We start from the raw sequence: 113,976 nt of genomic DNA, 5'->3' as shown, positions 1-113,976 counted from the left end.
GGCGATCCGGTGACGCTGGCCGAGGCGCGCAGCACGACCTTCGCGCATCGCCGAAAGGTGTTTCTGGTCTCGACCCCGACCATCCGGGGACTGAGCCGGATCGAGCAGGAATTCGAGGCGTCCGATCAGCGACGCTTCTTTGTCCCCTGCCCGCATTGCGGGGCGATGCAGTGGCTGGAATTCGAACGGCTGCGCTGGGAGAAGGGCCGACCGGAAACGGCCGCCTATGCCTGCAACGCCTGCGATAAACTGATCGCCGAGCATCACAAGACCGCCATGCTGGAGGCGGGCGAATGGCGCGCGACGGCTGTTGCGACTGACCCGCATCACGTCGGCTATCACCTCTCGGCGCTTTATTCGCCCATCGGCTGGAAGAGCTGGGAGCAGATCGCCCGGGAATGGCTGGCCGCCCAGGGCAATGACGAGATGCTGCGGGCAGCGCGCAACACGCTGCTGGGCGAGACATGGGTCGAACGCGGCGAGGCGCCGGAATGGCAGCGGCTGGCCGACCGGCGCGAAGTTTTCGGTGCCCAGATCCCCGAGGGCGGGCTGTTTCTGACGGCTGGTGCCGACATCCAGAAGGACCGGATCGAGGTCGATATCTGGGCCTGGGGTCGGGGCCTGCAGAGCTGGCTCGTCGATCACATCGTCATTCCCGGCGGGCCGGACAGCCCCGCCGCCTGGGCGGAACTGACGAAGCTCCTCGGCCGCACATGGCAGCACGAACATGGCGCGGTCATGCCGATTGCCAAGCTCGCCATCGATACCGGCTATGAGGCGGCAGCGGTCTATGCCTGGGCGAGGGCGCAGGGGTTCGAACAGGTCGCGCCGGTCAAGGGGCTCGAGGGCTTCAACCGGGCAACGCCGGTCTCGGGGCCGACATTCGTCGACGCCACCGTGGGCGGGAGGCGCTTGCGCCGGGGCGCGCGGCTCTGGTCGGTGGCCACGGCGACCTTCAAGATCGAGACCTATCGGTTTTTGCGGCTGGAACGACCGACGGATGACGAGCGTGCAGCGGGCCAGCCCGATCCGACGGGCATGATCCATCTGCCGGACTGGGCCGACAGCGAATGGCTGAAGCAGCTCGTGGCCGAACAGCTGGTCACGGTCCGCAACAAGCGCGGCTACGGGCGTCAGGAATGGCAGAAGCTGCGCGAGCGCAACGAGGCGCTGGATACCCGCGTCTATGCCCGCGCTGCGGCCTGGATCATGGGCGCCGATCGCTGGGACGAGCGCATGTGGCGGCAGCTGGAGGAGCAGGCGGGCGTTTCGCCGCCGGTACCGGATGCCGGCGGCGTCGGTGCCAGTACCGCAGGTGAACAAGCACTGACGCCTGACCCGCCCGCGCGTCAGGCAGGCGCCCCGCCGAACACACCACGCCGCAAGCGGCAGACTTACACACCGCGTTTCATGAGGTGAGAAATGGAGATCGACCGGATGCGGGCGCTGCTTTCGACGCTGCAGGAGGCCCGGTTCAGCGGGCTGCGCAGCGTCAGCTATGACGGCAAGACCCTGGCCTATGGCTCGGACACGGAACTGGCCACTGCCATTGCCGATCTGGAGGCCCGGATCGGCCGCGCAACGGGCGCCGCGCGGCGCAGGCGCTGGGGCACCGTCGCGACCAAGGGGCTCTGAGCCATGTCATTCGACGGCATCCGTCAGCGCCTCGGCGCGATCATCGGCGGGTTTGACGCGGCGCAATCGCACCGGCGCTTGCGCGGGTTCCGCGCCAGCCGGGCGCATGTCAACACGCTGATCGCCGGGGCGGGCGAGACCATCACGGCCCGTGCCCGCTGGCTGGCACGGAACAATGGCTATGCGGCGGGCGCCGTCGAGGCCTTCGCCAGCAATGTCGTGGGTGACGGGATCAAGCCCTCGTCATCGATTGCCGATGCCGCGCAGAAGGAGAGCCTGCAAAAGCTCTGGCTCGGCTGGACCGACGAGGCCGATGCCGAGGGGCTGACGGATTTCTACGGCCTTCAGCGCCGCGCCGCCCGCGAGCTGTTCTTGGCGGGCGAGGTTTTTCTGCGCCTGCGTCCGCGACGCCCCGACGACGGGCTGTCCGTGCCGCTGCAGCTGCAGATGCTGCCCTCGGAAATGCTGCCGATGGATCTGAACCGGGAGCTGCCCGGCGGCGCCACGATCCGTCAGGGCATCGAGTTCGACGGCATCGGCCGCCGCGTGGCCTATCACCTGCTGCGCCGCCACCCGGGCGACATGACCGATCCCGGGCTGGCGGGCGAAACGGTGCGCGTGACCGCCAGCGACATCATTCACGTCCTTGATCCGGTCGAGGCCGGACAGTTGCGCGGCGTTTCCCGCTTCGCCCCGGCTATCGTCAAGCTCTTCACGCTGGATCTCTATGACGATGCCGAACTCGAGCGGAAGAAGACCGCGGCGATGTTCGCGATGTTCATCACTTCGCCCGCGCCGGAAACCCCGCTGGAACCGACTGATGAGGATCTGGAGGTCGAACCGGGGCAGGTCGTCCGTCTCGATCCGGGCGAGGATGTTTCAACCCCAGCCACACCGGATTCCGGCTCGACCTATGAGCCGTTTCAATACCGCACCTTGCTGCAGATCGCGGCGGCGCTGGGCATTCCCTACCCTTACCTGACCGGCGACGCGGCACGCGGCAATTTCTCGAACACCCGCGTGGCGCTGCTGGATTTCCGGCGCCGGGTCTCGGCGATCCAGCACAGCGTGATTGTCCATCAGCTCTGCCGTCCGGTCTGGCAGCGCTGGCTCGATCTGGCCGTTCTGTCCGGCGCCGTCGACCTGCCCGGCTATGACCGCGACCGGCGGGCGTTTCAGGCGGTCAGCTGGCTGCCAACGCGCTGGGACTGGGTCGATCCGATGAAGGATGCCTCGGCCGAGATCCTGCAGATCGAGGCGGGTCTCAAATCCCGCAGCCAGGCGATCTCCGAGCGCGGCTATGACGCCGAGCAGGTCGACCGCGAGATTGCGGCGGAGCGCAAACGCGAAGCGGCGCTGGGCCTCGATTTCCGCCGCCCTGGATCGCCCGCGCGGGGGCCGAAGGGTGAGGCGACTGGTGGTGGCACGGACACCAGCGACGGCAAAAACGATGACGAAGACCGTGTCGCCGACGCAGACGACGACGAGACCAAGCCCAAGGAGGACCGCTGATGCATCATGCCCAGATCGCCCAGCGCGCCTTCGACACGCCGCTGATGATCGCACCCGCCAAGGCGCTGGCCTTCCTCTCCGGCCTCGGTCCCCGCATCACCGGGCAAGAGATCAGTTTTGACGCAGCGGTCGCAGAACCGGACTTGATCGACGCCCGGCAAACCGCCCGCGCGTCGCTGATCGGCGGCGACCTCGCCCAGCGCCATGGTGACAACGCCGATGCGCCCTTCCCGATCATCGATGGCGTGGCGGTGATCGCCATTGCCGGAACGCTGGTCCATCGCGGCGCCTGGATCGGTCAGAGCTCCGGGCTGACTTCCTATGAGGGGCTTGCCGCCCAGATCGACGCGGCGGTTTCTGACTCTGCCATTCGCGGCATCGCCCTGGAAATCGACAGCTTCGGTGGCGAGGTCGCAGGCGCGTTTGATCTCGCCGACCGCATTCGTGCCGCGCGGGCTGCAAAGCCGGTGCACGCTTTCCTCGCCGAACACGCGCTCTCGGCCGGTTATGCACTGGCCTCGCAGGCGACCCGCATCACCCTGCCCCGCACCGGGGCGGCGGGCAGCATCGGTGTCATCACCATGCATACCGACATGTCCGGCATGCTGGCGCAGAAGGGCGTGGCGGTGACGCTGATCCATGCCGGGGCCCGAAAGGCCGATGGCAACCCCTATGCCGCGCTGCCAGAGGGCATCCGCGACCGGTTGCAGGCGGAACTGGAGGATCTGCGCATCCTCTTCGCGGAGACCGTCGCTGCCGGGCGGGGCGCCAAGCTGAGCAAAGACGCGGCGCTCGCCACCGACGCCGCGATCTTGCGGGGTGCCCCCGCCGTCGACGCCGGTCTCGCCGATGCCGTGGCCGATCCCCGCGCCGCCTTTCGCACCTTTGCCGATAGCCTCAACCGCCCTGCTCTGCCGGTCGGCCGCGCACCGCAGCGCCAAACCCTTTCACCACCCCACCCAAAGCAGGAGATGATCATGAACGATCAGACGGATGCCGATGCCCAAACGCCGGACCCGCAAGCCGACGCACCCGGCACCACCGCCACGCCGAAGCAACCCGCCGCGCCGACGGCACAGCAAGCGACGGCGGGATCGCCCACGCCCGGCGCCGCAGCGACTGCCAACCAGGTCGATGCCACCGCCGATGCCATCCGCGCCGAGGCGGCCGAAGTTGCCTCGATCTGCGCGCAGGCGGCCAAGCTGGGTGTCACCCTGGACGCCGCCGATGCCCTTCGGCGCGGGGTGAAGCCCGAGGCGCTGCGCGGCCAGATCCTCGACAGCCTCGCGGCCAGAAGCGATGCCAGCGGCATTCTGGCCAGCGCGCCCGCGCCCACAAACAAGCCGAGCCCGCTCGTCACTGCCGCCCGCAAATCCGCCGACAGCGCCCAGCGCTGATCGGCTGCTGACACTTTGGAGATCCCCACATGCCCGTCCTGACCCAGCCGCCCAGCATGGGCGATGCACTCAAATATGAGCTGAACTCGAATTACACCCGCGAGACCGTGACCCTTGCCGAAGGCACCGAATACCCGGCAGGCGCGGTTCTGGGCCGCATCACCGTCAGCGGCCAATACACATATGCCAGCCATGGCGGCAGCGATGGCGCAGAAACCGCTGCGGGCATTCTGCTCTATCCGGTCGACACGCGGCTTGCGGAAGCGACCGGCATCCTTCTGGCGCGCGGCCCGGCGATCCTGTCGCGCGACGCCCTCTTCTACGATGGCAGTGTCGATGACGCGGCCAAGATCGCTACCAAGCACACCGAACTGACCGCGCTGGGCATCGTCATCCGCGACAGCGCCTGACGGGTTACGAACCCGCGCGGCAGTTGCGAACCGTCCCGACGGCATCGCTCCTTTCCCCTCCTTTCCGACAAGGTTTTCCCATGACCATCCTCCGCAATCCCTTCGATGCCGGCGGCTATTCGCTTGCCGAGATGACGCAGGCCATCAATATCCTGCCGAACCTCTATACCCGCCTCGGAGAACTGGGCCTCTTCCGCTTCGAGGGCGTCTCCCAGCGCAGCGTCATCATCGAACAGATCGAAGGCGTGCTGAGCCTCCTGCCCTCCGTGCCGCTGGGCGGTCCCGCCACAGTCGGATCGCGCGAGGGTCGCGCCATGCGCAGTTTCGCGCTGCCCTGGATTCCGCATGACGATGTCATTCTGCCAGCCGATATTCAGGGTGTTCCGGCCATCGGTGCCGGGGACGAGGCCGATCCGCTGGTCGCGGTGATGACGCGGAAACTCACTTTGATGCGCCGCAAGCACGCCCAGACCCGCGAATACATGGAGATGAACGCCCTGCGCGGCATCGTGAAGGACGGGGCCGGGACCACCCTCTACAATTACTTCACCGAATTCGGCATCGCGCAGATCAGCGTCGACTTCGCACTGGGCACCGCTGGCACGAACATTCAGGGCAAGGTCCGCGAGGTGCTGCGCGCCGTCGAGGACAATCTTCTGGGCGAGAGCATGTCTGGCGTCCATGCCCTGGTCAGTCGCGAGTTCTTCGACAAGCTGATCTCGCACCCGAAGACCGAGGAGGCCTACAAGTTCTACGCCGCGACTGGCGCCCAGCCGCTCAGGCAGGATGTCCGTCGCAACTTCCCCTTCGCCGGCATCCTCTTCGAGGAATATGCGGGCGCTGTGACGCTCTCGACCAAGGCATCGGAACGTCTGGTCCCGGCGAACGAGGGCATCGCCTTCCCGACCGGCACCATGGACACCTTCACCACCTATGGCGGACCAGCGAACCTCCTGGAAACCGCCAATACCATCGGCTTGCCACTCTATGCCCGCCAGCATCTCGACCCCAAGGGACGCTGGGTCGATCTGATGACCGAATCCTCGATCCTGCCGGTGAACAAGCGCCCGCGCCTCGCGATCCGGCTGCACAGTTCGAACTGATGACCGCGTTTGCCGCCGCCTTGGACCGCATCTTCGCGCATCCCGACATGGGCACTCCAGCCGTCTGGATCGCCGCCGGAACCAGCGAAGAACGTCCGATCCGGCTGATCCGCCGCGCGCCGGACCGGATCACCGAGTTCGGATCGGCGCGGATCCTGTCCGACACCCTGACCGCCGATATCCGGGTCAGCGATCTGCCCGATCCCAGACCGGGCGATCTGATCGTCATCGGTGCCGACAGTTATGCGATCCAGGGTGAGCCGCTCCGCGACCGCGACCGGCTGATCTGGACCGTGGAATTGGTGCCAACTTGAGGCTGAAACTCGACATCGACCCCGATCTGGTCGCCCTGATGCAGGCCGAGATCGAGGCCGGCGAAAAGGCCGTGACCGGCGCCATGCGCGAGGCGGGCACAGGCCTCAAGACCGCATGGCGCGGGCAGATCACCGGGGCGGGATTGGGGCGCCGCCTTGGGAATTCGATCCGCAATGCCACCTATCCGAAGGCGGGGGACAGCCTGAACGCGACCGCGCTGGTCTGGTTCAAGGCCCCGGTGATCATCGGCGCCCATAATGCCGGACCGCTGATCCGCTCGCGCGACGGGTTCTGGCTGGCGATCCCTACGGAAGCCGCCGGGAAATCCCTGCGCGGCGGGCGGATTACCCCGGGCGAATGGGAACGGCGGACCGGGCTGCGCCTGCGGTTCGTCTATCGCAGGCGTGGGCCCAGCCTGCTGGTCGCCGAAGGACGGTTGAATACCAAGGGCCGCGCTGTGGCCTCCAGATCGAAAACCGGGCGCGGGCATGCCACCGTGCCAATCTTCCTGCTGGTGCCGCAGGTCAGGCTGCCCAAAAGGCTGGATCTGGCAAGGGATGCAGAGTATGCAGCGGATGCGGTGCTGGGGCAGATCGTCGGGAAGTGGACAAGAAAATCACCGCCCTGAAATTCCACTTACAGGGCTATATATACTCTACTGAAAATTGGCTAGCCATCACTGCCCCTTGTTTCGCTTCTTTTCGCCAAAAATGAGAACGCCGAAGCGCTTCCATCCAGTTCCTTTTGTGGCCTGAACCCCCAAAGAAACGCAGAACCAAGAGCCAGTATTGAACTCAGAAGCAATCCAGTTCCAATGGAAACACTCCCGGATTTATAAACGCTAAAACCAGCTATTAACATTGTTCCAATCCCGAGCGAAAAAGCAAGAAGAAGTGCAAATCTCCGATACGCCCAGAGCCGAGCCGCCTCCGTCGCGCGATGCTCTCGATCATCCTTCAACGCATCGACGATTTCCTGATAAGCAATTTTTGCTGCTTCCTGATTATTTAAACTCTCAAGAACCGGCGCAGCCCGCTCAAGCATGGAAATCAGTTTATCGGGAGAACTCATTCTTCTTCCCCCTCATGTTTCCGCATGAAAAAGAAGTATGCAACCAATGCGGAAAGAGCCGGAAAGGCAAGAATAGCAATCGAAAAAAAGAGGCTACTCGGCCGATCTGAGTATATATAAATAGCGACAGAAAGTAGAATACTAGAGACCTGAAGTCCGAAAGCTACGATGCGCGTCAAGAGCAGAGATTTCGTTTCCGCTTTCAAAATCTCGATTTGAAGTGATATTCTCTGCTTCTGCTCTTCCTCCGCCATATCCAAAATTCGCTCTACCGCACCAGGCATAATACTCTCATAGCGGACGAGGATTTCAGGATCTGGCACCGACCCACTCCATCCCTCAACCAGCCTTTCGGTTTCGACCAATTCCTTAGAGCGCTTGGAATTCGTTTCCGTCAGACGTTCCGCCACAGGTCAACTCCATTCGATCCTAGCAGAACGATAATCAAAACATTTTGAAATAGGAACCTACTTCGTGCTGACTAGCCGCGAATCCATTCTCGCCGCGCTGCACACTCGGCTATCGGCGCTGCCCTCCGTAGTCCTGCGCGGCGACGTCTTACCCGAACGCGTGCTGTCGGCCGGACTGCTGATCCTGCGCGACGGTGAACCGGGCGAGCCTGAAGTCACGCTGTCCCCGCTGACCTACCACTACCAGCACCGCGCCGAGATCGAGGCGGTCGTGCAGGGCTCCGACCGTGACGCTACGTTCGACGTTCTCTGCGCCAGCATCGGTGCGGCGCTCGCATCCGACCGCACGCTGGGCGGGATTTGCGACTGGGTCGAGGCAGAGGCGCCGCGCCCGGTCGATCTGCCTGTCGAAGGTGCAGCCAGCCTGAAGGCGGCGGTGATCCCGGTGATCCTGCACTACACGGTGGCAGACCCGTTGTCCTGAGCGTCCCTCAGCAGGTGCCGTAATAATTGCCCGAGAAGCGGCAATATTCGCGCGCGGTTCCGCTGGCGATCATCGCCGCCGCAATATCGCGCCCGTCCGGCAGCCAGCATTGCCCGACGATCCGCCCATAGCGATCCACGTCGCGCAGACGGCACTGGACGGATCGCCCGGAGACGAGGCCTGACAACTGCGCCGTGGCTGCCGATCCACCTGCCCGGCCGATTTCTGGCGCGTCGAGCCCCCAGACCCGGATGCGGGTACGTTGGCCGCTGATCCAGAAGGTATCGCCATCGACCACCCGGTTGACCTGCCCGGCAAAATCGAAACGTGACGGTGTCATAGGTGCCGGTGCCGAGACCTCCGTCGGCACACAGGCCGACACGACCAGGCTGGCGACAAGCGCGAGCGCGGTGCGCGCCTCTGACAAACAACCCGCGGCTCGCCGCAATCCAAGACCCATCATCGCAACCCCCGAACGACATCCCAACACCGGCATAGTTTGCGAGACGCAGCCCGGACCTTCAACTGGCCCCCGCAAACCTCCTTAACCCCAAACCGACCGAAAGGATCTTTCATGGCACGAGCCCAGGGGGCGCGGGCGCAGATGGCGCTTGCGTTCGAGACCGTCTATGGCACGCCGCCCGCAGGCGGCTTCACCAGAATGCCCTTCGCCAGCACCTCGCTCGGGGCCGAGCAGCCGCTTCTGAACTCCGAACTGCTGGGCTATGGCCGCGATCCGCTTGCGCCGATCAAGGACGCGGTGACGGCCGATGGCGATGTCGTCGTCCCCATCGATGCCGAGGCCTTCGGCTTCTGGCTGAAGGCGGCATTCGGAGACCCGGTCACCACCGGCACAGGGCCATGGACGCATGCGTTCCAATCCGGCGCATGGTCGCTGCCCAGCCTCTCCATCGAAACCGGCATGCCTGAGGTGCCGCGCTATGCACTGTATCCCGGCTGCGTGCTCGATCAGATCAGCTGGCAGATGCAGCGCTCAGGTCTTCTGACCGCGACCGCGCGGCTGGTCGCGCAGGGCGAGACGGTCGGCACTGTCAGCAACGCTGGCACGCCTGCACCTGTCGATCTGAAGCGCTTCGGGCATTTCAACGGATCGATCACCCGCAACGGCGCGGCGCTGGGCAATGTCGTCTCAGCCCAGATCACCTATGCCAATAATCTCGACCGGATCGAGACCATCCGCGCCGATGGCCGCATCGATGGCGCCGATCCATCGATTGCCGCGCTGACCGGATCGATCGAGGTCCGGTTCGCCGACAGCACACTGGTGAATCAGGCCATGGATGGCGATCCCTGCGAGCTGGGATTCTCCTACGCGCTGCCCTCGGGCGAGAGTTTCACGTTCACCGTCCATGCCGTCTACCTGCCCCGCCCCCGGATCGAGATTTCCGGACCGCAGGGCGTGCAGGCCACATTCGAGTGGCAGGCCGCGCGCGAAAGTGCCGTCGGCCGCATGTGCACCGCCACCCTGATCAACAACCGCGAGGAATACTGATGCTGACTTTGGACCTGAGCAATGAACCGCGCTGGCACGACCTCGTGCCCGGCGTCCGCGTGAAGCTGCGCCCGCTGACCACCGCGCTGATGGTGGCGACCCGCAGCGATCCGGATGTGGAGACCGTCCCGGATAAATCTTCCGATGACGAGCGCGCCCTGATCTTCGCCAAGGCGCTGGCCCGCCGCGCGGTGCTGGCCTGGGAAGGTGTCGGCGACGCCGAAGGCAATGCCATCGACCCCAGCCCGGAGGCCATCGACGCGCTGCTGGATATCTGGCCGATCTTCGAGGCGTTCCAGCTGGTCTATGTCTCGAAAGGGCTGCTGCTGGAACAGGAAAAAAACGCCTCCGCGCCCTCGCCGACTGGTCCTTCGGCGCGGGCGACAGCTACTGCGCAGCCTGCACGCAAAGCTGCCAAGACTGCCCGACCCGGCAAAACCAGCCCCTGACCTTCGAGGGCTGGCAGGTCTGGGATCTGATCGGGCGCCTCGGCGGTCAGCTGCGGGTGCTGCCGGGCGCGGTGTTCGGCTGGGATCTGAATGCCGCGCTGGGTCTGGCAGCGGCGCTGGGCGTCCCGGCCCCGGCCGCTGCCGAACTTCTGCCCGTCATCGAGGCGGTCATGGTCCGGAAGATGAACGAACAGATGGAACGGTGAGATGGCAGAAAAACGCGTCAGCGTCCGCCTCGCGGCGGTGGGCGGGCGGCAGGTGCGTGCCGAGCTGGAAGGCGTCGGCGAGGCCGGATCGCGCGGCTTCGGACGGCTGTCGCGTGAGATGGAGGCGGCGAATGCCCGCATGGCCGGGTTTACGCGCAAGGTCGGGATGGCGGCTGCCGCTGCGGTCGCCGCCGCCACGGCCGCTGGCATCGCCATGGTGCGATCCGGGCTGCAAACCGTGGATGCCCAAGCCAAGCTGGCGCAATCGCTCGGCACCACGGTGGCCTCGATCCAGACGCTGGAACGCGCGGGCGAGTTGGCCGGTGTGTCGATGTCCGGGATCGAACAGGCAACCAAGGACCTGACCCGGCGGCTCAGTCAGGCGGCGGTGGGTGGCGGTCCGGCGGCGGATGCGCTGGAACGGCTGGGTCTGACCGCCTCTGACCTGCTGGCCCTGCCGTTGGACCAGCGCGTCGGCGCGATAAATGCCGCCATCGCATCCTTCGTGCCGGTCGCCGAACGCGCGGCAGTTGCTGGCCAGCTTTTCGGCGAGGAAGGCTCGATTGCCATGGCCCGCATCGACACCGCCACATTGCGGCAGGCGACCGAAGATGTCCGGGCCTTCGGGGTCGTGGTGTCCGAGCAGGATGCAGACCGGATCGAACGGACGAATGACGCGATCTCGCGGTTGGGACTGATCTGGCGCGGGCTGTCGAACCAGCTGGCGGTTGCCGCGGCTCCAGCCTTGGAGGCCGTCGCCGATGCCATGGCGGCGCTGGCCAGCCGTACCGGCCCGCTCGGCATGGCGATCTCCGGGATCTTCGACCAGATCGGACGTCTGTCCACCTATGCGGCCAGCTTCGCGGGTTTCATGGCCGGCCGCTGGGTCGCAGGGCTGGCGGCAGCGGCACTCTCCGTCCGGGGCCTCGCCACAGCACTGGTGGTGCTGCGCGGGGCGCTGATCCGGACCGGCATCGGTGCGCTGATCGTCGGGGCGGGGGAGCTGGTCTATCAGTTCACGAAGCTGGTCAAGGGCGCGGGCGGTTTCGGCACTGCCATGGCGCTGATGGGCGATGTCGCCAAGGCGGTCTGGGAGGGCATCAAGGTCACTGCCATGTCCTTCGCCGACGATTTCCGGGCCATGCAATCGGAGATCGAGGCGATCTGGACCCGGCTTATGGCCTTTCTGGCCGGGAAATGGGCGGATTTTCTGGGGATGATCGCGCCCACCTTCAACAAGGTGGCCGAGGAGATAGGCTCAGACACCCGGATCGATGTCTTCGAGGCGCTGGGCCGGGCATCGATGCTGGAGCATTCGGCCAGCAACTCCGCCCATCTGGCGGGGCGCTATCGCGACCGGGCAAGTTCCAGCCGCGCCTCGGCCTTCGATGGCGTCGGCCCGGCCATGGATGCCCTGCGCGACGCAATGTCGGGCGGCGAAGATGATGCCGGTAGCGCGGCGCTGGACGTGGCGACAGAAGCCGCCGGGCGCTACGAGGGTGCGCTGGGCGAGGTCGAAACGGCCGCGACCGGCGCAGGCGCCGCCGCAAAGGAGGCTGGAGCCGCAGGGAAGGCAGCGGCGGAAGAGGCCAAACCCGCCACTGAAGCCACGGCCACCGGCTGGAAGGCAGTCACCGAGGCGCTGTCGGACTATGCGAAGAAGGCAAAAGATATCGGTGCCGATATCGGCCAGGCTCTGGTCAGCGCATTTCAGAGCGCCGAGAACGCGGTCGGGGAATTCGTGAAGACCGGCAAGCTCGATTTCCGGGATCTCGTCACCTCGTTGTTGGCCGATCTGTCAAAACTCGCCGCGCGGCGGTTCCTGCTCGGCCCCATCGCCAATGCGCTTTCGGGCGCGCTGGGCGGCGCGGGCGGAATCTTCGCCAGCATCATGCACACGGGCGGCATGGTTGGTGCGGGTTCGCTCTCGCGCATGGTTCCGGCACAGGCCTTTGCCGGGGCACCACGCATGCATAGCGGTGGCATGGTCGGGCTGCGTCATGACGAGGTTCCCGCGATCCTCCAGCGCGGCGAACGGGTGCTGTCCCGCCGCGAGGCGCAGGATTACGGCCAAGGCGTCACGGTGAACATCAACGCAAGAGACGCCGAAAGCTTCCGGCAGTCCCGCACCCAGATCGCTGCCGACATTGCCCGTGCCGTCTCGCTGGGCCGTCGCGGATTGTAAGAAAGGGATCAGAACATGGCATTTCACGAGGTCCGGTTTCCGGACAATATCAGCCGCGGCGCCCGTGGCGGGCCGGAGCGGCGCACGCAGATTGTCGAACTGACCTCCGGCGACGAGGAGCGCAATGCCAGCTGGGCGAATAGCCGGCGGCGCTATGATGTCAGCTATGGCATCCGCCGCGCCGACGATCTGGCGGCGGTCGTGGCCTTCTTCGAGGCGCGAAACGGGCGGCTTTACGGCTTTCGGTTCAAAGACTGGGCCGATCATCGGTCCGGCCTGCCGTCGCAGGTCCCATCGCCGACCGATCAGCAGATCGGCACCGGGGATGGTGTGACGACCAGTTTTCAGCTGATCAAGCGCTATGCCTCGGGTGGACAGTCCTGGGCGCGGGCGATCACTAAGCCTGTCGCTGGGTCAGTCCAGATCGCCCTGAATGGTGCGCCACAATCCAGCGGCTGGTCGGTCGATCACAAGACCGGCCTCGTCAGCTTCGACACCGCGCCCACCACCGGCATGGCCATCACGACCGGGTTTGAATTCGACGTGCCGGTCCGCTTCGACAGCGACGTGCTGGACGTGACGCTGGATATCGAACGGCTGGGCTCCATCACCTCCATACCCCTGCTGGAGATCAGGCGATGAAGACGATCCCGCCCGCATTGCAGAATCATCTCCACAGCGGAACGACGACGCTCGCCTGGTGCTGGCGCATCACCCGCGCCGACAGCGTGGCGTTCGGTTTCACAGATCACGACCGAGTGCTGGCATTCGATGGCACCGAGTTCGAACCGGAAAGCGGATTGACGGCGAGCGAGATCAGGTCAGGTGCCGATCTCTCGGTCGATGCGCAGGACGCGGCAGGCGCGCTGCGCTCGGACCGGATTTCTGAGACCGATATTCTGGACGGGCACTGGGACAATGCCGAAGTCGAGCTCTGGCGGGTGAACTGGCAGTCACCCGGCCAGCGCGTGCTGATGCGGCGTGGTGCCATCGGTCAGATCCGGCGCGGGCGGCACGCCTTCGTGGCCGAGATCCGCTCAATGTCGCATATTCTCGGCCAGACCGTCGGCCGGATTTTTCAGGCCAGTTGCGACGCGGCGCTGGGCGATGCCCGCTGCGGTGTCGATCTGGCGGATCCGGCTTTTCGCGGCGTGGGCACCGTCATCGACGGCATGCGCGACCGGGCTTTCACCGCCTCGGGACTCGGTGGTTTTATAGCCGGCTGGTTCCGCTTTGGCACGCTCACATGGACCACCGGCCCCAATTCTGATCGCCGGGCCGAGGTGCTGGCGCATGATCGAAACTACGGCATTGCCGTTCTGACGCTGCTGGAAACGACGATCCGACCCATCGGCGCGGGCGATGATTTCACCATCCGCGCCGGCTGCGACAAACGCATCGCCATCTGCGGCGCAAAGTTCGGGAATGTCGTCAACTTCCGGGGTTTTCCGCATATTCCCGGACAGGACACGATCCTGCGCTATGCCAGCCAGGACGGCGGTCATGATGGCGGTGTGCTGTGACGGGGCTGCAAACCGTTGCCGATCCGGATCGCGTCATCTCCGCCGCGCGCGGCTGGCTTGGCACGCCCTATCACGATCAGGCCAGCCTCAAGGGCATCGGCTGCGACTGCCTCGGCCTGGCGCGCGGCGTCTGGCGGGAAGTCGTGGGCGACGAGCCGTTTCCGATCCCGCCCTATAGCCGCGACTGGGGTGAGACGGGTTCCCGCGAGGTTCTGGCCGAGGGGGCGCGGCGGATGATGATCGAACTGCCGGTGGCGGCCGCCGGACCGGGCGCGCTGGTCCTGTTCCGCATGCGGCCCGGTGCCATCGCCAAACATGTGGGCATCCTGACCGCGCCGGACCGCTTCATCCACGCCTATGAGGGGCTCGGCGTCATTGAAGAACCGCTGACGCAAGCCTGGCGCCGCCGCATCGCCCTTGCCTTTCTCTTCCCCAGCGTCTGAGACTTTTCACCATGGCAACTCTTGTTCTGGCCTCGGTCGGCGCCACGATTGGCGGGAGCTTCGGCGGCGCGATCCTCGGATTTTCGGGCGCTGCCATCGGCGGCATGATCGGCTCCACCATCGGCGCGGCCGTGGACAGCTGGATCGTCTCCTCCCTCGCCCCGGCCCAGCGCATCGAGGGCGCCCGGCTCGACAATCTGCGCATCACCGCCTCCACGGAGGGCGCCGTCATCCCGCGCATCTTCGGCCGCATGCGCATGGGCGGCAATATCGTCTGGGCAACGGATTTCCGCGAGGAGACCCGCACCAGCCGCCAGGGCGGCGGCAAGGGCGGCGGGCCCAAGGTCGAGACCACGGAATACCTCCATTATGCCTCGTTTGCGGTCGCATTGTGTGAAGGCGAGATCACCGGCATCGGGCGCATCTGGGCGGACGGCAAACCGCTCGACACTTCGGGCATTACCTGGCGCTGGTATCCGGGCTCCGAGACGCAGGAACCGGATGCCTTCGTCGCGGCCACAATGGGCACAGAGGCCACGCCCGCTTATCGTGGGACTGCCTATGTGGTCTTCGAAGACCTGCCGCTCAACGATTACGGCAATCGCCTGCCGCAGCTGTCCTTCGAGGTCTTCCGACCACTGGCGGACCCGGACACAGCCGAGGGGCTGACCCGCGCCGTCACCCTGATCCCGGCCTCGGGCGAGTTCACCTATGCGACGGAACCAGTGCGCAAGGGCGGCAATGGCACCAGCTCGGCCGAGAACCTGAATGCCATGCCCGGCAGCCCCGACATGATCGTGGCGCTGGACCGGCTGCAGGCCATGGCCCCGAAAGTCGAAAGCGTCAGCCTCGTTGTCAGCTGGTTCGGCAATGACCTGCGCTGCGGGCATTGCACGATTCGACCCGGCGTCGAGGTGGCCCAGAAAGCCAGCACACCGCACCTCTGGACGGTCAGCGGCATCCCCCGCGATCAAGCTCATCTGGTCAGTCGCGACGATCAGGATCGCCCGGTCTATGGCGGCACCCCGGCCGATTTCGCGGTGGTGCAGGCGATCCACGAGATGAAGGCGCGCGGGCTGCGGGTCACCTTCTATCCCTTCATCCTCATGGATGTGCCGCCCGGGAACACGCTGCCGGACCCGTATTCGGACGATGCCGCCGGAACCGGCCAGCCCGCCTTTCCATGGCGCGGGCGGATCACCTGTTCGCCCGCCGCGGGTCAGGCCGGGAGTGTCGACCAGACCTCGGCGGCCGGGGACCAGGTCGCGGCTTTCTTCGGCACGGCCAGCACGGGCGATTTTACCGTCACGGGCGATGAGGTGCGCTGGACCGGCGATCCGGCCGACCACGGGCTGCGGCGCATGGTGTTGCATTACGCCCATCTCTGCGCGGTGGCGGGTGGCGTCGATGCCTTCCTGATCGGCTCGGAGATGCGCGGGTTGACCACGATCCGGGCAAGCGGGAACAGCTATCCGGCCGTCACGGCCTTCCGCGCGCTGGCCGCAGATGTCCGCGCCATCCTCGGGGCAAACACAAAGATCAGCTATGCCGCCGACTGGTCGGAATATTTCGGGCATCAGCCATCGGACGGCAGCGGCGATGTCCATTTTCATCTCGATCCGCTCTGGGCCGACGCAGCCATCGATTTCATCGGCATCGACAATTATCTGCCGCTCTCGGACTGGCGCGACGGCTTCGATCACCTCGACGCCCAGGATGGATGGCCCGCCATTCATGACCGGACCTATCTGCAGTCCAACATCGCGGGCGGAGAGGGTTTCGACTGGTTCTATGCTTCCGAGGCCGACCGTGCAGCGCAGATCCGGTCCCTGATTACCGATGGCGCCCATGACAAGCCTTGGGTCTTTCGCCCCAAAGACCTGCGTTCATGGTGGTCGAACCGGCATTACGACCGGCCTGGCGGCGTCGAGGCTGCGACACCGACGGCATGGGTCCCACAGTCAAAGCCCATCTGCTTCACCGAGCTTGGCTGCCCGGCCATCGACCGGGGCACCAATCAGCCGAACGTATTCTACGATCCAAAATCCTCGGAAAGCTTCGTGCCCTACCATTCTCGCGGCTGGCGGGACGATGCCATCCAGCGTGCCTATCTCGAAGCGACATACCTGTTCTGGGGCACAGCGGCGAACAACCCGGTCTCGACGGAATATGCCAGCCGCATGGTCGAGGTTGCGGAATGCGCCGCCTGGACCTGGGATGCCCGGCCCTATCCCTTCTTTCCGGCACTGGGCGATGTCTGGACCGATGGCGCCAACTGGCGCCTCGGGCACTGGTTGACTGGACGGCTGGGCGCGGTCTCGCTCGCGGCTCTCGTCCGCCACCTCTGCCTGCGCGCCGGGATGCCGGAAGCCCGCATTGATGTCTCGGGCCTCTGGGGCGCGGCCGAAGGCTATGCCATCACCGCGCTTGAAAGCCCGCGTGCCTCGATCACCACGCTGGCGCGGCATTTCGGGTTTGACGCGGTCGAGAGCGAAGGCGTGACCCGCTTTGTCATGCGCGGCCGCGCGCCGATTGCCATCATCAGGCACGACGATCTGGTCGCGGGCGTCACCGGCGGCGAGGCGATCGAGCTGACCCGCGCCCAGGAGACCGAACTGCCGCAGGCGCTGAAGTGGCAGGTCGCCCGGGCTGATGAGGACTACGATGCCGCCTTGGTCGAGGCATCGCGCATCACCGTCGATACCGGCCGCATCGCCTCCGAGAGCTTTCCGATGGCGGTGCCGCCCGAAGAGGCCGAACGCCGCTGCCGCCGGGCCCTGCAGGAAGCCTGGGCAGGCCGCGAAAGCGCGGTGTTTCGGCTGCCGCCCTCACGGCTGGCGCTGGACCCGGCCGATGTCATCGCACTGGATCACGACGGGCGTCAGCAGCAATTCCGCCTGACCGCCATTGCCGATGCCGAGGCGCGCGGCGTCGAGGCGGTGCGCCAGGACCGCGAGGCCTATGACCTGCCGCCCGGCGCCGAGCGTCCGGCCACCCTGCCCCGCGCGGTGACATTCGGGCCGCCGGAGGTGATCCTGCTGGACCTGCCACAGTTGCGCGACGACATCCCCGCGCATCAGCCGCTGATCGCGGCGACCGCAAACCCATGGCCCGGCGCGCTGGCGGTGTATCGCAGCCCCGGCACCGACGGGTTCGAACTGCTCACCACAGTCCGCCGCCGCGCGAACATGGGCCGTCTCGCATCGGACCTCTGGCCCGGTCCCACATCCCGCTTCGACATAGGCAATGTCCTCATCCTCGATCTCGCCAGTGGCCAGTTGGACAGCGTCAGCGATCTGGCCCTCCTCAGTGGCGCCAATGCGCTGGCGGTGGAAACGGCACCGGGACGCTGGGAGATCGTCCAGGCGGGCCATGCCGAGCTGATCGCGCCGGGAAGATATCGCCTGACCCGGCTCCTGCGCGGCCAGCGCGGCACCGAGCATGCCATGGGCAATCCCACCCCGGCCGGGGCCCGTGCAGTCCTGCTGAACGAAGCACTGACCCCGCTGCCGATCCCGGAAGCCGATCTCGGCATTCCCTTCAACTGGCGCATCGGTCCCGCCCGCCATCCGGTCAGCAGCGAGAGTTTCGCAGCCGTCAGTTTCACGCCCGAGGGCGAAGGACTGCGTCCGTTCTCGCCAGTTCACATCGAGCAACCGTGGCGGCGCCCGCATAGCCCTGGCGATCTGACGATCCGCTGGACACGGCGCTCCCGCACTCTCGCCACCGACAGCTGGCAGGGCATGGAGGTGTCGATTGGCGAAGAACAGGAAAGCTATGAGGTCCGGATCATGGACGGAAACGCCGTCAAGCGGGTCCTGACCAGCACTGCGCCTTTTGCCACCTACACCGCCGGGCAACAGACCGCCGATTGGGGCGCAGTACTGGCGCCAGGCGACAGTCTGACCATCAGCATCTGCCAGCTCTCAGCACGCATCGGGCGCGGTACCGCCATCACCACCACGCTTTATCTCTGAATACCGGGAAACCCCAAAATGTCCGACAGCACCACCAATCTGCTGCTGCCATATCTGATGGCGGCGCAGGCGCAGAAACATGTCACCCATAATGAAGCCCTGCGTCTGCTCGACGGGCTGGTGCAGCTCTCGGTCAAAAGCCGGGGACTGAGCGCGCCGCCAGCAAGCCCCGCCGATGGAGACCGCTATATCGTTGCCTCCGGCGCGACGGGCGGCTGGGCGGGCTGGCATCTGAACGTCGCCCTCTGGACCGATGGGACCTGGCTGCGCCTGCCTCCCCGCGAGGGCTGGCGGGCATGGGTGGAAGATGAGGAACTGCTGCTGGTCCGCAATGGTGCCGACTGGCAGCCGGTGATCCCAACCACGCTCGACGATCTGACCCGCCTCGGCATTGGCATGGCAGCAAGCGCAGGTTCGCCCTTCTCGGCCAAGCTGAACAGCGCCCTCTGGACCGCGCTCTATGCGGCCGATGGCGGTAGTGGCGATCTGACCCAGACCCTGAACCGGGAGACGGACGGTGACGATGCCGGGCTGATCCTGCAGACGGATTTCTCGACCCGCGCGCTGATGGGCATGTTCGGCTCCGATCAGCTGCGCATCGCCGTCTCACCCAACGGGTTGGTTTTCCGCGATGCGCTGGGCGTCGATCCAGCGACGGGGATTGCAGACCAGCCGAACCTGCCGCGCTTCAAGGCTTATACGAATTACGACAACTATGTCGGCGTGGATACCTGGACGACGCTCGGCATCAATACCGCCGAATATAACGACCAGGGCTGCTTTGACGCGGGCACCAATCGCTTCGTGGCCCCGGTCACCGGGACGTACCTCTTCGGCGCATCGCTGCTCTACAAGATCAATGCCAGCAGCAATGCCCGGATGCGCGCACGGCTGGTGCTGAACGGGTCCACGGAGATCCGGGGATCGTTCGGCGAGATTTCCAGCGCCCACGTCTCCGAGGCCACCGCACTTTGGCTGCAGACCATGGTGCCGCTGGATGCAGGCGACACCGTCGCGCTGCAGGGGGCATTCCGGGCGGCGGATGGGTATTTCGCGGCCGACCACACCACATTCTGGGGAACGAAGATCGGATGACACCCAAACGTCTCGACGACATGCTGCAGATGAGCGAGAGCGAATTCGAGGAACTGCTCGCCCGGGCCGCGCAGGAAGGCGCACGCCGCGCCCTTGTGGACGCAGGTCTCGACGGCAGGGAAGCCGCGCTCGATATTCGCGATCTGCGCGCGCTGCTGGAAGGTATCCGCCTCATGCGTCGCACCGCTGCCCATACCATCATCCGCATGCTGACCGCAGGTCTGATCCTAACCCTGCTGGCCGGGATCGCGCTGAAGCTGAAACTCTTCGGCGAAGGCGGCTGATCCGCCGCGCGGCGCACACCGCCAACCCTTACAACACCATTCACCCCACGACCCGCCCTCCCGGCGGGTCTTTTCATATCCGGAGGATCCTCATGACCACCCGTTTCTACCGCCATTGGCGCGACGTCCCCAAGGACATCTGGCGCTGGCCGAATTTCTCGCCCGCCGAAATCGCCGCCGCGGCACCGGATCGATCCTGATCCATGACGCAGCCCTCGACCGGTTGCAGGCGCTGCGCACGCGCCTCGGCAAGCCGCTGATCGTGAACTCGGCCTATCGCAGCCCGGAGCACAATGCCCGGGTGCGTGGCGCGAAGCGCTCCAAGCATCTGGAAGGCACCGCTTTCGATATCTCCATGGCCAATCACGATCCGGCAGTCTTCGAGAAAGCCGCGCGGGCCGAGGGCTTTCTGGGCTTCGGTACCTATCCGCGCTCGGGCTTCATGCATATCGATCTCGGCCCCGCCCGGCGCTGGGGCGATCCCTTCCCGGCCCGCGCCATCCCCTTCGCTGAAGAGCAGCCGCCCGCGCGGGAACATCTGGCGGACAGCCGCACGATGAAGGGCAGCGGCGCGGCAGGACTGGCCACGGTTGGTGCTGCCGGGATCGAAATGGCGCAGGACACGCTCAGCAATGCGCAATCGGCCATCCAGCCGCTGATCCCTTATCTCGACACCCTGCGCTGGGCCTTCATCGCCCTGGCGCTGGCCGGGATCGGCCTGACCGTCTGGGCCCGGCTCGACGACTGGAACCGGGGGCGGCGCTGATGGGCGCCCTCGCTGCGCTGCTGGCGTCGTGCTGGGCGCGGCGTCTGGCCATAGGGACCGCGCTGATCGGCGCGGTCCTGCTTTTCCTCCTCAACCTGCGGCAGGCCGGTGAAACCGCCGGTCGCCATGCCGAACGCCTGAACCAGATGGAGCGCCAGAATGACATTCAACGCCGCATGCTGGAGGCATCCAGCAACCGCCCTCGTGATCGCAACGAGCTTGCTGACCGCCTGCGAGACGGGCGGTTTTGATCCGGGCGGGGCGGTCTGTCCGCCGGTGGTCGCTTACGATCAGGCGCTGCGTGAACTGGCGGCAGAGGAGTTGAAGGCATTGCCCGAAGGTGCAGTGCTGGTCGGGATGATGGCGGATTATGCCGTCATGCGGGCGCAGGCGCGGGTGTGCGCTGACTGATCGCCGGTGTCAGGACGCCTCGGGCGGGGCGTCCACCAGCGCCAATGCGCTATCCGGCAGCGGGCGTTGCAGCTTGCTGGCGACTTCGATTGGTGCCGAAAGCCAGGTCTCCCAATCCCGGGGATCGGTCAGGATGACCGGCATGGCCTTCGGATGCACCGATTTCACCTCGGCATTGGGGGCGCAGGTCAGAAAGGCATAAAGATCGTCCGTCGTCTCGCCGTCCTTCACCTTCCGAACCGATGTCCAGCCCCGAACCTCAATCCCAGCGAAGAACATCGGCGTTTCTGCTTCCGACGGCGCGAACCACTGATTGCCGCCCTTGATCGGTTCGGCAAAGGCCGTGACAGGCACCAGGCAGCGATGCACCGGGCCGAGCCAGCGCCGCCAATGTGGCGAGGTCAGGTTGCGGACATTGATGACGCCCGGATCCCGCTGGGTCTTCAGGACAGAAGGCGGCGCTGGCATCCCCCACCGTGCCTTCACCAATTCCAGCGAATTGCCATCATGGCGGATGATCGGTGCCAGCTGATCGGGATAGACCTTGCCCGGCGCGACATTGCCAGCGCGATCGGTCATGGTCAGCCCCTTGAAAAGCTGGCGCATCGCCTCCTGCGTGGTGGTCTGATTGTAAAGGTTGCACACGGTGTCGTCGTCCTCGGAACGGCCAAAGGGCAGATAGGGTGAACTGTAGCCCGGCAGACATGTTCCGTCAGCCAGTTCCAGATCCGGAAAGGCAGTCAGGCAGGCGCTGGCCGCATCCGGCTCACGGAAATAAAGCGCGATCCGGTCCCGCGTGCCACCGCGCCCACCGCCATGCCAGGCATAGTTGCCGCGGCCGATCCGCGTCGCCAGCCACTCATGAAGCGCGTCGGACCGACGACCAAAGCCCATCTCCGGTACGCAGATCAGCACCCGGACCGGGAAGGCCGAATCGTCGATCTTGGCTTGGGGCGTGCTGCGTCGCGTCATGGATCGAAACAAATACAGAACATTGTTGCGGTTTGATAGTCGATCTTGCGTAGCAGTCTGTTGCTGGGTAGTCGTCGAAGGCACCGAGAAGCGATTCCGCAGCAGAGAAATACCGGTTAATCTTTGACGTCAAATCCGTCGAAAGGTCGGCGAATTTGACCATGGGCGGCACTATTCATTTCGATTGGCAACGCGAGGCTTCACGTCTAGACTCGCTATACGAGCCCATGAAAACCAATGTCCAATACCAAGCAAATCCTTTCTATGTTGCGCAGTCGCGCAGAAGGCGACGAGGACCAGTTCCTTGCGATCGCCCTGCAAGTTGCTGCGGCTGAAGCGCGCCAGGGGCGACGTAGCAACGCCGAGCAGCTTCGAGCTGCAGTTGAGGAGTTGCGGCGCAGCAGAGGGGACAAGCCATCGGTTCGAGTTTCCTTAGCTCGCCCTCGTGGTGATCTCGAAGGTTTACTCGATCTTCGCGAACCTAGGTTGAAACTTTCCCAAGTTGTCCTGGCCGGACCTCTCCGCGAAAAGCTAGATCGCGTTGTGGTGCAGCAAGACCGCCGCGCTTGGCTTCGCGAAGGCAATCGAACACCTTCACGACGGCTTCTTTTTGCTGGACCGCCGGGGTCTGGAAAAACTCTGACTGCGGAGGCGCTGGCAGGTGAGCTGCGCCTACCTTTCTTCGTCGTAAGGCTTGAAGGGCTGATCACGCGTTACATGGGTGAAACTTCCGCCAAATTGAGACTGGTTTTCGACGAGACGATCAAGCATCGCGGAGTCTACCTATTCGATGAATTTGATGCTGTCGGCGGGAGACGAGACGCGACGAATGATGTGGGCGAAATGCGGCGAGTGCTGAACAGCTTTCTGCAATTTATGGAAGAACCTACGTCTACAGATAGCCTAGTTTTAGCAGCGACAAACCACCCCGAACTTCTCGATCGAGCTTTGCAGCGCAGATTTGACGAGGTTCTGAGCTTCGATATGCCGTCTCCTGACGAGATCTGTGAGGTTATCCGCAATCATCTACGACCGATGAAGTACCCTCGGATTGCATGGAGCAAAATAGTCGAAGCAGGGTCAGGGCTTAGCCAAGCTGAACTTGCGCGCGCGGCCGACGAGGCGGCGAAGGTCGCCTTGTTGTCGGAACGCAATGTAGTGCGCACTGAGGATCTGTTACAGCAGCTCACGGCTCGTCACGATATGCGCAACATCTTTAACGGTAACCAAGAGATTTCGGGCTAGAGTTTGGCTGATTACGACCGTGGGCATATCGATATTACATCCCTGCTGACGCCGCATTCTTACATGGCTCATCAGGCGCGAGGCGGGACAACCTTTGCCCGTAACCGCGAGCAACATGGAGATCGATTGAGTGCGGGTCTAGCCGCATCGTTCGAAACCACAGAGGCCCGTCGTCCAAAGCAAGACGCGCTTCCGCCCGGAGTTACTCTTGGCGAAGGGGCATTCGTGACAGTTTTACTCGACCGCGCCGCCAAAGAGCTCGACATCGAAAAGATCGATAAGGGCATTCGTCAAAGTGCAGCCGGAGAGGATGGCGATAAGCGCAAAATGGTCCTGCACGTCCGTGATCAGGACGCAAGGGACTATATCACCGAACGCGTCGAGCGTTATCGAACTGGAGCTTTGACTGAGAAAGGCAATCCTCCACTGGCGGGCGAAATGCAGCCGATAGAAGGCTTTGCACCAACAGAGCTCATCGACCTTTGGCGAGAGGATCCCGCACTACTGCCACCAGCAGATGGTACTGCGTCATGGTGGGGCCTATGGTGCTGGGACATTTACGCCGACGAGGTAGTTGGTCTTTCCCGCGCGCTCGATATGCAGGTAGCCCCCGAGGAAAGATGGAGTACTTTCCCTGATGTTCGCATCATCCCTGTCCATGCTACCCGTTGCCAGCTTGAAAAAATGCTCAATATTGGGCAACCCGGCCTAGCCGAGATCGGCTTTGCAACCGACGACCCCGCCATTTTGGTCGATCTTTCCGGCCGGGAGCAGGACGGACTAGTAGACGATCTTGCAAATAGGATAGTTTGGCCTGGGACCGACGTTCCGGCAGTTTGCCTGCTCGACACCGGCGTGAACCGCGCACATCCTCTAATTGAGCCGGTTCTGGCGCCAGAAGATGTACAATCGATAGACAACGATTGGGGCGGAGATGATCACTATGATGGGCCGGGCCATGGAACACCAATGGCGGGCCTTGCGCTGCATGGTGACCTGACTGGGCCTTTAGCAGATGCCTCTACCCCGCGATTGCGACACCGACTCGAAAGCGTAAAATTTATACCGCCTATGCCGAGGGCCGATGATGATCCCGCCAATTACGGCGCAATTACGCAATCAGCAGTAGCGCTTGCTGAAGAGCGGAATCCTAACAGAAAACGGGTAATTTGCTCAGCAGCAACAGATCCAAAAATTCGCGGAGATCGCCCCACAAGGTGGAGCGCGGCCAACCTGCACGAAAACTGCAGACAAGGGTTGAGGTGGCGTTGAGGTGAGCTTGTCTTGGTCAATCAGGGGTGGGTTTTCCGCAGTGCAAGCGTCGGGACGGGAGATGGCGACACTTGGAGCAGCGGTGAGGATCCAAGCGCGGCCAGTTTCATTGCGCCCAGCAGCGAGCGAAGGGAGTGTCCTAAACTTTGTGTATCCAGCCCGGTCCATGCGGTTTGGTATATGTTCAGTCCCGGCATCTAGGGCAGATCGGGATGCTTGATCCGTTCCCACTGCTGCCCGTCGAAGCGGAAGATGTCCTTGTCGGCCACGGCCCAGATGACATCCCCGAAGGCCTGCGCAAAGAACGGCCCGCCCAACGCATATTCCGGATTGCTGTCGAGACGATTGAGCTTCGGCAGGCGCGGCTCGAACCGGCTGACGGCGTTCGATTGGAGGTCAAGCCGCCACAACCCACCGGGGCGGACAGAGGCGGGCATCAGCAAGCTGTCGCGCCAGGACGTGAACCCGTGAAACAGGTTCAGCCGGGTGTCGGCATTGACAGGGTTGAAGCCCCGCGCCCGGCTGCCATGCAGGATCACCCCTTCGCGGCCGCAGATCCAGACGCTGTCGGGGCTTTCGATGTGGATGCCGGCCAGGGTAGCTTCTTCCAGCGGCACTTTCAGTTCTTCGAGAGTCCGGCCGTCCCAGTAGCACAGGACAGGCTTCGCGCCCGGTCCGACCTCGCCGCAGATATAGAGCGCGTCTTCCGACAGGCCTGCGATGTCGCGGAAGATGATGTTGCGGGAGGCGGGGTTGTTGAGTCGATTACTTTCCCACCACTCGAGAAAGTCCGGGCTGTCCATATCTGGAGCGCTCATTAACTGTTGTGTGTCGGCCTGCCGATCAAACAGCACAGCATCCGTCAGTATCCGCCAGTCATCCGGGCCTTTGCGAACATAGATCTGCCCGCCGATCCCGATGACGTAAAGGCGCTGGCCGATCTGCCTCAGCGTCAGCACCTGCCCGTAGAACTTCGACCCCGGATTACTTGTGCCAGCCCCTTCGATCATCTCCTGATGGCGATCAGGGCGGGAGAGATAGGCGACATCACCTTCGGCCCCCAGAAGCGCAAAGAAGCGCGGGCGATCCGGGGAAACCTCCGGCTGTTCGATCACCGCGATGTCCTGCACGCTGAGGGCAAAGTCGCTGACGAACCACTGCTCGCCCGGTGGGTTTTTATGCTCATACTGAAAGACGCGCGCGGCAGGCTGATAGATCGCCTCGTCGTTGTCCTCGTCGAGAACGGCAGAAATCATCAGCGTATCGGCGGAAGATGCGGCGGCGCGGGTGAACATGATCGTGGGCATCTGGATCCTCTATGGCACGGGGTAGGTTGCACCGCTGCGCAAGGCGGTGACGGTTTCCTGAGGCAGGGGTGGCAAGCGTTTGGCACGGAGAAGCTGATTTGGATTCCTTGTTCCGAACTGACCTGTAACTGCCGCCCGTATCTGCGCTCTGCAGTCTGGTCGAACCGCAACCATTGCTTCAGATGACGCTCGCACCACTGATCCTACCGTTGCCGTGTAAGGCGGCGTTGCGTTTTTTCCGATCGCTTCGATCGCTCCGTCTGCAAAATGCGCTTGATTATGCTCGGTGTCCTTCTCGGTCGCATTTCCCATCACGCAGATCGCCATGCCGTCGTTCAGGCTGGGCATGCTCGGTATCCGCTGACTGCCATCGTTTCGTGTTCCATAGCGCAAAGTCCAATTCGGGACGATATGATGTGCCTGCATGCCATAGCGACCACAGATGTTGCGCATGACGGCATAGCGGTCAACCTGACATTTCTTGCGATACTCTTCACGCTCTGTCACGCGCACGTTGTCTGGAACGGGTACGGCGCGTGGTCTTTCATCGACGTCATCCGCCGGCGCCGGCTGTGGGCGCCCCCTCACCTCATCGCCATACCATTCTTCCAGTTCGGGCCGCAGGGCGGGGTTGCCGCGATAGATCCGGCTTGCCTCTTCCGCCGTCCTGCGACGGAACGGATCGGGCGAATTCAGGTCGCGATACCAGTCCGGCAAAGTGCCGTCGCCCAGAGGGCTGGGGGTCAGGATCCCAACCACCGCCCCGAATCTGGCACCCCATTTGCCCCATCTGAGCAGCTTCGGCCCCAGTCCTTCAGGCTTTGGCAGGGTGGGAGGCGGTAAGCACAAAATGGGATCCTACACCCATGTTGATGCCGAGGTCGTCGCGGCCTGCGTGGCAAACCTGCCTAGTTCCCTCGGCGGGCTGCGCATGGCCATTCGTATCGCCGAACTGGCCCGCGCTGGCATGACACCGGACTGGTTGCCCGGCGCCGTGCCCCGCTGCGTGCCAGCCGAGATGAAGCGCAACCAGCATGGCACCCGCTCGATCACCGTTCCGGTCGGCGCCGCGCGCGTTCTGTTACATGGCAAATGGCGAATGGTCGAGTTGCGCGCCTGCCCGGTCACCTGGTCGCAGCATCCCGATCAGATCGCCGCCGCCCATCGCCACTACGAGCACTGGTGGCGGGCGCTGGACTGGGTGCGGGACGGGTTGCTCGCGCGCGGCATGCTGAGCGAGATCACCGCGACCGAGGCGATACCAAAGCGGCGACCGTGGAGGTAAGACGCAAACACGTGGAACAATCCGCTCTTGGCCACGAGCCACACCAAGTTACACGAAGCGGAGCCCCTCTGTCGTTTGCTTGCAGATGCTCGATCCCCGCTGCGCCTTCAACGACACTTGTCACATATTGGGTGGCGCTTTCTCGTTTCTGGAATGCAATGTCAGATATGGAATAATCAGACGCTATAGCGCCCACCGTAAGGTGCCGTCATTTGCGGCCCCGGCTGCTGCCACGCCACCGCACCGACTCGACGAACAGCCGGAAGGCGGGCGAGGCGTTGCGGCGGTTGGCGTAATACAGGTGATAGCCGGGCAGCGGCGGCAGCTGGTCCTGCAACACGGGCAGCAGGCGGCCCGCCACAACATAGCGCCGCACCTGATCGCTGGGCAGATAGGCCAGGCCGTGCCCGTCGAGCGCCGCATCAAGGATCAGGTCGATGGTGTTGAAGATCAGCGGGCCTTCGACGCGGACGCGGGTTTCCTGACCGTCCTGCATGACGCGCCAGGCGTTCAGCGTGTCCGAGGTCGGCAGGCGCAGGTTGATGGCGCGGTGGTCAAGCAGATCCTGCGGCGTCAGCGGGATCGCGTGGCTTTGGAAATAGGACGGCGCGCCGACGATCGACATCGGGATATCGGGCGAAATGCGCACGGCAATCATGTCGCGGGCGACATCGGCGCCTAGCCGGACCCCGGCATCAAAGCGGTCACTGACGATATCGGCCAGCCCGTAGTCGATGACGACCTCGACGGTGATGTCGGGATTTTCGTGCAGCAGGTCGCGGATCGCCGGAACGATCACCGTCTTGGCGGCATGTTCGACCGTCGTAATACGGATCCTGCCGGAAGGCCGGTCGCGAAACTGGCTGAGCGAGGCCAGACTGCCCTCGATCTCGCGCATCATCGGGGCGAGCGTGGCCAGCAATTGCTCTCCGATCTCGGTAGGGGCAACGCTGCGGGTGGTGCGCGACAGCAGTCGCAAGCCCAGCCGCGCCTCCAGCCGCCGGATGATCTGGCTGAGTGCGGATTGCGAGATCCCCAGCCTGGCCGCCGCGCGGGTGAAGTTCCGTTCCTGCGCCACGGTGACGAAGGCGGTCAGGTCGGCCATGTTCTCGCGGTTCATTTATCATCCTGCTTATAGGTTCAAGAAGTTTTAACGTATTATCAATTTCTGTTCCATCGCTCATATTCGGGGGAACCAGAAGGGCAGCCCGGGCTTCCCGCGGATGCGAACAGGAGATTGATATGAAGAAAATCAGCTTCACCAATACCAACAACCCCACCATCGACATGTCGGCGGTTGTCAATTTCCCTGAAGGTTTTGACGAAACCAAAACCTATCCGGCGGTCATCGTCAGCCATCCCGGCGGCGGCGTGAAGGAACAGACCGCCGGCACCTATGCGGCCGAGCTGGCCAAGCAGGGTTTCGTCACGATCGCCTATGACGCCAGCTATCAGGGCGAATCGGGCGGGCTGCCGCGGCAGACGGAAAATCCCTCGGTGCGGACGGAAGATGTCAGCGCGGTCGTCGATTACATAACCACGCTGCCCTATGTCGACAATGACCGGATCGGCGCGATGGGGATCTGCGCGGGCGCGGGCTACACGGCCAATGCCGCGATCAACGATCCGCGGATCAAGGCGGTGGGCACGGTCAGCGCCGTCAATATCGGCCAGATGTTCCGCAACGGCTGGGAAAACAACATCGCCGATGCCGATGCCCGCGCCATCATCCAGATGGGCGCCGATGCCCGCACGGCCGATGCGCAGGGCGGAGAGCCGGCGCGTTTCCCGCTGGCACCCCTGAACGAAGCCGACGCCCCGAACGAAGAGTTGCGTCAGGCATGGGAATATTACCACACGCCGCGCGCGCAATATCCGACCTCGCCCGGCTACATGACCGCGCGCAGCCTCGACCAGATCATCCCCTATGACGCCTATGCCAAGGCCGAGGCCTATCTGACCCAGCCCCTGCTGGTGATCGCCGGCAGCGAAGCGGGCAGCAAATGGATGAGCGACGATCTGTTCGCCCGCGCCGCCAGCACCGACAAGCAGTTCCATGTCGTCGAGGGCTCGAACCACATGGACATGTATGACGGCGAAAGGGAAATCACCGAGGCGGTCGGCGTGCTGGCCCCCTTCTTCGCCCGCAACCTGAAGGGCTGATCCGGCCCATCGGCCTGCGCGGGCTGCCCTGGCCGCCCGCGCTTATTTCCACCGAGTTTTGAAAAAAGGACAGGCATCATGGAAAGCATCACCTTCCGCAATCCCGACATGTATTGGGACATCGCCGCCGACATCCATTTCCCGCCCGATTTCGACGAAACGAAGAAATACCCCGCGATCATCAGCGCCCATCCGATCGGCAGCTGCAAGGAACAGACCTCGGGCAACGTCTATGGTCAGGCACTGGCGCAAGAGGGCTTTGTCGTCATCGCCTTCGACCGCAGCTATCAGGGCGCGAGCGGCGGCGAGCCGCGCTTTATCGAAGACCCGGTGCAGGCGGTCGAGGATTTCCGCCATGTCACCGATTATCTGATGACGCTGCCTTATGTCGACGAGGACCGCATCGGCGTCCTGGGCATCTGCGGCGGCGGCGGCTATGCCGTCAACGCCACCATGACCGAACGCCGCATCAAGGCGCTGGGCACCGTGACCGGCGTCAATTACGGTCGGCTGATGCGCGGCAATTTCACCCGCATGGACCCGATCGCCGCGCTGGAAGGCATGGCCAGGCAACGCACCGCCGAGGTGCGCGGCACATCCGTCAAGGTCGATGACCTGCTGCCACCCTCGGTTGATGCGGCCAAGAAGGCCGGTATCACAGATATCGACACGCTGGAGGCCACGGATTACTATCGCACGCCGCGCGGGCAGAAACCGCATGGGCTGAACCGCTCGGTCCCCTCGCATCAGGCGGCGGCGGTCGGCTGGGACGCCTTTCATCTGGCCGAGATGCTGCTGACCCGACCGATGTGCATCGTCGTCGGCGACAAGCCCGGCGCCTTCGGGGCTTACCGCGACGGGGCCGAGATCGTCGAGCGCGCGGCCAGCAAGGACAAGGAACTGGTCGTGGCCGAGGGCTGGTCGCATTACGACCTTTATGACAAACCCGAGCCGGTGAAGATCGCCTTGGACAAGCTGATCCCCTTCTACAAGAAGCACCTGGGCGTGGTCGCCGCCGGAAGCCGCTGACAACTGCTCCCCGGTGGCACGGTTCACCGGGGACCGCTGAAACAGACCAGATCAAGAGATCGCAGATATGACCAATGTCCTGATCCTCGGTGCCAGCGGCGCGATTGCCCGCCATGTCATCGAATTCCTGCACGGCAACGACGCGATCAACACCACGCTGTTCCTACGCAACCCCGCCAAGCTGCGCGACCTGAACACGACCGGCATGGCCATCGTCGAAGGCGACGTGACCGATACTGCGGCTCTGGCGCGGGCCATGCAGGGGCAGGACCTCGTCTATGCCAACCTGACCGGCGACATGGAGGTCATGGCCCGCAGCCTTCTGGACGCCATGCATCAGACCGGGGTGAAGCGGCTGATCTTCGTCACCTCGCTTGGCATTTATGACGAGGTGCCCGGCGCGTTCGGCGAATGGAATCGCCGCGAGATCGGCGCCTACCTGCCGCCCTATCGCGCTGCCGCCGATCTGATCGAGGCCTCGGGGCTGGATTACACCATCCTGCGCCCGGCCTGGCTGACCGACCGCGACGAGGTCGAGTATGAGACGGCCAACCGCAATGAGCCTTTCAAGGGCACCGAGGTCTCGCGCAAAAGTGTCGCTGCCTATGTGATAACGCTTTTGCGCGATCCGGCCGAGGATATCGGCGGCAATATCGGGCTGAACAAACCCGGCACGGATGGCGACAAACCCGCCTTCATGTGACGCGGTGCTGGCACCAGGCTTTGCCTCACGTCGACAAATCTCCGCTGCCGCAGCTCAACTATCGCAATCAGGGTGAGAACGAAGCGAAAACCCGTTGACACATCCGCCCCTGTTGACTCATGCATCAAGCATCGAAGAAGAGCGCCCGGAGGACTGACCCTTTCGGGCGCTTTTCTGTTTCGGACCTCCCGCCCCCTACCCTGGTTTCTCCCCGGCGCATCCTGTATTCGGGGGCGCAGCGCGGAAGTTTTCTAGCGTCAGGTGATTTCACCGGGGAATCCATCCTGAGCCCAGACAGCAAGCCTGAGCGCCGTTTCGGTCAATAAAACAAGGCGTTGGGCATCCCGTTGGAGTGGATTCCCGGTTTCCAGAATCGGAATCCACGGGAATCCACCCCCCCGAGAAGCCACCCAAAGCCACAGGACCACCCTGCCCCATGGACTCGCCCTTGCGCCGCGCCAGATCGAACTCTGGCCGATCGAGCACCTGCGCCCCAATGCCCGGAACGCGAAGATGCACGGGCCCGATCAGGTCGCCCGCATCGCCGCCAGCATAGTGCGCTTCGGCTGGACCGTGTCCTGCATGGCCGGGTACGATGGCGAGCTGATCGCCGGTCATGGCCGGGTGCTGGCGGCGACCAACTGGGGCTTGCGGACGTGCCGGTGATCCGGCTCGGCCATCTCGACGAGGCCGAGCGCCAGGCCTATCGGATCGCCGACAACAGACGGAACTCGCCGACTGGCGCGAGGCATGGGCCTGTTTCCCGGCGCTGTCGCCTATGTCTGCTATGGCGCGCTGCATACCACCACCGTCGCCGACAGCCTGATCGCGGCCGGGTTCGACAACCGCTCGCAGATCATCTGGGCCAAGGACCGGCTGGTCCTGAGCCGTGGCGATTACCACTGGCAGCACGAACCCTGTTGGTATGCGGTGAAGAAGCGCGGCAAGGGCCATTGGGCCGGGGATCGCAAGCAGACCACGCTGGGGCAGATCGCGAACAAGGATCAGGATGCGGAAACCGTACGCAAAAGCCGGTCAAATTCATGCGCCGCCCGATCCTGAACAATTCCAGCCCCGGACAAGCGACCTACGAGCCTTTCATGGGGTCCGGCATCACCCTGATCGCGGCCGAGACCACCGGCCGGGTCTGCTACGGGATTGAACTGAACCCGGCCTATGTCGATGTGGCCATCGAACGGTGGCAGAATCTGACCGGGTGGATGGCGGCGCTGGATGGCAGCGACAAGACCTTCACCGACCTGACCGCCAACCGATGCTGAGACCACGCGAGTCAGGTCACAGATCTGCTCTTCGGCGTCGCGAACTCATTATGTGGCGCATCAGGTCCGATGGCCTCCTCCCACCAGTCTCCTAAGGCATCGATCAACGGAACCAACCGTTCGCCAACGGATGTGAGATCATATTCAACATGCAACGGATAACCTTCGAACTCGGTTCTAGAAATGATCCCGGCATCCTCGAGTTTGCGAAGTTCCAGCGTTAACATCTTATGCGAAATCGTCGGATTATCCCTGCGTAAATCGCTAAAACGCTTCGTGCCATCTTTAAGATAGTAGATCAACAAAGTGGGCCAGCGTCCGCTAAGAACTTGCATGACCTCTTCGATAGGGCAGCGGGAAACAAGAGTCTTCATCTGCGCCTCGTGGTTACAAAAAAGTGCGTAATTTACTTAAGACTGACAACGCTTAGGTTCCAGTTCAGCTGCGCAGCGTGATCAATTGCAATCACGGAGAACCTGAAAGTGGAACCTATCTTAGTCTATGGCTTTCCATCGGGAAGTTCGATGGGCCTCATCGCCGCCCTTGAGTGGCTGGGCAAGCCCTATCAGCTCTGCCGCGTCGACATGTTCGGAGAGATGCAGGAGCCAGCGTACAAAAAACTCAATCCGCGCGTAGAGACGCCTGTATTCATCACGGATGATGGCGAAGTGCTGACCGAGAGTATGGCAATTGCACTGTGGCTCGCCGTGCGAGACGATCGGCACAGGATCAGCTTCGAACCGCAGTCCGATCAAGCCGACCGGATGCACCAGTTCATGGCCTTTATTAACACCGGCTTCACAAGTGCTTTCGGGCCTTTATGGACTGCATTGGAAATGGAGGATGATGATCCAGCCCGTAAGGAGGCGCTTAGAAAACTCGGAAAAGAAGCCGTCATCGAGCGTCATGATCGCCTGGAAGAGATGATTGACAAAACACCCTACCTTGTTTCTGAACGGCCGACGCTTGCGGATGGTTTCCTGATCGGTGTCGCTCGTTGGCTTGATTTTCACGATGTCGCAGAAAAGTCTCGCTGGCCAAAGTTGGCGGCTATCCGGCAGCGACTGGAAGAAGATCCTGCGGTAGCCTACGCTTCTGCGCTGGAAAACGGGGAACGGGCGCAAGGGAGCGGAGCATGCCAGGATCATCTCGACCTCTCTGAGGTGATACAACGCTTCGCGAAGTGATTTTGGGGCGCTGGCATGTACGGTCAGCGCCCAAGACCTCACTCGCTCTGCAGCTTGCAAACCCGCCCACGCACTTCGACCTTGTCGGACGTCACGGTCAGCCCCAGCTTCTTTTTCAGCGATCCGGAAATGGCGCCACGAATCGAATGATGTTGCCATCCCGACGCCTCGGCGACCGCTGCACGCCTCTCGGATATCATAGACTCATGGGTTTCGATCCACGCCCCCGCGAAGGGGGCGACTTTTCGAGACGGCGCACCGCACATGGATACGCGCGGTTTCGAGCCACGCCCCCGCGAAGGGGGCGACATCGATGCTTTCAGGGATGATCTGGTGATCGAAGTTTCGATCCACGCCCCCGCGAAGGGGGCGACGACCCCGCCGAGATACTGGCGAAGGTGGGGGATGGTTTCGATCCACGCCCCCGCGAAGGGGGCGACTTTCCGCGAGAATCTGCTGGAGGAGCGCCGCGCCCTGATGCAGGACTGGGCGGATTTTCTGACGGGCGGGATGATGCCGGTGAGATTGAGAGAGAGGCTCTGAACCTGGCGAACATTACTCCCGATGCCAAGCACATCGGGAGAGGTGCGTGAAGTCGGTTTGCCAGAGCTCGTTCGGGCGCGTGGTCTTGTCCCTGAACTCATCGGCGGCCCGGATCACCACATGGGCCGGTGCCGTAATCAGATCCTCGGCGCTGAGGATGCGATACACCGATGATTTCGAGACAAAGTAGCGTTTCTCGTCGGTGTATTTGACGGCCAGTTCCCTCGGCGTCAGGTCCTCATGCTCCAGCGCAAAATCGACAACATCGTCGCGAACCGTGTCCGGAATGCGGTTCCAGACCGACCTGGGCAGGGGCGAACGATCTGCCAGCGCGTCGAGGCCGCCATCGCTCCAGCGGGCAGACCAGCGCCAGCGTCGGCAGATTGCTATGGCAGTGGTCGCGGCGGCCGAGCGCCATGAGGGGATGGGGCTTTGTCTTGTAACGCTTCTCGAAACCAGTCAGCGTCATAGCCACGATCCCCGAGCAGCCATTTGACGTTTGGCAGGCCGCTGAGCAGTGCCCGTGCGCCGATATAATCGCTCACCTGCCCGGCGGTAACGAACAGGTCGATTGGTCTTCCCTGGCTGTCACAGATTGCGTGCAACTTGGTGTTCATGCCGCCTTTGGTGCGACCGATCAGGCGTCCACGCCCCCTTTTTTGACGCCCAAACTGGTCGCTGTGCGGTGGGCCTTCAGGTAGGTGGCGTCAATCATCACTGTCTTCTCTTCGCTGTGTTCGGCAGCCAGACCGGCCATCATCCTAGCGAACACACCTTTGTCGCTCCACCGCTTCCAACGGTTGTACAAAGTCTTGTGCGGTCCGTACTCCGCGGGTGCGTCGCGCCACCGTAAACCATTGCGGTTGATGAAGATAGTCCCACTCAGCACACGCCGGTCATCGACGCGGGGTTTGCCGTGGGACTTCGGGAAGAAGGGCTCAAGACGCGCCATCTGCGCATCCGTGAGCCAGAAAAGATCAGACATGTTAACCACTCGGTTTTCGAGCCGTGAATCACGCATCTACAAAAAAATCAATGGGTCCTGACCCTAGGCGCTGGATGCGGCTCTTCCTCCTGATCGGCCCCACTTTGGTGGTCCAGTTTGATTGTTAGTGCATGACCGGCGCGGGCTGTCCCACCCGAAAATAGGCACAATTGTGCATGCGGCAATAGATAACCACTTTCCTACGACAAAAAATGAAACGCAGGTGCCGACCCAGCTTGTTCGGAGATACACCATCACCGCCACAGCGCTTTCAATCGGAATTCAATGTCGGAACGCCCATCGCGATCTTTCCGCCATGCGCGGTCTGATCACCGACCCGCATGACCCCGCGCCCGTTGATCTTCACCACGTTTGATCCCTTGACCATCGGGTCAGGCAGCGGAGGCGTCCCGGGACAGCCGCATTGCCCGCCTTCGACCGCAAGAGGGATCCCATTGAATTTCACCAGAGTCTGACCGGGATTCATCACCGGGCCGCCGCCGTGGATCGGGCAGGTATGCACGTGGCCGAGAAGGGCAACTGGTTTCGACATAGCTTTATTCACCCTTATGATTGTTTAACCCGAGCCGCCGCCTCGAAAAATGGCGGATAAACGTCGGTCATTACAGCATCTCCAATCCAGCCAATCTCATCCGGCTGAAGAAAACCATCCTTATCACGCGCCCGCGCCTCTGTTTCATGCCAACGCATCATCTGAACGCGCTGTTCCGGCGTGACCGTTGGCCCAATCTTGCGCCACCATTCCCGAAACAGCATCTGGGCATAGCCATCCGCGGCCACCGTAGCGGGATCGTATTGAAACTCCTTGAACCACTTGTCCCAGAGAAAGTTATCCCAGTCCGATCGACGGGATTCATCTTCTTCCCACGCTTTTCGATCAAGTTTAACGCGTTGCTCCAGCGCAGCCGCGGGCTTATTGACCTGCTCGTTCCACGAGGCATGCAGCCGATCTCGTACATCGGGGCCGGGTCGACCAAGCTTAGCGAGTTCATCAGGTCGCCACCAGCCAATCGTATTGCCCCAAAGCGAAGCAGATGGGCGTCCTTCGAAGTCTTCATAGCTCCACATTTGATGGTCTAACGCGCGCCCCCATTCATAAATACGATCAACATCTTCACCGGCATCCTCCAGCCGTTCAAGCATCTCTCGCACATTATTACTGGTCTGGGTGTCAGGTCCCGAGGGATCATTATTCTCCTGCTTAGAGAAGTAATCCTCCGTCGCAGCGTGAACGACATCAAGCCGTTTCATAGGACGCAATAAAGTGTCATCAAATTCGCCGGCACGGTCTGACACCATCCAATACCAAGCAGGTTCTATATTCAATAGCTGTTGGTGCGACAGGCTTACCATTTTACAAGCATTGGCCTTTGATTCTGATTACGGAGTAAAGGATTTACCTGATAAGCACGTTTTGAGGACGGTTAATCCTAAAATGATCCCGCATACACGTGCTGCTTTGAGCGCCGGTGAACGATTGGCAGCCAGGCTGTTCCCGCCTAACGTCGCGATCTAACAGCCAAGGCCCGAGCACCAGCCGTCTGATCACGAAGGCAGGTCCGCTCGTGTCCATACTGCAATACATGGGGTATTCACCTTCTAGAATCGACACTTTTGAAAGTGTCCAAATCGGCGCGCGGTTCACGAATAGGCCGTTGCCCGATCCGATCCGGCCGCCTGACTGCGTTAAGTATCTCTTCATTGTCGGCACAAAAATCTAGAAAAATTTCCTCACCATCATTTATCTTGATGTATTTCACTGTGAAATCGTATCCCGGCAATTGGTCGAAGTAAGGGGACACTATATGAAAGAAAGCTTCATGGCACTTCTTGATATCAGAATCTTCAAATAGCAGTATCCACGAAGGGATCTCATGAAATTGCGAATGCAGTTCTCCCGCCGCTTCCTTCCATTCGCGACCATCATGTTGGCGCAATTGTTCCAGCGTTTCCTGCCTGATCCTTAGCGCGACCTCTAGTTCAGTGTTCATAATTTTGGCCTCGGTTGTGTTGGAAGATCGCGGGTCGCGGCACGGCTAGTATCGCCAGAAATGGCTGGACATCCACGAGTTCGCGATTCGTCAAGAATGTTCCGCAAACCACGCTGCCAGCCCTCGAGTTACTCAATATGTCCAACCCAGCTTCCGTAGGTAGGGTGAGCCTGCCACTTGTAATAGTGATTGCGGTCGAATCCATGCTGGTCTTCGGGCAACTCTTGATATCGCTGCTGGATTTTGTCCCTTCGCCGTTTTGCCGTATCTTCTAAATCTTTGCATTCGGTTGGCGGTTCACATGTCGAGCACGCTTCTGCGCCGGTTTGTGCTCCCGATAGATTTTCTTCTGCATCATCGTCAGCACTCTGAACCGTCAGAGCGCCGATGCCTAATGCCAGCAAGGCAAGGCAACACCGCCACAAACGAGCGCCTGAGGGCCTGTACAGAGCGCAGCACCCACTGTAGCCAATGCAATAACAGCCATTTACTTCCTCGATGCCCTGAAGGCGACCATTGCCATCAGATCGCGTACTCGATCGTCTGCCCTCTTCTTCCCATCCGGCACCGCAACATAGTCCGCAATTTCCTTTTGGCTGCTCATTCGCCCACCGGCGACAACTTGCTGAAAGCACCATCGCCCCATGGCAGCCTCGCTACGAACTCCGTACGCGTGCGCCTCGCTCATATAGCGCCCAGCCATCGCATCCAGCGTTGCGTCGTCATTCTTAAAGGTCCCGCCTCATATTACTTTGTCCCTTAAGAACACGCAGCGATACCCACTCCAGTTCTCGAGATCAGGCCTGCTCCCCCTCGACAGGAACTAAAAAGTACCAGAAAAATTACGCCAGCATCATATCCGAATGATTCATGAGCGCGTTGAGTTCATACCCTTAAATACTATGAAATCTCCCATCCCCATTGACGTTGGACGACGCCCCATTAAATGCTGATCATTCATTATCTCGCCCTCACCCTCCAAATAATCAGTTTGGATCTTTTGTCCATCAACCATCATAAGATAGGCAACAGTTATTTTTACAGGCTTAATCTCAGAAAAATGCGGCCGAACTATTTTTTGAAAAACGCGATGCACATTCTGAAGGTCAGAATCCTCATAGAGCAAAATCCAGAAAGGCATTTCATTGTATTGGGATTGCAGCTCGCTGGCCGACGCCTTCCATACGGTGCCGTCTTGTCGCTTTACTTCGCTCGCAACAAGATCAAGAATCTTACCTATTTTCTTCCAATCCATATCTATCATCCTATCGGTATATGCGATTCGGGCGCAGCGGTGCCGACCGACCTCCCCAGCGGTCAGCATCTGGCGTCGTGATCGAACAGCCAAGGCCCCGAGCATCAGCGGTCTTATTGCGAAGGCGAGTCTGCTTTTGTTCGTACTGCATTAAATGTCCTTCCCAGCTTCCGATTTTTACGCCGTTCACGAAAAGCGGTGAATGGTTAGAGTAAGCTCGATTGAACAGGTCATATTGGTCGATTTCCATATCTCTGTAACGGCTCTCTATTTCATCGCGCAGCCCTCGGATCTCGTCATTGAGAGGTCCGCATTGTGGCGGTTCACATGTCGAGCAAGCTTCTGCGCCGGTTTGTGCTCCCGATAGATTTTCTTCTGCATCATCGTCAGCACCTTGAACCATCAGAGCGCCGATACCTAATGCAAGCAAGGCAACACCGCCACAAACGAGCGCCTGAGGGCCTGTACAGAGCGCAGCACCCACTGGAGCCAAAGCAATAGCAGCCATTTTACCTCCTTGATGCCCTGAAGGCGACCATTGCCATCAGATCGCGTACTCGTTCGTCTGCAGTTTTCCTCCCATCCGGCACCGCAACATAGTCCGCAATTTCCTTCTGGCTGCTCATTCGCCCACCGGCGACAACTTGCAGAAAGCACCATCGCCCCATGGCAGCCTCGCTACGAACTCCGTACGCGTGCGCCTCGCTCATATAGCGCCCAGCCATCGCATCCAGCGTTGCGTCGTCCAAGCTGCGCGTTTGATCGGGAGCCACACGGCGCAGATAGGCGGTAATGCGCCTTCTGTTGTGTTGAATTCGGATGCCCTCGGTTCGGCCTACCGTCTCCATCGAAATTCTCAGATGACCGCGGTGGGGATCGGGCAAGTCCTCCGGTCTGTCGGTACGCCACCAGGTTTGACCGTTTGCCCAATCGGATACTGGCGCGAAGATCAGGCTTGTGGCCGGACCATAGAAGCGCGCAACCTCCAGTGCACTCATCGCCGCCAGTGTCTGCGCCAACACGTTGGCATCTGCATGGCGAAACAGGACGAGGGTATGGGTATCTGGCTTCTCTAGCCGCCGAATTTCGTCGGTTTCTGCGGGCTGCGGCTCCTCATAATCCGGCAGCGCCGCTTTCGGGTAGAGCACCACATTAATCCCCCTGAGATGCTTGTAGAGGGCTTCGGCGCCTGCGGGGCATTGCCAGAAGACGGCGGCGGGGCGGTTGGCGATGAGGGTCATCAGCGCGGGAATGGTTTCCTGCGGTTGGCGGCCGGTGATCTTTTCCGGGCGCTCATCCAGCCAGACCATATGCGGGGCGGTGATGATCTGTTCGGGGTTGTTGTCGCCACGATCCAGATAGAGCGGGCGGCTGACAAAATCGCCCATCATCAATTCCTGCGGCAGGTTGTCGAACTGCGCACCGTCGAGAACCGCGAAGACCGGGGCGGATTGGTGGTCCATTGCCAGCAAAGCTTCTTCCAGTGAGCCTGGGGCCTGCGCTTCCGTTTTCGGTTCATCGTGCGCGGGTTTGTTCGCCGCGCCCAGCGACCAAGGATCGTCCTGCTGCATCGACCTACCTCACGAACGGCGTTGCGGATTTGGCCATGGCGCGGAGGCATTTGCTGCCTTCGCCGGGGCCGCCGGACTTGAAGTCGATGGCGTTGCCCTCGATCAGCACCTTCAGCCCGCGGATGCGGACGCCGGATTTGTTGATCTCGACATAACCGCCCGGTGCTGACAGCAGCAGCGTATCGTCGGCCTTGATCTCCCAGACCTTCGACGTGCCCTCGAACTTCTCCTGCGCCGAGATCTGGTAAAGCTTGCCGGAACTGTGCGCCGAACGCTGGCCGGTATGAGTCGTGTATTCCTCGCCCACATCGACGGTCTTGGTCTTGCCGACCTGCAGGCGCTGCTCGACCCCGACCTTGGTGAACTCCTTCTGGCCGACCATGGTGTTGCGGACCGCGCCGACCATGGTGTTCTTGAACAGCCCGATCTGCTCGGTCCGTGCGAGACCTATCGTGTCGGCCTTGAACTTCTCGACCAGCGTGTTCATCACCCCCGAGACCGGCATGATCGCCGAGAGGACACCGCCAAGCGCGGTGCCCGTGCCGACCTGTTCAGCCCCCGCAACCGCCTTGTTCTGACCGGCCCCGTCGAAGGCCGAGATCAGCGGGCTGGACGCAACCTCTCCGCCCACGGTCGCCGCCACAACCCCGCCCAGAAAGGCTGGGATCGAGGGATCGCCGACCTCCTCCGCCACGTTCAGCGCGTCCTTCGTGGCCTGCCCCGCGATCCCGGCAAGTGCGGCGAAGAGGCCCAGCTTGCCGCCACCAACCGTCAGGTTCATCGACCCGCCGATGCGTTCCTGATGGTTGCTGCCGATCTCGATCGACTTGTTGCTACCCACGCTTTCGATCTGATCGTTGTCCACCCGCTTCATGCGGTTGTTGAGGACCTTCAGCGTCTGGTCCTTCTGGGCGTGGATGGCAATGTTCTCCTGCCCTTGCTCATCTTCGAAGCTGATTTCGTTGAAACCCTCGCCCTTGTGGGTCTTTGACCTCCAGACGGCCTTGGTCTTATGCGCTGGCAGCGGGTACGGCGCATCGTTCTTGCCGTTGAACACATTGCCCACGACCACCGGCTTGTCGGGATCGCCTTCGAGGAATTCGACCAGTACCTCCATCCCGATCCTTGGGATGACCATGCCGCCCCAGCCGGCGCCGGCCCAGTTCTGGCTGACCCGGCAGCGCATCGAATAGGCGTTCGCCAGATCCCAGTGAAAGCGCACCAGGATGCGGCCGTATTCGTCGCAGTCGATCTCGCCCTCGCCGACGACCTCGGCGGTTTGTGGGCCCTGTACCACCGCCGCGGGCGTGCGGCGTGGCGGGGCCATGGGCGCGGTGTCGGGCATCAGGGTGTAGCTGCCGGTGAAGCTGTAGCCGTCGCTGCCCGGACCGCCCGAGCCATAGGCCTCGCTGACAAAGTGATGGCTGGCCGAGAGGCACAGATAGGTCTCACCCGTTCCCGGCACCTTGTCGCCTGACAAGATCACCCGCATGCCGGCGCCGAGGCTGACGCAATCGCCCACCGCCCGGTTGCGGCGGTCGGCACCACGCTCCTGCTCGGTCCTGAGCCCCGCCACCAGCCGGCCCACATCCTGCGCCAGATAATCGCCGGGATAGTCGAAGCTCTCGATGGCGCCTTGCGCATGGGCCGCGTCGCCCAGCCGGTCGGCCTCCATCGCCTGGGTCGGCTTCTTGAAGTTGTAATCCACCAGCCGGATCGCACCTGTGGTCACATGGCGCTCGGGCGCCCAGTCCCAGAAATGCTCCTGTTCGAACTGGTGATGGCCGTCATAGCGCTTGAACGGGCGCGACCCGATCTCCTCATGCGCCAGAACGTCATCGGTCAGGACCAGCGTGTGGCTGCCCTTGGCGTGGCGGAAATGGAAGCTGATCCCGGCCCGCTCCATCTGGCGGCGGGCGAAATCGAGGTCAGATTCGCGATATTGCACCGTGTATTCGAGGCTCGGGTAGTCCTTCGACAGGCTGATCTCCAGCGCCGGATCGCCCAAGGACGCATAGTCGGAGAGCAGCTCCTGCAGGATCTCGATGACTGTCCTGTTGTGGAAAATCCGCTGGTTCCTGCGCCGCCCCGCCAGCCAGAACCAAGGGCGCAGGGTCAGATCATAGCGATGCCCGTTCTCGCCCACGCCCGCCCACCGGGCGCTTGTGACGATGCCGTCGAAGGGCCGCAGCTGGTCATGGGCGTCAATCTCGACCGTCGCATGGGTGCCGACGAGTGCGTCAAAATCCAGATCGTCACGGGTGGCCAGCGCCTCGACGCGATACTCGAAAAGGTCATTGAGATGATCGCTGCCATCAAAGCGCAAGAGGGCCAGAACATCGGCGCCAAGCTCCGTGGTCAGACGACCCAGACGCTCGGCCTGCTTGAAAGGAGCGTTCATCGCGCCTCCGACTCGAAATCAAAAAACCTACAATCGCGGTCGTTTATACAGCGTTCAGGTGGGGATGAACAGTATCCGGGACGCCATGCGATGCCGGGACGCACTGGCCTGCGCCCGCCTTTGCGCGCTCGTGCATGTTGCTGCGACGAATCGCGCGGTGGAGTGCTATCGTGGCTGGGACCGATCTGAGGAGTGATCCGACGCGAGATTCGTTTGAACGATAGCGTTGCTCCGACTCTCATCGCGGCATTTTTGTCGGCCAGTGCCTCCGGCTTCCGGTATATGCCTGCCGTTGCAGTTTTTGGTGTTCGGTGTTGATGTGGCGTTGATATAGACGCGCGATTGACCGGTGGTATGGTGATACCGCAATCACATCTATTTGATTTTAGTGGATTTTTTGGTTGCGGGGACCCGCAACCACCGAGACCAACACTCACTCGAAGTCCTTGTATAGAAAGAGATAATATCCCTTTCTGGACACTCTTAAATGAGCCAAAATCGGTCTCGAACATAGAAGAGCCGTGACTGGCCTTTCTTCCTTGACCCTACCCGCGGCGAGATCCTTAACGGTGCCGTCTATATTACCGAAGCCACGCTCCAAGCCCTGCCGCTGGGTAAGTTCGGCTCCGGAAACCGCGACCTTGAGCTCGCGGACACCCGCGGCGAGACCCTGACAGTGAAGGCTTGAGGGTTGGGGCAGGCCTGTGCCTGCCGGTGATCTCGCGTTCCGCGGCGGACCATCACACCACCTCTTCGAGACAGCGGAGCTCGGCGCTAAGCCCGATCCGATCATGCACCGAGAACGTGGAGGCGATGGGATTGGGGGCCGAGCAGGAGGCCATCATGGATCAAAACCTCCAGGTAAAGACACAGCCTCGGGAAGCTTCGCGCGCCAAAAGTGGTCAGGGGGCGCCAAAGCACCCGTCCCCGAACCAAATACAAGACGCAGACCGGTGTCAGCGATCGATTGGGACCGCAACCGTCACAGCGCTCTCCACGCTGCCGTTCGGGACATAGCGGATCAGAATATTCGGCGTCTCGGCTGCGTCGAGATATCCGACGATGTGATCCCTGGATGTCATGCGTTGGCCATCGATCCGAAAAATCACTTCGCCTTCGCGAAGACCCGCGCGGTCAGCAGAGAAGTCGGCGGTCTTCGCCTTCGATTTCGGCGGCAGCATCCGCGCCGCCGCTCTGGCGATGGGCGGCGACTGGCACGATCTCGGCGGCGAACTGACCGATGCTGCCGAGACCTCCGTATCGCTGCAGCCGCTGTCTCGCATCCAGGAAACGGCTGAGCGCGCCTGGGCCGCCGACTGGATCGTCGCCATCCTCCGCCGCGAGGCCGTCGAGATCACGCCGGAGGTCAAGGAACATATCTGGACCGCGCTTGCCTCCGCGCCGGTCGGCGAACGCACCATCACCGGCTTCGCCGTATTGCTGCAGTCCAACGATCTGAAGCAGGCGCTGCGGGCGGCCATGACCAATTCGTGGTGGGCAGCGTCGGGTGCGCCCCTGCCCCGCCGTGGACTTGCCCGGCTTTGGTGGAGAGCGTTTAGCTCAGTTCCCGGGCCTTTCGCTCGAAGGCGATGCCTATTCCATCGATTGCCGACTCCCGTTCACCCCCGAAGCGCCCTTGGCTCAGCGGCTGCCTGAGGGGCGGGACAAGGCACGTTTTTAGGCGGCGCCGCAGGATACGCGACATGCTGAGGCGGCGCTTTCGGCCATGAGTTTGAAGAAGGATCACAAGGAGGAGCCTTTCGTCAGAACTGCGGTGGCGTGATCGGTTCGTCGAGAGTCCTATAAAGCTGCCCCCAACCAGGATCGTGCATATAGGAAGCCGCGCCAGCGCGTCTGACCAGTTTGTCAGCCTCATGCTGCGCTAAGATGAGAGCTTCAGTTTCGTCCATCCTTGTGGAGCGGCCCTGATCCAGAAGAATGCTGCCGTTTACCATGACCATTTCAACATCGGCACCAGAAGACTGGTGGATCAGTCTGTGAACCGGCATCCAGCGAGGGGTCAGGTGTGGCTTGTTCAGATCAATGACGAGGAGGTCAGCTTTCTTACCTGGCTCTAGCGAACCGATCTCATCCTCAAGCCCAAGCGCGCGCGCGGCGCCGATTGTGATCATTTCCAGCACTTTTCCGGGTGGAAAGAAGAAGCGATCGTGATTGCGAAGGACGTGCTGTACCGACTGAAAGAGACGTGCAGTCTGAAGCATGTCGAAATGGCGACTGGGCGCTGTACCGTCGGTCGTCACCGCTACGTTGATGCCGCGTGCAACCATCTCGATCACCGGCGTTGACCGGCCCGGAGGGGCATGGGTCACATGCGTGCCGGTTTCGGCGAGAATGTCGATCTCGGCAGGTGAGATGCCCCAGCAGTGTTGGAGATGGATGTCGGGGCCGAGCAGAGCGTTTTCCTTGTCCTGCCATGCCAGCCGGATATGGCCCGCAAAGGCGTCAGAATGCAGCCTGACACCATGTTTGCGCGCCAGTTCCCGTACGGCGCGCGCATGCATTCTGTCATCGGCCGTCAGCGAAACTGCCTGATCGGGGGTCGAGACATTCGACGGATCGATCGAGGGCACGATTGTAAACGGTGTCAGATAGACGCGGATCCGTCCATCGGCGCTGCCATCGAGGGTCTGGATTGCGGCCTCGGCGCCTTCCATCATTTCGGGAAAACTTATGCTGCGACGGATGGGTTCGCCGGTCTCCCAACGCGTCACGTCACGTGGCCACGGCAAACCTGCGGGGCCGGTGCAGATGATCTCGCGCAGGCCGATCTGCGCATAGGCGCGCGCATGATTGACGGCAAATTCCGGATCGTCGCTGCGCGGCATGGACGAGATGATGCTGACACCTGTCGTCACCCCCGCCCGCAGCCGTTCGAGTCCCGAGACAAGGCCGTCCGCATACCAGAATTCGCGCGTCGTCGCGTGATAATAGATCGGCGTGACAATTTTCATCCACTGCGGCGTGAGGTCGGATGCGATGCTGCGGATCAGGCAATGACCTGCATGGCCGTGCGCGTCGATCAGGCCGGGAATAATGATCTTGTGACGGCAGTCGATGATCCGGTCGCCGGGTTCTACTGCGACCTCGGCGTCAGCGCCGACCCGATCAATGCGATCACCGACGACGCGAACCGCGCCGTTCTCGATGATGCGCCGCTTGGGATCGACGGGGATAACGGTCGCGTGGCGGAAAATGGTAGCGGTCATGGCTGTCTCGAGGCTGTCAAGCTGACGGCGCCCGAAAGGGGCGCCGTACGGGTCATGGTCATTCGGTGACGGTGGTAAACCAGTGACGCGGCTTGTTGTCGGCGCGCAGATCGATTTTCTCCACCCGGTCGCGGCTGGCCCAGGCAATTGGCTGTTGGTGCAACGGGATCAGCAAGACCTGCTCCTTGGCGATACGCAACGCCTGCTCCTCAAGCTGGAGCCGCTCGGCAGGGTCAGTTGCTTCGGCCGCTTGTTTAACAAGGGCGTCCAGTTCCGGCACGGACCATCCGCCGTAGTTGGCGACGCCGTAGGCATCATCCGGCGATGCCAGAACCTGCGACAGCAACGAGAATGCGTCCAGCGTGGGTTCGTTTGCCCAGCTGAGGTTGAACATCTCGGTTCTGCCCTGCGAGCGTTTGGGCGACTGGACCGAACGCGGTCCCATGTCGATATCGACCTGCATCCCGGCGCGGGCCAGCATATTCGCGATCCCCTGACACCAGTCTTCCTCGTTGATGCTTTCGTCGCTCATGCAGGTATAGGTGAAGCGCAGTGAATCGACGCCGGCTTCTTGCAGAAGCGCTGCGGCTTTTTCTGGATCCGCGGGTTCGAATGTATCAAGAGATGCGGCATAACCCGCAACTTCAGGCGCGATGAGCGAGCCGGACGGCCGCGCCAGTCCGCGCATGACGCGCTGATTGATAAGCTCGCGATCGATCAGCGCTTCCACCGCCTGACGGACCTTCAAATCGTTGAACGGGTTCGGCCGACCATCGGGCAAGGTTTCGCGCCGGTTCATCGCCAGAAAGACGGTGCGCAACTCTGTCAGGGTTTGGACGTTAATTGATGGATCCGCCTTCAGCCGTTCCAGATCTTGCATGGGCGCGCTGTCGATCAGATCGACCTCACCTGACAGCAATGCGGCGATCCGGGTCGCGGCGCTGCTGATCGGCACGAATTCCAGCCGATCGATATTGTGCTGTCGTTCGTCCCACCAGTCGGCATTCGCCAGCAATACGGTCTTGCTGTCGGGCGCGCGGCTCTCCAGAATGAACGGGCCGGTGCCATTGGTATTGTTGGTCGCATAGCCTTCGACCCCCGCTCCGAAATCAGTCGGCTTTTCGGTGTTGTTGGCCTGAAGCCAGCCCTGATCGAACACGAAGATATTGGTGATGTCGTTGAGGAACAACGACGAGGGCGTGGTCACGCCGATCTCGACGGTGAAGTCGTCGACCTTACGGATATCCTTGAAGAGCGGCATGTTGCCTTTCAGCGGCGAGGCCGGGTCGGCCGCACGCTGGAATGAGGCCACCACATCATCGGCCGTCAGATCCGATCCGTCATGGAACTTGACGCCCTCGCGCAGCTTGAAGCGCCATACGGGGCCTTCGATCAACTCCCATTCGGTCGCCAATGCGGGCTCCAGTCCGAACTCCTTGTCATAGCGAACCAGCCCCTCGTAGATGTGATTGAGGAAGGCGAGATTGGCAGTCGACGGGATCGAGTTGGGATCGAGCGAATATATATCCGCCCTTGAGCCCCATTTGACAGTGTTCTCCGCATAAACGGCGACGGCACTGACAGACAGCGCCAGTGCGGCGGCCATCGTGTTGAGAAGTTTCATGAAAGTCTCCTGTTGGCTGAGTTTTATTGTTTTGCGCGGAAGCCGTTACGCGAAGTGACAGGCAACGCTGGCCCCGTCGGATTTGCTGTCAAGCGCCGGGCGTTCGGTCTTGCAGCGGTTCTGCGCCAGTGGGCAGCGCGGATGAAATGTGCAGCCCGACGGCGGGGCCAGCGGGCTTGGCACCTCGCCGGCGACCGTGCGGCGGTCGCGGTTCGGACTGTTGACGTCCGGAATCGTTTCCAGCAGCAAGCGCGTGTAGGGATGCTTGGGATCGGCGAACAGAACTTCGGTCTCTGCCTGCTCGACGATGCGCCCCAGATACATGACGGCGATACGGTCCGACATGTGACGCACGACCGAAAGGTCATGGCTGATGAACAGATAGGTTAACCCAAGCTCGTCCTGCAGACGGCGCATCAGATTCAGGATCTGCGCCTGTACCGATACGTCGAGCGCGCTGGTCGGCTCGTCACAGACCAGAAATTCAGGCTCGGATGCCAAGGCGCGGGCGATCGAGATACGCTGGCGCTGCCCACCCGAGAACTCATGCGGAAACTTCTCGCCGTCGGCGACGCTCAGTCCGACGACGGTCAGCAATTCTGCGACGCGGTCGCTGATCGCAGCTTCGGTGTCTCGCAGCTTCAGTTCGCGCAATGGCTCGGCGATGATGTTTTTCACGCGCCATCTCGGATTCAAGGAGGCATAGGGATCCTGAAAGATCATCTGCGCCGACAAGGGTTGGCCGGATCGACCGGGCGCAAAGCGAATTTCGCCCGCGCTTGGCCGATAGATGCCGGTCACGAGCCGGGCGACCGTCGATTTGCCGCAACCAGACTCACCTACCAGACTGAGACACCCGCCTTTAGGTACGGTGAAACTTACGTCGTTGACGGCATGCAGATAACGCCGTCCCTGCCGATACAGCACCCGGTTCAGGAACGGAGACGAGACATCGAACACTCGATCCAGCCGATCAACCTCCAGTGCCGCAGCTCCGGTCACGTTCATTCGACACCTCCTTCATAAAGCCAGCACGCCGCCTCTCCGGTTCGGGTGGGCATGAGGTCCGGGCGCTCGCGCCGACAGCGTGGCCCTGCCTGTTTGCAGCGGGGATTAAAGGCACAGCCCTGCGGAATGGCGTTCAGCCGCGGCATCGAGCCGTCAATCTGGTGCAACCGCTCGACCCTTGCACCAAGCGCGGGAATCGAAGCCATCAGCCCGCGAGTATAGGGATGCGCCGGGGATTTGAGCACTTCGTCCACGGGACCGATCTCGATCAGACGCCCCGCATACATCACCGCAACGCGATCAGCGGTTTCTGCGATCACGCCCATGTCGTGCGTGACCAGCATTACGGCCGTATCGTGCTCCTTGCTCAGCTTCCGCAGGAGGCCGCTGATCTGCGCCTGAATCGATACGTCTAGCGCAGTCGTCGGTTCGTCCGCGATGATCAGGCGGGGGCGTGCTGCAAGTGCCAGAGCAATGACGACGCGCTGCCGCATGCCCCCCGAAAACTGGTGGGGGAAATGGTCGATACGTTCCTGCGGGCCGGGGATACCGACTTCTTGCAGAAGCTCGATGGCACGCGCCCGCGCCTTGGTGCGGCTGCTGCCGGGGATGTGCTGGCGAATGGTTTCGGACAGTTGCGCGCCGACCGTGAACAGCGGGTTCAGTGAGGTAAGCGGATCCTGAAAGATCGCTCCGATCTCACGACCACGGACCTTTTCCATCTCCCTGTCGCTCAATGCGTCGATCCGGCGGCCGGACAGCAGGATTTCGCCTCCTGCGATCTGGCCGGGACGTTCCAGCAGCCCCAGAATGGCCGCGCCGGTCATCGACTTTCCCGCCCCGCTTTCGCCGACGACGCCCAGGATCTCTCCGCTGCGGATCGCAAGGGAGACATCATTTAATGCCGTCAGGGTTCCGTGGCGGCCGGGAAACTCGACGACCAGATTTCGCACTTCCAGACAGGGTGAGGCTGTATCAAGCATTCTGGCTTTCCTTCACGGGATAGCTAGGAGGGAAAATCTCTGAGACGGGCGGGTGATCCCATGTTCTTGCGGGATATTGTGCGATCAGCCGGTCATATTGTTCCTGCGCACGATCGCGGGCTGTCGCCATGTCGATTCCAGCGACTTCACCAGCGCGCATGGAGAGACGGCCATCGACGAAGACGGCATCCGTCACCTTGCCCGAACCACCGACGATCAGCGTGGTGACGGGATCGACTGTCGGTGCCATGACCGGGTCGTCCAGCCGGAATACGACCAGATCGGCCTTGGCCCCCGCCGCGATCCGCCCGATATCATCGCGGCCAAGCGCACGCGCCCCGCCGAGCGTCGCGGCGTTGAACAGATCGCGACAGGCGATGCGCTCCGGACCGTCGTCGTTCATCCGGCAGGTGATGAGGCCGACGAGCAGGTTCATCAGCATGTCGGCGGGTGCTGTATCGGTGCCCATGGCGATATTGATCCCCATGTCACGCAACCGAGAAAAACTGTTCAGACTGCCGCCGCCCCGGCCCGAGACTAGCGGGCAATGCACCACCGAAACGCCGTTGCGCGCGTAATGTCCCAGATCTTCCGTTGTCGCATGTGTTCCGTGTGGCGCGATGAGCCGGTCAGAGAGAAGCCCTTCGGCCGCCATCCACGAGGGCGCGGTCGTGCCGTGTAGGGCGCGGACGGTTTCGACCTCCATCGCGCCCTGCGCCATATGCAGGCGCACCTTCATATCCAGATCCCGGGCTGCGTCCATGGTCGCGCGCAGCAACCGAAGGGTCGAGGTCTCGACCCGGTCGGGCGCGAGCATCCCCTGTACCAGCCCGTCATGGCGGCCCGTCTGTCGACCGATGTAATCGACCGCCTCGGCAAGCCCCGACAAACCGCGCTCTTCATCGAAATGTGCGCGCATGTCACCCGGTCCGTGCAGCACCATCCCGCCAGACCTAAAGGCCGGAGACAGATAGACGCGCAACCCCATCTCACCTGCGGCATCGGCGGCGGCGTCGAACTCGGCCACGCTCTCGCCCCATTCGCGATAGAACAGCGAGGCGATCGGTGCGGCCGTGGTGATCCCGTTCAACAACAGCTGTCCGAATGCGAAACGCTTCTGGAACGCCAGATCCTCGGGTGAATACATCTCGTAGGGACCGGCGTTGACATAAGATACCGGCCAGACGCGGCCCTTCTTCCAGGGCGGGTAGTGGTCGATGCCAAGTATGGTCGTGTCGAGATCGGAAAGTGCGTCAAGATCGATCAGTCCGGGCGAGATCAGTGCGTGGCCAAAGTCTGTTCGGCGCGCGACCTCGCCCTGAAAGTCATGTCCGGCAAAGATGATCCGGTCGCCCTCAATCACCACCTGACCATGTTTCAACAACACGGGTTCTGCATCACTTTGTGCCAGAACCCAATCCGCCGTCAGCAGGCTGCGGCCCTGTGGTCGGGCACCCAATTCCAGATCTGCGAGGGGGTGACTGGTCATCATGGTGCTTCCACGATGCAGGTGCCGTGACGCGCGACGACCTTGCCACCCTTGACGACTAATGGACGCGCGGCACGATTGACGACGGAATGGGCAACGGTCTGCCCGTCGAGCAGTGTGAAATCAGCCTTGCAGCCGATCGCGGCGCCATAGCCTTCAAGGCGCATCACGTCGGCGCCGCCCTGCGACACGATCTCCAGCGCCAGCCGCAAATCATCGTCCGAACGAAAGCCGTTCTTCATCCCGATTACCGTTGCGCGGTGGATCATGTCGGGCTGGCCCCACGGCCCCCAGGTGTCACGAATGCCATCGCAGCCCGCGCCGACCCGCACGCCCGCCGCCACCAACCGTTTGACGGAAGGCACCGTTGCCGAGGGCGCTCCGGTCGTCAGGATCGCGATGTCCAGTTCGGCAATCTGGTCGATCAGACTGCCGACACGAAGATGATCGTTGATGCCAAGCGCGAAAGCGTGGCTGATCGCGAATTTTCCGTTCATGCCATGCGCGCGGACGCGCTCGAAAATCAGTTCCATCGTGAATGCGCCGAGATCACCCGGTTCGTGCAGATGGATGTCGACATCGCAGCCGTGCCTGTCCGCGAGTGCGAAGAGAGCGTCCAGTTGCCCCTTGGGATCACGGTCGATGCCGCAGGGATCGATGCCGCCCAGAACTTCGCACCCGTTGGACAGCGCCTCATCCAGAAGCTCGATAGTGCCGGGCATGACCATCACCCCCGATTGCGGGAAGGCGACTAGCTGAATGTCGATGATGCCGCGCAGTTTCTGCCGCGTTTCCTGCACGCCCTCCACCAGACGCAGCTCGTGGACCGGGTCGATGTCGACATGGCTGCGAATGTGGCTGGCGCCATGTGCAGCCAGACCGATCGCGTGGCGCATCGATTGCCGGTGCGGGTCGATACCAATCGCCAGCCGGTTGTCGCGTTCGAAATCGATCCGGCTGCGCAGCACGGCGTCACGGTTGTTCTCGTGCCAGTCCATGCCCCAGGTGGTCTTGTCCAGATGGGTGTGCGAGTCGATCAGGCCCGGCCACAGGATCGCATTGCCGCCGTCCTCGGTCGTGATGTTCATGGGCGCGGAAAGGTTCTGGCCGATTTCGGCAATTACTCCGTCGCGGACCAGCACGTCAGTGGGCGCTTCTCCGAAGGGGCGGACGTTCTTCAGCAGCAGATCGGACATGATTACCTCAGCTTCGGGTTCAGGGCGTCTCGCAGCCAGTCGCCCAGCAGGTTCACCGAGATGACGAGCAGCGACAGTTGCAGAACTGGGAAGATCACGATCCACCACATGCCCGAGAACAGATACTGGTTGCCGACGCGGATAAGCGTGCCCAGTGACGGTTGCCCCGGCGGCATTCCGATGCCCAGGAAGGACAGGGTCGCTTCGGTAAGGATCGCCATGCCGAAGCTGAGCGTCGCAGCGACCAGAACCGGGGTGAGCGTGTTCGGCAGGATATGACGTCCCATGATTCGGCGTGCCGGCACTTTCAGCAGCCGGGCCGCCATTACATATTCCTTGCCTTTCTCGACAATCGTCTGTGCGCGCACCGTTCGGGCATATTGCACCCAACCAGAGATAGTGATGGCGAGCACCAGAACCGCTGACGCACCGATCTCGCGCAGATCAGGCGGCAGCATCTGCCGGACCACGGCTGAAACCAGAATGGCGATCAGGATCGTCGGGATCGACAGGACTACATCCCCGATCCGCATCAGGATATTGTCCACGAAGCCGCCGAAATATCCCGCCACGAGCCCCAGGCTCAGCCCTATGATCAACGAAAATGCCACGGATGCGATCCCGATCATCACCGAGGTTCGCGTGCCATAGAGCATTACCGACAACATGTCGCGGCCCTGGGTGTCGGTGCCCAGAAGATAGGGCCATTCGCTGCCATCCAGCCATATCGGCGGCAGTTCGGATTTCCACATGTCGAGTTGCGCCGGATCGTGGGGGTTCTGCGGCGCAATCAGCGGAGCCAGAAAGGCCGACAGGATCAGCACCAGGAGCACGAAGAAGGCCAGTCGTGCAGAGAGAGAATGGCTGAAGGACCACCAAAGATCGCTTTTGCGGGCACGGGACAGACGCGAGGTGCGCACGGGAATTGCATTCAGATCGGCCATGGAGGATGCCCCTATTTCGCGTCGCGCAGACGGGGGTCGATCACCGCATATGTGATGTCGACCATGGTGTTCAGGAAACGAAGATCAGGGCGACGATGCACAGATAGGCCGCCATTACCGGGATATCAATGAATGTCACCGCCTGGATGAACAGCATGCCCATGCCCGGCCACTGGAACACGGTCTCGGTGATCAGCGCGAAGGCGATCAACGTGCCGACGTTCATCGCGGTCAGTGTGACCACCGGCATCAGACAGTTGCGTAGCGCGTGACGAAAATAGATGCGATAGCGTGGAATGCCGCGGGCGCGCGCGAATTTAACGTAATCCGAGCGCATGACCTCCAGCATCTCGGCGCGGACCAGACGCATGATCAGCGTCACCTGATAAAGCGAAAGCGAGATCGACGGCAGGATCAGCGCCATCAGTCCAGACTGCGTCAGAAAGCCGGTGGACCACCAGCCCAAATCAACGACATCGCCCCGGCCGAAGGCGGGCAGCAGGCCCAGCGTGACCGAGAAGACGAGGATCAACAGGATGCCGACGACAAAGCTGGGCAGCGACACCCCGATGATCGAACCGAATTGCAGAATCTCGGAATACCATGTGCCACGCTTGATCGCGGTCAGAATGCCAAGGGGCAGCCCGATCAGCAGCGACAGCACCGTCGCCACTAGGACCAGTTCCATCGTTGCCGGGAACCGATCGGCGATCAGTCCCAGAACTTCCTGTCCGTTGCGATAGGAGATACCGAAATTGCCTTGCACGGCATTGGCAACGAAACGCGCATACTGGACCAGAAAGTTATCGTTCAGGCCCAGCCTTTCGCGCAGCAGGTCGCGGTCCGCCTGTGTCGATTGCTCGCTGGACATCATGTCCACCGGATCACCGGCGAGTTGAAAGATCAGGAAGGCCAGAAAAGAAACTGCCAGCATGACGAGCGCGGCGTTCAGTAGCTTCTTGATGATGACTACCAGCATGACCTTGACGGTCCTCCCCTCTTTTCAGGCAGCTTTTCATCTGCCTCGTTGGTTCTTCTGTCTGCCCCAAACTATCGCTCTTTCACGAAGCTTGAGATCGATCTCCTTGTTTGTCAATTATATTGTCGACAATTTTGTCGTCATAAAACCTGATCTATGCACAGAATGTCGCTTTCGGGACTGCGAAACAATGTTTCGCCCAGCAGACGAACTAGATGCTCGTTTGGACAGCAGCTTGGAAACCGCGGCTCCTCGATTTTGATTCGTCGCGTGAATTTCCCTTGGCGCGCGGAAAGGCATAGGCATTCGTTTTTGAGGTTTTCAGACCCGCACCGATCAGCGCCTCGGCCAGCTTGACTGCGACAATCACTCCGTCGATCACGGTCACGCCGGTATCGGCGGACAGTTTGCCTGCCAGATCCGACATCCCCGCGCAGCCCAGAACGACAGCCTCTGCGCCGTCCTCATCCCGCGCCTTGGCGATCTCGCCCAGCAGGACCGAGTAGGCGTGCGCGCGCTCGGATTCCAGCGACAGGACCGGCAGGTTGATGCTGCGCACCTTGCGGCAATGACGTTCCGCGCCGTAGCGGTAGACCAGATCCTCGATCGCGGGGACTGATCGCGGCAGGGTGGTGATGATCGAAAACCGTTTTGCCAGTACCATCGCCGCCTGCACGCCTGCCTGACAGATACCGATGACCGGACCGGCGGCAATCTCGCGCGCGGCATCAAGGCCGGGATCGTCGAAGCATGCGATCACCGTCGCCTCGGCTCCGTCAGCCTCCGCCTCGGCGATCTGGGCGAGCATCGAAGGTATCGACATCACCTCATCTGCATAACCCTCGATGCTCAACGGCGCGCCTATTCCCGTTTTTTCGATGATATCTGTCGACTTCAGAATGACTTGCCGCGCTGATCGCGAGGCTTGGGCCGTCATCGAGGAAGTCCCGTTCGGATTGATAAGAAGTAGGCGCATGCGGTTTCCGGTCACGAAAGAAGTTCGTCAAGCTGCGGCGCTTTCAGCTCGAACTGCTGATCGGCCACGATGTAATTGTCGGCATGGAGGCGCGCGATCGGATGGTAAATCGACGGATCGACATAGCGACCCGCCGGGTCCAGACAGTCGCCGCGGACATGCATATGCACGACTTCGCCCAGCACGATCACCCGCCGGGGATACTCGATCAGGCGATCGACACGACATTCCATCGCGCACGGGCTGGCCGGTAACCAACAGCAGTCGACCTGCACCCCGTCAGCAACCCGTTCGCCGGCGAGTTCAAGTTCATCCACATCGGTCTCGACCCCTAGGCCACAGACCAGCATGGTGCGTGAAAGGGGCATATCTACCATGTTGACGGTGAACTGGCCGCTGCGCCGGATATTGGCCACGGTGTCTTTCTCGCGGCCATCCAGTCGCGGCTGGATGCCAAGCGCAAGGATCGCCGGATCGTGCGAGAAGACGTTGAAGAAGCTCATCGGTGCCCCGTTATTCGCGCCCGATTGGTTGCGCGTAGTCACCAGCGCAACGGGGCGCGGTCCGACAAAATTGGTGAGCAGGCGATAGCGGTCCTGCGAATCGAGACAGGTAAGATCGAATTCCATGACATCCCTCGCTGACCTTCATCAGCTAATTCTTGTCGACTATATTGTCAACAATATTGAGGCCATTTGTATCTGGACCGGCGCGCTTCGGTCGCTGTATGTGGATGGCAAGGATATTTTCGGGGCGGGTGCGGCGCATGGATACACTGACTGTCGAGCAGATCGCAGAGCGGATCTGGTTGTCGATCGCGGATCGTCGACTGCGGCCCGGCACGCGACTAAAGGAAGCGGAGCTGGCCGAGGTGTTCGGCGTAAGTCGCGCGCGGATCCGTCAGGTTCTGGCCACGCTGGAGCGCGAAGGGTTGGTGGTCATCGAGAGCAACAAGGGTGCTGTTGTCGCGAAGCCCAGTGTCGCTGATGCAAAAGACATTTTTCACATTCGCGCTGCGGTCGAGCAGCGCGTTCTGGAGCGCCTTTTCACCGAACTGGATGCAACCAAGCTGGTCGAGATGTTCGAACATGTCGCGAAGGAACGGATCGCCAACCATAACAACAATCAGCGCGACATCATCAAACTCTCGGGCGGTTTTCACGTCATGCTGGCGGAAATGGCCGAGGCTGAGTTTCTGTGCGGTCTCATGCGCGATCTGGTGAGCAGGACTTCACTGATCATGGCGGCCTTTCGCGATACCAATTTGCACAACTGCGGCCCCGACGAGCATGAGCAAATCCTGTTACATCTGAAGAACCGGGATCTTGAAGCGGCCAAGCAGGCCATGGTGCATCATCTGGAGCATGTCGAAAGCGCGCTGAATTTGCTCCAAGATCGCGCACCTCCAAAAAGTTTACGCGAGGCGCTCGCTTGATGGGATCTTACAGCTGGAACCACGAGCAGTTCATGTCTTGTACACGACTGCGGCTTGGGCCTCGTCCCAGCACGCATTCATGACTGGCGGCTGGCTTTTTTTGCGCCGGACCTGCTACGCTCTGGCCCCCTAGTTGAGTCCTTGTTGATCCGCTTCCTAACGGGTTGCGGATCGAGCACGGCAGCATCGTTGTTGCCCAGTGGGCCAACGTTAATCCCGGTCGGATCGCCGTTCCGTTCGGTTCAGGTCCAAGACCGAGATGCCGAAAACTCCGGCCTCAAATGGTCCAAAATTGGTAGGCAGGGCAACGGTTTGATTTCTGGCGATTCTCATTCCACCATTCGACCGCATCAAGCGGCATTGAGCGGCACAACCTGCACGAAAACTGCAGCCAAGGGTTGAGGTGGCGTTGAGGTGAGCTTGTCTTGGTTAATCAGGCGGTGGGTTTTCAGTAGTGCAAGCGTCGGGACGGGAGATGGCGACACTTGGAGCAGCGGTGAGGATCCAAGCGCGGCCAGTTTTATTGCGCACAGCAGCGAGCGAAGGGAGTGTCCTAAACTTTGTGTATCCAGCCCGGTCCATGCGGTTTGGTATATGTTCAGTCCCCGCATCTATGGCAGATCGGGATGCTTGATCCGTTCCCACTGCTGCCCGTCGAAGCGGAAGATGTCCTTGTCGGCCACGGCCCAGATGACATCCCCGAAGGCCTGCGCAAAGAACGGCCCGCCCAACGCATATTCCGGATTGCTGTCGAGACGATTGAGCTTCGGCAGGCGCGGCTCGAACCGGCTGACGGCGTTCGATTGGAGGTCAAGCCGCCACAACCTGCCGGGGCGAACAGAGGCGGGCATCGATGAACTCGTCGCCACCGGTGATCTTGACGACGGCAGGGGCAAGGTTTTCCGGTTTGGCACCACGCCTCTTCGCTTTCACCGGCACCAATGTGATGTCGATCTCGCGACAGACGGTCGAGAACAGCATCAGCTATCACCGGATTGTCGATGAACGAATGCCAATCGTTGAAGGGACGCTGGGGTCGTCATCAATCCATGAGGACCTCTGAAGCAGTTTCAAGATCGGTCTGGGCGCGTCTGCCCGCCGTCCCCTGTGGCAACTGCGGTCACATGTCCAACAGTCCTCATCATTCGTGGCCTGACCAATTGATGCCGAATGGCGAATATCTGAACTCGGCGCTGCGTGTCGCATCTCAGAGGCAAATCTTGTCTGGCCTGATCCGTTATTCACGCGCCGATCCGCACATACCTTAACGTCCCGCGCCTCGTGACCTATACTCGACACGCGGCACAGGAAATCCGACCCGGTCCGGTGAAATGCTACCCGAAATGCTACCTCACCGACCCGAAGGACCATAAAATGCAGAAAAACCAGATGGATAAGAAAGGGTAATGGCGGACAGTGAGGGATTCGAACCCTCGAGACGGTTCCCCGCCTACACACTTTCCAGGCGTGCGCCTTCGACCACTCGGCCAACTGTCCGTGAAGGGCGGCATAACCCGCCCTGAAGTCGGGCGCAAGTCAGAGCTTGGCGATGCGCTTTTGAAGTTCCGCTAATTGGCGCCGAATTTCGGCCATGTCTTCGTCGCCTTCGGCGTCACCGGCCGATGTCGCGGGTTTTGCGGCACGTCCACGAGCAGGCTTGGGCGTGTTTTCCTCTTCCGTGGCTTCCGCCTGCCCATCGTCGGGCATCGGGCTGGTGTTGCCCGGCCAGCCACCCATCATCGCCTTGATGAACATCTGTTGCTGCCGCTGCATCGCATCGAAACCTGGAACGCGCACCATCGGGTTCGGGATCGACGCCATGTTTTCCATCAGCTTCGATTGGTTCTCGCGCAGCATTTCGAAACTGGCGGCAAGGAATTGAGGAACGACAGACTGGGCATTGGTGGTATAGCTGCGCACCAGATCGGTCAGCACGCCGATGGGCAGAACATTTTCTCCCCTGCCCTCATGTTCGGCGATGATCTGCAGCAGATACTGACGCGTCAGATCGTCACCTGATTTCAGATCGACAATCTTGACCTCACGCCCTTCGCGAATAAAGGACGAGATATCTTCCAGCGTCACATAGTCGCTTGTTTCGGTGTTATAGAGTCGCCGACTTGCGTAGCGCTTGATCAGCAGTGGCGTCGTTTCGGCGGCCATGCTTCCTCCCAGAACCAGTTCCGAAGCATGATGATTGCTGCACGCGCAAAAGGCAAAGGAAATCTAACGAGCGGATTTTCTGCAATTGCATCAGGGGCAAAGAAAAAGGGGCGGTGAACCGCCCCTTTTCCAGATAAGCTGAAATCAGCTCTTACTTCGAAGCCGTGGTGGCTTTTTTGACAGCAGCCTGGGTCTCTTTGGTTGCTTTTTCAGCAACTTTCTGAGCATCAGCAGCAATGTCTTTGCCAGCGGTCAGCATCAGGTCGACGGTGTCCATCTGAACTTTTTTCGCGATTTCAGCGAAAGCAGCCATGTGCTCTGCAGCAACTTCAGCCGAAGCCGAAGCGAAATCGGTGTAGGCTTTGGCGTAGTCCGAAGGCTCAGCCTTGGCTGCGGTCAGCTCACCCATGCGGGTGATGGTGTCTTGCGCCCAGCGAGCCGAGATTTCGGTCGAACGCTCAGCAGCGCCCAGAGCGACTTTTGCCAGCTTTTCGCCCAGAACGCCCTGCGATTTCAGAGCTTCCTGGTAGGAAGAAGTGTCAACGGGGAAGTTAGCCATCATGTCGCTGAAGGTCTTGGCGAAATCAGGGGTCTTAGCCATGGTATTGCTCCTAGTTCTTGCGACGATGGGATCGACAGGGAGGAAGAGACATTCGTCGCGTTTTGTATTTCGTAAGGACAATATGCATGCCGCAATGCAGCATTTCAAGTCTTTTTGCTGCGCTGCAGCAAAATATTTACAAACAAACGGCGAGGGAACTTCCCCCTCGCCGCCAGTAAATAAAATCAGCTGGTTAGGCCCTCACCGTCAGGCCGCACGTTCGTGAACATATGTTCCCGGCGCCTGCTCAAGCCCCTCTGACAGGTCGCGCGCGGACACTTTTCTGCCCGAACGATTCGCCAGCCATTCGCTCCAATGGGGCCACCAGCTGCCTTCGGAAAAGGTCGAGTCGTCGCGCCATTTCTGGAACCCGTTTGCATAATCCAGCCCCCCGACGTAATGACCGTATTTCTTTTTCGAGGGCGGATTAACGATACCGGCGATATGGCCGGACTCGGACAAGATGAAGGTCTTGTCCTGTGACCCCATGGCCGCAACGCCACGCCAGCAATCCTTCCACGGTGCGATATGGTCGGTCTCACAAGCGATCGCACACATCGGCAAGGTCACGTCGGACAGTCGCAGCTTATGGCCGAATATCTCGAAGCCGTCAGTGGCAAAGGCATTTTGCTGACATAGCTGGCGCAGATACTGCATCGCCATACGCCCCGGCAGGTTGGTGCTGTCGCCGTTCCAGAACAGCAGATCGAACGCCGGAGGTGTCTCACCCATCATGTAACTGCGGATCGCTGGCCCCCAGACCAGATCATTGGCACGCAAGAAGCTCATCGTGCGCGACATCAGCTGGGCACGCATCAGACCATAACGTGACACTTCTTCCGCAATGCCGTTCACAAAATCGTCCTGCAGGAAGGTCACAAACTCACCCTGATCCGAAAAATCGGTCAGCGTTGTAAACAAGGTCGCCGAATTGACCCGCGTATCGCCACGCTGTTTCAGCAGGGCAAGGGTCAGCGACAGCGTGGTGCCTGCGATACAATAGCCGACGGCATTCAGCTTTTTCTGGTCGGTTTTTTCCAGAACGACGTCCATCGCCTCAAGATAGGATGCAACGTATTCCTCCATCCCGACTTCCGAATAGCTGGCATCCGGATTTTTCCAGCTGACGACAAAGACCGTATAACCTTGGTCAACCATCCAGCGGATCAGGCTGTTTTGTGGCTTCAGGTCCAGAATGTAGAATTTATTGATCCAGGGCGGGAAAATCAGCAGGGGCAATTCATACACCTGATCGGTCGTTGGTTTGTATTGGATCAGCTCGAACATGGGGGTGCGATGAACAACGATCCCCTCGGAATTGCCGATATTCTCGCCTACGGTAAAGGCATTGCGATCAGCCAGCGACACAACCATTTCGCCGCCGCTTTGTTCGACATCGCGGACCAGGTTTTCCAGCCCCTTCACAAGGCTTTCGCCCTCGGTCGCCACGGCACGTTCCAGCGCGTCCGGATTGGTTGCCAGAAAGTTGGTGGGTGAGATCATGTCGATGATCTGGTTGGTCATCCAGTCGATGCGGCGACGCGCAACATCGTCCGACAGCTCCAGCGAATCCGCCGCATCCCGCAGCGTTTCGACATTGATCTGATACTGTCGTTTGACAAACTTGAAATAAGGATGCGTGCGCCACAGGGCGTTGGAAAAGCGCTTGTCCTTTGGCTCATCGTCCTGCGCCACATCCGGCAGATCAAATTTTCCCTTCGCCAGGGCGACTTGCGCGTTGGCGTAGTTTTTCAGTGTTTCACCCCAGAAATTCACCTGCTGTTCGATCACCCGGCTAGGCCGGTCCGTCATCGTCTTCATCCAGGCATTTGTGGCCGTCATGATGAAGTCGGGTCCGGGGCCTTCGACACCGGGGTTTGGCATGCCGCGTGATGAAAAGGCAGTCATCAGGCGCTGACTTAGCGCCTCGATCCGCTCTATGTTTTCCGCAAGACGGCGTGCTGTTGGGGCCGAGGCACCAATCTTCAGCGCCTCTTTCATGACCTGCGCGGGATCAGGTTGCTTGGGCGTTTCCGGGTGTGAGGAATCCACCCGCCCCGAGGTGACAGACGCAGCTTTTTCCAGTTGAACGGCGGGTGCCTCAACCTTTGACGGCTGCGTTTTCTGCGGCGCAGCGGCTGGTTTGGGCGCTGCTGCAGCAGCCTTGCGAGGAGTGGTTTTCGCGCGACTCGTCGCTGCTTTGGCTGCCGCTGGCTTCCTTTCGGTTTTTGCTGATTCTGCCTTGGACGCGGCAGACTTTCCTGCTGCTTTCGCTTTTGTCTGCGCAACTTTCATCTGCTTTTCAGATGTTTCGCCAGAAGCACCTTTCTCTTGCGCTTTCGTGCGCGCGCCACGTGTTGTCCTTGCCATGAACCGGCTTCCCCCCTATTAACAACCAAAATGATATGCGCAGGGCGGTCGCAGCGCAAATGGGGCTTTCATAATTATAAGAGAGGCCCACTCGCACGAAAACCGCCGCATTGCAGCGAAAGGCGCGGGCAAATGGGTAAACGTGGTTTGACTGGCATTGTTTCTTATGACGCCATGGAAACAGTCCGAAATACCAATGAATGGCTGGGTGCAACGGCGCGCGCCATCGGTTCTTACCCTGCGTTCGCCCTTACCCTTAACCCGGCTTTCAAACTGATGAGTGCGTGGGGCCGCGTGACCGAACGCAGTTTCGCTCGGATGGTTATCAAGCCCGGCTGGCGCATCCCGGCGATCCCCGGAGCCGACGGTCAGGATCACATCGTCTATATCGAGCCGGTCATGCGTCGCGCCTTTGGCGATCTGCTGCATTTCCGCGTTGCCCGTCGCGAACCGTCACAGCGCAAGGTGTTGTTGGTCGCACCGATGTCGGGCCATTATGCCACCCTTCTGCGCTCTACCGTTGTGTCATTGCTGCCCGATTGCGACGTCTATGTGACGGATTGGAACAATGCCCGCGATATCCCGGTCAGCGAAGGCAAGTTCGATGTCGAAGATTACACCAGCTATCTGGTGGACTTCATCAAGTTCCTTGGCCCTGACACCAACGTCATTGCGGTTTGTCAGCCTGCCCCGCTGGCGCTGGCCGCGACCGCTATCCTGGCAGAACATGATCCGGCGGCACAGCCGCGCACCCTGACGCTGATCGGCGGCCCGGTTGATCCCGATGCCGCCGCCACCGAAGTCACCGATTTCGGCAACCGCGTCACCATGGGTGAGCTGGAGCATCTGGTTATCCAATCGGTCGGCTTCAAATACCGTGGCGCGGGCCGCATGGTCTATCCGGGTCTGGCGCAACTTAGTTCCTTTATCGCGATGAACGCCGAAACCCATGCCCGCGCCTTTATCGACCAGATCTTTGCGGAAGCCCGTGGCGATGCGTTCGAGGGGGATAAGCACAATCAGTTCTATGATGAATATCTGGCCGTCATGGACATGACCGCCGAATTCTACCTGTCCACGGTCGAGCGTATCTTCAAGAATGCCGAAATCGCGCAGAACCGCTTTACCGTGAATGGCAATCCCGTCGACATCACCAAGATCACAGATGTTGCCGTCATGACCGTTGAAGGCGCAAATGATGACATTTCCGCCCCCGGCCAATGCGTTGCGGCACTGGAAATGTGCAGCGGCGTGCCTGCGGAAAAGAAGGTTCAGCATCTTGAACCCGGCGCTGGTCACTATGGCATTTTCGCGGGCAAGTCGTGGCGGTTGAATATCCGCCCGCTGGTGCTGGACTTCATCGATGAGAACGCCGGCCCCGCCCAGACCGAAGCCCCACGCAAACGCCGGACCCGTGGCGGCGACTGTGCCGTGGCAAACGACACATTGGCAAATAACGGCAAGATCGCCGTCTGACCGGAACTCTGGTTCCTGATCCGCGTTTGATCCTCACACCCTTGAATGTGAGGAGACTTAGATGTCGGACCATAAAGAAACGTTCTGGGATCGGCTTGAAGATATCAATGCCGGGATGCTGGGGCTTAACGCCACCGCACGCTTCCTGCCGATGTCGCATTACGCCGATGACGACACCAACACGCTGTGGTTCATCACCGCCAAGGGAACCGATTTGGTCAAAGCCCTGCAAAGCGGGCCGCAGGACGGCACATATATCGTCAGCAGCGAAAAGAAGGGGCTTTACGCCCGGATCGCGGGCCGATTGTCTCTGTCCGATGACAAGGAACAGCTGGATGAGCTGTGGAATACCGTCGCCTCAAGCTGGTTCGAAGACGGGCCGCAAGATCCCGATGTGCAACTGGTCCGCATGGATTTGACCGATGCCGAGGTCTGGGCGACCGAAGGCAGCCTGTCGTTCCTGTACGAAATCGCGAAGTCAAAGGTGACAGGATCGAAGCCCGATATGGGCGATCATTTTTCTTTGACGTTCTGAGCGGGCGTCTTGCTGATCCAGTCTGATATCGCCTGCGTCAATATCTGATTCATCGCCGGGGACAGCGCGTCACCGGCGATGACATGGGCGTCCGGGTCATCCCGCGGCCCCGGTTCGACGATCAGCGTCTGGACCTGACCGCCCCAGCTGTCGGCGATATACTGGCTGACGCGATGATCGACGATCCTGTCCCTGTCCGACCAGATAAACAGCGCTGGCACCTTGGCGTCGATAAAATCACCGCGCTGGATTTGCGCGTTCAGCGCAGCAACCGGCAGCGTTGCCGCGACAGGATAACAATGGGTCCACAAAGCTGCGTGCAGATCGTTGCGCGGCTTGAAACAGCGCTCGGGATCGCCCAAGACTGCCAAAACCTGACGCAGCCATGGCAGCCGCAGCGCCCATGCCCACTTGTTCCGCATCCTGAAATTCGGCGACAACAGGATTGCGGCGTCGAACTTGGTTGAAAGCTGCGGATCTCGCGCGGCTTCGGCCACCAATGCCGCACCGGTGGACATGCCCAGAACGACAACCTTGCGCCCCATCTGCCGCGCATAAAACAACGCCTGCGCCAGATCACGCCACCAATCCTGTGCCCGCGCTTGTGCCAAGGCCTGCCCGTCCTGCCCATGCCCGGTCAGGCGAATGGCCAGCAGGTTTGCCCCCAAGCTGCGTGCCAGATCTTCGGGCAGCGGTCGCAACTCGCCGGGGCTGGCTGAAAAGCCGTGAACATAGACGATGGCAACATCTGCCTGCCTCCCCGGCCCTTCCGCCCATCGCAGATAGGACGCAACCTCGGCCCTGATCCCCCGCTCTCTTTGCGCCAGCCATTCATCAGGCGTCGTCGGCAGATCCATCGTCACATGCCCAAGCCGCACCCGCTCTCGCGGTCCCAAGGCAATGACTGCGCCTGCGACAAGGATGAACCCAAGGGCGATTCTACCCCAGAACATCTTCGACAGCCGTCGAAATCAGCGCCAGACATTCAGGCGTCGAAAACCGATGATCCGCCCCTTTGACAAGGGTCAGGCGGATATCATCGCCCGTGGCGTGATCCAACAGATCCAGCGCCCATTGCATCGGCACGTCGTCATCCGCTGTTCCCTGCAAAAACCGCGTGGGGAACGGCAATGGCAACGGTTCCGTCATCACCAGCTGTTCGCGGCCATCCTCGATCAACTGGCGGGTAATGACATAAGGATCGTCACTATAGTCGCTGGGCAATTCAAGACGGCCGCTCTGAAGCAATGTCTTGCGCTGGTCTTCGCTGAAACTTGGCCAAAACCCCTGCTCTGTAAAGTCCGGCGCGGCGGCGATTGTCACCAACCCGGCGACCCGCTGCGGCATCGACCGCGCCAGCAGCAGACTGATCCAACCGCCCATCGACGATCCGACCAGAATCTGCGGGCCATCTGTCTGCGCTTCGATAATCGCCCGCGCATCTTCAGCCCAGTCGCCGATGCAGCCATCCTCGAACTGGCCGCTGCTGTCGCCATGGCCGGAATAGTCAAAGCGCAGAAAGGCGCGGCCTGTCCGTTGCGCCCATTCCTCCAGATAAAGTGCCTTGGTGCCGGTCATGTCCGACTTGAACCCGCCAAGGAAAACCACGCCCGGCCCCTTGCCCGGTGTGCTGTGAAAGGCGATGCGCCTGCCCGCCGATGTTTCCAGATAGTCGCTCATTCGCCGCTCCTGCGTCATATGTCTTGCGGCCCTTTGGCAGGCCAGATGCTGCCCCCTATCTTGACAGTTTTCGCGTCGGGGTCCATGTCACCGCCAACATAACCCGCAACCGGGCGTTCCGTGGGCGCCAAACCGACGAGGAGAACTTCATGTCCCAGATCTCTTTGACCTTCCCCGATGGCAATTCGCGCGACTATCCCGCCGGCATTACCGCGGCCGAGGTCGCCGAAAGCATTGCCCCCAGCCTTGCCAAGCGTGCTATCTCGGCCTCGCTGGATGGTCGTCATATCGACCTGCAATGGCCGATCAATGACAACGGGACCATCGCAATCAATACGATGAAGGACGAGGGTCCGGCGCTGGAGCTGATCCGTCACGATTTCGCCCATGTCATGGCCCGCGCGGTGCAGGAAATCTGGCCCGATGTGAAAGTCACCATCGGTCCGGTTCGCGACAAGGGCTGGTTCTATGACTTTGACCGGGCCGAGCCATTTACCCCCGAAGATCTGGGCGCAATCGAGGCGCAGATGAAAGAGATCATCGCCGCGCGTGATCCCGTTCGCACCGAAGTCTGGGATCGCGACCGCGCCATCGCCTTTTACACCGAAAAAAATGAGCCGTTTAAGGTAGAGTTGATCAACCGCATTCCCGAAGGCGAAGACCTGCGGATGTATTGGCATGGCGACTGGCAGGATCTTTGCCGTGGTCCACATCTGCAAAATACCGGTCAGCTGCCCGCGGACGCCTTCAAGCTGACGCATGTCGCGGGCGCCTATTGGCTGGGCGACAGCTCTCGTCCGATGCTGCAACGGATTTATGGCGTGGCCTTCCGCAATCGGGACGACCTGAAGGCCCATATGCACATGCTGGAAGAGGCTGCCAAGCGCGACCACCGCAAGCTGGGCCGTGAAATGGATCTGTTCCACATGCAGGAAGAAGCTCCGGGCCAGGTCTTCTGGCACCCGAATGGCTGGAACATCTATATCGCCCTGCAGGACTATATGCGCCGCCGCCAGCGTGCGGGGGGTTATGTCGAAGTGAACACGCCACAGGTGGTCAGCCGCAAATTGTGGGAGGAATCCGGCCACTGGGAAAACTATCAGGAACACATGTTCATTGTCGAAGTGGACGAAGAACATGCACGTGAAAAAACCGTCAATGCCCTGAAGCCGATGAACTGCCCCTGCCATGTGCAGGTCTTCAATGTCGGGCTGAAATCCTATCGCGATCTGCCTTTGCGCATGGCCGAGTTTGGATCCTGCAACCGCTATGAACCCTCGGGCGCGCTGCATGGCATCATGCGTGTGCGCGGATTTACGCAGGATGACGCCCATATTTTCTGCACCGAGGCACAGATCGAGGCGGAATCGCGGCGCTTCATCGATTTCCTGTCGCGCACCTATTCCGATCTTGGTTTCGACAGTTGGCGGATCAAACTGTCCACGCGCCCTGAAAAGCGGATCGGGAGCGAGGAAAGCTGGGACCACGCAGAAGCCGCGCTGGCCAATGCTGTCACCGCCACCGGCCATACCTACGAGGTATTCGAGGGCGAAGGCGCGTTCTATGGGCCAAAGCTGGAATTCGTGCTGACCGACGCGATCGGTCGCGACTGGCAATGCGGCACCTTGCAGGTCGATCCCAACCTGCCCGAGCGTCTGGACGCCAATTATATCGGCGAAGACGGCGCCAAGCATCGCCCGATCATGCTGCACCGCGCGACCCTTGGCAGTTTCGAGCGGTTCATCGGCATGCTGATCGAAAACTATGCTGGCAAACTGCCCTTCTGGCTGGCGCCGCGTCAGGTCGTCGTTGCCTCGATCGTGTCGGACGCGGATGATTACGTCCGGGAAATTGTTGAAGCTTTGAAACGGGCCGGTATACGTGCCGAGGCCGATATACGTAACGAAAAGATCAACTATAAAGTTCGCGAACACTCGCTTACCAAGGTGCCAGCCATTTTGGCGATTGGTATGAAAGAAGTTGAAGAACGGACTGTTTCGATCCGTCGCCTTGATCAACAAGGCAGCCGGACGGTGCCGTTGGACGAAGCTATCGCCTCCTTGACGGCGGAAGCTACGCCACCCGATCTGCGCTAAAAAGCGCCGACATCGCAATGCCTTACGCTCCAAAAATGATTTTGGGGCGTTTCGCGCTTGCGTTTCCGCATGATTCGTTCATCATCTCGAATGCGTGAGCGAATGACTTTCTACCGCCTCCCTTTCGATGGGCAGCCGGATTACCGAAAGCTGGCTGCACGGCTTGGCGCAATCCTGCGTCGGGATGATTTGAAGGAGAGAACGGTTATGGCGACCGGAACGGTTAAATGGTTCAACGCCACCAAAGGCTTTGGCTTTATTGCCCCCGATGACGGTGGAAAAGACATCTTCGTGCACATCTCGGCGGTTGAACGCGCCGGGCTGACGGGTTTGAAAGACAACCAGAAGATCGAATACGAACTGCAGTCGGGTCGTGATGGTCGCGCTTCGGCCAGTGATCTGAAGCTGCTCTGATAAATCTTGAATGCTTTCTAGACGGCCCTTTCAGGGGCCGTTTTTTATTGCCTGTCAGCCAAATCAGGCGCGAATTCATTATCTGCCTCAGGACGCGCCGGCACGGTTGCGCACGACCCTCTGCTTCTGAAATACATGGTTCGACCATCTGTTGCGGAGGATCGCAATGAACCTGGCTGAACATGTCTTGCGCGCGGGGCAGGCACATCCCGACAAACTTGCCCTGTCTGTGCTCAGCCCGACCAAGGCAGAATGCTGGTCCTATGCGCAATTGATCGCCGCCGTGCGCGGGACGGCGACAGGATTGCTGCAAGCCGGCCTGAATCCCGGTGATCGTCTATTGATGCGGTTGGGCAATACGCCCGCGTTTCCGATTGCCTATCTGGGCGCCATCACGGCAGGGATCATTCCGATCCCAACCTCGGCCATGCTGACCGAGAGTGAGATCACCAAGCTGGCGGAGCAGACCGATCCGGCGATGATCATAGCCGGACCGAATATCGCCCTGCCCCGGCATTCGGCGGCGATCCTGACCGAGGCTGAACTGGCAGAGTTCGCAGACCTGCCCCCCGCAGAGTTCGATCAGGGTGACCCGGACCGATTGGCCTATATCATTTATACGTCGGGAAGCTCTGGCCAACCACGCGCCGTCATGCACGCCCATCGCGCGATTCTGGCCCGACAGATGATGTTTGACGGCTGGTATGGGCTGCAAAGCAGTGATCGGATGATGCATGCAGGGGCGTTTAACTGGACCTTTACGCTGGGCACTGGCCTGATGGACCCGTGGACCGTGGGCGCGACCGCGCTGATCCCGGCCGAGGGCACCGCGATTGAGCAAATCCCGCTGCTGGCGTCGCGCCATGGTGCAACCATCCTTGCGGGCGCTCCGGGTATTTTTCGCAGGTTGTTGCGCAGCGATTGGAAGCCCGTCGCGTCTTTGCGGCACGGGCTGGCGGCGGGCGAGCGTCTTGACCCCGGACTTCGTGCAGCCTGGCAGGCCCGCACCGGCACCGACCTGCATGAAGCAATGGGTGCGTCGGAGATATCGACGTTTCTGTCCGGCAATCCTGATCGCCCGGCCCCACCCGGAACGGCCGGTTTTCCGCAGCCGGGCCGCAATATCGCCATCTTGGACGACACCGGCCAGCCCCTGCCCCCCGGGCATTCCGGTGCACTTGCCGTGCACCGCAGTGATCCCGGTCTGTTTCTGGGCTATCTGGACCAACCTCAGGAAACGGCCGCCCGAATGCGGGGCGACTGGTTCATGACGGGCGATCACGCAATTGCCGATGAGAGGGGGGCAATCACCTTGCTGGGCCGCGCTGATGACATCATGAACGCGGGGGGCTTTCGCGTGGCCCCGTCAGAGGTTGAAGAGGTGTTGGCCACCCATCCCGAAGCCGGAGATGTGGCGGTGACCGAACTGTCGGTCGGCCCCGGCATTTCGATCATCGCGGCCTTCTGGACGGGCAATGCCCCCGCCAGTGACCTTAGCAAGCTGGCAGATGCCAAAATCGCGCGATACAAGCAGCCCCGTGAATATATTCATCTGGACACCCTGCCCCGCACCGCGACCGGCAAAATCAATCGCCGCGCCTTGCGTGACCTACATTCCATGAAAGAGCCGTCATGACCCGTCTGGATATTTTTGCCGATCCGGTTTGTCCCTGGTGCCTTATCGGCAAGGTTGAATTGGATCGTGCGTTGGAAACCCGCCCGAACCATCCGTTCGAGATCACCTGGCACCCGTTCCGGCTGAATCCGGAAATGCCACCCGGTGGTATGGACAGGATTGACTATCTGCACTCCAAACTTGGCCCAAAGGCGGAAGAGGCATCCCGTGCCGTCGCAGAACGCGCGGCAACGCTGGGCCTTGAACTGAACCCGTCGCCGCGAGAGCCCGATACCACCGACGCCCATCGCCTGACGTATTGGGCAGGACTGGAAGGCGTGCAAAGCCGTGTGATGTCCGGTCTGATGCGTGCCCATTGGCAAGAGGCCCGCGACATCAGTGACCCGGCTGAACTGGTCAAGATCGCGCAAGCCGAGGATATGGATGGCGACATGGTTCGAAAACTGCTGGCAAGCGATGCCGACCGTGACGAAATTCTACGTCGTGAAAGGCATGCACGCGAACGGGGCATCCACTCGGTTCCTACGTTTATCGTGGGGGATCAGCATGTGGTCACCGGCGCGCAGCCGGCCATGCTGTGGCAAAGCGTTATCGACGAATTGTCAGGCGACACCAAAGGATAGATCGCCTTCTTCTTGCATAGAGTGCAAGTTTGGCCTAAGGGCATCGGATAACCGATAGGTGCCCCCATGAACGCAACTTCGACAACGCAGCGACGGCTGCCGTTACCTGAATTCATCGCGCTGCTGGCATTTTTGTCTGCCTCGGTCGCGTTTTCGATTGATGCAATGCTACCGGCGTTGCCAGAGATCGCGGCAAGGATGAGCCCGGATAACGTCAACCGGGCACAGCTGATCCTGACCGCTTTTGTATCCGGCTTGGGCGTGGGCACCCTGTTTGCCGGGCCGATTTCTGACGCCATCGGACGCAAACCGACCATCACAATCGGCTTCATCATTTTTGGACTGGCCGCAGCCTCGACCATATTTGCGGATTCGTTGGAATTTCTGCTGATCGCGCGGTTCATTCAGGGCCTTGGCGCTGCTGGCCCTCGCATCGCGTCACTTGCACTTGTGCGTGACCTTTATGCGGGCCGGGAAATGGCGCGGATCACCAGCTTCGTCATGATGGTTTTCATCATCGTGCCGGCCATGGCGCCGCTTATCGGATCCGGCATCATCGCCTTGTCAGGCTGGCATGGTGTGTTCATGGCATTCGTACTGTTTGCCATCGCGGGCTCTGCCTGGCTCAATATCCGGCAGGCCGAGACCCTGCCGCCCGAAAGGCGCAGCCCGCTGCGCCTGCGCCCCTTGGTGAGCGCCGCGAAAGAGGTGCTGCGTGATAGGCAGGTCATCATGTGCACCCTGATCCTCGCCCTTGGTTTTGGTCAGATGTTCGCGCTTCTGTCCTCGGCCCAGCAATTGTTTGGTGAGGCTTATGGCAAAGGTGACAGTTTCCCCGCATGGTTCGCGCTGATGGCCCTGCTGTCGGGCGCTGGCACGCTGCTGAATGCGACATTCGTCATGCGTTTCGGCATGCGGAGGATCGCGAAATGGGCCTATATCATGCAGACCTGCGTGTCATCGGTCGTCCTGGTCCTGATGCTGACCGGGATTCTGCCGGATGCGCTGAAGTTCCCGGTCTTCTTCATCTGGGCAGTCAGCGTCTTTTTCATGGCAGGTGTGACCTTTGGCAATCTGAACGCGCTGGCGCTGCAAAACATGGGCAAACATGCCGGCATGACAGCCTCGCTTGTCTCTGCCATTTCGACGGTTCTGGCCATGACAATCGCCATGCCGGTTGGCCAACTTTACAACGGAACGGCCTTGCCGGTAGTTACCGCAACGCTGTGCTGTTCGGCGCTGGCATGGTTTCTGATGCGCTATCTGCGGGACTAAGGGCCGAATGCGCTTGACACCCAGATCATCCCGTCTATAAGCGCGCACTTCATTGGTGTTGGTGGCCCCAGCAATGGGAACCCTGTCAGGCGCAAGCCAAAGGACAACGCCCTTCGACAATTTTTAGAAGGAGATCAGCCGTGACCAAACGCACGTCTGCCAAGTACAAAATCGACCGCCGCATGGGCGAAAACATCTGGGGCCGCGCCAAATCCCCGGTAAACCGCCGCGAATACGGCCCCGGCCAGCACGGCCAGCGCCGCAAGGGCAAGCTGTCGGACTTCGGCACCCAGTTGCGCGCCAAGCAGAAGCTGAAAGGCTACTACGGCGACCTGACCGAAAAACAGTTCCGCCGCATCTACGCCGAAGCCGAGCGTGTCAAAGGTGATACCGGTGAAAACCTGGTGGGTCTGCTGGAGCGCCGTCTGGACGCCGTTGTTTACCGCGCCAAGTTCGTTCCGACCATCTTCGCAGCCCGTCAGTTCGTGAACCACGGCCATGTCGAAGTGAACGGCAAGCGCGTGAACATCGCATCTTACCGCGTCAAGGAAGGCGATGTCATCTCGATCCGCGAGCGTTCGCGTCAGCTGGCCATCGTTCTGGAATCGGTCGCCCTGACCGAGCGCGACGTGCCGGATTATCTGGAAGTTGACCACAACAAAATGACCGCGACTTTCGTTCGCACCCCGACCTTGGGCGATGTGCCCTACCCGGTCGTGATGGAACCGAACCTGGTTGTCGAATTCTACGCGAAGAACTGATCTTCGCCGAATATTCCGCAAAGGCCGTCCCTTGGGGCGGCCTTTTGCATTTGGGCGTTCAAATCCCTTGCGCCGCGCGGCCCGCTGACTGACAATAAATCTGACGCCCCCCTTGTCAGCCACCCTTGTCAAAGGACAGTATGGCCATGCGCGATATCTCATTCGGGTCCGTCAATCTGCTGAACCTGCAACTGCCCGGCCGACCGGTTTATACTGACAGCGATGGCTGGCCGCCCGAGGTTTATGACCGCAAGATCGGATTTACCGCTGGCATCCTGTCGCGCCTGAACGCAGATCTGTTCGGCTTTCAGGAATTATGGGCGCCCGAGGCATTGCAGCAGGCGATGGATGCGGCGGGGATGGAAGAAAGCCATCTGCTGCTGTCACCGCCCGGACATGCGGGAACCTCGATCACCTGCGCAGGTGCGATCCGTCGTGAGATGCTGGTAGGGGAACCGGAGTGGATCGTCGAGTTCCCCCCCGAACTGGAGCTGCGATCAACGGGTGACGATCCCCAGCAGGCCGATATCAGCGTGTCGCTGAACAGTTTTTCGCGTCCGGTCCTGCATGTGCAATTGCAACCTGATCCCCGGACGCCGGTCATCCACGCCTTTGTCTGCCATTTCAAATCGCGCCGTCCGACCCAGATCTGGACCGAGCGGGCGTGGTATAGCGCCGCCACCCATTCCGACCACCGCACGGCCATGGGCTACGCCCTGTCCACCATCCGCCGCACGGCCGAGGCCACGGCGTTGCGCATCATGGTGACCAAGATCCTCAAGCGCAGCGAAACCCCCGTCGTGCTGATTGGCGATATGAACGACGGCAAGGACTCGAACACGCTGAACATCCTGACCGAACAGCCGCGCTATCTGACCACGCTGGCCACGGGCGGGGGCGATAACGCGCTGTATACCGCGCAGGTGTTGCAGGAATACCGATCCACCCGCGACGTGTATTACACCCACGTCTTTCAGGATGAGCGGGAAAGCCTGGACCACATCCTTGTCAGCGAACAGTTCTATGACAATTCACGCCGCAGGCTGTGGCGCTTTGACGATATGCTGGTGCTGAACGATCACCTGAACTGGGACGACCACAAGGACACCGGCACCACCGATCACGGGGCCATTCTGGCGCGCTTCAAATGGCAGCCTGCCCAGCAAGGCATCGTTTGACCCTTTCCATGCTTGCCCCAGCGGAATAAACCAGCGCCAACAAAGGAATGGCGCATGACACGGATCACCCCAAAGCCCGGCATCATGGAAATTGACCTTTACGTCAGCGGCGAAAGCAAGCTGGCGGGTCATGATGACGTCTTGAAGCTATCGTCGAATGAAAATCCCCTGGGATGCAGCCCCCTTGCTGCCAGGGCCTTTGCCGAAGCGGCGGGTCATTTGCACCGCTATCCCTCGACCGATCATGCAGAACTGCGTCGGGCCATCGCGGATGTGCATGACCTTGACGCCGACCGCATCATTTGCGGCGTAGGCTCGGATGAGATTTTGCAATTCGTGACCTATGCCTATGCCGGTCAGGGCGACGAGATCATCACGACCGAGCATGGTTTTTCCATGTATCCGATCCTTGCCCATATGGTTGGCGCGGTGCCCGTCACCGTCGCCGAAAAGGATCGGCGGATTGATGTCGATGCCATTCTGGCTGCGGTGACGGGCCGGACGCGCGTGGTCTTTATCGCCAACCCCGCCAATCCAACCGGCACCATGTTGTCGAGCGATGAGTTGCAGCGGTTGGCCAGCGGGCTGCCCGCACGTGTCGTGCTGGTCCATGATGGCGCCTATACCGAATTTGCAGCGGGCTTCGATGGCGGCAAATCGCTGGTCGATCAATATCCGAATGTCGTGATGACCCGGACGTTTTCCAAGATCCACGGGCTGGGCGGATTGCGCATTGGCTGGGGCTATGCGCAGCGCGAGGTTATCGACGTGCTGAATCGCCTGCGTCAGCCGTTCAACCTGTCGAACGCGCAGATCGCCGCCGCCTCGGCCGCGATCCGCGACATCGCATTCACCGAACATTGCGCCACGTTGAACGCGCAACTGCGCGACCGGTTACGCAATTCCCTGATCCAGATGGGCATTGCCTGCGACGAAAGTTTCGCCAACTTCGTGCTGGCGCGGTTCGCCGACGCGGATGAGGCCGCTGCCGCCGATGCCGCCTTGCGTGCCGAAGGTATTCTGGTGCGGCGCGTCACCGGCTATGGCTTTCCGGCGGCGCTACGGATCACCGTCGGCGATGAAGATGGCGTCAGCCGCGTTCTGGACTGCCTTGGCCGCTTCATGCAGGACCGGAGATCGCAATGAGCGTGATCTATGATCGCGTGGCCCTGATCGGGCTGGGCCTGATCGCGGGGTCGATGGCGCATGCCATGCGCCAAAACGGCCTGGCGGGAGAGATCGTCGGCTATGCCCGCAGCGCGGAAACGCGGCAGACCGCACGTGACATTGGTTTGTGCGATGTCGTTTATGATGATGTCACCGATGCCGTCAAAGACACCGATCTGGTCGTTCTGGCCGTGCCTGTGGGCGCCATGGGCCAGGTTGCCGCCGAAATCGCCCCATTTCTGAAACCGGGCGCAACGGTGACAGATGTGGGGTCCGTCAAGCAATCCGTGATCGAGGCCGTCGCGCCCCATATTCCCGACGGCGTGCATTTCATCCCCGGACACCCGCTTGCGGGCACCGAACATTCCGGCCCGACATCCGGCTTTGCAACGCTGTTCCGCAACCGCTGGTGGCTGCTGACGCCGTTGCCCGGCTCGGACGAACTGGCAGTGCAGCGGTTGACGGATCTGATTCTTGCCATGGGCGCCAAGACCGACCGGATGGAGCCTGCCCATCACGATCTGGTTCTGGCCGTGACCAGTCACGCCCCGCACCTGATCGCCTATACGATGGTCGGCGTGGCCGATCACTTGCGCCGCGTGACAGATGAGGAAGTGATCCAGTATTCCGCCGCCGGTTTTCGCGACTTCACCCGGATCGCGGCCAGCGACCCGACCATGTGGCGCGATGTATTCCTGCACAACAAGGAAGCGACGCTGGACATCCTTGGCCGCTTTACCGAGGAACTGTTCATGCTGCAGCGCGCCATCCGCATGGGCGATGGTCAGCAATTGCACGATTATTTCACCCGCACCCGCGCCATTCGCCGTGGCATCATCGAGGCGGGACAGGATACCAACGCCCCCGATTTCGGGCGCGTCTCCGAAGGTGCCACAAAACCCTGACGGCCTGACCCTTATGGCGGCCAGGCATCGCGGGGCACTTTCATCCCCCACGATCCTGCCCTAACTTCTGCAGAAGAAAGGGTTTGCTCAGAATGCACACGGTTCACTGGGTCTTTGGTTACGGTTCCCTGATGTGGGATCCCGGGTTTCAACCGGCGGAAACGGTCAAGGCCCGGCTGCACGGATATGCCCGCAGCTTCTGCCTTCGCTCGACCTATTACCGTGGGACAGAAACCACACCCGGGCTTGTCCTTGGGCTGGACCAGAACGGCGATGCTGACTGCAGCGGTCTGGCCATGCGCATCGCCCCGGACGAACACGATGAGGTCATGGCCTATTTGCATGCCCGCGAAATGTCGACCGAGGCATATATCGAAACAGTCGTCACCTTGGCGCTGGAAGACGGCCGCAAGGTTGAAGCCCTGACCTATACCATGCGCAAAGACCATGACCATTATGCGTGCAATCTCAGCATCGCAGACCAAGCGCGCATCATCGCAACGGCGCAGGGCAGACGCGGACCGAATGCTGACTATCTGTTCAACACGGCAAAACATCTGACCGAAATCGGGCTGGCAGACAGCGGCATGGATCAGCTTTCATTGGAAGTTCGCAGACTTCTTGACGCTTTGAACGCGCCGCAAGCAGACTAACCTTTCGGTTACTTGGCAAGTGATCTTCTGGCACCTATTCTGCCCGCAAAAGACCTGATGGGCAGAGGGACCGAAGCAGTTGACCGATCCAACCAGCAGTCAAGATCCGGGTGATCGCCCGTCAGTCACGGCAAAAACACGACGCATCACCGCAAGCCGCCCCCCGACAGCACTGACCGCGCAGCCGCATTTCTCGCAGCCGGTCAGACAGATCGTGATGATGCTGACGCTGTTGGCCATGGTGTTGATTGGCGTCTCGATCGCCTATGGGCGCATCCTGCCGATCTTCATGGCGAACCGCTGGCTGAATGGTCTGATCGTGGCGGTGTTTGCCGCCGGTGTGTTGACCTGTTTCTGGCAGGTTGCACAGTTGGTCCGTTCGGTCAGCTGGATCGAACATTTCGCGTCCCATCGGAAAAATGCCATCGAGCGTGGCGTTTCGCCACGATCGCAGGTGGATGATGGAAATGCCGCGCCTCGCCTGCTGGCCCCTCTGGCGGCCATGCTGGGGTCGCGTGGGCCGGTTGGCGGGTCAATCTCGACCGGGTCAGCACGCTCGATCCTGGATTCCGTCGCGCAGCGGATAGATGAGCTTCGCGACATCACAAGATATCTGACCAACCTGCTGATTTTTCTTGGCCTTCTGGGGACGTTCTACGGTCTGGCCGTCACCATTCCCGCCATCGTCGAAACCATCCGCGCCTTGACGCCAGAAGAAGGCGAAACCGGCGTGCAGGTCTTTGAAAAGCTGATGGGTGGGTTGGAATCGCAGCTTGGCGGCATGGCGACGGCGTTTTCGTCGTCATTGCTGGGTCTTTCAGGATCGCTGGTCGTGGGTCTGCTAGAGCTGTTCGTGACGCATGGGCAGAACCGCTTTTACCGCGAACTGGAAGAGTGGATGTCCGGCTTTACCAGTGTCAGCCTTGCCGATGAAACCGGCGGCGATCTGGATCACGCCGCGATGGCAGGTTTTCTGGAACAGATGGCCGCACAGATGGTGCGGCTGCAACAATACCACGCCGAACGCGATGCCGCGCGCGACGATTCAGCCGCGCTGGCGGATGAGCGTATCATTATCATGGCCGAAGCGTTGGAGGCCATGGTTCAGCGAACCCAGGCAGAGCGTGAAGCGTCGCTGGCTCAAGTCGCGGCGCTTAACGACACGATGAACAGGCTTGTCGAAGGGCAGAACCACATGATCGCACTGGGACAGCAGGCAGGAACCCGTCCCGCGCCGCCTGATCTTTCAGGGGTCGAGGATGCCCTGCACCGCCTGACCGTCGATCTGGGCAAAGGGCGCGATGAGATGTTGTCGGACCTGCGCACCGACCTGCTGGTGCTGACGCGCGCCGTGCGGGCGGCACGGTTCAACGATCCGTTCCGCGATGATCTTCTGCCCGAAACGCCGGTCGGACGGGGAAGGTCTTAAGCAATGGCGTTATCACGGGGATCGGGAAATCGTTTTTCGTCGAGCATCTGGCCCGGCTATGTCGATGCCATGACCACGCTGTTGATGGTTTTGATGTTCGTTCTGACGATCTTCATGGTCGCGCAGTTCGTGCTGCGCGATCAACTGGATACGCAGGATGACACGATTGCCGATCAAGGGCTGCAATTGTCGCAACAGGACCGGCAGTTGCAGGATCTGGGTCAGCAGATCGCCTCGCTTGGGAAGGCACTAAGGGCGTCCGAGGATCGCGAAACCGACCTGCAAAGCCAGGTTGATGGGCAAACCACCCGCGCCCAGACTGCCGAAGCAGAGGCGCGGGAACGGGCCGCGCGCATCACTCGCCTGAACACGCAGCTTCAAAGCGCCCAGGGCGATCTTTCGCAGGCCCGCACCCAATTGACCGATTTTGAGGCGCAGGTTGCCGCGCTGATGGCCGCCCGGGCAGCCGATCTGGCACAAGCGGCGACTGACCGGCAAACACTATCGGCCCGTATCGCCGCCGAACAGAACCGCGCATCCGTGGCAGAATTGGCGGTCGCCGCTGCCCGTCACGAAATCAGCGCCGAACAGGAACAGGCGCGTCTTGCTGCAGCACGGCGCGAGGCAATGGAGCAGTTGATCGCCGACCTGCGCCGCCGCAATGAAGCCGCAGAAGCGCAAACGGATCGATTGCAATCGCAACTGACGGAAGCCGATACCGCCCGGTTGACGGATTCCGAAGCGACAGCCGTGTTGCGCAAGCGGTTAGAGCAAGCTGATTCCGAACTGACCGCCATGACCCTGTCGCTTGAGGAAAGCCGCAAGCGGGCCGAAGAAACGCTGACCCTTCTGGCCGCGGCACAGGCCGCACGCGATAATGCCAGTGATGAGGCCGCACGGAATTTGTCGGAAGCGGAACGGCAGGCGGCCTTGCTGGCCAAGGCGGAAGAGGCACTGGCCGATCAGGAAAACCTGTCTGGCGATGGCGAACGGCGGGTGGCGCTGCTGAATGAACAGGTGTCGTCCCTGACGGCGCAACTGGGCAGTTTGCAGGCACTGCTGGACGCGGCAGGTGATGAACAACAGCAGGCCGAATTGCGCGTCTCGGACCTGGGGCAGCAGTTGAATGCGGCCCTTCTGCGTGCGGCCGAAGAAAAAGACCGCCGACTGACGCTTGAAGAAGAAGCTCGGATCAAGGCCGAGGAAGAAGCCCGTGATCTGGCACGCTACCGGTCCGAATTCTTCGGCCGCTTGTCACAGATCCTGCAAGGGCGTCAGGGCGTTCAGGTCGTGGGCGACCGTTTCGTGTTCCAGTCAGAGGTGCTGTTCGCGCCGGGCGCGGCAACCCTGTCCGATGCGGGCCATGATCAGGTTGCGGGCGTCGTGGAAATGCTGACTGACATCGCTGACGAAATCCCGTCCGAGATCGACTGGATCATCCGTGTCGATGGCCATACCGACAGCACGCCGCTGTCCGGGACCGGGCGTTATCGCGACAACTGGGAACTTAGTCAGGCACGCGCCTTGGCCGTGGTGCGTTACATGGTCGATGAGCTTGGCTTTCCGGCCAACCGCGTCGCCGCAGCGGGCTTTGGCGATACCCGCCCGGTGGCCGAAGGGCGCTCTGCCGAGGCGCTGGCACAGAACCGCCGGATCGAATTGAAACTGACCGAGCGTTGAAAAGGGCGCGTCCGGCGCCCTTCTCGTGTCCTGTTCAAAGACGGTGTGTTCGCTGACGTTCCCTTGTGACGGCGTCATCGGCGTCGGCCCTCTGATGATCATCACGTCTGGCCGGCTGGCCCGCCTGCTCAGACCCGCGCAACACCGAACGAAGCTGCTCGGCGGCAAGGACAAATTCGCTGACGATCCCGGTTGCCTGCGTCGCCACACTGCGAAAGCCCTGAAAGGCACTGGCAAGTGATTTTGTCACCCCATCCAGCCCCGACGACAAACTGCTGGCCGTTTCGGTCAGGTCTTGCGCGAAGTTACGTTTCGGCTTGCGACGGCGGCGTGATGCAGCAACGCGCAGACGCGCGGCATCTTCCTCATCGGCGCGGGCCCGGGCACGAACACGGCGTCGCATCGCCTCTTGCTCATCATCGTCCATCGCCGCAAAGCGAGGAGCAACATGTTCCTGCTGCGGCGTATAGGGGCGGGGACGTGCGGGCTTTTCGGAAACATCGTCCCGCATCATATCGCCCACTTTGCGCGCAGCCATTACAGTCGCGGCGGTCGCACCTGCAACGCCAAGCGCGATACCACCCCACACAACAATCTTGCTGGTCAGCGAGGCTGCCGGATGGTCCGAGCGCCCATGGGACGCCGCGCGATCCTGATACGGGTAGCCAGCACCCGTGCGGTGTCCCGGCGGCACGGGACGCGGCCCGAACCGGGTTTCGCTGGTCCGGTCGGCTTCAGTCAATCTGTAGGTATCTTTATCGCTGGGCATCGTTCTGTCTCCGAATATCGCGGATATCTTGGTGACATAACCAAGCAGGGGCACCGAATGTTCCCGATTGCACCTGCGCATTGCAGGAAAACTTGCCCCCGTGGCCATCGCCCGCTATGCCGCGCTGAACCGAAAGGAGCACGCCATGATCCCCCGCTATTCCCGCCCCGAGATGACCGCGATCTGGTCGCCAGAGACCAAGTTTCGCATCTGGTATGAAATCGAAGCCTATGCAAGCGATGCGCAGGCCGAGCTGGGCGTGATCCCGCAAGCGAATGCCGATGCGATCTGGCGCGCCAAAGATGTCGAATTCGATGTCGCGCGCATTGATGAAATCGAAGCCGTCACCAAGCATGATGTGATCGCATTTCTGACCCATCTGGCCGAACATATCGGCGCGGACGAAGCTCGTTTCGTTCATCAGGGCATGACCAGCAGCGACGTTCTGGACACCACGCTGAATGTCCAGCTTGTTCGTGCTGCGGACATCCTGTTGGCAGATATGGACAAGGTTCTGGAGGCGCTGAAGCGCCGCGCCTATGAACACAAGGATACGGTGCGCATCGGCCGCAGCCACGGCATCCATGCAGAGCCGACGACGATGGGGCTGACCTTTGCCCGCTTCTATGCGGAAATGGCACGTGGCAAGGCACGCTTGCAGGCCGCACGGGCAGAAGTCGCGACTGGCGCGATTTCCGGCGCAGTCGGCACCTTCGCCAATATCGATCCCTATGTCGAAGAATATGTCTGCCAGAAAATGGGGCTGCGTCCCGAACCGATCAGCACACAGGTGATCCCGCGTGACCGCCATGCCATGTTCTTCGCCACGCTGGGCATTATCGCCAGCAGCATGGAAAACATCGCCATCGAGATCCGCCACATGCAGCGGACCGAAGTGCTGGAGGCCGAGGAATTTTTCAGCGCCGGACAGAAAGGTTCATCCGCAATGCCCCACAAGCGAAACCCAGTGCTGACCGAGAACCTGACCGGCCTTGCCCGTCTTGTCCGCATGACCGTCGTGCCCGCGATGGAGAACGTTGCCCTGTGGCACGAACGCGATATCAGCCACTCCTCGGTCGAACGCGGCATCGGCCCGGACGCTACCATCACGCTGGATTTCGCGCTGAACCGGTTGGCGGGGGTCATCGACAAGCTGGTCATCTATCCCGACAACATGCTTGCGAACATGAACAAATTCAAAGGTCTGGTGATGAGCCAGCGGGTTCTGCTGGCCTTGACCCAAGCGGGCGTCTCGCGTGAGGATGCTTATCGTCTGGTGCAGCGCAATGCGATGAAAGTGTGGGAACAGGGCAAGGATTTCAAGGAAGAATTGCTGGCCGATCCTGAAGTCACCGCCGCGCTGCCGCCTGCTGAAATCGAAGAAAAATTCGACCTTGGCTATCACACGAAGCATGTCGATACGATCTTCAAGCGCGTATTTGAATCAAATCCTCTGTAATCTTAAGGTGACGCTAAGGTTTCGGTAACGCGATCTTAGCCATGACATGCCAGATTGGCTGCCAGAAGATAGCCAATCTGGGGGTTTCAATGCAGCTGCAAACCGGGCTGAGCCCGCGCCAAAAAGCGGCGGTAATCGTGCGATTGCTGCTGGATGATGAAGACGCGGCCAGTTTGTCGCAACTTAATACCGACAATCAGACGCTGGTGGCCGAAGCCATGGCTGGTATGGAAATCATTGATCGGCAAACCCGCGACGCCGTCATCACCGAATTCTGCGACAATTTGGAAGCTGTGGGCGTGACCTTTCCTGGCGATCTGGATGGCACCCTTGCGATGCTGGGCAGCAGATTGTCGGACATCAGCGCCGATCACCTGCGCCGTATCGCCGCAACCTCAGGGCACGGCGATCCTTGGGTGCGTATCGCTGCGCTATCGGGCGACACAATTCTTCGGCTGGCGCATGCCGAAGCGGTGGAACTGGTCGCGCTGATGCTGTCAAAACTGCCGGTCGAGCGGGCCTCGGAAACCTTTGTTGCGCTGCCCCGCGACCGGGCGCGTGCCGTGGCGCAGGCCATGTCGATGACATCGGCTGTCAGTCCGCAAGCCCTGCAGCGGGTCGGCCTGATTCTGCTGCAAGCGGCAGAGGCCATTCCCCGGCCTGCCATTTCGACCCCGGCGACGGAACGCATGGGGGCGATCCTGAACTTTGCGACCGCCGATCTGCGGGATGAGGTTCTGGGCGCATTGGAGGAGCAGGACATCGGCTTCGCTGGCGGTGTGCGCAAGGCCATCTTCATCTTTGCCCATATCCCGATCCGCATTGCGCCCCGTGATATCCCTCGCATCACCCGAGAAGTCGATCAGGCGGTATTGATTCGTGCGCTGGCCGGAACAACGCCCGCAGATACCGTCGCCGCCGACTTTGTTCTGGCCAACCTGTCACAACGCATGGCCGATGGCCTGCGCGAGGAACGCGACGCTTTGGGCAAATTGCGCGCGCGCGACGTTGAAGAGGCGATGAATGAGGTCGTTGCGGTCATTCGCCGTATGGCGGATGCCGGGGAACTGACACTGATCCTGCCGTCTGACGAAGAAGGTGACGATTGATGCCGCGCTTTGCGGCGCGGCGTGACCTGGGACAAGACGGCTTGTCATGCCCAGCGCCAGACCGGATAACCGGCAGCAGGAGCGCCATCATGACCAACATAATCGCAATCACCCTGTTTCTTTTGATCGTAGCGATCTTTGCGATTGACCATTTCATGCTTGGTAACAACCTGCCTGTCGTTGTCGGCAAGGGTCTCGATAATTTCATCGAATATGTCAGTTTCTGGCGCTGAATCTGCCATCGTTACCCTGTCAGCATTTGCATCGCCCTCATCCCCGCGATAGAGGGAGGCAACGTCATTTGGACAGGAGAGAGATCCATGGCTGTCAAAGTTGCCATCAACGGTTTTGGTCGGATTGGCCGGAATGTCTTGCGTGCAATCATTGAATCCGGACGTAACGATATTGAAGTCGTCGCGATCAACGATCTTGGCCCGGTGGAAACCAACGCGCACCTGCTGCGCTACGATTCGGTCCATGGTCGTTTCCCGGCGAAAGTAACGGTTGACGGTGACACGATTGATGTTGGCCGCGGCCCGATCAAGGTCACCGCGATCCGCAATCCGGCTGACCTGCCCTGGGGCGATATTGACGTCATCCTGGAATGCACCGGCATCTTCACCTCGAAAGAAAAGGTAAAGCCGCACCTGTCGACTGGCGCCAAGCGCGTCCTGATCTCGGCCCCCGGCGAGGATGCTGACAAGACGATCGTTTTCGGCGTCAATGACGACACCCTGACCAAGGACGATATCGTCGTTTCCAACGCCAGCTGCACCACCAATTGCCTGTCGCCGGTCGCCAAGGTTCTGAACGACGCCATCGGCATCGACCGTGGCTTCATGACCACGATTCACAGCTATACCGGCGACCAGCCGACCCTGGATACGATGCACAAGGATCTGTATCGCGCCCGCGCTGCTGCGCTGTCGATGATCCCGACGTCGACCGGTGCTGCCAAGGCCGTGGGTCTGGTTCTGCCCGAACTGAAGGGCAAGCTGGACGGCGTTGCGATTCGCGTTCCTACCCCGAACGTCTCGGTCGTCGATCTGGTGTTCGAGGCTGGCAAAGATACGTCAGTCGAAGAAATCAACAATGCGATCAAGGCTGCTGCCGATGGCCCGCTGAAAGGCATCCTGGGCTATACGGATGAAAAGCTGGTATCGTCGGACTTCAACCACGACCCGCACAGCTCGATCTTCCATCTGGATCAGACCAAGGTAATGGAGGGCCGCCTGTGCCGTATCCTCAGCTGGTATGACAACGAATGGGGCTTCTCGAACCGGATGGCGGATACCGCCGTTGCGATGGGCAAGCTGATCTGAATTGACACGGCAAGAATTTGAAAAGGCGGCGAGTTTCCTCGCCGCCTTTTTCATGTTCCGCTACCCTGCCTCAAAGGCGTGCTTGCCAAAATGGCAACAGCTGCACGCTTGACCATAAAACTGTATCAGCCACGCCGGATCAGACGGCGGGAATTTGCCCGCGTGCGCCTACCATAAGGGCGCAGTGCGGCCGAAATCATGCGATCGGCGCTGTCCCCACGCCCTGCGGATCGCGCAATCGCGAACAGCGACTCGGACGCGGCGGCGTGTTTTTCGGCAACCATGCGAAACGGCTCTCCCGGAGATTGGGAAATCACGCCCATCATACCAGCGACTCGCAAGCCGATAACCATTTGCGATTCAATGGCCAACCGCGTCACTTGCGCCCAAACACGCATCGCATCGGCTGGTGAGCCAATTGTTCCAATAGGATACATCAGCATTTTTCCTTTCGGAGGAAGCCTCCGTGAAAATAAACATTCAGACAATGTGGGCCGAGACAACAGTTGGCGCAAGACACACTTTCCGGCAGGGTTGACAAATCCTGAACCTGTGGCTTGGAAACGCCGACATGCCGTGTATAGAGGCGCATATGACTGACAGCATCACCCTTCGCCGCCCGGACGACTGGCACCTGCACCTGCGCGACGGTGCCATGTTGGTCGCGGTAGCCCCGCATTCCGCCGGTTTTGGCCGTGCGATCATCATGCCCAATCTGGTCCCGCCGGTTGTCACCGGCGCGCAGGCAGCCGCCTATCGCGACCGTATCTTGGCCGCCCTGCCCGATGGCGCGGCGTTGAAACCGCAGATGACGCTGTATCTGACCGACACGACAGACCCCGGCGATCTGGTTGCGGCCTATCGCGACGGGATCATTCGCGCGGTCAAGTTGTATCCGGCAGGTGCGACGACCAATTCGGCCAGCGGCGTGACCGATTTCGATCGTGTCCGCCCCGTGCTGGAGGCGATGGCCGAAGCAGGTATTACCCTTTGTGTTCACGGCGAGGTCACCGATCCTGCGGTTGATATCTTTGACCGCGAGGCCGTGTTCATCGACCGCGTGCTGGATCCGGTCCGCCGCGCAACCCCCGGCCTGCGCGTCGTGATGGAACATATCACGACTGCAGATGGCGTGGACTATGCCCGCAGCGGCGGCGACACCTTGGGCGCGACCATCACCACGCATCATCTGGTCATCAACCGTAATGCCATTTTGGCAGGCGGAATTCGCCCGCACTATTATTGCCTGCCAGTCGCCAAGCGCGAAAGCCACCGTCTTGCCCTGCGCGAAGCCGCGACCAGCGGCGAGGCGCGGTTCTTTCTTGGCACCGACAGCGCCCCCCATGCTGACAGTGCCAAGCTGCAACCCTGCGGCTGCGCGGGTTGCTTTACGGCGCCAAACACGATGTCGATTCTGGCGCATGTTTTTGAACAGGACGGCGCACTGGACAAGCTGGAGGCCTTTGCCAGTCTGAACGGCGCGGCATTTTATGGCCTGCCGCCCAGCGACGACCACATCCGTATGGTCAAGCGCATCACACCGGCCGACTATCCCACATCCATTTCCGCCGGTGATGAGACAGTAACCGTCTTTGATCCCGGCTTTCCCCTTTACTGGCATCTGGAGAACGCATGAGCCTGCCCTATCCCTCACGCGAGGAAATCGCCCGCCTGACTGCCCGGATGTTGTTGGAAATCAAGGCGGTGGATTTCAATGCTGAAACCCCCTTCACCTACGCGTCCGGCCTGAAAGGCCCGACATATGTTGATTGTCGGCGCATCATCAGCTTTCCGCGCGTCCGCCAGACGCTGATGGATTTCCTGGCCGCGACCGTCATGCGTGACGCCGGGTTCGAGGCATTCGAGAATGTCGCGGGTGGCGAAACTGCCGGTATCCCCTTTGGCGCCATGGTGGCCGAACGTCTTGGCCTGCCGATGAGTTATGTGCGCAAGAAGCCCAAGGGCTATGGCCGCAACGCCCGGATCGAAGGTGTCATGACCGAAGGCCAGCGCGTCCTGCTGGTCGAGGACCTGACGACCGATGGTGGCAGCAAGCTGTCCTTTGTCGATGCGATCCGCGAAACCGGCGCGACCTGCGCGCATACGGCGGTGATCTTTTATTACGGCATATTCCCGGAAACGACTAACGACTGGCCGATCACGGGGTCAATCTGCACTTCCTTTGCACCTGGTGGGACGTCCTGGAAGAGGCACGCCGGCAAGAAGCCTTTGACGAAAAGACCCTGAACGAAGTTCAGGCCTTCCTGATCAATCCGCGTGAATGGCAGGCGGCGAATAGCTGATCTTGTGGGTTATCCACAGGCTATCCACAGAATGATGCACCAATATCGGGCCGCACGGGATTACGCGCGGCCCGATATTGGGTTAGACTACGCTGAATAACAACAGGGGGCACAAGGCAGATGAGCGGATTGCGCGTAATCGTTCCGGGTCAGGACGGCACGGAAGAAGAAAAGACCGCAATCCCGTTTTCGCTCGAGGCCGAACAGCAATTGCTGGGTGCTTTGCTGACGAACAACGATGTGTTCGACCGCGTCAGCCAGATCATCAAGGCCGAACATTTCTATCACCCCGTCCATGCCCGCATCTACGAAATTTCGTCCGAACGGATTCGCAAGAACGCATTGGCCAGCCCCGTCACGATCAAGGCTTTTCTGGAAAATGACGAGGGGCTGAAGGAACTGGGCGGTGCGCCCTATCTGGCCCGGATGGCAAGTGCGGCAATCTCGGCCTATGCAGCCCGCGACTATGCCCAGATGATCCGCGAATTTGCGCTGCGCCGCGAATTGATGCAGTTGGGTCAGGATATCGCGGCCCGGGCCTCGACCCACGAGGTTGGCGATGATGCCGAAGAACAGATCAAGGCGGCAGAACAGACGCTTTACAAGCTGGGCGAACAGGGCGTCGCAGAACGTGGCTTCCAAAGCTTTCTGAAGGCTGTAACCGGCGCGGTTCAGGTGGCCAATGCCGCCTATCAGCGTGACGGCAAGCTGTCGGGGATTTCCTCTGGCCTGATTGATCTGGACGGCAAGATGGGCGGTCTGAACAATTCGGACCTTATCATTCTGGCCGGTCGACCCTCGATGGGGAAGACCTCGCTTGCGACCAACATCGCCTTCAATATCGCCAAGGCCCACAAGATGGGCGAAAAGGCGGACGGCACGCATGGCACCATCGAAGGGGGCGTCGTGGGCTTTTTCAGCCTGGAGATGTCGGCAGAGCAGTTGGCCGCACGGATCCTGTCGGAGGCCGCCGAGGTTCCGTCAGAGCGGATCCGTAGCGGGAACATGGACGAAAGCGAATTCCGCCGTTTCGTCGAGGCAGCCCATGCCCTGCAAAACTGCCCGCTTTACATTGACGACACCCCTGCCCTGCCCATCAACCAGCTTGCCGCCCGCGCCCGCAAATTGAAGCGGACGCATGGTCTGGACGTGCTGATGGTGGACTATTTGCAGCTTTTGAAAGCCGCGTCCGCCAAAGACAGCCGCGTGAATGAGGTCAGTGAAATTACGCAGGGCCTGAAAGCCGTCGCCAAAGAGCTGAACATCCCGGTCATCGCCCTGTCGCAGTTATCGCGTCAGGTTGAAAACCGCGAAGACAAGCGTCCGCAGCTTTCAGACCTTCGCGAATCCGGCTCGATCGAGCAGGACGCAGATATCGTGATGTTCGTCTATCGCGAAGAATATTACAAAGAACGCGAAAAGCCCTCGGACAGTGATCTGGACGCCATGGCGAAGTGGCAGCAGGTCATGGAGCAAGTCCATGGCAAGGCCGAGGTGATCCTGGGCAAGCAGCGTCACGGTCCTATCGGCACGGTCGAGCTTTCCTTTGAAGGGCAATTCACCCGCTTCGGCAATCTGGCAAAGGATCGTCAGACGCAATGGGAATGAGCCTGCCTGTTCCGGTCATCACCATCGGGCTTCTGATCGCTTCGAATATCTTCATGACCGTGGCTTGGTATGGTCATCTGAAGTTCAAAACCGCTCCTTTGGCGACGGTAATCCTGATCAGCTGGTTCATCGCGCTGTTTGAATACATCATGCAGGTGCCTGCGAACCGCATCGGCCACGGCCATTTCTCGGCCGCGCAGTTGAAGACCATCCAAGAGGTCATCAGCCTGTCGATTTTCGCCCTGTTTTCGTGGCTGTATCTGGGCGAGAAAATCGGCTGGCAGCATGGCGTTGGCTTTGGTCTGATCTGCCTTGGCGCGTGGTTCATCTTCCATGACTTCGGCTAGGTCAGCGCCACATATCCTGACCCTTGTGGCGCTGTCAGGCATCGCCGCGCTTTCCATGAATATTTTCCTGCCATCCCTGCCGGGCATGGCCCAGTATTTCGGCGTTGATTACGCCGTCATGCAGCTGTCAGTGTCGGCCTATATCGGCGCAACGGCGGTTTTGCAGCTTGTCGCCGGCCCGATCAGCGACCGCTTTGGCCGCCGCCCCGTTGTGCTGGGCGGTCTGGTCATTTTCCTGTTGGCGACCGTTGGAACGTTGCTGGCGCCGACCGCAGGAACGTTCCTGTTCTTCCGCCTGATCCAGTCGGCGATCTCGGTCTGTATTATGGTGCCACGTGCCGTCATCCGCGACCAATATGACGGGGCCGAGGCCGCCTCGATGATTGGTTATGTGACGATGGGGATGTCGGTCGTTCCCATGATCGCGCCCGTCATCGGCGGTTTTCTGGATGAGGCATTCGGCTGGCAGGCCAATTTCGCAATGATGGGCGGCATCGGGTTTCTGGTGCTGGTCATCGCCTGGTGGAACATGGGGGAAACCGTCCGCTATGGCGGGCTGTCGATGCGTCAGCAAATGGTCAATTATCCGCTTCTTGCGCGTTCCGTCCGGTTCTGGGGCTATTGCGCGGCGGCGACGCTAAGTTCGGGCTGCTTCTTCGCCTATCTTGGCGGGGCGCCTTTTGTGGGTCAGCATGTCTTTCACATGACCCCGGCAGAGGTCGGTTATTATTTCATGGCTCCCTCGATCGGCTATCTGATCGGAAACTTCCTGTCGGCGCGTTTCACGCGGACGCTGGGCCTTAATCAGATGATTCTGGCTGGCGCGACTCTTTGTGCGACGGCGCTGTTCATCGCCCTGATTTTCGACGTGATGGGAATTGTCAGCCCATGGATTTTCTTTGGCGCAATTGCCGTCATGGGCATGGGAAACGGCCTTGTCCTGCCGAATGCCAATGCCGGGATGATGAATGTGCGCCCTGAACTGGCGGGCACGGCCAGCGGCTTGGGCGGCGCCCTGGCTGTCGCAGGCGGCGCGATATTGTCAGCACTTGCTGGTGTTTTTCTGACACCGGGGTCTGGTGCGACACCGTTGCTGATCATCATGTGCTGCTCTGCCCTCGGCAGTCTGCTGGCGATCACGTGGGTCTTCCGCAGGGAACGCCAATTGTCGATGGGCGACTGATCCGCAGGCGACAACGGGATTTTAACCAATCGCGTGCATCGTGTCGGAATGAATATCCGTGGCGTCGCCTCCCTGTCCTTCGTTGCCCTCATCTGGCTTGCGCCAGTGTATTTGCAAAGGCTATTGGATTATTTGCAAAACACGGGACGCAGCAAAATGGCCACGCAAAAGATCTATGCCGGAACTTCCCTTCGTGAAACACGGGCGCGCAGCGGGCTGACGCAGCGCCACTTCGCCGAACGCCTGGGAATTTCGCTGCCCTACCTGTCGCAGATGGAAAACAATCACCGCCCGATCTCCGCCGGGGTGCTTCTGCGGCTAGCACAGGAATTTGGCGTCGACCTGACCACCCTGTCTGCCGGCGACGCCGAGCGGATGGTCGTTGATATGCAAGAGGCGTTGGCAGATCCGGTTTTCGACGCAACGCCTCCGCTGGCTGATCTGCGGCTTGCCGCGACGAACGCGCCGATCCTGGCCCGCGCGTTCTTGGACCTTTATCAATTGCATCGACAAAGTCAGGAACGCCTTGCCGCGCTGGATGAGGCTATCGGTGCGGCAGGCCAGAACACCGTTTCAACCCCGTGGGAAGAAGTGCGCGACTTCTTTCACTATTGCGACAACTATATCGACGCGGTTGACCGGGCCGCCGAACGTTATGCCTGCCCGGATGGCAAACGCGCTGACCCCTGGACCATCGCGGTCGAGGCTTTGGCCGCTAGCGGAATCACGGTCAAACAGGTCGAATTACCCGCCACCGCGGTTTTTCATCGCGAAGGCAATATAGTGCTGGTGAATGCTGCGGCAGAGCGCGCGACACAGGTTTTTCAGCTGTTACATCTGGTTGCACTGGAAAAGCAGAACGGCCTTTTGGAAGCGACATTGGATCTGGCGCGATTTCGCAGTCAGACAGCCCGAGAGATCGCCCGGGTCGGATTGGCGAATTACTTTGCGGGTGCAGCATTGATGCCCTATCGCGCCTTCATCGCCGCCGCCCAGGCCGAGCGTCACGATCTGGAACGCCTGTCCCATTTGTTCGGCGCGTCGCTGGAACAGGTGGCGCACCGGCTGTCAACCTTGCAGCGGCCCGGAATCAAGGGCGTGCCGTTCTTTTTCGTGCGCGTCGATCAGGCTGGGACGATTACCAAACGCCACTCGGCCGCGCGGCTGCAATTCGCCCGTTTTGGCGGCGCTTGCCCGCTGTGGAATGTGCATCAAGCGTTCGAACAGCCCGGCCGGTTTTTACGACAACTGGCCGAAACACCAGATGGTGTGCGCTATCTGCTGCTGTCCCGCGATGTATCGAAACACGCGGGCGCCTTTAACGCCCCCGTCCGCCGCTTTGCCATCGGTCTTGGATGCGAAGTCGGCTATGCCGATCATCTGGTCTATGCAGACGGGCTGGACCTGTCCCGCCCCAGCATGTTCGAGCCGATCGGAATCTCTTGCCGAATCTGTCCGCGACCGGACTGTCACCAACGGTCTGTGCCGCCGATTGACCGACCATTACGAATTCCATCAGACAGAAATGGGCCATTGCCATATGAAATTGCCTGACAATATCTCGCATTCGCAGCATTTTTCGGCAAATTACCGCCCATCAGGGCGGGTATCCGCGCATCTATGGAACCTTCGGCGGCTGGCTTGTTGCCAACTTAGCACAGGTCTTGTTTACCCGCACTCTAATGGAACCAGATCGTCCCACCATCACCGCAAGGGACGCGCCATCGGGGGACCTGCCTTGCCGAAAGCTTTGAACCGCCTCAACGCGTCGTTGGAACGCATTCTTCCTGAAAAACGGATGTTCCTGCGCTCTGAAGATGCCACGCGGTTCGTTCGACTGACCCCCCTCACTCAATTGGCCGGCATCGGCGGCATTTCCCTTGTGTTCGGCTGGACTTTGGTGGCCAGTTCGATCCTTGCCATTGACGCAATCAGTTCGGGCAGTTCGCGCGATCAGGTGCAGCGCACGCAGGCCGCCTTTGAAGAGCGTCTGAATCAGCTGTCGGAAGAACGTGACGCCCGCGCCGCCGAAGCTGTTGCCGCCCAGAACCGCTTTGCCGTCGCGCTTGAGCAAGTCTCGCAGATGCAGTCAAAGTTGCTGGCCTCTGAAGAAGGTCGCCGCGAATTGGAGACCGGGCTTGGTGCGGTTCAGTCGACATTGCGTGACGCCATCACCGAACGTAACGATGCGCAGCGGATCGCCGCAACCACGACCGAAGGCGCCGATGTTGCCGCCACTCCGGCCCGCGATGAAGAAGTTTCAACCGCACTGGACATATTGTCCGGCGAACTTCGCCAAGCAGCAACCGAACGCGCATCCGCCGTTCAGCAAGCCGAAGAAGCGCAGAAGGCCGCCGATGATCTGACGGTCGAGCGTGATGAAATCCTGGCCCGCAATGATGAAATTCTGACGCAGCTGGAAAACGCCGTAACCGTCTCGGTCGAGCCCTTGGATGATGTTTTCCGTTCGGTCGGCATGAACCCCGAAGACGTTCTATCGACCATTCGCAGTGGTTATTCGGGTCAGGGTGGTCCGCTGACGCCGGTGTCGCGTTCGACCCGTGGCGACGCTGCACTGTCACAGGGCGAAACCAAGGCGAACCAAATCATCGTGACGCTGGACCAGATGAATACTTACCGTATCGCCATGGAAAAACTGCCCCTGGCGATGCCGGTCAAAAGCTCGTTTCGCTACAGCTCTAATTTTGGGCGTCGTTGGGGCCGCCGCCATGAAGGCATCGACATGGCCGCCCCGATCGGCACTCCGGTCTATGCCACGGGCGATGGTGTTATCACCCATGCTAGCCGTCAGGGTGCCTATGGCAACCTGATCAAGATCGAGCATGAACTGGGCGTTGAGACCCGTTTTGGCCACCTGTCGCGTATTCGCGTAAAAGTGGGCCAAAGGGTGTCGCAAGGCGAGTTGATCGGTGATATGGGAAATACTGGGCGTTCGACCGGGCCGCACCTGCATTATGAAGTGCGCATGAATGGTCGGGCCGTAGATCCGATGAGCTTCATCAAGGCAGCAGACAATGTTTTCTAAGACTCGTGTGACCGAAAATCGTCCTCAACAAGGCTCCGCTCCGGTGGAAAATATCGAACCGAGCCCGGCTCCCGCCGCAGCCGAGCGCACTCCGGAAACAGCGGCAGCAGCTGCCGCACCGCGTGGGCGCTCGACGCCATCTGTTCTGTCGTCAGACCTGACAGTGACCGGCAACATCCGCACGCAGGGCGATATCCAGATCGAAGGAAACGTCGAAGGTGACGTGCGCGCGCATCAACTGACCGTCGGCGAAAGCGCCACGATCAAGGGTGAGATCGTCGGTGACGATGTGATCGTGCATGGCCGGGTGATCGGTCGCGTTCGCGGTCTAAAAGTCCGTCTGTCGGCGACGGCCCGTGTCGAAGGCGACATCATCCACAAGACCATCGCGATTGAATCCGGCGCCCATTTCGAAGGCTCGGTTCAGCGTCAGGAAGATCCGCTGGCAAATGGCGGCACCAAGAAACTGGCCCCGCCAAACGCAGGCTAATTATCAGCTTTGAAATACGAATTCAGACGGCCCGCACATTCGCTGCGGGCCGTTTTCGTTCAACGGCTGGCTATGCCAATAATTTCAACCCACAGCATTATCCAATCAAAGAAAATCCCGACTGCTGACTTCCATTACCATGCCCAAAGTGAAACTAATCGCCGGTGCGATCGCACCGCCAAAAGGGAGGGAAGCATATGAAACTGGTTCGCTATGGCATTGCGGGGGCGGAAAAGCCCGGTCTATTGGACACGCAAGGCAGAGTTCGCGACCTTAGCGGATATTGCAGCGATATCGCGGGCGACGTGCTGACGCCGCAAGGCTTGGCGGCGCTGCGCGAAATCGATATCTTTTCGCTGCCAGTGGTCGACGGCATGCCGCAAAACGACCTACGCCTTGGCGCATGTGTCGGCAGCGTCGGAAAGTTCCTTGCGATTGGCCTGAACTATGCCGACCACGCGGCAGAAGCCGGAATGGATGTGCCGTCTGAGCCGGTTGTTTTTACGAAATGGACCACCTCGATCGCCGGTCCGGACGATGAGCTGCGCCTGCCACCAGGATCCGCATCGACCGATTGGGAAGTCGAGCTGGGCATTGTCATCGGCGCCGAGGCCCGCAACGTCGCCCAAGCGAATGCCCTGAACCACATTGCTGGCTATTGTCTGGTTAATGATATCAGCGAACGCGACTGGCAGTTGAAGCGCGGCGGCACATGGGACAAGGGCAAGGGATATGACGGGTTTGGTCCGATCGGCCCATGGCTTGTAACGGCGGATGAAATCCCCAATCCGAACGCACTGCCGATGTGGTTGGAAGTTGACGGCCACCGCTATCAAAGCGGCAGCACGGCGACCATGGTCTTTGGCCCCGCCGAAATCGTCTCCTATTGCTCTCGTTTTACCACGCTGAAACCGGGTGACGTGATTACCACCGGCACGCCACCGGGGGTGGGCATGGGACAAAAGCCTCCGGTTTATCTGCGTGACGGGCAAGTGATGCGGCTGGGCATCGACGGTTTGGGCGAACAAACACAGCGGGTCGTCGAGGGGTAGATGAAATGACGGATCGGCGCAGCATCCTGATCACAGGCGCGGGCAGCGGCATTGGGCGGGCAACTGCCCGTCGCTTTCAGCAGGCAGGCTGGAAGGTCGGACTGATCGGCCGGCGCAAGGACAGCCTGCAAGAAACGACGCAAGGCAACGACGCGCTGATCCTGCCCTGTGATGTGACTGATGCACAGGCCGTCGATGCAGCGTTCAACAAGACTGTGCAGGCATGGGGACGGCTTGATGTCGTCTTCAACAATGCTGGACGCGGTGCCGATCCCGCCTTGCCGGATGAAATTTCACCTCGGTCCTTTGCGGATGTCATCAATGTCAACGTCATCGGCATGTTCCACTGCGCCAGTGCAGCCTTTCGCATCATGCGGGCACAAGCGCCGCAAGGGGGGCGGATCATCAACAACGGCTCGATCTCGGCACATTCGCCGCGTGCGGGTTCCATCGCCTATACCACCTCGAAGCACGCCGTTACGGGCCTGACCCGCAGCCTGTCGCTGGATGGCCGAGCCTTTAATATCGCCTGCGGTCAGATCGATATTGGAAATGCAGCGACAGAGCTGCTGACCAAGGTCAGCGCCTCATCGCCAACCGCAGAACCGTTGATGGATGTTTCGGTCGTGGCAGATGCGGTGTTGCACATGGCAAGCCTGCCGGACGGCGCAAATGTGCAGTTCATGACGGTCATGGCGACCAACATGCCCTTTATCGGGCGTGGTTAGACCTGTTCCTGGTCGTCTTCGGGGCGATCAGGGGATGGATTGGGCAAGGGCTGCGGCGGCACATCTGGTATCGGGCGCGGGCCGGATGTTTGGACAATGGTCATTTATATTTCTCGATCAATGCATCGCGCACCGGCGGCGTGACGAATTTCGCTACCTCACCACCCAGACGGGCAATTTCCTTGACCAGCTTTGACGCGATGGCTTGCCGTCTTGCGTCTGCCATCAGAAACACCGTCTCAACGCCAGAATCCAATGCCCGGTTCATGCCAACCATCTGAAATTCATATTCAAAATCGGCAACCGCGCGCAGACCGCGAATAATAACACCCGCACCCACATCTCGGGCGCAATCGATCAGCAAATTTTCGAACGGATGCACCAGAATTTCGGTTCCACTGTTCAGCGCGATCGCGTCGCATTCGGCCTGAACCATTGCAACGCGTTCCTCCAGATCAAACAGCGGCCCCTTGTCGCGGTTGATGGCAACGCCAATTACCAGACGGTCAACCAGCGCGGTCGCACGCTGGATGATGTCAACATGCCCCAGAGTGATCGGATCAAAGGTGCCGGGATAAAGTCCGATGCGCATTGTCACCTGTCCTTGTGCGAGACGATTACCGCAGCCAAAACTGAACTGAGCCGGAAATGCAAGCAGATCGCCGGCACTTCGGTTGGATTAGCTGCCCATAATCATGCCCGTCAGCGCTTCTTTCTCTGCCGCCAGCTCCTTCAATCTGCCACTCACCGCGTCGCCAATCGAAATCACGCCAAGCATATGGCCATCTTCATCGATCACCGGCAGGTGACGGAAACGTCCCTGGGTCATACGCTCTAGAATGACCAATGCATCCTCGCCGGTCGTGCAGGTCTGAACCGATGTTGTCATCACCTGACTGATCGGCACCGACAAGATTTCGGGGCCATGTGCCCCCAGCTGCCGAACGATATCACGCTCGGACAAGATCCCGGCGGGTGTCTTGCCATCGGTTGATACCACCACGGCACCGATCCGTCGCTCGGACAGCAATTTGGCAGCCTCTGCCAAAGTTGCCTCCGGCGTGATTGTGATGATGGTCTGAGCTTCGATTCCAGCCTTGCCGGAAGTCGACTTCATCGAAAGCATCTGATTGACCAACATTTAACGTTCTCCTCACCATGTGGTTGAGTTGATTATTTTTCGCCTTCTTGGTCGCGTCAAGCAAGACGATGCTCAGATGCTGAAACTTGCGCCTCTAATCGCGCAACTTCAACACGTATTGCTTGTGCCAGAATCTCGGCAAGAAGGGTAAGGCGGCGCGATGCACGGTCATCTGCGTGGCGGATCAGCCAGAATGTGCGCTTCAAGGCGATTCGATCCGGCAGAATGCGCCGCACGCCCGGCGCAAAAGGAATGGCGAAGTCGTGGACGATCCCAAGCCCGGCACCTGCACGGATCGCCTGCATCTGAACCGAAACCGAATTCGAGGTTATTGCGGCGCTTTCCACGCCCGTTTCCGACAGATAGTCCAATTCGCGGTCGAAGATCATATCGGGGATATAGCTGATCATACGGTGCCCGCTCAGATCAGGAAGACCGTTAATAGGCGGGCGCTGTTTCAGATAATCCTCATGCGCCGCCAGATGCAGGCGATAATCGGTCAGCCGCTGCACCACCAGTCGCCCCGTATCGGGCGGGGAAACCGCGACCGCCATATCTGCCTCTCGCTTGGTCAGGTTCACGACACGCGGCAAAGCCACGATCTGAATTTCCAACCCCGAATGCTGCTGGCACAAATCGCGCGCAATCTGCGGCAACAGATAGTTCGCGCAACCATCGGGCGCCCCGATGCGAAGCTGGCCCGTCAGTCCGGCTTCGCGGCGGGTCGCCTCAGCAGCCGCAATTGCGGCCTGTTCGGCGGATTCGGCGGGGGCGACAAGCCGTGCACCTTCGGCTGTCAGCGCATATCCCTGTGGCGTCTTGGCGAACAGCGCGGCGCCGACCGCCTGTTCCAGCCGGGCAATTCGGCGGCCGACCGTTGAAGCGTCCATATTCAAACGGCGGCCGGCACCCGACAGGCTTTCGGCCCGTGCCACCGCCAGAAATATTCGCAGATCATCCCAATCCATCACTTGCCTTTGCGAAAATGCAAAACCCATTTGCCACCCTGCCCCTTTGATCCGCATTTGCGCAAGGGTATGCTGCGCCTAAATCATGTCAGGAGGATGCAATGCACGAGATTCACCACTGGATTGACGGCAAGGAAGTCAAAGGCACGTCGGGCCGCTTTGCCGATGTCTACAACCCCGCAACGGGTGAGGTTCAGGCGAAACTGTCACTGGCCACCAAGGCAGAGCTGGACGCAGCCGTGGACAGCGCCGCCAAGGCGCAGCTTGCATGGGGCGCAACCAACCCGCAGCGCCGCGCACGCGTCATGATGAAATTCGTGGATTTGCTGAACCGCGACATGGACAAGCTGGCCGAAGCCCTGTCGTCACAGCATGGCAAGACCCTGCCCGACGCCAAGGGCGATGTGCAGCGCGGTCTGGAAGTCATCGAGTTCTGCATCGGTGCCCCACATCTGTTGAAGGGCGAATTCACCGACAGCGCCGGCCCGGGCATCGACATGTATTCCATGCGTCAACCGCTGGGCGTCGTTGCGGGCATCACTCCGTTCAACTTTCCCGCCATGATTCCACTGTGGAAAATGGGCCCGGCGCTGGCTGCCGGGAACGCCATGATCCTGAAACCGTCCGAGCGGGATCCCTCTGTGCCGATGATGCTGGCCCAACTGCTGCAAGAAGCTGGCCTGCCCGATGGCGTGTTGCAGGTTGTCAACGGCGACAAGGAAAGCGTCGATGCAATCCTGGATAACCCGGTCATTCAAGCCGTGGGCTTTGTCGGCTCGACCCCGATTGCGCAGTATATTTATGAGCGTGCGGCACAGACCGGCAAGCGCGCCCAGTGCTTTGGCGGTGCCAAGAACCACATGATCATCATGCCGGACGCCGATCTGGATCAGGCTGCCGACGCGTTGGTGGGTGCAGGCTATGGTGCGGCGGGCGAACGCTGCATGGCGATCTCGGTTGCCGTGCCTGTTGGTGAAAAAACTGCGGATGCGCTGATCGAAAAGCTGGTGCCGCGCATCGAAAAGCTGAAAGTTGGCCCCTACACCGCTGGCAATGATGTCGATTACGGTCCGGTCGTGACCGCCGCCGCCAAGGAAAACATTCAGCGGCTGGTGCAGTCAGGCATCGATCAGGGCGCCGAACTGGTTGTCGATGGCCGCGACTTCCACCTGCAAGGCTACGAAGACGGCTTCTTTGTCGGCCCGCATCTGTTCGATCGTGTCACGCCGGACATGGATATCTACAAGAAAGAGATTTTCGGCCCCGTGCTGTCGACCGTCCGTGCAAACAGCTATGAAGAAGCGATCAAACTGGCGCTGGACCATGAATATGGCAACGGCACCGCCATCTATACGCGCGACGGCGACACCGCCCGCGACTTCGCTAGCCGCATCAACATCGGCATGGTCGGCATCAACGTCCCGATCCCCGTGCCGTTGGCCTATCACACTTTTGGCGGCTGGAAGAAGTCAGGCTTCGGTGACCTGAACCAGCACGGCCCGGATGCATTCCGTTTTTACACGCGGACCAAGACTGTGACCGCCCGCTGGCCTTCCGGGATTAAAGAAGGTGGTGAATTCAACTTTAAAGCGATGGACTGACTCAAATATAGCCCTGTCAATATAAACGGGGCTATATTTAGCAACTCATCAAACGACAAAAAGGCGAGGATTTATCCTCGCCTTTTACGTTAGGTAAACTAAAGAAAGTCTATGCGGCGCTCCGTTTGCGGCGGCGGACCGTGGCAAAGGCACCAAGCCCAGCCAGCAGCAAAACACCGGCCGCAGGCAACGGCACAGGCGCAACGTCGATATTGTCAAAGCGAAAATCGCCGGTGCCGTGTCCGGCCTTGTTTGCCGCCAAAGAGACATCAACGATGCGAAGGAAGCTGACGTTCTTGAAGATGCTCAGCGAAGTCAGATCCAGATCATAGCCCTTTTTTTGTTGGACATTAACGTCTTTCAGGAACGAACCGACCCCAAAACTAGCCGTCCCGCGATCTGTCACCAGCGTCAACGGGGCGTTCCCGGTCAGCAGCGAAAACCACATGCCGTTCACGTCAAATGTCCCGCCAGAAGTGCGCGTCATGGTGGTTTCTCTGAACGCATTCTCGGCGGCACAACGACCTGCGGCCTTGCTTGCGCATTGCGCAGTCACAACCCTTATTTTGTCAAAGTGAAAACCACTTTCGACATAATTGGTATGGGTGCCAAGCGATGCATTGTTAAACGTGATGCTCGCCGCATCAGCGGTGCCAGCCGCTACAGTCATTATTGCGGCAGCGGCCAATTGGGTAACGTAGTTCATGCGAACCTCACACTTAAAAAATACCAAGGCTTTGCGTCTATCAGTTTGATATTTATTAATCACCACGAAAAACCAAACAAACAAACAACCGAGAGGTGAGTTTTGAATAGGGTTTTCAAAAATTCTGGTCAGAAATTAACGAAGTCCGGTGAACTCGCAGCGGAGCGATGTATAACATACTGATTATTAATAAAAAAATTTTAGATTAACACTCTCTGCATAAGTTAAAAAATCGAACAAAAATCACGTTATTATGATCGACACTGTGGCGTTCACACACGAGTCCATCCGGAAATAACCGTTAACTTTCAAGAACAACGGGCGTAATTCATGCATTCCTCTGCCGTTACATAGAATTACTGTTCTTTTTCTGGACCAGAGGCATGGGACCACTCCGACATGATTCGACTGCACCTCACGAATTGCGTCATCCCAGAAAGGCGCTAAAACCTGCGGATCGGTATTAATTGAATTCATGTTCAATTCTTGATTATTCCGCAGGGATAGGACAGAGTTCCGGTCAAACTTGCCCTCTGCGAATCCCGGTCTTCACATCATCCAAGCCCCTGCCCGATGACCCAAAACCGAAATGCTGATGATTTAGCTGCTGCGGGTCGTCCTTCGTGGTCGCGTTTTCTGCGGGCCTTTGTGATAGACGGTATAGGCACACAGCTGCGGCATGGCAGGACAGCAAAAGGGGGATGCTTGTGGAAGACCTGAACATTCGCAAGACCGGCCAGGCGGGCCACATAACATTTACACGCCCAAAGGCATTGAATGCCCTGACCCATGAGATGGCTCTGGCTCTGCACAGTGCGCTGGACGAATGGCGCGACGATCCGCAGGTCAAGCTGGTCATCATCGATGCCGAAGGCGACCGCGCATTTTGTGCCGGTGGTGATATCGCTGCGGTCTATCGCGGCGGGCTGGACGGAAACCATCAAATCGGGCGGGATTTTTTCCGTGACGAATATCTGATGAATGCGGCCATCGCGGATTACCCCAAACCCGTGATCGCCTTCATGCAAGGCTTTGTCATGGGTGGCGGCGTCGGTGTTGGGGGGCATGCATCGCATCGCATCGTCGGCGACACGACGCAGATCGCCATGCCAGAATCCGGCATTGGCCTTATCCCAGACGTCGGCGGAACATGGTTGCTGGCACATGCTCCGGGCCGGATCGGAGAGTTCTTGGCGACGACGGGCGGTCGCATGGGTGCTGGCGACGCGATCCACGCAGGTTTTGCAGATATCTACCTGCCCGAGGATGAATGGCCCGCGCTTATCGAACGGCTGGAACAAACCGGCGATACCGGTGAGATCGCGACAACCGAGGCGCCCGCATCACCGCTGGCAGATCGTGATCTATCGGCATTTGGCGGCGATACGATTGACGACATCATTGCGGCATTGGAAAGCCGCAGTGATGATACCACTCTGAAAATCCTGCGCCGCAACTCGCCCCTTTCGATGGCAGCCGGGCTTGCGATGGTGCGCGCGGCGCGCAGCGACGACCGCATTCAGGATGCGTTGAGCAGGGAGTATCGCTTCACGTGGCGCGCCACCGAAATGGGCGACTTCCTTGAAGGGGTGCGCGCACAAATCATCGACAAGGATCGCAACCCGAAATGGTCTGCGGACGCGTCGCCTGAATATGTCGAGAAAATGCTGGCATCGCTTGGCGATGACGAACTTGCTTGGGAGGTAGAAGCATGAAGATAGGTTTCATCGGTCTGGGAAATATGGGTGCGCCGATGGCCGCCAATCTGGCAGCCGCAGGGCATGAGGTGTTGGGTTTCGACACCGCCGCCCCCGTTCCAGATGGCGTTACAGCGGTTAACTCTGCTGCGGATGTCGCGGATAAAGCAGATGTTGTCATCACTATGCTGCCGAACGGCAAAATCCTGCGAATGGTCGCAGAACAGATCATCCCTGCAATGCAGCAGGGCGCAGTCCTGTGCGATTGCTCGACCGTTGATGTCGACAGCGCACGTGCCGTGGCCCAACAGGCTACAGCAGCTGGCCTTGGATCGTTGGACGCGCCGGTTTCTGGCGGGATCGGTGGGGCGCAGGGCGGAACGCTGACTTTCATGGTCGGTGGCTCGGACGCGGACTTCGCGACGGTTCAGCCGCTTTTTGACATCATGGGCCAAAAGGCGGTCCATTGTGGCGATGTCGGTTCGGGCCAATCAGCCAAGATTTGTAACAACATGATCCTTGGCGTCACCATGATCGCGACATGCGAAGCATTCGCCCTGGCAGACCAACTGGGGCTGGATCGGCAGAAGATGTTCGACGTCGTTTCGACCAGTTCCGGCTATAGCTGGAGCATGAACGCCTATTGTCCCGCCCCCGGCGTTGGCCCGAAATCACCGGCTGATAATGATTATACGCCGGGCTTTGCTGCTGAACTGATGCTGAAAGATCTGAACCTGTCGCAGGACGCTGCATCCTCTTCTGGTGCCGACACCCCCATGGGCGCCCTTGCCAGAGAGCTTTATCGCACCTTTGTCGAAGATGAGGGCGGTCGTGGTCGTGACTTTTCGGCAATGTTGCCACGCTTCACCGAAAAAAATCGCAAAAACGGCTAAAACTTACGGAACCAAATGAAAGTGAGGGAACCACGGGCATCGCGAGTGGTTCCCTTTTTGGGTTCAAACGGTAAGAAATTATGTCGGTCTTACGAATTGCAGCGGCTTTGATCGCTTTCATGGCGGTCAGCGTCTATGTGTCAGAACACGAATGGAGTGTTCATGGTCTGGCCGCCCCGGTCGGCCCTGCGGCAGCGGATCCCGTGCAGGTCGTTGCCGGCGAAGTGCCGCCGATTGACGCAATTTATTTTATTGAAGAGCCCGGCATTTATGGGCTTGGCCGCGAAATCCCCGGAAGTCGCTACGCAATCATTTCCAATATCCTGGTTCGGTTGGACAGCAAAACCAACAAGGTTCTGTCAATTCTACGAACGAATATCGCCGTTCAGAACTGAGCGGGCGACGCGTCAACAACGCCAATATTGTAACGAATATGGAACCCTCCGGTCAGAAGATCGGTTATTTCGGCAAGCATATAAGGAAATTTGTTATGTTGCCTCGAAAGATCGTTGCCGCGACGGCAAGTGTGGGGCTTCTTGTTTTACCTGTTTTTGCCGTCGCCTATAAACAAGATATTGCACAGGCCCATGCGCAGCCTGCTGTTCAACACACGCAAATGTATCAGGCAAAAAGCGATTCCGCTTCTGATGCGGCGGTCCGCGTGGGCGATACGGTCAACCTTGAACAGGTTGATATCGTCGAAGAACCGGAAATTTATGGCTTGGGCTTTTCGCCGACCGGAAACCGTTACGCGATTATCGACAATCTTCTTGTTCGGCTAAATCCCACTACCGGCAAGGTTTTGTCGATCCTGCGGGAAATACAGTAGCGCAGCACCCCTCGCTATCCGGCCAACAGGGCGCGGGCAGCTTCAGTTGCGGCGTCGGTGATACGATCGCCTGACAGCATCCGGGCAATTTCCTCAATCCGCTCTGCTTCAGCCAGTGGCACGACTTTGGACGTGGTCATTCCATCATGGACCGACTTGGCAACGCGGAAATGTTCGTCCCCAAGTGCGGCGACCTGTGGTGAGTGGGTGACAACCAGCACCTGAGAATCGCCCGCCAGCTTTTTCAGCCGTCGACCAACCGCATCCGCTGTTGCACCGCCAACGCCACGGTCGATTTCGTCGAAAATCATCACCAGGGCATCGTTTCCATGCGCAAGCGAAACCTTGAGGGCCAAAAGAAACCGCGACAATTCTCCGCCCGAGGCGATTTTATCCAACGGCCCCGCCGGTGCGCCCGGATTGGTCGCGACGGTAAAGGCAACGGCGTCACGACCTTCGGGACCGGCCTCACCCTCGGTGATATCAGTGTGAAAGACAGCCCGCTCCATCTTGAGTGGGGCCAGTTCAGCGGAAACTGCCTGATCCAGTTTTGCAGCGGCCTTTTTGCGGGCAGCCGTAAGATTTGCGGCCAAGGTATCATATGCGGCATCGGCATCGGTCCTGCGCCGCCGCAATTCTGCGATGGACGTATCGCCGGCATCGATCTGTTCCAGCCGCCCCCGCAACTCATCCGCCAACCCGGCAAGATCGTCTGGCAGCACATCATGTTTACGGGCCAGCGCGCGCAGGGCAAATAACCGCTCTTCAGTGACCTCAAGTGCGGAGGGATCGAAATCCAACGCCGACAGCGCATCTTCGACACCGCGATGCGCGTCGCCCAATTCGATGATCGCCCGTGAAAGTGCCGCGATTGGCTGATCCAGTTTGTTTTCAGCCTGATCCGCCGCCCCTTCCAGCCAGCGGTTCGCATCCAGCATGGCCCCTTCGGCACCTTGCGGACCCAGCATCTGCAGCGCGCGGGCGACGTCATCACGAATACGCTCGGCCGCCTGCATGCTGCGGCGACGGATATCCAAGACTTCTTCCTCGCCAATCTCTGGCGACAGATCGTCCAGTTCTTTCACCGCGTGGCGCAGAAATTCTTCTTCCCCGCGTGCGATGGCAAGCTGCGCTTCTGCCTCCTCCAGGTCCCGCGCGGCATCGCGACGCGCGGCCCAAGCCTTGCGGGCCGGTCCCAGATCCAGCCCAGCAAAGGCATCCAGCAACACCCGATGCCCGCGCGGGTTCAGCAAACCGCGGTCATCATGCTGGCCATGCAATTCGACAAGAACATCTGAAAGTTGGCGCAAGACCTCGCCCGAGACGCGGCGATCATTCACATAACCGGTCTTGCGGCCATCGCCGCCATTCACGCGTCGCAGGATCAGTTCGTCATCTTCGACATCGATTCCAGCCTCGGCCAAAACGGCATGTGCCGGATGCCCCGGTGGCAAATCGAAAACTGCTGTAACCTCGCCCTGCGTGGCACCCTGCCGCACAAGATCGGCACGGCCGCGCCAGCCCAGGACAAAGCCAAGACAATCCAGAAGGATCGACTTTCCTGCCCCGGTTTCGCCGGTCAGGACGTTCAGACCCGGTCCGAAGCCTAGCTCCAGCCAGTCGATCAACAGCATGTCGCGAATTTCAAGCGATCGCAGCATCGCGCCCAATGACTGCGCCTAGCCCAATGGGCAGGGCGTTACAGCCATTTCCCCTGAATCATTTGACGGTAGACATTGCTTAGCCAGCTATTTCCACGCGCTTCCGGCGACAGACCGCGACCACGCAATTGGCTATAGGCATCCTGATAGAACGGCGACGACTGGAAGTTATGGCCCAAAATCGCGCCGGCGGTCTGCGCCTCGTCATTCAGGCCAAGCGCCAGATAGGATTCGACCAGACGCAGCAACGCTTCCGGCGTTTGCGAAGTGGTCTGGAATTCCTCGACAACGACGCGGAACCTGCTGATGGCAGCCGCATAGTGGCCACGCTTCAGATAGTAGCGTCCGATCTCCATCTCTTTGGCGGCAAGGTGATCGAAGGCAAGATCGAACTTCAGAATCGCACTGCGCGCGTATTCGCTGTCGGGATATTCCTCGATCACGGTGCGCAGCGCCTGCAACGCCTGGAAGGTCAGGCCCTGATCGCGGCCGACCTCATCAATCTGGTCATAATAGGACAGTGCCAGCAGATACTGCGCATAGGCAGCATCCTCATCACCCGGATAGGTATCAAGGAAACGCTGGGCGGCGCCACGCGCTTCCTCGTAATTCTTGGCCCTGTGGTTCGAATAGGCCTGCATGATCAGCGCACGCTTTGCCCATTCGGAGTATGGGTAAAGCCGCTCGACCTCACTGAAATAGAACACGGCGTCTTCCGGCTTACGGCTGTTTTCCAGCTCGTATTCGCCACGCGTGTAAATCTGTTCCGCAGTGAACCGGTCAAGGTTCTCACGCTCTTCTTTTTTCGAGCCACCGCAGCCCGCCAACGTCATACTCGCGACGACCGCAGCCATCATGGTTGCCGAGATTTTCGAGCGCGCCATATTTACCCTGCCATACGATTCTTCTGTGCTGCCGACCATCTCTGGCAAGGCTGCCGAAACCTCCTAACACAGAACATCAGGGGGCGCAAAATGGCAATCCATTGATTTTGTCAGGCGAATCCAAGAAAGAATTCTCAAAAATTCGGGATGACGGTCACGTAAGGTTACGCGACCGCCCAATCTTGCGCATCGACGATATAGTTCGCCACGCCGGCGCCGGGCAAACGGTTCTCCAACGCGGGGGAACACGCGACCCATTCCCAGGCTGTCGGGTCGGCGAACAGGGCACGCAGCAGTTTGTTGGTCATTGCATGACCGGCCCGATGGCCTGTGTAGCGAGCCAACAGCGGCGCGCCTGCCAATCCAAGGTCGCCCATCGCATCCAGCATCTTGTGGCGAACGGCCTCGTCCGCGTGGCGCAGACCGCCCGGCGACAGAACTTTGGCGCCATCAACAACAACCGCGTTCATGTAAGTGCCGCCCAAAGCCAACCCATTCTTGCGCATCGCATCGACATCGGCCTGACGGCAGAACGTGCGGCTGTCAGCCAGTTCGCGCAGGAAAGCGCCATTGGCCATATCCAGCTTCTTTTCCTGATGACCAATCGCCGCGTCGGCAAAGTCGATCTGGAAATCGATCTCCAGATGATCCGCAGGCTCAAGACGTGCAAACGCCTCGCCTTCTCGGACCTCAACCGGACGCAGAACGCGGATCGCGCGCAGTTCGGCGGCCTGCAACTGAATGCCCGCGCGCAGGATGCCACGCGCGAAAGGTGCGGCGGAACCATCCAGAATCGGGACTTCGGGGCCATCTACCGTGACCAGCACGTTTTGAATACCCGTGCCGACCAGCGCTGCCATGATGTGTTCGACCGTGGAAAGGGTGGTTCCCCTGCCATCGTCCATCAACGTGCACAGCGGCGACTGCCGGACATTGTGCCACAAGGCAGGGATATCGACGGCGGGTGTCAGATCGACCCGACGAAAGACGATGCCATGACCAGCGGGCGCCGGATGAACAACCATCCGGGCAGCCGCGCCTGAATGCAGGCCCGTCCCCGTGAATGTCACCTTTTGTTTTAGCGTTGCCTGCATAGTCTACTTGCCTTCTGAAACTCATGTCCCGGAATCGGTTACTCCGGTAACAACTCAGCTAGGCTTGCCGTTGCATTGGTTCAATTAACGAATTGTAACGGCATGAAACATTCAGACCCATGGGCGTAAAATCGCCCGGTTAATGCCAATCAACTCCCTGATTTCAAAATGAAAAAGGCCGCCAATGGCGGCCCTTTGTCAGTTTATTCGTGTCAGGAACGTGAACAGTGTCAGTTCGCCTGACGACGCAGGAAGGCCGGAATTTCCACCTGGTCCTGATCCGCATCGGGGCTGGCCAGATCGTCGAAATCAGTCTCTTGCTGACGCGCACGAGCGGCAACGCGGTCGCTGACACGTTCGGCGATTGACGACGCTGCAGGCTTCGATGCCGGGGGCTGTTCACCACCATGACCAGCCATCCGTTCCAGCATACGGCTCAGGCCGGCCATCCGGCCCTGCCCGGCAACAGCGCCACGAGCGGGCTCTTGCTGCTGCGGCTGACGTGCGGCCTGCTGACGCTCGCCATGATGTTCAACCGCGCGGCGCAGACGATCCATCACTTCCGGCGCCGCCTGACCGCGATTCCCAGCCGTGGGGCGCGGCGCGATAAAGTCCTGCGAGTCATCCTCGATACGGACCGCAGCGGCGCGTGCCGGTTCTTTCGGCTGATAGGCCGGCTGGGGCATATCATCTTCGATCAGTTTTTGCTGCACGACAGGCTCGGCGCGGGTGTCCGCAGCCGGTGCCGGGGTGCGACGCGGGGGAACCTGCAGGTCTTCCTGCTGGGCGACGTCTTCCTTGCGGCCGGTGACCGAAGGGTTCTGGGTCAGCGGTTCTGCCATGCTGCGACGCGGTGCAGGCTCTTCGACAGCGGCTGCGCTGGCGTCGATGCCAGTTGCAACAACCGAGACGCGGATCGAACCGTCCATATCCGGGTCCAGCGTCGACCCGACGATGATATTCGCGTCTGAATCGACTTTGTCGCGGATCACGTTCGCGGCTTCGTCCAGCTCGAACAGGGTCATGTCGTAGCCACCGGTGATGTTGATCAGAACACCACGTGCGCCGTTCAGGCTGATTTCGTCCAGCAGCGGATTGGCGATGGCACGCTCCGCAGCTTCCTGCGCACGGTTTTCGCCAGCAGCTTCGCCGGTGCCCATCATCGCCTTGCCCATCTCGTCCATCACGGCGCGAACGTCGGCAAAGTCCAGGTTGATCAGCCCCGGGCGAACCATCAGATCGGTCACACCTTTGACGCCCTGATACAGAACATCGTCAGCCATCGCGAAGGCTTCGGTAAAGGTGGTCTTTTCGTTGGCCAGACGGAACAGATTCTGGTTCGGAATGATAATCAGCGTATCCACGACCTTTTGCAGGGCCTCGACGCCCTCTTCGGCCTGACGCATCCGTTTGCTGCCTTCGAACTGGAAGGGCTTGGTCACGACGCCGACGGTCAGAATACCCATCTCGCGCGCGGCTTGTGCGATGATCGGGGCCGCGCCGGTGCCGGTGCCACCGCCCATACCGGCGGTGATGAAGCACATATGCGCACCCATCAGATGATCAACGATGTCTTCGATGGTCTCTTCGGCGGCTTTTGCGCCGATAATCGGTTTTGCACCCGCCCCCAGACCTTCGGTCACTTTCGGACCCATCTGGATACGGCTGGTCGCGCGCGAGCCTGTCAGCGCCTGCGCGTCGGTGTTCGCGACTACAAATTCGACGCCATCCAGCTGTTTCTCGATCATGTTGTTGACCGCGTTACCGCCAGCACCGCCAACACCGAATACGGTGATCCGCGGCTTCAGCTCGTCTTCGTCGTTCATCATCAGATTGAGATTCATGGTTCCGCCTGTTTTATTCACTATTTCGTCGAACCAATGCAGCCCGACCGAATCCCCGCATTAGGACAATCCTAAACGATTATGGTCCCGTCCGTCATCCGTAAAAGTGCCACAAACCGCAAAATGTGGCGTTGCACCGACCGCCCTTAGGCGGTATCTTGCCATTGGCGCAGAATATGGTGGGTAAGCGTCTTACCCACACATCTTGCAAATGTTGGCAGCATCACCAGTTGTTGCGGAACCAGCGATAGGCTCTGCGCAAACTGCGCGTCGGATAGCTGTCGGCTGGCACCTCAAAGTCCCACCATTCGTCCTGCGGGTGGGCGGCAAACAATGCCAAGCCAACCGCGCTGGAAAAACTGGGATCGGTCAGTTGATGGGCCAACCCGTCGATCCGCAGTGGACGCCCACAGCGGATATTCGGACCCAGGATCCGGGCCGCCAGCCCATCGAGACCGGGGATCTGACTGCCGCCACCCGTCAGCACGATCTGTTGGCTGGGAAGGGAATCGAATCCAGCTGCATCAAGGACTTCACGCACATTTTCCAGAATTTCTTCAACCCGCGGACGCATGACTCCGATGATGTCGCCACGGCTGACTGTGCGGCGGTCAGCCTCCCAATCACCGGTTTCGCCGCCGACCTGTATCATGTCGCGATCATCGCGGCCGGTTGCTTCAACGCCGCCATTCAATGTCTTCAGTCGCTCGGCCATCGGCAGTGAAACCCGCAGACCTTGCGCAATATCTTGCGTGATCAGGTTGCCGCCAATTCTAACATTGTCGGCAAAAATCATGTGTTTCCTGATAAAAATCGAAACGCCGGTTCCACCACCGCCAAAGTCGATGCAGGCCGCGCCCAATTCCTGTTCATCTTCAACCAGACTGGCCCGCGCCGAGGCATATGATGCCGAGGCGACGCCCGCCAACTCCAGATCACACCGCCGGATACACTGCACCAGATTGCCAATGGCATCGCCGTCAACCGTCAGCACATGCATGTCGCATGCCAGCTTGTTGCCGGAATGATCGCGCGGATCGGCAAGGCCAGTCCGGTTATCGACAGCGAAATTCACCGGCTGGGCATGCAGCACCTCGCGCCCGCGCCCAAAATCGGGCGCATCGCAGGCCGCCATGACCGAGGCGATGTCGTGTTCATGCACTTTGCCCGTGGCCAGCGTGATTTCTCCATCCAGCCCGTAAGACGACGGACGACCGCCGGACAGGCAAGCGATGACGTGATCGACGCGCACACCTGCGACTTTCTGTGCCGCCGTCACCACGGTGCGGATCGCCCGTTCGGTTTCGCCCATCGTTTCGATCTCGCCACGGCGCATCCCGCGCGATCGGGTCGAGGCGGCGCCAATCACCCGAAAGTTCGCCTGCCCCGCCATCGGACCGACGCCATCGGTCTCTCGAAATGTGCCGGTCCCATCAAAGCGCAAGACAAGACATGCGATTTTCGAAGTCCCGATATCCAGAACACCGATCACACCCCTTTGCAGGGCAGCGCGGCGGATATTGCGCATGGCGCGTTGCGTTTCGTAAAGCTCTGGCATCGGCTTAGCCCCCCTTTTTCTCGTCTTTCAGGATTGTCCCGTCGGGTGCCAGCAACGGCATCTCGCGCGCCGCGCGAATGGTGTTGCGGGCATCGATGCCCAGTCGCAGCACGGGCTTTGATGGGTTGCGCAGATCGACAACGCTTACGTCACGCCCCATCATGTCCTGCGCCCGGTCAAGGGCCACGGCGGCCTCAAGCGCGATAAGTGCGCCGTTTTCGGGCAGCATGATTTTTTGCCCGTGATCAAGCTCCAGATCCCAACGACGCTCGCCCTTGCGGACAAGGCCACGGACACGGGGCAGGATCGGACCCGCAGCATCGAACAGCTTCAATGCTTCATCGACGGCAAGATCCGCGCCCTCGCCCGTGATCAGGGGCAGGTTCGGGCGAACCTCTCGCGACGTTACACTGGCGACGCGATGGCCGGTTTTATCCAGAATTTCGATGCCCCGCGCGTGACGCCACAAGATCGCAGGCTGACGTTCGGTCACGACAGCGGCCAGCACACCACCCGGCTTTACACGCAGATCAATCGATTCAATCGCGTCCAACTGCATGACTTGCAGACGCAACGCGGGCAGATCGATATCAAAGCTGGAGGCGGGCAGATCAACAGGCAGCATGGCCCGCACGGCCTTGTCAACGACAGGGGATGCGCCTTCCACTGTCATCATATGGACTTGAAATTCTTCGCGGCTTTGAACCTTGTCAAGCAGCGCAGTGAAGGTCGTGTTCATCGCTGCCCGGCGATCCTCATCCGACAGCAAGATGCCCGCCGTCATCGCGATCAGAAAGGCCGGGCCGCCGATCCGCACGACACGGCGATACAGCGGCTTCAGCCACATCCGCTCCAACCGATACTTCAACCGCGACGGCGCGGGATCGCGCTTTGGGCGCGGCGGTTGCTGACTGCCGGGACGATGGTCAATCACGGACGACACAGCGCATCCTCCACCATCCAGCGCATCAGGGCCGGGAAATCAACGCCAACATGGGCGGCCTGTTCAGGCGCAAGCGAGGTGGGCGTCATGCCGGGTTGTGTGTTCACCTCCAACAGGAACAAGCCTTGCAGGCCGCGGCTATCGTCCCACCGAAAGTCAGAACGTGACAGCCCCTTGCAGCCAAGCGCCTCATGTGCGCGCACAGCATATTCCAGACAGGCTTCGGTAATCTCTGCAGGAAGTTCTGCCGGGATCACATGGCGCGACCCGCCGACCGAATATTTGGCATTATAGTCATACCAGCCATCGGCGATGATCTCGGTCACGCCAAGTGCACGGTCCCCCATCACGGCAACCGTCAGCTCACGGCCCGGCGCATAGGTTTCAACCATCACGCTGGCCGGCATCGTGTCAGCCAGTTGCGGCGGCTGATTTGCACCTTCGTGAATGATATACACCCCGACCGAGGAACCTTCGCTGTTTGGCTTGACGACATAGGGCGCTGGCATCACATGCCGCTGCCGCACCTCGGCCGCATCGACGATCAGGCTTTCCAGAACCGGCAGACCGGCGGCCCGGAACGCATCCTTTGCCCGCGTCTTGTCCATCGCAAGGGCCGAGGCCAGAACGCCCGAATGGGTATAGGGCAACCCCATCCATTCCAGGATTCCCTGCACACAGCCATCTTCGCCCCAACGGCCATGCAAGGCATTGAAAACCACATCGGGCGCAATGTCCGCCAGACGCCTGACGATCTCATCGCCGCGCCCTGTTCCGAGTTCGATCTCGGTGACATCATAACCCGCCACCCGAAGCGCCTTCGCGCATTCGCGACCCGTCGACAGAGACACCTCGCGCTCAGCCGAGGGGCCACCCATCAGAACCGCTACCGAGTGGGCTGTCCTGCTCGACCTGCCCGCCACGTTTCGCCTTTCAGTCCCGGTTGATCCGGGTTTTTCATGCCACGCTGATCTTTTGGCGATCATTCATGGACTTGATTTGCTCTGTACTTTTTATCTTAGCCGCAAAGCACGAATCGCAAAAGAGCATTTGTGCTGCGTTGGCGAAATATTGTGAGCAATCAGAAATCGAAGGAACGTCCTGGATTACGTCAGGCCATGTCTCCGTTGTCCAAGGCTTCGCCGACCCGGATCACTTCCCATTGCAGATCATAACCGCTTTCTTCCAGAACGCGGCGGCGGACCAATTCGCCCAGGGCTTCCAGTTCCGCAGCCGTCGCGCCGCCCGTATTCAGCAGGAAATTGGGGTGCTTTTCAGACATCTGCGCCCCGCCCCAGCTATGCCCGCGCAAGCCCGCCCGGTCGATCAACGACCATGCCTTCAGTTCATGCGTATCATCGGCCCGACCTGTCGAACTGAAGCCCGCCGGATTGCGGAAAGTCGAGCCGGCAGTGCGATCTTTGGTTGGCTGGGTTTCATCGCGTTTGGCAAGTTGCGCAGTCATTTTGGCGTGCAAAGCTTCAGGTTCACCGGGCCGGGCGTGGAAGACCGCCTCGGTCAGCACCCAGCCTTCTGGCAGGTCCGAATGGCGATAGGAAAAATTCATATCCTCGGGTTTCAGCGTGACCTGACGACCATCGCGTGTGACGGCGCGAACCTCGATCAGATGATCTGCAACATAGCTGCCATAGCAACCTGCATTCATGCGAACGGCACCGCCGACGGCACCCGGAATGGTGCGCAGAAAAGTCAGGTCCAGCCCCGCATCCGCAGCGCGGCGGGCGACATGCGCATCCAGTGCGGCAGCCCCTGCGATGACCTTGTTTTCTTCGACTTCGATCCCATTGAAGCCGCGCCCCAGGCGGATCACGACCCCGCGGATACCGCCGTCGCGCACGATCAGGTTCGATCCGACGCCAATCGGGAAAACCGGGATCTGAGGGTCCAGATCACGCAGAAAATCAGCCAGATCGTCCACATCAGCGGGCTGGAAAAGCCAATCGGCAGGTCCGCCGACACGCAGCCATGTCAGGCTGTCAAGGGGACGATCAGGGGTCAGCGCGCCGCGCGGCGTTGGAAGGTTCATACTCATGGGTTGCTGGTAAACAGAGCCGCGCGAGGCGTCAACACGGGGCAGTATCTTCAGCGTTTTGGGGCTGTGATTTGCGTAGGCAGGGTGTGCACAAGCTGTACACCGTGAGTACACCGGGGGTCCTGCCCGGCGGTGTCGCCGGGCGCGATGGTGGTGATCCGACGAGAAACATCAAAGACCGAGATATCTGAGTATCGCTTCGATCGCCGTTTTGATCGCGGGCGACGTCGCGAGAAACTCAATCGCCTGCATATAGTTCACCGCACCGACGAGCGCGCCATTTCCAATTGCGAAGCCTGTCGCCACATCCCTGGCGACAGGCAGCGCCTTCTTGATACGCAGCAGTCGACCGATAAGCCGATAGGATGCCACAGCGCGATCTTCCGGTGCGACTGCCGGGTCGGTGGCGGCATTTGCGTCTTCCGGCAGGACTTCCGCAAGATGAGGGTCAAGGACGGGCAGAACGGCCTCGGTCATTTCAATGATGGCATCGCGGTTGTCGATCAGCGAAGTGTTACCAATGATGGCCGCGCGCCGTTCTAGCACCATGCGGGTTTCTTCATCGGAACCGAGAATATCCGCCGCAGCATCACGGAGCCGTTTGCGATAGTCGGCAATCAGAGGGTCTTGTTCTGCCGAGGGGCATTCGCCAGTTTGGATACGCACCACAAGCCGCCGGGTCGCGGCGCTGCAGGCATCGAACAGTTCGACGGGTGAGGCGCCGACGTCTTCAGCCATGCGGCGAAGCATGGATAGGTCTTGGGCGAGACCGCCATAAAGCTGGTCAGATGCCCCGTCAAAAATCTCTGTCGCGCCGATAATCTTGCGACGGACGTAGGCCGCAACGTTATCAGGCAGTTCCGTTTCAGGAACCAATCGCAGTTTTCCCGTTTCCGGGTTCGCTTCGATGGTTTCGCCGTTTGCTGTCGCTTCGATTGCGTGATGCTGTCGAAGTCGCCTGATCTCGGCATCCAGCGCCTCGCCGCCTTCGTTCCACAGTTCATCTTTGATCAGCGCCACATCGCGAAGCAGATCCCAGTTTTGACGACCGCCCTCTGCAACCCGCTTGAGCCAATCGGCAAAGAAATCGCTGCCCGGAGCATCAGGAAGATATCGCCCGCCCAAAAATGGCTGAACTGGAGGCGTTACACCATCAGCCCACAATGGCTGCCGCCAGATGTCCAAGCCTTGCTTCAGAGCGGATACATCTTGCAGCGCCGCCTCCCTGAAAATACGTCGCTGCTGCAGTGTTTCCTCGGTCGGTCCCTGTTCATCACCTGCTTCGGGCAGCTCCCAGTCTGTAGTAAAGGAATACTCCGCCGTTTGGCAGACGCCAGCAGCATCACTTGAAGAGTTAATTCCAGTTGCGGAGACTAATGCACGCAGCGAGTTCTGCCGTTGATAGTCATCCAGCATTGAGTATGTCGGAATAGGGCGGGCAACGAACTCAACCGTTTTCTGAAGCCCGTTGACCAGGACGCCCGTTTGATTGACGATGGCCAGTCGAAGAAAATGCAGCAAAAAATAAGGCGGCTTGACCCGCCCTCGGTTCGTTTCCAGAAAGGATGATCCCAGCCAGAAATTCGAGAGGACCCGAAATACGGCCCTATTGGCAACAGACTTTGCATCCTCAAGCGATACCGTTGCCAGTGTTGCCGCCAAGTCGGTCGTGTTGGCTGGTTGAGGTTTTTCATTCATGGTGCGAATATGCGTGATGCCAAACAACGTCGCAAGTCCAACACTGCGGCATTATGAGGGTCAATGGATGCGTTAAAAATACGCGCAT

112 protein-coding genes, 1 tRNA gene and 6 pseudogenes (1 of these 119 cut by a window edge) are annotated in these 113,976 nt (G+C 60.4%); 67 read left to right on the top strand and 52 right to left on the bottom strand.

Going from position 1 to position 113,976, the window contains the following annotated elements; all coding sequences use genetic code 11:
- From H4P12_RS16855 to H4P12_RS16820, 8 genes are all read left to right on the top strand, one after another.
- Positions 1–1,419 carry the 3' portion of a phage terminase large subunit family protein gene (locus tag H4P12_RS16855; protein ID WP_187794823.1) on the top strand. Its footprint begins 651 nt before the window's first position, so the window shows 1,419 of its 2,070 coding nt (coding positions 652–2,070); the start codon falls outside the window, past its left edge; its stop codon occupies positions 1,417–1,419.
- Positions 1,420–1,422: 3 nt separating this feature from the next.
- Positions 1,423–1,635 carry a phage head-tail joining protein gene (locus H4P12_RS16850; RefSeq protein ID WP_187794822.1) on the top strand — a complete coding sequence of 71 codons (213 nt, stop codon included), beginning with the start codon at positions 1,423–1,425 and terminating at the stop codon, positions 1,633–1,635.
- A 3-nt stretch (positions 1,636–1,638) separates the two neighbouring features.
- On the top strand, positions 1,639–3,147 hold the full coding sequence (locus H4P12_RS16845; protein WP_187794821.1) for a phage portal protein: 1,509 nt from the start codon (positions 1,639–1,641) through the stop codon (positions 3,145–3,147).
- On the top strand, positions 3,147–4,544 hold the full coding sequence (locus H4P12_RS16840) for a S49 family peptidase (RefSeq protein WP_187794820.1): 1,398 nt from the start codon (positions 3,147–3,149) through the stop codon (positions 4,542–4,544). Before H4P12_RS16845 ends, H4P12_RS16840 begins: the two co-directional genes overlap by 1 nt.
- A 29-nt stretch (positions 4,545–4,573) precedes the next feature.
- Entirely contained in the window at positions 4,574–4,954 is a 381-nt protein-coding gene (locus tag H4P12_RS16835) for a head decoration protein (RefSeq protein WP_187794819.1), read from the top strand.
- Between the two features lie 80 nt (positions 4,955–5,034).
- Complete coding sequence (locus H4P12_RS16830) at positions 5,035–6,057, top strand: major capsid protein (protein WP_187794818.1); 1,023 nt, start codon at positions 5,035–5,037, stop codon at positions 6,055–6,057.
- On the top strand, positions 6,057–6,371 hold the full coding sequence (locus tag H4P12_RS16825) for a head-tail joining protein (protein WP_187794817.1): 315 nt from the start codon (positions 6,057–6,059) through the stop codon (positions 6,369–6,371). Before H4P12_RS16830 ends, H4P12_RS16825 begins: the two co-directional genes overlap by 1 nt.
- Positions 6,368–7,000 carry a DUF6441 family protein gene (locus H4P12_RS16820; RefSeq protein WP_187794816.1) on the top strand — a complete coding sequence of 211 codons (633 nt, stop codon included), beginning with the start codon at positions 6,368–6,370 and terminating at the stop codon, positions 6,998–7,000. The genes H4P12_RS16825 and H4P12_RS16820 overlap by 4 nt, the downstream gene beginning before the upstream one ends.
- Before the next feature lie 41 nt (positions 7,001–7,041).
- Here the strand turns inward: H4P12_RS16820 and H4P12_RS16815 are convergent, their stop codons facing one another.
- Positions 7,042–7,443 carry a hypothetical protein gene (locus H4P12_RS16815; RefSeq protein WP_187794815.1) on the bottom strand — a complete coding sequence of 134 codons (402 nt, stop codon included), beginning with the start codon at positions 7,441–7,443 and terminating at the stop codon, positions 7,042–7,044.
- Positions 7,440–7,853 carry a DUF2335 domain-containing protein gene (locus H4P12_RS16810; RefSeq protein WP_187794814.1) on the bottom strand — a complete coding sequence of 138 codons (414 nt, stop codon included), beginning with the start codon at positions 7,851–7,853 and terminating at the stop codon, positions 7,440–7,442. Before H4P12_RS16810 ends, H4P12_RS16815 begins: the two co-directional genes overlap by 4 nt.
- A gap of 64 nt (positions 7,854–7,917) precedes the next feature.
- Here H4P12_RS16810 and H4P12_RS16805 point away from each other — a divergent pair, with 64 nt between their 5' ends.
- Positions 7,918–8,337, top strand: a complete 420-nt coding sequence (locus H4P12_RS16805) for an acyl-CoA transferase (protein ID WP_187794813.1) — start codon at positions 7,918–7,920, stop codon at positions 8,335–8,337.
- Between the two features lie 7 nt (positions 8,338–8,344).
- Here the strand turns inward: H4P12_RS16805 and H4P12_RS16800 are convergent, their stop codons facing one another.
- The gene (locus tag H4P12_RS16800) at positions 8,345–8,800 is read right to left on the bottom strand and encodes a thermonuclease family protein (protein ID WP_187794812.1); all 456 of its coding nucleotides are present in this window, start codon (positions 8,798–8,800) and stop codon (positions 8,345–8,347) included.
- Positions 8,801–8,911: 111 nt separating this feature from the next.
- On the opposite strand from H4P12_RS16800, the gene H4P12_RS16795 reads away from it, so the two are divergent.
- The 13 genes from H4P12_RS16795 to H4P12_RS16735 all read left to right on the top strand — a co-directional run bounded on the left by H4P12_RS16795 (position 8,912) and on the right by H4P12_RS16735 (position 21,189).
- Positions 8,912–9,850 (top strand): phage tail tube protein, encoded by a 939-nt coding sequence (locus H4P12_RS16795; protein ID WP_187794811.1) that lies wholly within the window; start codon positions 8,912–8,914, stop codon positions 9,848–9,850.
- Complete coding sequence (locus H4P12_RS16790; RefSeq protein ID WP_187794810.1) at positions 9,850–10,299, top strand: hypothetical protein; 450 nt, start codon at positions 9,850–9,852, stop codon at positions 10,297–10,299. The genes H4P12_RS16795 and H4P12_RS16790 overlap by 1 nt, the downstream gene beginning before the upstream one ends.
- Positions 10,300–10,355: 56 nt before the next feature.
- Entirely contained in the window at positions 10,356–10,505 is a 150-nt protein-coding gene (locus H4P12_RS16785; protein ID WP_246449353.1) for a DUF7697 family protein, read from the top strand.
- A 1-nt stretch (position 10,506) separates the two neighbouring features.
- A complete protein-coding gene (locus tag H4P12_RS16780; RefSeq protein WP_187794809.1) occupies positions 10,507–12,690 on the top strand; it encodes a phage tail tape measure C-terminal domain-containing protein in 2,184 nt (727 codons plus the stop codon).
- A 15-nt stretch (positions 12,691–12,705) separates the two neighbouring features.
- The gene (locus tag H4P12_RS16775; RefSeq protein WP_187794808.1) at positions 12,706–13,332 is read left to right on the top strand and encodes a DUF2460 domain-containing protein; all 627 of its coding nucleotides are present in this window, start codon (positions 12,706–12,708) and stop codon (positions 13,330–13,332) included.
- Positions 13,329–14,213 (top strand): DUF2163 domain-containing protein, encoded by an 885-nt coding sequence (locus H4P12_RS16770; protein WP_187794807.1) that lies wholly within the window; start codon positions 13,329–13,331, stop codon positions 14,211–14,213. The genes H4P12_RS16775 and H4P12_RS16770 overlap by 4 nt, the downstream gene beginning before the upstream one ends.
- The gene (locus H4P12_RS16765) at positions 14,210–14,656 is read left to right on the top strand and encodes an NlpC/P60 family protein (RefSeq protein ID WP_187794806.1); all 447 of its coding nucleotides are present in this window, start codon (positions 14,210–14,212) and stop codon (positions 14,654–14,656) included. Before H4P12_RS16770 ends, H4P12_RS16765 begins: the two co-directional genes overlap by 4 nt.
- Positions 14,657–14,667: 11 nt before the next feature.
- Complete coding sequence (locus H4P12_RS16760; protein ID WP_187794805.1) at positions 14,668–18,633, top strand: baseplate multidomain protein megatron; 3,966 nt, start codon at positions 14,668–14,670, stop codon at positions 18,631–18,633.
- A gap of 18 nt (positions 18,634–18,651) precedes the next feature.
- Positions 18,652–19,728, top strand: coding sequence for a DUF2793 domain-containing protein (locus H4P12_RS16755; RefSeq protein WP_187794804.1), 1,077 nt, complete (start codon positions 18,652–18,654; stop codon positions 19,726–19,728).
- Positions 19,725–20,012 carry a DUF6127 family protein gene (locus tag H4P12_RS16750; RefSeq protein WP_187794803.1) on the top strand — a complete coding sequence of 96 codons (288 nt, stop codon included), beginning with the start codon at positions 19,725–19,727 and terminating at the stop codon, positions 20,010–20,012. The genes H4P12_RS16755 and H4P12_RS16750 overlap by 4 nt, the downstream gene beginning before the upstream one ends.
- A gap of 115 nt (positions 20,013–20,127) precedes the next feature.
- Positions 20,128–20,778 carry a YcbK family protein gene (locus H4P12_RS16745; RefSeq protein WP_246449336.1) on the top strand — a complete coding sequence of 217 codons (651 nt, stop codon included), beginning with the start codon at positions 20,128–20,130 and terminating at the stop codon, positions 20,776–20,778.
- Complete coding sequence (locus H4P12_RS16740) at positions 20,778–21,029, top strand: hypothetical protein (protein WP_187794802.1); 252 nt, start codon at positions 20,778–20,780, stop codon at positions 21,027–21,029. Before H4P12_RS16745 ends, H4P12_RS16740 begins: the two co-directional genes overlap by 1 nt.
- Positions 20,998–21,189, top strand: coding sequence for a hypothetical protein (locus tag H4P12_RS16735; protein ID WP_343069852.1), 192 nt, complete (start codon positions 20,998–21,000; stop codon positions 21,187–21,189). The genes H4P12_RS16740 and H4P12_RS16735 overlap by 32 nt, the downstream gene beginning before the upstream one ends.
- A gap of 9 nt (positions 21,190–21,198) precedes the next feature.
- Here H4P12_RS16735 and H4P12_RS16730 read toward each other — a convergent pair whose 3' ends face one another.
- A complete protein-coding gene (locus H4P12_RS16730) occupies positions 21,199–22,161 on the bottom strand; it encodes an SOS response-associated peptidase (protein WP_246449335.1) in 963 nt (320 codons plus the stop codon).
- A 237-nt stretch (positions 22,162–22,398) separates the two neighbouring features.
- On the opposite strand from H4P12_RS16730, the gene H4P12_RS16725 reads away from it, so the two are divergent.
- Positions 22,399–23,406 carry an AAA family ATPase gene (locus H4P12_RS16725; protein ID WP_187794800.1) on the top strand — a complete coding sequence of 336 codons (1,008 nt, stop codon included), beginning with the start codon at positions 22,399–22,401 and terminating at the stop codon, positions 23,404–23,406.
- A gap of 3 nt (positions 23,407–23,409) precedes the next feature.
- On the top strand, positions 23,410–24,678 hold the full coding sequence (locus tag H4P12_RS16720; RefSeq protein ID WP_187794799.1) for a S8 family serine peptidase: 1,269 nt from the start codon (positions 23,410–23,412) through the stop codon (positions 24,676–24,678).
- Between the two features lie 197 nt (positions 24,679–24,875).
- Here H4P12_RS16720 and H4P12_RS16715 read toward each other — a convergent pair whose 3' ends face one another.
- A complete protein-coding gene (locus H4P12_RS16715; RefSeq protein WP_187794798.1) occupies positions 24,876–25,973 on the bottom strand; it encodes a hypothetical protein in 1,098 nt (365 codons plus the stop codon).
- A 21-nt stretch (positions 25,974–25,994) separates the two neighbouring features.
- On the bottom strand, positions 25,995–26,744 hold the full coding sequence (locus H4P12_RS16710) for a hypothetical protein (RefSeq protein WP_187794797.1): 750 nt from the start codon (positions 26,742–26,744) through the stop codon (positions 25,995–25,997).
- Between the two features lie 91 nt (positions 26,745–26,835).
- On the opposite strand from H4P12_RS16710, the gene H4P12_RS16705 reads away from it, so the two are divergent.
- Positions 26,836–27,270: a hypothetical protein gene (locus H4P12_RS16705; RefSeq protein ID WP_187794796.1), complete on the top strand. Its 435-nt coding sequence runs from the start codon at positions 26,836–26,838 to the stop codon at positions 27,268–27,270.
- A gap of 208 nt (positions 27,271–27,478) precedes the next feature.
- Here the strand turns inward: H4P12_RS16705 and H4P12_RS16700 are convergent, their stop codons facing one another.
- Positions 27,479–28,390 carry a LysR family transcriptional regulator gene (locus H4P12_RS16700; RefSeq protein ID WP_187794795.1) on the bottom strand — a complete coding sequence of 304 codons (912 nt, stop codon included), beginning with the start codon at positions 28,388–28,390 and terminating at the stop codon, positions 27,479–27,481.
- Between the two features lie 122 nt (positions 28,391–28,512).
- On the opposite strand from H4P12_RS16700, the gene H4P12_RS16695 reads away from it, so the two are divergent.
- From H4P12_RS16695 to H4P12_RS16680, 4 genes and pseudogenes are all read left to right on the top strand, one after another.
- A complete protein-coding gene (locus H4P12_RS16695; protein ID WP_187794794.1) occupies positions 28,513–29,433 on the top strand; it encodes an alpha/beta hydrolase in 921 nt (306 codons plus the stop codon).
- A gap of 78 nt (positions 29,434–29,511) precedes the next feature.
- The gene (locus H4P12_RS16690; protein WP_187794793.1) at positions 29,512–30,462 is read left to right on the top strand and encodes an alpha/beta hydrolase; all 951 of its coding nucleotides are present in this window, start codon (positions 29,512–29,514) and stop codon (positions 30,460–30,462) included.
- Between the two features lie 67 nt (positions 30,463–30,529).
- Positions 30,530–31,165, top strand: a complete 636-nt coding sequence (locus H4P12_RS16685; protein WP_187794792.1) for an SDR family oxidoreductase — start codon at positions 30,530–30,532, stop codon at positions 31,163–31,165.
- A 429-nt stretch (positions 31,166–31,594) separates the two neighbouring features.
- Positions 31,595–32,445: pseudogene (locus tag H4P12_RS16680) on the top strand (site-specific DNA-methyltransferase).
- Positions 32,446–32,456: 11 nt separating this feature from the next.
- On the opposite strand, the gene H4P12_RS16675 reads toward H4P12_RS16680, so the two are convergent.
- Positions 32,457–32,819, bottom strand: coding sequence for a winged helix-turn-helix transcriptional regulator (locus H4P12_RS16675; protein ID WP_187794791.1), 363 nt, complete (start codon positions 32,817–32,819; stop codon positions 32,457–32,459).
- A 108-nt stretch (positions 32,820–32,927) separates the two neighbouring features.
- Here H4P12_RS16675 and H4P12_RS16670 point away from each other — a divergent pair, with 108 nt between their 5' ends.
- Positions 32,928–33,632: a glutathione S-transferase N-terminal domain-containing protein gene (locus tag H4P12_RS16670; RefSeq protein ID WP_187794790.1), complete on the top strand. Its 705-nt coding sequence runs from the start codon at positions 32,928–32,930 to the stop codon at positions 33,630–33,632.
- Between the two features lie 38 nt (positions 33,633–33,670).
- On the opposite strand, the gene H4P12_RS16665 is transcribed toward H4P12_RS16670, so the two are convergent.
- Positions 33,671–33,832, bottom strand: coding sequence for a DUF3489 domain-containing protein (locus H4P12_RS16665; RefSeq protein ID WP_187794789.1), 162 nt, complete (start codon positions 33,830–33,832; stop codon positions 33,671–33,673).
- Positions 33,833–33,896: 64 nt separating this feature from the next.
- Here H4P12_RS16665 and H4P12_RS19290 point away from each other — a divergent pair, with 64 nt between their 5' ends.
- A complete protein-coding gene (locus tag H4P12_RS19290; protein ID WP_425498229.1) occupies positions 33,897–34,175 on the top strand; it encodes a hypothetical protein in 279 nt (92 codons plus the stop codon).
- A 24-nt stretch (positions 34,176–34,199) separates the two neighbouring features.
- On the opposite strand, the pseudogene H4P12_RS16660 reads toward H4P12_RS19290, so the two are convergent.
- From H4P12_RS16660 to H4P12_RS19315, 10 genes and pseudogenes are all read right to left on the bottom strand, one after another.
- Positions 34,200–34,547, bottom strand: a pseudogene (locus tag H4P12_RS16660) (helix-turn-helix domain-containing protein); the annotation flags it as partial.
- A gap of 59 nt (positions 34,548–34,606) precedes the next feature.
- Positions 34,607–35,160, bottom strand: a pseudogene (locus H4P12_RS16655) (IS5 family transposase); the annotation flags it as partial.
- 271 nt (positions 35,161–35,431) lie between these two features.
- The gene (locus H4P12_RS16650; protein WP_187794788.1) at positions 35,432–35,713 is read right to left on the bottom strand and encodes a PAAR domain-containing protein; all 282 of its coding nucleotides are present in this window, start codon (positions 35,711–35,713) and stop codon (positions 35,432–35,434) included.
- A 14-nt stretch (positions 35,714–35,727) separates the two neighbouring features.
- On the bottom strand, positions 35,728–36,432 hold the full coding sequence (locus tag H4P12_RS16645; protein WP_187794787.1) for a hypothetical protein: 705 nt from the start codon (positions 36,430–36,432) through the stop codon (positions 35,728–35,730).
- Between the two features lie 341 nt (positions 36,433–36,773).
- A complete protein-coding gene (locus H4P12_RS16640) occupies positions 36,774–37,172 on the bottom strand; it encodes a hypothetical protein (protein ID WP_187794786.1) in 399 nt (132 codons plus the stop codon).
- A gap of 868 nt (positions 37,173–38,040) precedes the next feature.
- Positions 38,041–38,427, bottom strand: a complete 387-nt coding sequence (locus H4P12_RS16635; protein ID WP_187794785.1) for a hypothetical protein — start codon at positions 38,425–38,427, stop codon at positions 38,041–38,043.
- A 10-nt stretch (positions 38,428–38,437) separates the two neighbouring features.
- On the bottom strand, positions 38,438–38,935 hold the full coding sequence (locus H4P12_RS16630; protein ID WP_187794784.1) for a hypothetical protein: 498 nt from the start codon (positions 38,933–38,935) through the stop codon (positions 38,438–38,440).
- Between the two features lies 1 nt (position 38,936).
- Positions 38,937–39,998, bottom strand: coding sequence for a DUF4123 domain-containing protein (locus H4P12_RS16625; RefSeq protein ID WP_187794783.1), 1,062 nt, complete (start codon positions 39,996–39,998; stop codon positions 38,937–38,939).
- Positions 39,999–40,002: 4 nt separating this feature from the next.
- Entirely contained in the window at positions 40,003–42,399 is a 2,397-nt protein-coding gene (locus H4P12_RS16620; RefSeq protein ID WP_187794782.1) for a type VI secretion system Vgr family protein, read from the bottom strand.
- A gap of 956 nt (positions 42,400–43,355) precedes the next feature.
- The gene (locus H4P12_RS19315) at positions 43,356–43,580 is read right to left on the bottom strand and encodes a PDZ domain-containing protein (protein ID WP_187794877.1); all 225 of its coding nucleotides are present in this window, start codon (positions 43,578–43,580) and stop codon (positions 43,356–43,358) included.
- Here H4P12_RS19315 and H4P12_RS16610 point away from each other — a divergent pair.
- Positions 43,546–43,875, top strand: a pseudogene (locus tag H4P12_RS16610) (conjugal transfer protein TrbE); the annotation flags it as partial. The gene H4P12_RS19315 and the pseudogene H4P12_RS16610 sit on opposite strands and share 35 nt — an antisense overlap.
- 287 nt (positions 43,876–44,162) lie before the next feature.
- On the opposite strand, the gene H4P12_RS16605 reads toward H4P12_RS16610, so the two are convergent.
- The 10 genes and pseudogenes from H4P12_RS16605 to H4P12_RS16560 all read right to left on the bottom strand — a co-directional run bounded on the left by H4P12_RS16605 (position 44,163) and on the right by H4P12_RS16560 (position 55,454).
- A complete protein-coding gene (locus H4P12_RS16605; RefSeq protein WP_223115856.1) occupies positions 44,163–45,773 on the bottom strand; it encodes an amidohydrolase family protein in 1,611 nt (536 codons plus the stop codon).
- On the bottom strand, positions 45,685–47,250 hold the full coding sequence (locus H4P12_RS16600) for an ABC transporter substrate-binding protein (RefSeq protein WP_187794781.1): 1,566 nt from the start codon (positions 47,248–47,250) through the stop codon (positions 45,685–45,687). Before H4P12_RS16600 ends, H4P12_RS16605 begins: the two co-directional genes overlap by 89 nt.
- A gap of 45 nt (positions 47,251–47,295) precedes the next feature.
- A complete protein-coding gene (locus H4P12_RS16595; RefSeq protein ID WP_187794780.1) occupies positions 47,296–48,258 on the bottom strand; it encodes an ABC transporter ATP-binding protein in 963 nt (320 codons plus the stop codon).
- On the bottom strand, positions 48,255–49,241 hold the full coding sequence (locus tag H4P12_RS16590; RefSeq protein ID WP_187794779.1) for an ABC transporter ATP-binding protein: 987 nt from the start codon (positions 49,239–49,241) through the stop codon (positions 48,255–48,257). The genes H4P12_RS16595 and H4P12_RS16590 overlap by 4 nt, the downstream gene beginning before the upstream one ends.
- Positions 49,234–50,730, bottom strand: coding sequence for an amidohydrolase family protein (locus tag H4P12_RS16585; protein ID WP_187794778.1), 1,497 nt, complete (start codon positions 50,728–50,730; stop codon positions 49,234–49,236). The genes H4P12_RS16590 and H4P12_RS16585 overlap by 8 nt, the downstream gene beginning before the upstream one ends.
- Positions 50,730–51,926 carry an amidohydrolase family protein gene (locus tag H4P12_RS16580; RefSeq protein WP_187794777.1) on the bottom strand — a complete coding sequence of 399 codons (1,197 nt, stop codon included), beginning with the start codon at positions 51,924–51,926 and terminating at the stop codon, positions 50,730–50,732. The genes H4P12_RS16585 and H4P12_RS16580 overlap by 1 nt, the downstream gene beginning before the upstream one ends.
- Positions 51,927–51,928: 2 nt before the next feature.
- A complete protein-coding gene (locus H4P12_RS16575; protein WP_187794776.1) occupies positions 51,929–52,870 on the bottom strand; it encodes an ABC transporter permease in 942 nt (313 codons plus the stop codon).
- 11 nt (positions 52,871–52,881) lie between these two features.
- Positions 52,882–53,849: pseudogene (locus H4P12_RS16570) on the bottom strand (ABC transporter permease).
- A 211-nt stretch (positions 53,850–54,060) separates the two neighbouring features.
- Positions 54,061–54,825: an aspartate/glutamate racemase family protein gene (locus H4P12_RS16565; protein WP_187794775.1), complete on the bottom strand. Its 765-nt coding sequence runs from the start codon at positions 54,823–54,825 to the stop codon at positions 54,061–54,063.
- Between the two features lie 11 nt (positions 54,826–54,836).
- Positions 54,837–55,454: a flavin reductase family protein gene (locus tag H4P12_RS16560; protein WP_187794774.1), complete on the bottom strand. Its 618-nt coding sequence runs from the start codon at positions 55,452–55,454 to the stop codon at positions 54,837–54,839.
- A 137-nt stretch (positions 55,455–55,591) separates the two neighbouring features.
- Here H4P12_RS16560 and H4P12_RS16555 point away from each other — a divergent pair, with 137 nt between their 5' ends.
- Entirely contained in the window at positions 55,592–56,260 is a 669-nt protein-coding gene (locus tag H4P12_RS16555) for a GntR family transcriptional regulator (RefSeq protein WP_187794869.1), read from the top strand.
- A gap of 611 nt (positions 56,261–56,871) precedes the next feature.
- Here H4P12_RS16555 and H4P12_RS16550 read toward each other — a convergent pair.
- The 6 genes from H4P12_RS16550 to phaC form a co-directional block, all read right to left on the bottom strand.
- Entirely contained in the window at positions 56,872–57,111 is a 240-nt protein-coding gene (locus H4P12_RS16550; RefSeq protein WP_187794773.1) for a hypothetical protein, read from the bottom strand.
- Entirely contained in the window at positions 57,071–57,241 is a 171-nt protein-coding gene (locus tag H4P12_RS16545; RefSeq protein WP_187794772.1) for a hypothetical protein, read from the bottom strand. Before H4P12_RS16545 ends, H4P12_RS16550 begins: the two co-directional genes overlap by 41 nt.
- 426 nt (positions 57,242–57,667) lie before the next feature.
- Positions 57,668–57,757 (bottom strand) — tRNA-Ser (locus tag H4P12_RS16540).
- Positions 57,758–57,796: 39 nt separating this feature from the next.
- Positions 57,797–58,423 (bottom strand): polyhydroxyalkanoate synthesis repressor PhaR, encoded by a 627-nt coding sequence (gene phaR / locus H4P12_RS16535; RefSeq protein ID WP_187794771.1) that lies wholly within the window; start codon positions 58,421–58,423, stop codon positions 57,797–57,799.
- A gap of 151 nt (positions 58,424–58,574) precedes the next feature.
- A complete protein-coding gene (locus H4P12_RS16530) occupies positions 58,575–59,024 on the bottom strand; it encodes a Phasin (protein ID WP_187794770.1) in 450 nt (149 codons plus the stop codon).
- Positions 59,025–59,231: 207 nt separating this feature from the next.
- Entirely contained in the window at positions 59,232–61,076 is a 1,845-nt protein-coding gene (gene phaC, locus H4P12_RS16525; protein WP_343069851.1) for a class I poly(R)-hydroxyalkanoic acid synthase, read from the bottom strand.
- Between the two features lie 56 nt (positions 61,077–61,132).
- On the opposite strand from phaC, the gene H4P12_RS18870 reads away from it, so the two are divergent.
- The 3 genes from H4P12_RS18870 to H4P12_RS16515 all read left to right on the top strand — a co-directional run bounded on the left by H4P12_RS18870 (position 61,133) and on the right by H4P12_RS16515 (position 63,405).
- Positions 61,133–61,396 (top strand): hypothetical protein, encoded by a 264-nt coding sequence (locus H4P12_RS18870; protein ID WP_246449334.1) that lies wholly within the window; start codon positions 61,133–61,135, stop codon positions 61,394–61,396.
- A gap of 130 nt (positions 61,397–61,526) precedes the next feature.
- Positions 61,527–62,870: a polyhydroxyalkanoate depolymerase gene (phaZ, locus tag H4P12_RS16520; RefSeq protein ID WP_425498227.1), complete on the top strand. Its 1,344-nt coding sequence runs from the start codon at positions 61,527–61,529 to the stop codon at positions 62,868–62,870.
- Between the two features lie 61 nt (positions 62,871–62,931).
- Positions 62,932–63,405, top strand: coding sequence for a pyridoxamine 5'-phosphate oxidase family protein (locus H4P12_RS16515; RefSeq protein ID WP_187794768.1), 474 nt, complete (start codon positions 62,932–62,934; stop codon positions 63,403–63,405).
- Here the strand turns inward: H4P12_RS16515 and H4P12_RS16510 are convergent.
- On the bottom strand, positions 63,384–64,358 hold the full coding sequence (locus H4P12_RS16510) for an alpha/beta hydrolase (protein ID WP_187794767.1): 975 nt from the start codon (positions 64,356–64,358) through the stop codon (positions 63,384–63,386). The genes H4P12_RS16515 and H4P12_RS16510 overlap by 22 nt on opposite strands.
- Entirely contained in the window at positions 64,345–65,085 is a 741-nt protein-coding gene (locus H4P12_RS16505; RefSeq protein WP_187794766.1) for an alpha/beta hydrolase, read from the bottom strand. Before H4P12_RS16505 ends, H4P12_RS16510 begins: the two co-directional genes overlap by 14 nt.
- Positions 65,086–65,234: 149 nt before the next feature.
- Here H4P12_RS16505 and thrS point away from each other — a divergent pair, with 149 nt between their 5' ends.
- The 12 genes from thrS to H4P12_RS16445 all read left to right on the top strand — a co-directional run bounded on the left by thrS (position 65,235) and on the right by H4P12_RS16445 (position 78,902).
- Complete coding sequence (gene thrS, locus H4P12_RS16500; protein ID WP_187794765.1) at positions 65,235–67,181, top strand: threonine--tRNA ligase; 1,947 nt, start codon at positions 65,235–65,237, stop codon at positions 67,179–67,181.
- Between the two features lie 207 nt (positions 67,182–67,388).
- The gene (locus tag H4P12_RS16495) at positions 67,389–67,595 is read left to right on the top strand and encodes a cold-shock protein (RefSeq protein WP_187794867.1); all 207 of its coding nucleotides are present in this window, start codon (positions 67,389–67,391) and stop codon (positions 67,593–67,595) included.
- 166 nt (positions 67,596–67,761) lie between these two features.
- A complete protein-coding gene (locus H4P12_RS16490; protein WP_187794764.1) occupies positions 67,762–69,231 on the top strand; it encodes a class I adenylate-forming enzyme family protein in 1,470 nt (489 codons plus the stop codon).
- The gene (locus H4P12_RS16485) at positions 69,228–69,854 is read left to right on the top strand and encodes a DsbA family oxidoreductase (protein ID WP_187794763.1); all 627 of its coding nucleotides are present in this window, start codon (positions 69,228–69,230) and stop codon (positions 69,852–69,854) included. Before H4P12_RS16490 ends, H4P12_RS16485 begins: the two co-directional genes overlap by 4 nt.
- 66 nt (positions 69,855–69,920) lie before the next feature.
- Positions 69,921–71,129, top strand: a complete 1,209-nt coding sequence (locus H4P12_RS16480; RefSeq protein ID WP_187794762.1) for a multidrug effflux MFS transporter — start codon at positions 69,921–69,923, stop codon at positions 71,127–71,129.
- Between the two features lie 140 nt (positions 71,130–71,269).
- Entirely contained in the window at positions 71,270–71,890 is a 621-nt protein-coding gene (gene rpsD, locus H4P12_RS16475) for a 30S ribosomal protein S4 (RefSeq protein ID WP_187794761.1), read from the top strand.
- Between the two features lie 146 nt (positions 71,891–72,036).
- Positions 72,037–73,068, top strand: a complete 1,032-nt coding sequence (locus H4P12_RS16470) for an endonuclease/exonuclease/phosphatase family protein (protein ID WP_223115853.1) — start codon at positions 72,037–72,039, stop codon at positions 73,066–73,068.
- 54 nt (positions 73,069–73,122) lie between these two features.
- A complete protein-coding gene (hisC, locus tag H4P12_RS16465) occupies positions 73,123–74,214 on the top strand; it encodes a histidinol-phosphate transaminase (protein WP_187794759.1) in 1,092 nt (363 codons plus the stop codon).
- Entirely contained in the window at positions 74,211–75,140 is a 930-nt protein-coding gene (locus H4P12_RS16460; RefSeq protein ID WP_187794758.1) for a prephenate/arogenate dehydrogenase family protein, read from the top strand. The genes hisC and H4P12_RS16460 overlap by 4 nt, the downstream gene beginning before the upstream one ends.
- Before the next feature lie 92 nt (positions 75,141–75,232).
- The gene (locus tag H4P12_RS16455; RefSeq protein ID WP_187794757.1) at positions 75,233–75,793 is read left to right on the top strand and encodes a gamma-glutamylcyclotransferase; all 561 of its coding nucleotides are present in this window, start codon (positions 75,233–75,235) and stop codon (positions 75,791–75,793) included.
- 79 nt (positions 75,794–75,872) lie between these two features.
- Positions 75,873–77,222 carry a hypothetical protein gene (locus tag H4P12_RS16450; RefSeq protein ID WP_425498226.1) on the top strand — a complete coding sequence of 450 codons (1,350 nt, stop codon included), beginning with the start codon at positions 75,873–75,875 and terminating at the stop codon, positions 77,220–77,222.
- A 3-nt stretch (positions 77,223–77,225) separates the two neighbouring features.
- A complete protein-coding gene (locus H4P12_RS16445) occupies positions 77,226–78,902 on the top strand; it encodes a peptidoglycan -binding protein (protein WP_187794756.1) in 1,677 nt (558 codons plus the stop codon).
- 34 nt (positions 78,903–78,936) lie between these two features.
- Here H4P12_RS16445 and H4P12_RS16440 read toward each other — a convergent pair whose 3' ends face one another.
- Positions 78,937–79,671 carry a hypothetical protein gene (locus tag H4P12_RS16440; protein ID WP_187794755.1) on the bottom strand — a complete coding sequence of 245 codons (735 nt, stop codon included), beginning with the start codon at positions 79,669–79,671 and terminating at the stop codon, positions 78,937–78,939.
- Between the two features lie 145 nt (positions 79,672–79,816).
- On the opposite strand from H4P12_RS16440, the gene purB reads away from it, so the two are divergent.
- The 4 genes from purB to gap all read left to right on the top strand — a co-directional run bounded on the left by purB (position 79,817) and on the right by gap (position 83,561).
- Complete coding sequence (gene purB, locus H4P12_RS16435) at positions 79,817–81,130, top strand: adenylosuccinate lyase (protein ID WP_187794866.1); 1,314 nt, start codon at positions 79,817–79,819, stop codon at positions 81,128–81,130.
- An 89-nt stretch (positions 81,131–81,219) separates the two neighbouring features.
- Positions 81,220–82,239, top strand: coding sequence for a flagellar motor switch protein FliG (locus H4P12_RS16430; RefSeq protein WP_187794754.1), 1,020 nt, complete (start codon positions 81,220–81,222; stop codon positions 82,237–82,239).
- A gap of 89 nt (positions 82,240–82,328) precedes the next feature.
- Positions 82,329–82,472, top strand: a complete 144-nt coding sequence (locus tag H4P12_RS16425; protein WP_187794753.1) for a hypothetical protein — start codon at positions 82,329–82,331, stop codon at positions 82,470–82,472.
- An 87-nt stretch (positions 82,473–82,559) separates the two neighbouring features.
- Positions 82,560–83,561, top strand: a complete 1,002-nt coding sequence (gap, locus tag H4P12_RS16420; RefSeq protein WP_187794752.1) for a type I glyceraldehyde-3-phosphate dehydrogenase — start codon at positions 82,560–82,562, stop codon at positions 83,559–83,561.
- 125 nt (positions 83,562–83,686) lie between these two features.
- On the opposite strand, the gene H4P12_RS16415 is transcribed toward gap, so the two are convergent.
- The gene (locus H4P12_RS16415) at positions 83,687–83,998 is read right to left on the bottom strand and encodes an antibiotic ABC transporter (RefSeq protein ID WP_187794751.1); all 312 of its coding nucleotides are present in this window, start codon (positions 83,996–83,998) and stop codon (positions 83,687–83,689) included.
- A gap of 155 nt (positions 83,999–84,153) precedes the next feature.
- On the opposite strand from H4P12_RS16415, the gene pyrC reads away from it, so the two are divergent.
- From pyrC to H4P12_RS16365, 10 genes and pseudogenes are all read left to right on the top strand, one after another.
- Entirely contained in the window at positions 84,154–85,197 is a 1,044-nt protein-coding gene (gene pyrC / locus H4P12_RS16410; RefSeq protein ID WP_187794750.1) for a dihydroorotase, read from the top strand.
- Positions 85,194–85,864: pseudogene (locus H4P12_RS16405) on the top strand (orotate phosphoribosyltransferase). Before pyrC ends, H4P12_RS16405 begins: the two are co-directional and overlap by 4 nt.
- Before the next feature lie 120 nt (positions 85,865–85,984).
- Positions 85,985–87,472: a replicative DNA helicase gene (locus tag H4P12_RS16400; protein WP_187794749.1), complete on the top strand. Its 1,488-nt coding sequence runs from the start codon at positions 85,985–85,987 to the stop codon at positions 87,470–87,472.
- Positions 87,469–87,819 (top strand): DMT family protein, encoded by a 351-nt coding sequence (locus H4P12_RS16395; protein WP_223115852.1) that lies wholly within the window; start codon positions 87,469–87,471, stop codon positions 87,817–87,819. Before H4P12_RS16400 ends, H4P12_RS16395 begins: the two co-directional genes overlap by 4 nt.
- On the top strand, positions 87,806–89,002 hold the full coding sequence (locus H4P12_RS16390) for a multidrug effflux MFS transporter (protein WP_187794747.1): 1,197 nt from the start codon (positions 87,806–87,808) through the stop codon (positions 89,000–89,002). Before H4P12_RS16395 ends, H4P12_RS16390 begins: the two co-directional genes overlap by 14 nt.
- Positions 89,003–89,158: 156 nt before the next feature.
- Positions 89,159–90,556 carry a helix-turn-helix domain-containing protein gene (locus H4P12_RS16385; protein ID WP_187794746.1) on the top strand — a complete coding sequence of 466 codons (1,398 nt, stop codon included), beginning with the start codon at positions 89,159–89,161 and terminating at the stop codon, positions 90,554–90,556.
- A gap of 244 nt (positions 90,557–90,800) precedes the next feature.
- Positions 90,801–92,048 carry a DUF5930 domain-containing protein gene (locus tag H4P12_RS16380; protein ID WP_187794745.1) on the top strand — a complete coding sequence of 416 codons (1,248 nt, stop codon included), beginning with the start codon at positions 90,801–90,803 and terminating at the stop codon, positions 92,046–92,048.
- Positions 92,038–92,538 (top strand): bactofilin family protein, encoded by a 501-nt coding sequence (locus H4P12_RS16375; protein WP_187794744.1) that lies wholly within the window; start codon positions 92,038–92,040, stop codon positions 92,536–92,538. Before H4P12_RS16380 ends, H4P12_RS16375 begins: the two co-directional genes overlap by 11 nt.
- A gap of 197 nt (positions 92,539–92,735) precedes the next feature.
- A complete protein-coding gene (locus tag H4P12_RS16370; protein ID WP_187794743.1) occupies positions 92,736–93,590 on the top strand; it encodes a fumarylacetoacetate hydrolase family protein in 855 nt (284 codons plus the stop codon).
- Between the two features lie 5 nt (positions 93,591–93,595).
- Positions 93,596–94,318, top strand: a complete 723-nt coding sequence (locus H4P12_RS16365; RefSeq protein WP_187794742.1) for an SDR family oxidoreductase — start codon at positions 93,596–93,598, stop codon at positions 94,316–94,318.
- Between the two features lie 100 nt (positions 94,319–94,418).
- Here the strand turns inward: H4P12_RS16365 and coaD are convergent, their stop codons facing one another.
- From coaD to H4P12_RS16350, 3 genes are all read right to left on the bottom strand, one after another.
- Positions 94,419–94,910, bottom strand: a complete 492-nt coding sequence (gene coaD / locus H4P12_RS16360) for a pantetheine-phosphate adenylyltransferase (protein ID WP_187794741.1) — start codon at positions 94,908–94,910, stop codon at positions 94,419–94,421.
- A gap of 87 nt (positions 94,911–94,997) precedes the next feature.
- On the bottom strand, positions 94,998–95,459 hold the full coding sequence (locus H4P12_RS16355) for a CBS domain-containing protein (protein WP_187794740.1): 462 nt from the start codon (positions 95,457–95,459) through the stop codon (positions 94,998–95,000).
- A gap of 56 nt (positions 95,460–95,515) precedes the next feature.
- The gene (locus H4P12_RS16350) at positions 95,516–96,427 is read right to left on the bottom strand and encodes a LysR family transcriptional regulator (protein WP_187794865.1); all 912 of its coding nucleotides are present in this window, start codon (positions 96,425–96,427) and stop codon (positions 95,516–95,518) included.
- A gap of 101 nt (positions 96,428–96,528) precedes the next feature.
- Between H4P12_RS16350 and H4P12_RS16345 the strand changes: the two genes are divergently transcribed.
- Positions 96,529–98,028 (top strand): CoA-acylating methylmalonate-semialdehyde dehydrogenase, encoded by a 1,500-nt coding sequence (locus H4P12_RS16345; RefSeq protein ID WP_187794739.1) that lies wholly within the window; start codon positions 96,529–96,531, stop codon positions 98,026–98,028.
- Positions 98,029–98,137: 109 nt separating this feature from the next.
- Here the strand turns inward: H4P12_RS16345 and H4P12_RS16340 are convergent, their stop codons facing one another.
- Positions 98,138–98,818: a VPLPA-CTERM sorting domain-containing protein gene (locus H4P12_RS16340; protein ID WP_246449333.1), complete on the bottom strand. Its 681-nt coding sequence runs from the start codon at positions 98,816–98,818 to the stop codon at positions 98,138–98,140.
- A gap of 623 nt (positions 98,819–99,441) precedes the next feature.
- On the opposite strand from H4P12_RS16340, the gene H4P12_RS16335 reads away from it, so the two are divergent.
- The 4 genes from H4P12_RS16335 (at position 99,442) to H4P12_RS16320 (ending at position 102,153) form a co-directional block, all read left to right on the top strand.
- Positions 99,442–100,449, top strand: a complete 1,008-nt coding sequence (locus H4P12_RS16335; RefSeq protein WP_187794738.1) for a 3-hydroxyisobutyryl-CoA hydrolase — start codon at positions 99,442–99,444, stop codon at positions 100,447–100,449.
- Positions 100,446–101,324, top strand: a complete 879-nt coding sequence (gene mmsB / locus H4P12_RS16330; RefSeq protein ID WP_187794737.1) for a 3-hydroxyisobutyrate dehydrogenase — start codon at positions 100,446–100,448, stop codon at positions 101,322–101,324. The genes H4P12_RS16335 and mmsB overlap by 4 nt, the downstream gene beginning before the upstream one ends.
- Before the next feature lie 80 nt (positions 101,325–101,404).
- Positions 101,405–101,719 (top strand): hypothetical protein, encoded by a 315-nt coding sequence (locus H4P12_RS16325; RefSeq protein ID WP_187794736.1) that lies wholly within the window; start codon positions 101,405–101,407, stop codon positions 101,717–101,719.
- 38 nt (positions 101,720–101,757) lie between these two features.
- Positions 101,758–102,153: a hypothetical protein gene (locus tag H4P12_RS16320; protein WP_187794735.1), complete on the top strand. Its 396-nt coding sequence runs from the start codon at positions 101,758–101,760 to the stop codon at positions 102,151–102,153.
- Positions 102,154–102,167: 14 nt separating this feature from the next.
- On the opposite strand, the gene recN is transcribed toward H4P12_RS16320, so the two are convergent.
- The 9 genes from recN to H4P12_RS16275 all read right to left on the bottom strand — a co-directional run bounded on the left by recN (position 102,168) and on the right by H4P12_RS16275 (position 113,915).
- Positions 102,168–103,814 carry a DNA repair protein RecN gene (gene recN / locus H4P12_RS16315; protein WP_187794734.1) on the bottom strand — a complete coding sequence of 549 codons (1,647 nt, stop codon included), beginning with the start codon at positions 103,812–103,814 and terminating at the stop codon, positions 102,168–102,170.
- A gap of 38 nt (positions 103,815–103,852) precedes the next feature.
- On the bottom strand, positions 103,853–104,698 hold the full coding sequence (locus tag H4P12_RS16310; protein ID WP_187794733.1) for an outer membrane protein assembly factor BamD: 846 nt from the start codon (positions 104,696–104,698) through the stop codon (positions 103,853–103,855).
- A 164-nt stretch (positions 104,699–104,862) separates the two neighbouring features.
- The gene (lpxC, locus tag H4P12_RS16305) at positions 104,863–105,792 is read right to left on the bottom strand and encodes a UDP-3-O-acyl-N-acetylglucosamine deacetylase (protein WP_187794732.1); all 930 of its coding nucleotides are present in this window, start codon (positions 105,790–105,792) and stop codon (positions 104,863–104,865) included.
- Positions 105,793–106,022: 230 nt separating this feature from the next.
- Positions 106,023–107,636 (bottom strand): cell division protein FtsZ, encoded by a 1,614-nt coding sequence (gene ftsZ, locus H4P12_RS16300; RefSeq protein ID WP_187794731.1) that lies wholly within the window; start codon positions 107,634–107,636, stop codon positions 106,023–106,025.
- A 223-nt stretch (positions 107,637–107,859) separates the two neighbouring features.
- Entirely contained in the window at positions 107,860–109,194 is a 1,335-nt protein-coding gene (gene ftsA / locus H4P12_RS16295; protein ID WP_187794730.1) for a cell division protein FtsA, read from the bottom strand.
- 4 nt (positions 109,195–109,198) lie between these two features.
- The gene (locus H4P12_RS16290) at positions 109,199–110,137 is read right to left on the bottom strand and encodes a cell division protein FtsQ/DivIB (protein ID WP_343069848.1); all 939 of its coding nucleotides are present in this window, start codon (positions 110,135–110,137) and stop codon (positions 109,199–109,201) included.
- Positions 110,125–111,060: a D-alanine--D-alanine ligase gene (locus H4P12_RS16285; protein ID WP_187794729.1), complete on the bottom strand. Its 936-nt coding sequence runs from the start codon at positions 111,058–111,060 to the stop codon at positions 110,125–110,127. Before H4P12_RS16285 ends, H4P12_RS16290 begins: the two co-directional genes overlap by 13 nt.
- Positions 111,061–111,248: 188 nt before the next feature.
- Positions 111,249–112,190 (bottom strand): UDP-N-acetylmuramate dehydrogenase, encoded by a 942-nt coding sequence (gene murB / locus H4P12_RS16280; protein WP_187794728.1) that lies wholly within the window; start codon positions 112,188–112,190, stop codon positions 111,249–111,251.
- Between the two features lie 171 nt (positions 112,191–112,361).
- On the bottom strand, positions 112,362–113,915 hold the full coding sequence (locus tag H4P12_RS16275) for a hypothetical protein (protein ID WP_187794727.1): 1,554 nt from the start codon (positions 113,913–113,915) through the stop codon (positions 112,362–112,364).
- Positions 113,916–113,976: the final 61 nt, after the last annotated feature.

This window comes from Paracoccus amoyensis, from assembly GCF_014490725.1.
Taxonomy (GTDB): domain Bacteria; phylum Pseudomonadota; class Alphaproteobacteria; order Rhodobacterales; family Rhodobacteraceae; genus Paracoccus; species Paracoccus amoyensis.
Note: the sequence above shows the minus strand (reverse complement) of the source record. Positions and strands in the feature narration are given on the sequence as shown.

What these genes read in the sequence shown, in the direction of transcription:
- H4P12_RS16850 (WP_187794822.1), top strand. Translation starts at nt 1,423, where the DNA reads ATGGAGATCGACCGGATGCGGGCGCTGCTTTCGACGCTGCAGGAGGCC.
- H4P12_RS16845 (WP_187794821.1), top strand. Translation starts at nt 1,639, where the DNA reads ATGTCATTCGACGGCATCCGTCAGCGCCTCGGCGCGATCATCGGCGGG.
- H4P12_RS16840 (WP_187794820.1), top strand. Translation starts at nt 3,147, where the DNA reads ATGCATCATGCCCAGATCGCCCAGCGCGCCTTCGACACGCCGCTGATG.
- H4P12_RS16835 (WP_187794819.1), top strand. Translation starts at nt 4,574, where the DNA reads ATGCCCGTCCTGACCCAGCCGCCCAGCATGGGCGATGCACTCAAATAT.
- H4P12_RS16830 (WP_187794818.1), top strand. Translation starts at nt 5,035, where the DNA reads ATGACCATCCTCCGCAATCCCTTCGATGCCGGCGGCTATTCGCTTGCC.
- H4P12_RS16825 (WP_187794817.1), top strand. Translation starts at nt 6,057, where the DNA reads ATGACCGCGTTTGCCGCCGCCTTGGACCGCATCTTCGCGCATCCCGAC.
- H4P12_RS16815 (WP_187794815.1), bottom strand. Translation starts at nt 7,443, where the DNA reads ATGAGTTCTCCCGATAAACTGATTTCCATGCTTGAGCGGGCTGCGCCG.
- H4P12_RS16800 (WP_187794812.1), bottom strand. Translation starts at nt 8,800, where the DNA reads ATGATGGGTCTTGGATTGCGGCGAGCCGCGGGTTGTTTGTCAGAGGCG.
- H4P12_RS16795 (WP_187794811.1), top strand. Translation starts at nt 8,912, where the DNA reads ATGGCACGAGCCCAGGGGGCGCGGGCGCAGATGGCGCTTGCGTTCGAG.
- H4P12_RS16790 (WP_187794810.1), top strand. Translation starts at nt 9,850, where the DNA reads ATGCTGACTTTGGACCTGAGCAATGAACCGCGCTGGCACGACCTCGTG.
- H4P12_RS16780 (WP_187794809.1), top strand. Translation starts at nt 10,507, where the DNA reads ATGGCAGAAAAACGCGTCAGCGTCCGCCTCGCGGCGGTGGGCGGGCGG.
- H4P12_RS16775 (WP_187794808.1), top strand. Translation starts at nt 12,706, where the DNA reads ATGGCATTTCACGAGGTCCGGTTTCCGGACAATATCAGCCGCGGCGCC.
- H4P12_RS16770 (WP_187794807.1), top strand. Translation starts at nt 13,329, where the DNA reads ATGAAGACGATCCCGCCCGCATTGCAGAATCATCTCCACAGCGGAACG.
- H4P12_RS16760 (WP_187794805.1), top strand. Translation starts at nt 14,668, where the DNA reads ATGGCAACTCTTGTTCTGGCCTCGGTCGGCGCCACGATTGGCGGGAGC.
- H4P12_RS16755 (WP_187794804.1), top strand. Translation starts at nt 18,652, where the DNA reads ATGTCCGACAGCACCACCAATCTGCTGCTGCCATATCTGATGGCGGCG.
- H4P12_RS16750 (WP_187794803.1), top strand. Translation starts at nt 19,725, where the DNA reads ATGACACCCAAACGTCTCGACGACATGCTGCAGATGAGCGAGAGCGAA.
- H4P12_RS16740 (WP_187794802.1), top strand. Translation starts at nt 20,778, where the DNA reads ATGGGCGCCCTCGCTGCGCTGCTGGCGTCGTGCTGGGCGCGGCGTCTG.
- H4P12_RS16730 (WP_246449335.1), bottom strand. Translation starts at nt 22,161, where the DNA reads ATGACGCGACGCAGCACGCCCCAAGCCAAGATCGACGATTCGGCCTTC.
- H4P12_RS16725 (WP_187794800.1), top strand. Translation starts at nt 22,399, where the DNA reads ATGTCCAATACCAAGCAAATCCTTTCTATGTTGCGCAGTCGCGCAGAA.
- H4P12_RS16715 (WP_187794798.1), bottom strand. Translation starts at nt 25,973, where the DNA reads ATGTTCACCCGCGCCGCCGCATCTTCCGCCGATACGCTGATGATTTCT.
- H4P12_RS16705 (WP_187794796.1), top strand. Translation starts at nt 26,836, where the DNA reads ATGGGATCCTACACCCATGTTGATGCCGAGGTCGTCGCGGCCTGCGTG.
- H4P12_RS16700 (WP_187794795.1), bottom strand. Translation starts at nt 28,390, where the DNA reads ATGAACCGCGAGAACATGGCCGACCTGACCGCCTTCGTCACCGTGGCG.
- H4P12_RS16695 (WP_187794794.1), top strand. Translation starts at nt 28,513, where the DNA reads ATGAAGAAAATCAGCTTCACCAATACCAACAACCCCACCATCGACATG.
- H4P12_RS16690 (WP_187794793.1), top strand. Translation starts at nt 29,512, where the DNA reads ATGGAAAGCATCACCTTCCGCAATCCCGACATGTATTGGGACATCGCC.
- H4P12_RS16685 (WP_187794792.1), top strand. Translation starts at nt 30,530, where the DNA reads ATGACCAATGTCCTGATCCTCGGTGCCAGCGGCGCGATTGCCCGCCAT.
- H4P12_RS16675 (WP_187794791.1), bottom strand. Translation starts at nt 32,819, where the DNA reads ATGAAGACTCTTGTTTCCCGCTGCCCTATCGAAGAGGTCATGCAAGTT.
- H4P12_RS16665 (WP_187794789.1), bottom strand. Translation starts at nt 33,832, where the DNA reads ATGATATCCGAGAGGCGTGCAGCGGTCGCCGAGGCGTCGGGATGGCAA.
- H4P12_RS19290 (WP_425498229.1), top strand. Translation starts at nt 33,897, where the DNA reads ATGGATACGCGCGGTTTCGAGCCACGCCCCCGCGAAGGGGGCGACATC.
- H4P12_RS16650 (WP_187794788.1), bottom strand. Translation starts at nt 35,713, where the DNA reads ATGTCGAAACCAGTTGCCCTTCTCGGCCACGTGCATACCTGCCCGATC.
- H4P12_RS16645 (WP_187794787.1), bottom strand. Translation starts at nt 36,432, where the DNA reads ATGAAACGGCTTGATGTCGTTCACGCTGCGACGGAGGATTACTTCTCT.
- H4P12_RS16640 (WP_187794786.1), bottom strand. Translation starts at nt 37,172, where the DNA reads ATGAACACTGAACTAGAGGTCGCGCTAAGGATCAGGCAGGAAACGCTG.
- H4P12_RS16635 (WP_187794785.1), bottom strand. Translation starts at nt 38,427, where the DNA reads ATGGATTGGAAGAAAATAGGTAAGATTCTTGATCTTGTTGCGAGCGAA.
- H4P12_RS16630 (WP_187794784.1), bottom strand. Translation starts at nt 38,935, where the DNA reads ATGGCTGCTATTGCTTTGGCTCCAGTGGGTGCTGCGCTCTGTACAGGC.
- H4P12_RS16625 (WP_187794783.1), bottom strand. Translation starts at nt 39,998, where the DNA reads ATGCAGCAGGACGATCCTTGGTCGCTGGGCGCGGCGAACAAACCCGCG.
- H4P12_RS16620 (WP_187794782.1), bottom strand. Translation starts at nt 42,399, where the DNA reads ATGAACGCTCCTTTCAAGCAGGCCGAGCGTCTGGGTCGTCTGACCACG.
- H4P12_RS19315 (WP_187794877.1), bottom strand. Translation starts at nt 43,580, where the DNA reads ATGCTGCCGCCGAAATCGAAGGCGAAGACCGCCGACTTCTCTGCTGAC.
- H4P12_RS16600 (WP_187794781.1), bottom strand. Translation starts at nt 47,250, where the DNA reads ATGAAACTTCTCAACACGATGGCCGCCGCACTGGCGCTGTCTGTCAGT.
- H4P12_RS16595 (WP_187794780.1), bottom strand. Translation starts at nt 48,258, where the DNA reads ATGAACGTGACCGGAGCTGCGGCACTGGAGGTTGATCGGCTGGATCGA.
- H4P12_RS16590 (WP_187794779.1), bottom strand. Translation starts at nt 49,241, where the DNA reads ATGCTTGATACAGCCTCACCCTGTCTGGAAGTGCGAAATCTGGTCGTC.
- H4P12_RS16585 (WP_187794778.1), bottom strand. Translation starts at nt 50,730, where the DNA reads ATGACCAGTCACCCCCTCGCAGATCTGGAATTGGGTGCCCGACCACAG.
- H4P12_RS16580 (WP_187794777.1), bottom strand. Translation starts at nt 51,926, where the DNA reads ATGTCCGATCTGCTGCTGAAGAACGTCCGCCCCTTCGGAGAAGCGCCC.
- H4P12_RS16575 (WP_187794776.1), bottom strand. Translation starts at nt 52,870, where the DNA reads ATGGCCGATCTGAATGCAATTCCCGTGCGCACCTCGCGTCTGTCCCGT.
- H4P12_RS16565 (WP_187794775.1), bottom strand. Translation starts at nt 54,825, where the DNA reads ATGCGCCTACTTCTTATCAATCCGAACGGGACTTCCTCGATGACGGCC.
- H4P12_RS16560 (WP_187794774.1), bottom strand. Translation starts at nt 55,454, where the DNA reads ATGGAATTCGATCTTACCTGTCTCGATTCGCAGGACCGCTATCGCCTG.
- H4P12_RS16555 (WP_187794869.1), top strand. Translation starts at nt 55,592, where the DNA reads ATGGATACACTGACTGTCGAGCAGATCGCAGAGCGGATCTGGTTGTCG.
- H4P12_RS16550 (WP_187794773.1), bottom strand. Translation starts at nt 57,111, where the DNA reads ATGCCCGCCTCTGTTCGCCCCGGCAGGTTGTGGCGGCTTGACCTCCAA.
- H4P12_RS16545 (WP_187794772.1), bottom strand. Translation starts at nt 57,241, where the DNA reads ATGCTGTTCTCGACCGTCTGTCGCGAGATCGACATCACATTGGTGCCG.
- phaR (WP_187794771.1), bottom strand. Translation starts at nt 58,423, where the DNA reads ATGGCCGCCGAAACGACGCCACTGCTGATCAAGCGCTACGCAAGTCGG.
- H4P12_RS16530 (WP_187794770.1), bottom strand. Translation starts at nt 59,024, where the DNA reads ATGGCTAAGACCCCTGATTTCGCCAAGACCTTCAGCGACATGATGGCT.
- phaZ (WP_425498227.1), top strand. Translation starts at nt 61,527, where the DNA reads ATGGGTAAACGTGGTTTGACTGGCATTGTTTCTTATGACGCCATGGAA.
- H4P12_RS16515 (WP_187794768.1), top strand. Translation starts at nt 62,932, where the DNA reads ATGTCGGACCATAAAGAAACGTTCTGGGATCGGCTTGAAGATATCAAT.
- H4P12_RS16510 (WP_187794767.1), bottom strand. Translation starts at nt 64,358, where the DNA reads ATGTTCTGGGGTAGAATCGCCCTTGGGTTCATCCTTGTCGCAGGCGCA.
- H4P12_RS16505 (WP_187794766.1), bottom strand. Translation starts at nt 65,085, where the DNA reads ATGAGCGACTATCTGGAAACATCGGCGGGCAGGCGCATCGCCTTTCAC.
- thrS (WP_187794765.1), top strand. Translation starts at nt 65,235, where the DNA reads ATGTCCCAGATCTCTTTGACCTTCCCCGATGGCAATTCGCGCGACTAT.
- H4P12_RS16495 (WP_187794867.1), top strand. Translation starts at nt 67,389, where the DNA reads ATGGCGACCGGAACGGTTAAATGGTTCAACGCCACCAAAGGCTTTGGC.
- H4P12_RS16490 (WP_187794764.1), top strand. Translation starts at nt 67,762, where the DNA reads ATGAACCTGGCTGAACATGTCTTGCGCGCGGGGCAGGCACATCCCGAC.
- H4P12_RS16485 (WP_187794763.1), top strand. Translation starts at nt 69,228, where the DNA reads ATGACCCGTCTGGATATTTTTGCCGATCCGGTTTGTCCCTGGTGCCTT.
- H4P12_RS16480 (WP_187794762.1), top strand. Translation starts at nt 69,921, where the DNA reads ATGAACGCAACTTCGACAACGCAGCGACGGCTGCCGTTACCTGAATTC.
- H4P12_RS16470 (WP_223115853.1), top strand. Translation starts at nt 72,037, where the DNA reads ATGCGCGATATCTCATTCGGGTCCGTCAATCTGCTGAACCTGCAACTG.
- hisC (WP_187794759.1), top strand. Translation starts at nt 73,123, where the DNA reads ATGACACGGATCACCCCAAAGCCCGGCATCATGGAAATTGACCTTTAC.
- H4P12_RS16460 (WP_187794758.1), top strand. Translation starts at nt 74,211, where the DNA reads ATGAGCGTGATCTATGATCGCGTGGCCCTGATCGGGCTGGGCCTGATC.
- H4P12_RS16455 (WP_187794757.1), top strand. Translation starts at nt 75,233, where the DNA reads ATGCACACGGTTCACTGGGTCTTTGGTTACGGTTCCCTGATGTGGGAT.
- H4P12_RS16445 (WP_187794756.1), top strand. Translation starts at nt 77,226, where the DNA reads ATGGCGTTATCACGGGGATCGGGAAATCGTTTTTCGTCGAGCATCTGG.
- H4P12_RS16440 (WP_187794755.1), bottom strand. Translation starts at nt 79,671, where the DNA reads ATGCCCAGCGATAAAGATACCTACAGATTGACTGAAGCCGACCGGACC.
- purB (WP_187794866.1), top strand. Translation starts at nt 79,817, where the DNA reads ATGATCCCCCGCTATTCCCGCCCCGAGATGACCGCGATCTGGTCGCCA.
- H4P12_RS16430 (WP_187794754.1), top strand. Translation starts at nt 81,220, where the DNA reads ATGCAGCTGCAAACCGGGCTGAGCCCGCGCCAAAAAGCGGCGGTAATC.
- H4P12_RS16425 (WP_187794753.1), top strand. Translation starts at nt 82,329, where the DNA reads ATGACCAACATAATCGCAATCACCCTGTTTCTTTTGATCGTAGCGATC.
- gap (WP_187794752.1), top strand. Translation starts at nt 82,560, where the DNA reads ATGGCTGTCAAAGTTGCCATCAACGGTTTTGGTCGGATTGGCCGGAAT.
- H4P12_RS16415 (WP_187794751.1), bottom strand. Translation starts at nt 83,998, where the DNA reads ATGTATCCTATTGGAACAATTGGCTCACCAGCCGATGCGATGCGTGTT.
- pyrC (WP_187794750.1), top strand. Translation starts at nt 84,154, where the DNA reads ATGACTGACAGCATCACCCTTCGCCGCCCGGACGACTGGCACCTGCAC.
- H4P12_RS16400 (WP_187794749.1), top strand. Translation starts at nt 85,985, where the DNA reads ATGAGCGGATTGCGCGTAATCGTTCCGGGTCAGGACGGCACGGAAGAA.
- H4P12_RS16395 (WP_223115852.1), top strand. Translation starts at nt 87,469, where the DNA reads ATGAGCCTGCCTGTTCCGGTCATCACCATCGGGCTTCTGATCGCTTCG.
- H4P12_RS16390 (WP_187794747.1), top strand. Translation starts at nt 87,806, where the DNA reads ATGACTTCGGCTAGGTCAGCGCCACATATCCTGACCCTTGTGGCGCTG.
- H4P12_RS16385 (WP_187794746.1), top strand. Translation starts at nt 89,159, where the DNA reads ATGGCCACGCAAAAGATCTATGCCGGAACTTCCCTTCGTGAAACACGG.
- H4P12_RS16380 (WP_187794745.1), top strand. Translation starts at nt 90,801, where the DNA reads ATGTTCCTGCGCTCTGAAGATGCCACGCGGTTCGTTCGACTGACCCCC.
- H4P12_RS16375 (WP_187794744.1), top strand. Translation starts at nt 92,038, where the DNA reads ATGTTTTCTAAGACTCGTGTGACCGAAAATCGTCCTCAACAAGGCTCC.
- H4P12_RS16370 (WP_187794743.1), top strand. Translation starts at nt 92,736, where the DNA reads ATGAAACTGGTTCGCTATGGCATTGCGGGGGCGGAAAAGCCCGGTCTA.
- H4P12_RS16365 (WP_187794742.1), top strand. Translation starts at nt 93,596, where the DNA reads ATGACGGATCGGCGCAGCATCCTGATCACAGGCGCGGGCAGCGGCATT.
- coaD (WP_187794741.1), bottom strand. Translation starts at nt 94,910, where the DNA reads ATGCGCATCGGACTTTATCCCGGCACCTTTGATCCGATCACTCTGGGG.
- H4P12_RS16355 (WP_187794740.1), bottom strand. Translation starts at nt 95,459, where the DNA reads ATGTTGGTCAATCAGATGCTTTCGATGAAGTCGACTTCCGGCAAGGCT.
- H4P12_RS16350 (WP_187794865.1), bottom strand. Translation starts at nt 96,427, where the DNA reads ATGGATTGGGATGATCTGCGAATATTTCTGGCGGTGGCACGGGCCGAA.
- H4P12_RS16345 (WP_187794739.1), top strand. Translation starts at nt 96,529, where the DNA reads ATGCACGAGATTCACCACTGGATTGACGGCAAGGAAGTCAAAGGCACG.
- mmsB (WP_187794737.1), top strand. Translation starts at nt 100,446, where the DNA reads ATGAAGATAGGTTTCATCGGTCTGGGAAATATGGGTGCGCCGATGGCC.
- H4P12_RS16325 (WP_187794736.1), top strand. Translation starts at nt 101,405, where the DNA reads ATGTCGGTCTTACGAATTGCAGCGGCTTTGATCGCTTTCATGGCGGTC.
- H4P12_RS16320 (WP_187794735.1), top strand. Translation starts at nt 101,758, where the DNA reads ATGGAACCCTCCGGTCAGAAGATCGGTTATTTCGGCAAGCATATAAGG.
- recN (WP_187794734.1), bottom strand. Translation starts at nt 103,814, where the DNA reads ATGCTGCGATCGCTTGAAATTCGCGACATGCTGTTGATCGACTGGCTG.
- H4P12_RS16310 (WP_187794733.1), bottom strand. Translation starts at nt 104,698, where the DNA reads ATGGCGCGCTCGAAAATCTCGGCAACCATGATGGCTGCGGTCGTCGCG.
- lpxC (WP_187794732.1), bottom strand. Translation starts at nt 105,792, where the DNA reads ATGCAGGCAACGCTAAAACAAAAGGTGACATTCACGGGGACGGGCCTG.
- ftsZ (WP_187794731.1), bottom strand. Translation starts at nt 107,636, where the DNA reads ATGAATCTCAATCTGATGATGAACGACGAAGACGAGCTGAAGCCGCGG.
- ftsA (WP_187794730.1), bottom strand. Translation starts at nt 109,194, where the DNA reads ATGCCAGAGCTTTACGAAACGCAACGCGCCATGCGCAATATCCGCCGC.
- murB (WP_187794728.1), bottom strand. Translation starts at nt 112,190, where the DNA reads ATGAGTATGAACCTTCCAACGCCGCGCGGCGCGCTGACCCCTGATCGT.